The organism is Flavobacterium sp. HSC-32F16 (genome assembly GCF_024171645.1).
Lineage (GTDB): Bacteria > Bacteroidota > Bacteroidia > Flavobacteriales > Flavobacteriaceae > Flavobacterium.
The window spans coordinates 1-115,343 of record NZ_JALKAC010000007.1 but is presented as its reverse complement, the minus strand read 5'-3'; the positions used below and the strand labels follow the sequence as shown (position 1 = coordinate 115,343).

General features: G+C 32.8%; 59 protein-coding genes and 1 pseudogene (1 of these 60 running past the window's edge). 16 read left to right on the top strand and 44 right to left on the bottom strand.

Features of this window, described 5'->3' with window-relative positions:
* The 3 genes from L1276_RS18175 to L1276_RS18165 form a co-directional block, all read right to left on the bottom strand.
* Positions 1-560: the 5' portion of an NAD(P)H-dependent oxidoreductase gene (locus tag L1276_RS18175; RefSeq protein ID WP_253790343.1), read on the bottom strand. Its footprint begins 73 nt before the window's first position; the window shows 560 of its 633 coding nt (coding positions 1-560); it begins with the start codon at positions 558-560; its stop codon lies off the left edge, out of view.
* Between the two features lie 285 nt (positions 561-845).
* Entirely contained in the window at positions 846-1,271 is a 426-nt protein-coding gene (locus L1276_RS18170; RefSeq protein ID WP_253790341.1) for a DUF2141 domain-containing protein, read from the bottom strand.
* Positions 1,261-2,352: an NAD(P)-dependent oxidoreductase gene (locus L1276_RS18165; RefSeq protein ID WP_253790339.1), complete on the bottom strand. Its 1,092-nt coding sequence runs from the start codon at positions 2,350-2,352 to the stop codon at positions 1,261-1,263. The genes L1276_RS18170 and L1276_RS18165 overlap by 11 nt, the downstream gene beginning before the upstream one ends.
* A gap of 212 nt (positions 2,353-2,564) precedes the next feature.
* Here L1276_RS18165 and L1276_RS18160 point away from each other — a divergent pair, with 212 nt between their 5' ends.
* The 5 genes from L1276_RS18160 (at position 2,565) to L1276_RS18140 (ending at position 9,647) form a co-directional block, all read left to right on the top strand.
* Positions 2,565-3,116 (top strand): TetR/AcrR family transcriptional regulator, encoded by a 552-nt coding sequence (locus L1276_RS18160; protein ID WP_253790337.1) that lies wholly within the window; start codon positions 2,565-2,567, stop codon positions 3,114-3,116.
* A 307-nt stretch (positions 3,117-3,423) separates the two neighbouring features.
* Positions 3,424-4,041, top strand: coding sequence for a TetR/AcrR family transcriptional regulator (locus L1276_RS18155; protein WP_253790335.1), 618 nt, complete (start codon positions 3,424-3,426; stop codon positions 4,039-4,041).
* A gap of 57 nt (positions 4,042-4,098) precedes the next feature.
* Entirely contained in the window at positions 4,099-5,433 is a 1,335-nt protein-coding gene (locus L1276_RS18150; protein WP_253790333.1) for a TolC family protein, read from the top strand.
* A 15-nt stretch (positions 5,434-5,448) separates the two neighbouring features.
* A complete protein-coding gene (locus tag L1276_RS18145; RefSeq protein ID WP_253790331.1) occupies positions 5,449-6,570 on the top strand; it encodes an efflux RND transporter periplasmic adaptor subunit in 1,122 nt (373 codons plus the stop codon).
* An 8-nt stretch (positions 6,571-6,578) separates the two neighbouring features.
* Positions 6,579-9,647: an efflux RND transporter permease subunit gene (locus tag L1276_RS18140; protein ID WP_253790329.1), complete on the top strand. Its 3,069-nt coding sequence runs from the start codon at positions 6,579-6,581 to the stop codon at positions 9,645-9,647.
* A 621-nt stretch (positions 9,648-10,268) separates the two neighbouring features.
* Here the strand turns inward: L1276_RS18140 and L1276_RS18135 are convergent.
* From L1276_RS18135 to L1276_RS18125, 3 genes are all read right to left on the bottom strand, one after another.
* Positions 10,269-10,706 (bottom strand): PaaI family thioesterase, encoded by a 438-nt coding sequence (locus L1276_RS18135; RefSeq protein ID WP_253790327.1) that lies wholly within the window; start codon positions 10,704-10,706, stop codon positions 10,269-10,271.
* A gap of 57 nt (positions 10,707-10,763) precedes the next feature.
* On the bottom strand, positions 10,764-11,357 hold the full coding sequence (locus L1276_RS18130; protein ID WP_253790325.1) for a TetR/AcrR family transcriptional regulator: 594 nt from the start codon (positions 11,355-11,357) through the stop codon (positions 10,764-10,766).
* 377 nt (positions 11,358-11,734) lie between these two features.
* Entirely contained in the window at positions 11,735-12,502 is a 768-nt protein-coding gene (locus L1276_RS18125; RefSeq protein WP_253790323.1) for an SDR family oxidoreductase, read from the bottom strand.
* 102 nt (positions 12,503-12,604) lie between these two features.
* Between L1276_RS18125 and L1276_RS18120 the strand changes: the two genes are divergently transcribed.
* Positions 12,605-13,018, top strand: a complete 414-nt coding sequence (locus L1276_RS18120) for a helix-turn-helix domain-containing protein (RefSeq protein ID WP_253790321.1) — start codon at positions 12,605-12,607, stop codon at positions 13,016-13,018.
* Between the two features lie 456 nt (positions 13,019-13,474).
* Positions 13,475-13,895 (top strand): annotated as a pseudogene (locus L1276_RS18115) (Crp/Fnr family transcriptional regulator).
* Between the two features lie 112 nt (positions 13,896-14,007).
* On the opposite strand, the gene L1276_RS18110 reads toward L1276_RS18115, so the two are convergent.
* The 9 genes from L1276_RS18110 to L1276_RS18070 form a co-directional block, all read right to left on the bottom strand.
* Positions 14,008-14,817, bottom strand: a complete 810-nt coding sequence (locus tag L1276_RS18110) for a phospholipase A (protein WP_253790319.1) — start codon at positions 14,815-14,817, stop codon at positions 14,008-14,010.
* A gap of 95 nt (positions 14,818-14,912) precedes the next feature.
* A complete protein-coding gene (locus tag L1276_RS18105) occupies positions 14,913-15,965 on the bottom strand; it encodes a beta-ketoacyl-ACP synthase III (RefSeq protein ID WP_253790317.1) in 1,053 nt (350 codons plus the stop codon).
* 332 nt (positions 15,966-16,297) lie between these two features.
* A complete protein-coding gene (locus tag L1276_RS18100; RefSeq protein ID WP_253790315.1) occupies positions 16,298-17,122 on the bottom strand; it encodes a universal stress protein in 825 nt (274 codons plus the stop codon).
* A gap of 61 nt (positions 17,123-17,183) precedes the next feature.
* The gene (locus L1276_RS18095; protein WP_253790313.1) at positions 17,184-18,455 is read right to left on the bottom strand and encodes a TolC family protein; all 1,272 of its coding nucleotides are present in this window, start codon (positions 18,453-18,455) and stop codon (positions 17,184-17,186) included.
* A gap of 79 nt (positions 18,456-18,534) precedes the next feature.
* The gene (locus tag L1276_RS18090; RefSeq protein WP_253790311.1) at positions 18,535-21,669 is read right to left on the bottom strand and encodes an efflux RND transporter permease subunit; all 3,135 of its coding nucleotides are present in this window, start codon (positions 21,667-21,669) and stop codon (positions 18,535-18,537) included.
* A gap of 22 nt (positions 21,670-21,691) precedes the next feature.
* Positions 21,692-22,726: an efflux RND transporter periplasmic adaptor subunit gene (locus L1276_RS18085; protein ID WP_253790309.1), complete on the bottom strand. Its 1,035-nt coding sequence runs from the start codon at positions 22,724-22,726 to the stop codon at positions 21,692-21,694.
* Positions 22,727-22,919: 193 nt separating this feature from the next.
* Positions 22,920-23,789: a helix-turn-helix domain-containing protein gene (locus L1276_RS18080; protein ID WP_253790307.1), complete on the bottom strand. Its 870-nt coding sequence runs from the start codon at positions 23,787-23,789 to the stop codon at positions 22,920-22,922.
* A 621-nt stretch (positions 23,790-24,410) separates the two neighbouring features.
* Positions 24,411-25,553 carry a PepSY domain-containing protein gene (locus tag L1276_RS18075; RefSeq protein ID WP_253790305.1) on the bottom strand — a complete coding sequence of 381 codons (1,143 nt, stop codon included), beginning with the start codon at positions 25,551-25,553 and terminating at the stop codon, positions 24,411-24,413.
* A 16-nt stretch (positions 25,554-25,569) separates the two neighbouring features.
* A complete protein-coding gene (locus L1276_RS18070) occupies positions 25,570-27,909 on the bottom strand; it encodes a TonB-dependent receptor (protein WP_253790303.1) in 2,340 nt (779 codons plus the stop codon).
* A 380-nt stretch (positions 27,910-28,289) separates the two neighbouring features.
* On the opposite strand from L1276_RS18070, the gene L1276_RS18065 reads away from it, so the two are divergent.
* A complete protein-coding gene (locus L1276_RS18065) occupies positions 28,290-29,183 on the top strand; it encodes a bestrophin family protein (RefSeq protein WP_253790301.1) in 894 nt (297 codons plus the stop codon).
* Positions 29,184-29,507: 324 nt separating this feature from the next.
* On the opposite strand, the gene L1276_RS18060 is transcribed toward L1276_RS18065, so the two are convergent.
* Positions 29,508-31,010 carry a S41 family peptidase gene (locus L1276_RS18060; RefSeq protein ID WP_253790298.1) on the bottom strand — a complete coding sequence of 501 codons (1,503 nt, stop codon included), beginning with the start codon at positions 31,008-31,010 and terminating at the stop codon, positions 29,508-29,510.
* A 55-nt stretch (positions 31,011-31,065) separates the two neighbouring features.
* On the opposite strand from L1276_RS18060, the gene L1276_RS18055 reads away from it, so the two are divergent.
* On the top strand, positions 31,066-31,443 hold the full coding sequence (locus tag L1276_RS18055; protein ID WP_253790295.1) for a hypothetical protein: 378 nt from the start codon (positions 31,066-31,068) through the stop codon (positions 31,441-31,443).
* A gap of 149 nt (positions 31,444-31,592) precedes the next feature.
* Here L1276_RS18055 and L1276_RS18050 read toward each other — a convergent pair whose 3' ends face one another.
* Entirely contained in the window at positions 31,593-32,279 is a 687-nt protein-coding gene (locus L1276_RS18050; protein ID WP_253790292.1) for a helix-turn-helix transcriptional regulator, read from the bottom strand.
* 78 nt (positions 32,280-32,357) lie between these two features.
* Here L1276_RS18050 and L1276_RS18045 point away from each other — a divergent pair, with 78 nt between their 5' ends.
* From L1276_RS18045 to L1276_RS18030, 4 genes are all read left to right on the top strand, one after another.
* Positions 32,358-33,752, top strand: a complete 1,395-nt coding sequence (locus L1276_RS18045) for an alpha/beta fold hydrolase (protein ID WP_253790289.1) — start codon at positions 32,358-32,360, stop codon at positions 33,750-33,752.
* Positions 33,753-34,117: 365 nt separating this feature from the next.
* A complete protein-coding gene (locus L1276_RS18040; protein ID WP_253790287.1) occupies positions 34,118-35,017 on the top strand; it encodes an AraC family transcriptional regulator in 900 nt (299 codons plus the stop codon).
* An 86-nt stretch (positions 35,018-35,103) separates the two neighbouring features.
* Complete coding sequence (locus L1276_RS18035; RefSeq protein ID WP_253790285.1) at positions 35,104-35,943, top strand: SDR family oxidoreductase; 840 nt, start codon at positions 35,104-35,106, stop codon at positions 35,941-35,943.
* A gap of 27 nt (positions 35,944-35,970) precedes the next feature.
* The gene (locus tag L1276_RS18030) at positions 35,971-36,204 is read left to right on the top strand and encodes a nuclear transport factor 2 family protein (protein WP_253790282.1); all 234 of its coding nucleotides are present in this window, start codon (positions 35,971-35,973) and stop codon (positions 36,202-36,204) included.
* Between the two features lie 686 nt (positions 36,205-36,890).
* On the opposite strand, the gene L1276_RS18025 is transcribed toward L1276_RS18030, so the two are convergent.
* The 27 genes from L1276_RS18025 to L1276_RS17895 form a co-directional block, all read right to left on the bottom strand.
* Complete coding sequence (locus tag L1276_RS18025) at positions 36,891-37,082, bottom strand: cold-shock protein (RefSeq protein WP_253790280.1); 192 nt, start codon at positions 37,080-37,082, stop codon at positions 36,891-36,893.
* Between the two features lie 286 nt (positions 37,083-37,368).
* Positions 37,369-37,545: a DUF2141 domain-containing protein gene (locus tag L1276_RS18020; protein WP_253790278.1), complete on the bottom strand. Its 177-nt coding sequence runs from the start codon at positions 37,543-37,545 to the stop codon at positions 37,369-37,371.
* A gap of 379 nt (positions 37,546-37,924) precedes the next feature.
* A complete protein-coding gene (locus L1276_RS18015; protein WP_253790275.1) occupies positions 37,925-38,644 on the bottom strand; it encodes a hypothetical protein in 720 nt (239 codons plus the stop codon).
* Between the two features lie 382 nt (positions 38,645-39,026).
* On the bottom strand, positions 39,027-40,967 hold the full coding sequence (locus tag L1276_RS18010; RefSeq protein WP_253790273.1) for an alpha/beta fold hydrolase: 1,941 nt from the start codon (positions 40,965-40,967) through the stop codon (positions 39,027-39,029).
* Positions 40,968-40,977: 10 nt separating this feature from the next.
* Positions 40,978-41,628: a 4'-phosphopantetheinyl transferase superfamily protein gene (locus L1276_RS18005; protein ID WP_253790270.1), complete on the bottom strand. Its 651-nt coding sequence runs from the start codon at positions 41,626-41,628 to the stop codon at positions 40,978-40,980.
* A gap of 14 nt (positions 41,629-41,642) precedes the next feature.
* Positions 41,643-46,088, bottom strand: coding sequence for an amino acid adenylation domain-containing protein (locus tag L1276_RS18000; RefSeq protein WP_253790268.1), 4,446 nt, complete (start codon positions 46,086-46,088; stop codon positions 41,643-41,645).
* Between the two features lie 209 nt (positions 46,089-46,297).
* Complete coding sequence (locus L1276_RS17995) at positions 46,298-47,941, bottom strand: cyclic peptide export ABC transporter (RefSeq protein ID WP_253790266.1); 1,644 nt, start codon at positions 47,939-47,941, stop codon at positions 46,298-46,300.
* Between the two features lie 154 nt (positions 47,942-48,095).
* Positions 48,096-50,549 (bottom strand): outer membrane beta-barrel family protein, encoded by a 2,454-nt coding sequence (locus tag L1276_RS17990; protein ID WP_253790264.1) that lies wholly within the window; start codon positions 50,547-50,549, stop codon positions 48,096-48,098.
* A 439-nt stretch (positions 50,550-50,988) separates the two neighbouring features.
* Positions 50,989-51,354: a hypothetical protein gene (locus tag L1276_RS17985; RefSeq protein ID WP_253790262.1), complete on the bottom strand. Its 366-nt coding sequence runs from the start codon at positions 51,352-51,354 to the stop codon at positions 50,989-50,991.
* Positions 51,355-51,424: 70 nt separating this feature from the next.
* On the bottom strand, positions 51,425-52,780 hold the full coding sequence (locus L1276_RS17980; RefSeq protein WP_253790260.1) for a M56 family metallopeptidase: 1,356 nt from the start codon (positions 52,778-52,780) through the stop codon (positions 51,425-51,427).
* 11 nt (positions 52,781-52,791) lie between these two features.
* On the bottom strand, positions 52,792-53,172 hold the full coding sequence (locus L1276_RS17975) for a BlaI/MecI/CopY family transcriptional regulator (protein ID WP_253790258.1): 381 nt from the start codon (positions 53,170-53,172) through the stop codon (positions 52,792-52,794).
* A gap of 91 nt (positions 53,173-53,263) precedes the next feature.
* On the bottom strand, positions 53,264-53,965 hold the full coding sequence (locus L1276_RS17970; protein ID WP_253790256.1) for a thioesterase II family protein: 702 nt from the start codon (positions 53,963-53,965) through the stop codon (positions 53,264-53,266).
* An 88-nt stretch (positions 53,966-54,053) separates the two neighbouring features.
* Complete coding sequence (locus L1276_RS17965) at positions 54,054-55,682, bottom strand: MBL fold metallo-hydrolase (protein WP_253790254.1); 1,629 nt, start codon at positions 55,680-55,682, stop codon at positions 54,054-54,056.
* Positions 55,683-55,718: 36 nt separating this feature from the next.
* Positions 55,719-66,092: a non-ribosomal peptide synthetase gene (locus tag L1276_RS17960; RefSeq protein WP_253790251.1), complete on the bottom strand. Its 10,374-nt coding sequence runs from the start codon at positions 66,090-66,092 to the stop codon at positions 55,719-55,721.
* A gap of 109 nt (positions 66,093-66,201) precedes the next feature.
* Positions 66,202-67,578 (bottom strand): FAD-binding oxidoreductase, encoded by a 1,377-nt coding sequence (locus L1276_RS17955; RefSeq protein ID WP_253790249.1) that lies wholly within the window; start codon positions 67,576-67,578, stop codon positions 66,202-66,204.
* Between the two features lie 4 nt (positions 67,579-67,582).
* Entirely contained in the window at positions 67,583-68,698 is a 1,116-nt protein-coding gene (locus L1276_RS17950; RefSeq protein WP_253790247.1) for a VOC family protein, read from the bottom strand.
* 10 nt (positions 68,699-68,708) lie between these two features.
* Positions 68,709-70,028 carry a PLP-dependent aminotransferase family protein gene (locus L1276_RS17945; RefSeq protein WP_253790245.1) on the bottom strand — a complete coding sequence of 440 codons (1,320 nt, stop codon included), beginning with the start codon at positions 70,026-70,028 and terminating at the stop codon, positions 68,709-68,711.
* 59 nt (positions 70,029-70,087) lie between these two features.
* Entirely contained in the window at positions 70,088-74,659 is a 4,572-nt protein-coding gene (locus tag L1276_RS17940) for a MupA/Atu3671 family FMN-dependent luciferase-like monooxygenase (RefSeq protein WP_253790243.1), read from the bottom strand.
* Positions 74,656-77,667: a type I polyketide synthase gene (locus tag L1276_RS17935; RefSeq protein WP_253790241.1), complete on the bottom strand. Its 3,012-nt coding sequence runs from the start codon at positions 77,665-77,667 to the stop codon at positions 74,656-74,658. The genes L1276_RS17940 and L1276_RS17935 overlap by 4 nt, the downstream gene beginning before the upstream one ends.
* A complete protein-coding gene (locus L1276_RS17930; protein ID WP_253790238.1) occupies positions 77,654-78,568 on the bottom strand; it encodes a non-ribosomal peptide synthetase in 915 nt (304 codons plus the stop codon). Before L1276_RS17930 ends, L1276_RS17935 begins: the two co-directional genes overlap by 14 nt.
* 46 nt (positions 78,569-78,614) lie before the next feature.
* The gene (locus tag L1276_RS17925) at positions 78,615-81,743 is read right to left on the bottom strand and encodes an amino acid adenylation domain-containing protein (RefSeq protein ID WP_253790236.1); all 3,129 of its coding nucleotides are present in this window, start codon (positions 81,741-81,743) and stop codon (positions 78,615-78,617) included.
* A 4-nt stretch (positions 81,744-81,747) separates the two neighbouring features.
* A complete protein-coding gene (locus L1276_RS17920) occupies positions 81,748-92,982 on the bottom strand; it encodes a non-ribosomal peptide synthetase (RefSeq protein WP_253790234.1) in 11,235 nt (3,744 codons plus the stop codon).
* Positions 92,982-102,659 carry a non-ribosomal peptide synthetase gene (locus L1276_RS17915; RefSeq protein ID WP_253790231.1) on the bottom strand — a complete coding sequence of 3,226 codons (9,678 nt, stop codon included), beginning with the start codon at positions 102,657-102,659 and terminating at the stop codon, positions 92,982-92,984. The genes L1276_RS17920 and L1276_RS17915 overlap by 1 nt, the downstream gene beginning before the upstream one ends.
* A gap of 149 nt (positions 102,660-102,808) precedes the next feature.
* Positions 102,809-108,412: a non-ribosomal peptide synthetase gene (locus L1276_RS17910; protein WP_253790229.1), complete on the bottom strand. Its 5,604-nt coding sequence runs from the start codon at positions 108,410-108,412 to the stop codon at positions 102,809-102,811.
* A 551-nt stretch (positions 108,413-108,963) separates the two neighbouring features.
* Positions 108,964-110,208, bottom strand: coding sequence for a Glu/Leu/Phe/Val dehydrogenase dimerization domain-containing protein (locus L1276_RS17905; RefSeq protein ID WP_253790227.1), 1,245 nt, complete (start codon positions 110,206-110,208; stop codon positions 108,964-108,966).
* A gap of 426 nt (positions 110,209-110,634) precedes the next feature.
* Complete coding sequence (locus L1276_RS17900) at positions 110,635-112,644, bottom strand: tetratricopeptide repeat-containing sensor histidine kinase (protein WP_253790225.1); 2,010 nt, start codon at positions 112,642-112,644, stop codon at positions 110,635-110,637.
* A 99-nt stretch (positions 112,645-112,743) separates the two neighbouring features.
* The gene (locus tag L1276_RS17895; RefSeq protein WP_253790222.1) at positions 112,744-113,007 is read right to left on the bottom strand and encodes a hypothetical protein; all 264 of its coding nucleotides are present in this window, start codon (positions 113,005-113,007) and stop codon (positions 112,744-112,746) included.
* A 211-nt stretch (positions 113,008-113,218) separates the two neighbouring features.
* On the opposite strand from L1276_RS17895, the gene L1276_RS17890 reads away from it, so the two are divergent.
* From L1276_RS17890 to L1276_RS25375, 3 genes are all read left to right on the top strand, one after another.
* Entirely contained in the window at positions 113,219-113,887 is a 669-nt protein-coding gene (locus L1276_RS17890; RefSeq protein ID WP_253790220.1) for a response regulator, read from the top strand.
* Between the two features lie 485 nt (positions 113,888-114,372).
* Entirely contained in the window at positions 114,373-114,501 is a 129-nt protein-coding gene (locus tag L1276_RS25290; protein ID WP_256527414.1) for a hypothetical protein, read from the top strand.
* Positions 114,502-114,650: 149 nt separating this feature from the next.
* Positions 114,651-114,797: a hypothetical protein gene (locus L1276_RS25375; RefSeq protein WP_371924206.1), complete on the top strand. Its 147-nt coding sequence runs from the start codon at positions 114,651-114,653 to the stop codon at positions 114,795-114,797.
* Positions 114,798-115,343: the final 546 nt, after the last annotated feature.

Genomic DNA, 115,343 nt, shown 5'->3' with positions numbered 1-115,343 from the left:
TCTCTGTAACCCAGATATAAAAGCGTAACACTTTTCAAACCTAATTCCTTTAGATTTAAAATCTCATCAACCACTTCACTGCTGAAACCTTCAGCCGGTGTGGAATCAATCTTGAGTTCCGCTGCCTGGGCCATTGCCAGACCCAGTGCAATATAGCTTTGTCTTGCTGTATGCGCAAAATGCTGATCAGGAGTCTGGGCCCCATAAATTTGCTTGATCTGATCGGTGTAACTGCTGAAACGGCCTCTTGGCAGCTCTCTTACATCAGTGTGATGATCATAAACTTTATCGATTTTCTCATCAGAATAACTCTCCCATGCAGCAAAAACGAGTACATGAGAACAATCTCTCATAACTTCGGGATTTAAGGCCCCTTTAACCATCTTTTCTTTCAACTGCTGATTTTCTACCACAATCACTCGAAAAGGCTGTAAACCTGATGAAGTCGGAGCCAGTCTTGCAGCTTCTAAAATTTTATCTAAGTCTTCTTCTGATACTTTTTTTGCGGGATCATATGCTTTTACGGCATGCCTCCAGTTTAAATCTTCTATTAACGCCATTATTTCTTATTTTATAAATTAAAAATTGGAATATTAAAATTGTCGGAATAAAGACAACAATACAAATATACAGAACAATTAAATTGTGTACAATTTAATTTTGCTATTTTTTTATTAAATCTATAAATTGGATATGGTAAGCAATACATGGATTTTGCATCGCATTGGCAGTCAACAGTTCTAAAATATAATTTTTCAGAATCCAAAAATATGGTTAAAAAAGGATGTGAAATATTTTATAAGATTCCGAATCAACATATTAATCAATTGAACAGACACGATCTGCTATTTCCCAATCAATGCAATACTGGTTTTAGCATACTGGCTAACTGCAATTTTCACCTGGTCAAAATCAGGCGCCGAGAATTTTGGTTTGTAATTTTTGGAAAATCCAAATCCTTCTATCGGATAACCTATCATATTGCGGTCACACTTTCCGTTATTATTGACGTCTTGATACACAGCAATGGCATAATTGCCATCGGGCAGGTTTTTGAATGTATACACTACATTATTCTCCACAGCTTTTACTTTTGCCGTGGCAATGTGCGACTCATTATCAAGAAAGCCTTTCTCTTTATCATACAATCCAAAAAAAACATATCCTTTGCCGGGTTTTACCCCAGTTACTTCGACACTGAAATTATGCTGTGCAAACAGTGAGCTATTTACTGCTATGAGTACCAGCAGGCTTATTATTTTAGTTTTCATAACTACTATTATTTAGGATTTTTAAAATAAAGCCTTTTCCAGTTTCTTTTTCCTCTGATTGGTTAAAAAAGTGATCCATTTCTTTTAAATTTCCTTTTTTATATGCCTTATAAGGATCTGATTGCCAGAGCAGCCATTTTTTTATACTACTTCTGAAAAGAAAAGTAGTTATTTTCTGCAGCGGATGAATCCTCTGGCGGACCATCTGGAAATAATCATTTAAATTCTGCTCTCTAAAACCTAGAATATTATCTAAATCATCACCATCTTTTAAAATCCCGCAATGAAAGTTTTTCTCGGCAAACGCTTTTTGGGGAAAATCAGCTTCGCCTAAGCCAAATGCAGCAAACATTTTGTCTAGAAAAGATTTATATAAAATGACGCAGTGCTCTCCCCCTCCCAAATTGAATATCTGCTTTTCTAATTTTTTCTGGTGTTCAACTGCTTTAGCAAAAGCCCTGCCGGTATCTTTTGGCGTGCAGATTTCAATGGGCGTTTGAAGCGGCATGTGAAACATCAATTTGGATATCTTATGGTTTCCCATAATGGCAGCCAGACGAAAAATACTCCATGATAATTTTGACTGGACGATCAGCGATTCACACAGCACTTTGGTTTGTCCATACTGATCACCCGCACTGGGCTGCAAAACATCCGATACAATGATTTCGGGGTTATTGATACGATCACCATAAACTGAAATACTGGAACTAAAAATCAAATAACAATGCGGTGAACTTTTTTCTAAAGCGTAAATAAGATTTTGTGTTCCTTTTACATTCACATTATAAGCCATCTCGGGATCAGTATCAGCAAGCGGGGGAATAACCGCCGCCAGATGAATAGCGACATCCTTATTTCGGGCCGCTTTCAGCACCTCTTCCCTATTTGTGATGTCTCCGTAAATAATCTCTACACGAGATCGAAAAGGTGCCAGTTTTTTGACCGATTTTTTGGTTTTTATATCAAAAACCGTTATTTCGTAATCCGTATGCTCAGCCAGATGCTGCAAGGTTTCAAAACCAACCGTCCCAGATGCACCTGTGAGCAGTATTCTTTTTGGTGATATCTTATTTTCCATCTTTTTTAAATTAACATTTTTCTTTATAATCGCTTCAATTTTGAAGAAACAGCTATATTTGTTATACAATGTGTTCCATATTTAACTTTGTGTTCTTTTACGGGCACTATGTAAAGCTATTAAAGAGAAAGCTATCTGCTGTCTCAAAAAAGGGTATTACTGTACATTAGCGAACACAAACCAGCGCTTTTGTATCATATCTAAAATAATTTATGATGGATTTAAGAAAAGATAGAAGGGTTCAGTATACAAAAAAAATACTCCGTGAGGCGCTGCTCAGTTTGCTGCAGGAGAAGCAGCTCAGCGAAATTTCCATTTCCGAACTCTGTAAAACAGCCGATGTGAACCGCAATACATTTTATCGGCATTATAACATTCCGCTGGAAATACTCCTTGAAATAGAAGAAGATGTTTTTGAACAGCTCTCAGCGGTTCTGCGTAAAAGCACCAATATGGATGATGTGATACTGCTCAGCTGCCAGCTGTTAGAAAGTGATAAGCAGATGAGTAAGATTGTGTTTGCAAAAGCCGATGGAAGCGGCATTCTCTCACGAATCCTAAGAAGCGTCCGAAATAATTTTCCCGTCGAAAATCAAATCGAACTTACGCCCGAAATGCAGCCTTTTGCTGAAATGGCATACCAGTTTGGCGAAAAAGGAAGTATTGCCGTGATCAAAAACTGGATCGAAAATGACTTTTCTATTCCTGCTGAAAATATTGCGCAGATGATCAGTTACCTGGTCAATAAACTTAATAAATTATAGCACTTTATTATTCTGTCAATTCCTAAGGGAAACTCCCAATTCAAAACAAAGCAGTATCATGGGTTCTAAAAACAGTGAATTTCTCATTATGACTGGTGCTGTTATGCTTCACGATGAGCTGTTACTAAATTATCATCACTGTATTTACTTCTCAATCAATGAGAAAAGTAAAACTTAACCAATAGACAATTCTGAAATTCATTTCTATACCCACATAAAACATTACAAATCAAATAAATACAAATTTTAAATTTGAATTTTAAATAAAAAATGAACAACGTTCAAAAAATATACATATATTTGCGACATGAGTACAGCAGAAAGAAAAGCACGTGAAAAAGAAGCCTTAAAAATGCTGATTCTAAAAGGAGCCAAAAAACTCTTCTTAGAAAGAGGCATTGAACAGACTACTATTCGGAATATCGCTGATGAGATTGATTACAGTGTTGGAACTGTATATGTTTACTTTAAAGATAAAAATGCGATTCTTCATGACCTCCACTCTATTGGTTTTCAAGAACTAGGAGGATATTTTATCGAATTATTCTCCATTAAGGACCCAATGGAACGTCTTCGAAAAATGGGATTTACCTATTTGAAATTTGCCATGGAAAACTCTGAAATGTACGATTTGATGTTTATTGTTAAAGCGCCAATGGAATTTATAGAAAGTACTGAAAAACAAGCATGGACCGAAGGAGCTGACACGTTTAATGCTCTAAAAAGAACAGTTGAAGAATGCATGAACGAAGGGCATTTTGAGGGACATTCACTAGAGTCTCTATCTTTTATGATTTGGAGCTTAGTACACGGAATGTGCTGTTTGGAAATACGCCAGAGAACCAAAGGTGTGAAATTTTCCAATCCTGATACGATCCTTTCTGAAGGATATAATGAATATTTAAAAATAATAAAAAAACTTTAAACTTTTTTTTGATCAAAAAAATGAACAACGTTCAATTTAAAAACAATGTACAATAAAATGAAAAAAGCGATTATACTTACCATGATTAGTTTTGGATTTATAGGATATTCCCAAAGCAGACTCGAGCATTATATCGAGATTGGATTAAAAAGCAATGAGGTCATTAAACAGCATAATTTTGATATAAATAAAAGTTTGTATGCGCTGCAGGAAGCCCGTTCCCTCTTCTATCCCACTATCTCTTTAAATGCTAATTATACTAAAGCCGATGGCGGAAGAACAATTGATATTCCTATCGGAGATATGCTGAACCCAGTGTACAGCACACTGAATCAGATTACTAATTCAAATGCCTTCCCTTCTCTTCAGAACCAGTCGGTTCTGATTAATCCCGATAATTTCTATGATGCTAAAATTCACGCCACAATGCCACTGCTGAACTATGAAATCATTTATAACAAGAGAATCAAAAGCCAGCAGACTTCTTTGCAAAAAATAGAGCTTGAAATCTATCAAAGGGAGCTGGTTAAGGAAATCAAAACGGCATACTATAAATATCTTCAGTCAATTGAAGGAATTAATATTTATCAGGACGCTTTAGCATTGATAAAAGAAAATCAAAGGGTTAACCATGCCTTATTTAAAAACGACAAAATAAATCGTACGGCAGTTCTAAGAAGTGATAACGAAGTTATTCGTATTGAGGCAAATCTGGAAACGGCAAAACAAATCAGCAATAATGCAAAAACATATTTTAATTTTCTGATCAATCAAAAACTTGACAGCGAAATTGAGATTGATTCGGATAAAGAAAGCCTTCCGAGTGCACTGGTACAGGAAAATACCTCAAACAGGGAAGAACTTTCAAAACTTACCATGGCAAAAGATATAAATGAAAACGTCAGCAAGCTTACCCAGTCGTATTGGTATCCTAAACTGAGCGGTTTTGCTGATTTCGGTTTTCAGGACTTTGATTTCGAAGTAAATAAACAATCCCGATACTATTTTGCCGGTGCCGCTTTAGAATGGACGATATTCTCTGGCAGCAAAAACAAATACAGACTGAAACAGGTTGAAGAAGAGAGCAATAAAATAAACTCACAGACTGATAACGTTAAACAGCAGCTGCTGCTTCAGTTTCAGGTTACCCGAAATAATTTAATCTCTGCTTTGGAACAATTTAATGCAGATAAAAATCAAAAAGCATCGGCCAAAAAATACAATGAGGACATAACCAAATTATATAAGGAAGGACAAGCCATTTACATTGAACTACTGGATGCGCAAAATCAATGGGTAAATGCACAGCTTAATACTAATATATCTCTTTATAATTCCTGGATTGCTTTTGCAGAATTAGAAAGAGCCAATGCCACTTTTACTTTAAATTAATCAAAAACATTACTTATGAAATCAAAGTTTACTTCATCCGTCCGCCTTTTAGGACCGGGCCACGAATATCTAAAAAATATTTTTACACTTGCGAGTACAAAATCAATAGCCTTATCGCTTCTGATCTTGCCTGTTTTTTATGGGTGTAAAGAAGAAAAAAAAGAACATAACCCATTTCAAACTGCAGATATTGTATCTATTAAAACTGCACCTGCTGGATCGTTAGCCCTTACAAATACTATTAACGCCTCAGGTTTGGTTACAACAGAAAATGCGGCCCATTACAGCTTTAAAATCGGCGGTCTGGTAAAACATATTTATGTTGAGGAAGGACATTTTTTTAAAAAAGGACAGCTTTTAGCCGCATTGGACGAAACCGAAATCAGTGCGGGTTTGAACCAGACGGATTTAAATGTAAAAAAATACGAGAGAGATTATACCCGCGCCAAAAATCTTTACCAAGACAGTGTATATACTTTGGAACAGCTCCAAAATACCAAAACAGGTCTTGACATTGCCAGAAAACAAAAAGATGCCGTTGCTTTTAATGCGCGCTATGCGAAAATATATGCAGCGGCGGATGGATTTGTATCTCAAAAAACAGCCAATGAAGGCGAAGTTGTTGGAGCTGGTTCTCCCATTTTAGCCATAAATGAAACATCCCACAATAATAATTACCTGTTAAAAATCGGACTGACAGATAAGGAATGGGCATCCGTTAAGATCGGCCAGAAAGCTTCCGTTATCCTGGATGGATATCCAGATAAAAGCTTTGATGCCGTAGTTTTTAGAAAATCACAGTCTGCAGATGCCGCACTTGGGTCCTTTCAGGTGGAAGTAAAACTGGACATGAAAAACAGCAAACCTGCCGTAGGTATGTTTGGAAAAGCTCAAATACATACCGGGAATGCGCAAGATTTAATCACAATCCCTTATGATGCACTTATTGAAGCAGACGGTAATAAGGCTTTTGTTTTTTTAGTGGAAAATAATAAAGTGAGAAGACAGCCTGTGACCATTTTCAAATTTGAAAACAAAATCGTCTATATCAAAGACGGCCTTGAGAAAACAGATCAGGTAGTAATCTCCAACAGTGCCTATCTCAACGAAGAATCAAAGATTAAGATCATTAAATAATAAGCACCATGAAGATTACAAACTTTGCCGTTAAAAACTATCAGTTCACACTGATTATATTTCTTCTCGTGTCTGTTGTAGGGTATCTGACCCTGTTTTCAATGCCGCGATCAGAAGATCCTTCTACTCACCCGCCTCAATATCTTATTACGGTTATTTATCCTGGTACCAGTCCAAAGGATATGGAAGAACAGGTCGTAAAACCTATTGAGAATAAAATTTACGGACTCGAAAACATCGATAAAATACTCACTACGGTTGAGGACGGCGTTGCTGCCTTTCAGGTAAAATTTAAATATGGAGTTGATGTGGACAATAAGTATCAGGAAATTTCAACGGAAATGAATGCGCTGCAAAACAGCGAACTTCCTAAAGATATTTACCTGATAAAAACCGAAAAAATTGCTTCTTCAGATGTAAAAATTCTTCAGGCAGCCTTAATTTCAGAAAATGCATCAGATAAAAAACTGCGTGATGCGGCAGATGAATTAAAGACAAGACTGGAAAAAATTACCAACCTTAAAGACGTAAAATACGCCGGAATACCAGAACAGGAAATTAGAATTGACCTGCACCTGGATAAACTCGCACAGTTAAAAATTCCCTTAAACGTAGTTATGGGAAGTCTTCAAAGTGAAGCTTCCGATATTCCTGGAGGAAGCATCAATCTTGACAGCAAAGTATTTAATGTAAAGACAAGCGGTAAATTTAAAAATGCCGATGATGTTGCCAACACTGTTATTTACAATGCAAATGGCAAAATAATCTACATGAAGGATGTTGCCGAAGTGGGCTACAAATCCGAAACCGTCGATCATATTACCCGTATAAACGGACACCGCTGTGTTTTGGTGACCGTTGGTATGAAAGACAACGTGAACATAACGGATGTCCAAAAAGAGTTTTTACCAATAGTAGAAGAATTCTCTAAAGACCTGCCTCAAAACATAAAGCTGGTTAAAAACTTTGACCAGGCCAATATGGTATCTCAACGTCTGGGGCATCTGGGTTTTGATTTTACACTCGCGATTGTTTTGGTGATTATTACACTTTTGCCATTAGGATCAAGAGCTTCTTTAATTGTGATGATATCCATACCGCTCTCACTGGCTTTAGGACTTATTGTGATGAATGCATTCGGTTATTCGCTGAACCAATTAAGTATTGTAGGTCTAGTGGTGGCACTCGGACTTTTGGTAGATGACAGTATTGTGGTGGTGGAAAACATTGAGCGCTGGCTTCGTGAAGGTCATTCAAAAATGGATGCGGTTTTAAAAGGCACAAAACAAATTGGCCTTGCTGTTGTAGGCTGTACAGCTACACTTGTTATTGCATTTTTACCCCTAGCCTTCCTTCCTGATGTGTCAGGTGAATTTATAAGAAGCCTTCCTATGGCGATCATTACTAGTGTACTTGCTTCAATGCTCGTAGCTTTGACATTGGTACCATTTCTGGGAAGCCGGTTTTTAAAAACGCATGAACATGGTGAAGGGAATGTTTTTCTTCAGTACCTGCAAAAATTCCTGACACGTTCTTACAGCAGGATTATGCCTAAAGCATTGCAATTTCCAAAAACAACAATTGCTATATCTATAGTATTGAGCATAACCGCTTTTGGACTTTTTAAGGCTACGGGATTTAAGTTATTCCCTACTTCAGAGAAACCAATGTTTCTTATTAATATAAAAATGCCACTTCAGGCCAATCTAACAGAAAGTGACAGGGTTACCAAACTGGTTGAAGCTGAATTGAAAAACCATAAAGAAATTGTATTTTATACGGCCAATGTGGGCAAGGGAAACCCGCAGATTTATTACAACGTACATCCACAGGACCGAAAACCTGATTTTGCACAGATTTTTGTACAGTTGGAAGATGAAGCAAAACCTACTGAAAAAACAGCGTTGATTGAAAGGCTTCGCGAAAAATTCAAATCAATGCCTTATGCTAAAATCGAAGTTAAAGATTTTGAGCAGGGAACTCCTTTAGAGGCTAATATTGTAGTGAGGCTCTTTGGAGAAGATCCAGCTGTTCTTCGCAGACTTTCCTCTCAAGTTGAAACCATTTTAAGAAATCAGAAAGGAACAGTTTATATCAATAATGAATTGAATACCTACAAAACAGATGTCAAAGTGAAAATTAATAAAGAAAAAGCAAGAACACTTGGTGTAATGACAAGCGAAGCCGATAAAGTAATCCGCCTTGCTGTAGCCGGATTAACTGTTGGGGATTATATTGATGAACGAGGTGATGCCCGAAATGTTACTCTTACACTGCCCAGAGATAAATTTTCTAATCTGGACGCCTTAAAAAATTTGTATGTCAATAATATTCAGGGAACGCCAATTGCATTGAACCAGATTGCAGAAATATCTTTTGAAACTTCGCCGACAGCAATTAACCATTTTAATAAATCCCGTTTTGCCAAGGTTACAGCTTTATCAGACAAAGGTTATTATGCTAATGATTTATTAGTAGAAATTATCCCTAAACTCGATAAACTTAAAATGCCAAAAGGATATTACTATAAACTATCAGGGGAAAAAGAATCTGAAGGAGATGCGCTGGGAGGAAATTTCCTTGCGGTAATTATTTTGAGCACATTCCTTTTCATTGGTGTACTGCTATTACAGTTCAAAACATTCAAAGGAATCATCATTGTCCTTTCTATCATTCCTTTGGGAATTTTAGGCGGGGTTGTATTACTGCTGATTAATGGAAGTCCTATGTCGCTGGTGGCTATTATCGGATTTATTGGTTTGTCGGGAATTCAGGTTAAAAATTCACTGCTTCTGGTAGATTTTACCAATCAGCTCCGACAGGAAGGAAAATCCATAGATGAGGCAATTGCTATTGCCGGAGAAACACGATTTCTACCAGTGGTGCTGACCTCAATAACAGCAATCTGCGGTCTTATTCCCCTAGCTTTGAATTCCAATCCTTTAATTGCACCACTGGCAATTGTTCTTATCGGCGGACTGATAAGTTCTACCATTCTTTCGAGAATTGTAACCCCTGTTATGTACAAGCTAATGCCGCCAAGTATCGAGATTGATAAAAAAGACACGCTTAATTAATTCAAGAAGCCAATGAAAGACACTAAATATAGTACTCCAATCTCTTCAAATCTTCCATAAAATTTATAGAAATTTGTCCCATTGAGGGTCACCACAGCCAAATGGCGCCAATTGAAGACAATTGGCGCCATTTTTTTCATATACCCACTAAATAAGTAAGCATTGGCTAGTTTCTGCTTTATTTTCTTTTTAGAATCATATTAAAGTAAAGAAACGATCCTGATTTCTAATTCAATAGAGAGTTTCCAATACGCTGCTCCCTCTCTCCCGGATAGAAGTGAAATCCTTTGCGGCGGGGTTCGCCTTGTCCAACACCCCAGATAACCCCAATATCAAAAGGGTCTAATGCGGAAATATCCAAACCGGAACCTTCTAATGCTTGTGAATCGCTCTACAGTGCATACTGCGTAAACAAATCGCTGCGTTTGATTTCATTGCGGTCCAGGTATTTCTGAGGCTCAAAATTTTTGATTTCACAGGCAATCTTTGTACGGAATTTTGAAGCATCAAAGCATGTAATAATACCTACGCTGCTTCTGCCTTTAAGAGCATTTACCTAAAAGCTCTCAATATCATTTCCTAAAGGATTGATGGTTCCCAGACCTGTTATTACGATTCATTTCATTCGGTTTTTTTTATTTCTGTTTTAAATAAATTGGAATTGCCTTTAGCTATCAGCCTGCTCTTGTCTCTGTTCCAGATTTCACATTCCGCGTTGATGAACTGTTTTCCTTTTTTTATAATCCTTGTGGTTGCAATTATAGTTTCGTCTGCTTTAGCTGAAGAAAAATAGTCAATTGCATTGTTGATTGTTGTATAAAAATAAGGTTCGTTCAGAGAAAACATAGTAGCGCCAATGACATCGTCAATGATAGCTGCTGTTATTCCTCCATGCAGACCGCCCGCAGGATTTAACCATTCCGAACGAATTTGATATTCAAATGCCAGTTCGCCGGATTCAGCACTTATAATTTTAGGGCTCAGCCAGCGCATAAAAGGAGAAGGGGATTCCGTAAATACTTTTCCGGTAAAGGATTTCATTTTTTCAAGAGGTGTCATATGTTATTTTTAGATATTAGTAATTATACCAATCGGTATTTTTTTTAGCAAAAAATATTATTTTACAATCTCATCATCAACTATTTTGACGATTCTGTCCAGGATAAGAAATAGATTATCAGGCGTATCGGAAATTTTTGAGAGTACAATCCCTCCTTCAATCATCATAATGAATAAATTTGCATACTGAGCAGTATTTATTTCTCGCTTAAATACATCTTTTTTTATGCCGTCATCTAAGATTTTAGCAATCTTCTTTCCCCAATTATCAAAAGTTAGTTTCACCCTTGCTTTCAAAACGGGCATAACATCGTCGGATTCGGTTGCGGCATTGAGTACGGGACAGCCTCCATTTGCGAAGATTGACTTCCAGTTTACACGATAAAAATCAAAAATACCCATTAGCTGATCATAAGCATTATGATACTCTGCGATCCAATCTCCTGTTTTTTTTGATAATTGATCCGTATTGTGCCTAAAAACGAGAAGCGCTACTTCTTCTTTATCCTTAAAATTTCCATAGATGCTTCCTTTAGTCAGTCCTGTAGCAGTTGTTATATCAGATAAAGACGTCCCTGCGTATCCTTTCTTATTAAAAATGGGAGCTGTCTTTTCAATAATGAACTGTCGGGTTTGTTCTGCTTTTGTCATTTTTAGGAAATTATTCAGCAAATATACAAATAATACCGAACGGTATATTGTGTTTGTTATTTTTATAACTCTTTTAGAAATTCTAACCGGATCAGCACTTGATTGCACCATTTAAAAAACCGATCAAAACAATGTCCAATGGTGCGATCAAGGGATTTGATTTTAACGCAATGGGGATCAAACCGGCGCAATTTCCTTTTCTATGAAAAGTTTTTTAGCCGCTTTAAGTATTAGCACCTTCAAGACTTCTTTCTCTCTTGATTTTCTCTTGGCTGCACTCATATCTATTAATTTTCGCCTGAGTTTACTAAGTTAAAAGCAAAAATATAAACTAAATGAACAATGTTAATTTTTTATTCACCATCAATTAAAGTCGATTAAGATTGCAGCTTTAGACTTATGGTATTTGGATTTATTAATTTATGAGCCACCTTTGGAAAAAAGCGATTCAGCAAATAAATAGCTTTTGTATCTCCAACACGAATCGTGCAGGTATCATTTTTCAAACCTTTAATTAAACCAGTTATCAGAACATCAGGTGTTATCGATTTTCCATCCATACCTTCTGACATATTTGTTCTTACAAGCGGAGGCAGTATTTCGAATACTTTCACATTACTTCTGATAACGCGCAAATGTTCTCTTAATGCTTCTGTGTAAAAACGAACCGCAGCTTTGGAAGCTGAATAGGTCGGCACAAGAATCGAAGGGGTATAACTTAAAATTGATGAAGTATTGATAATAGCTGCTTCTTTTCTGGATTTCAGCATATCCATAAATAGATTATTCAAAAGTACAATCCCTAAATAATTGGTATTGATCTCTGCGGCAGCTTTTTCAAAATGTTTTGTACTGCTTATGCCCAAATTGTCCAGGCCGTTCATAATTCCTGCATTGTTGTACAAAATGTCAATACCTCCTAATTGGTCAATTTCTCTATATAATGCTTCGGCAGCTTCCTTATTTGAAGCATCGCTTTTGATTGCTGTAAGTGAAGGATACATTTTTTTTGCCAGATCAAGCTTTTTCTGGTCCCTTCCTGTTATAATTACTTTAGCGCCTTCTGCAATGAATTGTTTTGCAGCCTCTAATCCGATTCCGGCAGAACCGCCTGTAATCAATATTGTCTTACCTTTTAATTCCATAATTTTTCTATTTAATTTATTATTTCTATATTTGCTTGCAAAATGCAAGTGCAAATATAAATACATTTACTTGCAAAATACAAGTGATTTTAAATTTATTTTATGAAAACTCAAAAAAAGAGATCAGACTGCCCGGTAAGTTTTTCACTTGAAGCCTTTGGTGACAAGTGGTCATTGTTGATTGTGAGGGATTTGATGCTTAAAAAAAAATGCACCTATGGTGAATTGGCAAAATCTGATGAGAAGATAGCAACTAATATTTTGGCTGCCCGACTGCTTTCATTAGAAGAAAACGGAATTATTAAGAAACTGGAACATCCAGACAGTAAAGCCAAAGTATTGTATCAATTGACACAGAAGGGAATTGATTTAATTCCGATAATTGTTGAAATTAATCTTTGGGCGGAAAAGTATACCGAAATTCCTGAAGAAAGAAAAGAATTCCTTGCACAGATCAATGCTGATAAGGAAAGATTTATTAGAAATGCTTTTAAAGAACTTGAATCAAATTTATAATTGCCTCTAACTTTCTTATTTTCAGAATCTAATCTAAAATACTCTTATAAACAAAAACAGTATTGAAGAATTGATAGAATTGGCTAATAACGATCTCAATTTGAGAGAAATATTGCTGAGAGCAGGAAAATTTTCTTCTTATCATAACTCCGATATGGAGCAGCTTCATAAAAAAGTACAGCAAGGTTTATCGAAATTAGAACTGTACCGATATCATACACAGAATAATTAATACGTCGAATCATTCAGGTTCTTTACCTATCAATGGATATCTAATGTGCAGTCCTTCACAACAAACTGCACATTTTAGAACCCAAATTATTAGAAAAGATTCTAACTGAAATTTTTCAGAAATTATATAAACGTATTCATTCCGTGCAGCACTAACTTGTTGCTTAATAGAAAAAAGCATATTTAAGTAATAAGGGTGACATATTAATTTATATAATTATACAAATGCAAAAAGCCTTAAAACAAATATTCTCAAATTTTTCCAGCGAACTATTGTTGGCGATTTAAGAAAATACAAGCGAACAAAATTTTGAAGCCGGCACTATTCTGATGCGTACAGGACAGTACATTAAAAATACTGTTTAAATTTTAGAAGGAAAAATCAAAATCTATCGTGAAGGAGAAGATGGTGCACCGTTCCTGGTACGAATTTGTAATTGAAACCTACCGATGCCGGTTTGAAGAAATTTTGGAAGTTGTTGACAATATTGCATTTCGTTCGACAGACGAGCGATTGGAATTTTATCTAAAAAGACATTCAAAAGCATGCGGCAGTACTGAAGTTAAACTATCTCATCAGGAAATTGCAACTGAATTAAACACCTCCAGAGAAGTTGTATCTCGATTACTAAAAAAATGGAGCTAGCGAGGATTAGTTAAACTAAACCGCAATCACATCGAGCTTTTAAAATGCAGCTGGCGCTTAAAAAAATCAAGATTTGTTTAGTCGGAAATTCTAAATGCATTGAGAAAAGACTTCAATAAAATCGGTAAAAAGTTGGCTTAATAATAAATCCTATCCTTAGCATTCCCTTTTCTGATTTAAAATCTATTAGACTTTCACTATATCCCTGCCACCACTGGAGCGTTATAAGCTGATTGGCTTTTTTTGTTAATTTGTAACTAATTGCTGCATTAAAACTGCCTTTAAAATCCCAGTCTGCTCCCTTTCTTATCGTAACATCCAAAAAAAGCCTGTCTCTCAAAGCAATCCATTGCAGCTGACCTTCAGCGTAACCTATATATCTGGGAAGAGATGGATTATTATCTATCAAAAAAGGAACCCACGCCTTAATTGTGACAAACAATTTTTGCGAATAAATTCTTGTAAACCCTATTGAAACTGCGTTAAAGCTGCGTGAATAAATACTATCCCGGCCATTGGATTCATGCTCAATCCCATAAGACAAAACACCTTCAAAACTATTATTTCTAAATATTGGTTTTAACAGCATCAGCCCAGGATTATAGTTGCTTTCTTCAAACGGACTTGAAGCTTTATAAAGCTTCCAGAAGGATTTCTGTGTATAAGTAAGATAAGGATAAGCACCCAGTATTTCAGGTTTATTGGATAAACGCTGTTTAAAGCTGAACTGAAACTTTGCATCCATATTATTTCTGGAAGGTGTTTCCCCAAGATGAACACCTGTTACAAAATAATTGTCTTTATAAATCGAAAAAGCAGGCAGACTTGTAATTATTTTCTGAACGGAATCTCTATCCATCGGAATTTGCGCATAACAGCAGGTGCATAAAAAAAATAAAACCAAAAAACCATGTAATTTCATCTCAATATAAATTTATTCTTCTTCGCTGTAACGAGTTAATCAATGGTAGAGAGTCAAAAAACTACCTTTTGTAAACCAGATTATCGCGGCAGGTTTTACATCTGTTGCAAGACAGCTTCATATGATAATTTTCTACTTTGGTGCACTTGGCTTCGATGCCTTTTTTTACGCATAGTACCCCACTTCAAGCATAATGCTCCCCAAGAAAAACCTGCCCCGAATGTTGTAATCAGTAAATATTGACCTTTTTTAAAATCATCTTTAAAGTCCCATAAACACAAAGGAATGGTTGCTGATGTAGTATTGCCGTAACGTTCAATATTTACCTTAACTTTATTTATATCTATGTTCAAATTTTCGCTAACCGTTTTTATAATTCTCAAATTAGCCTGATGCGGTATAACCCAGTCGATATCCTCTGTGTCTAATTCATTTTTAATCAGAACATCCTTTGAGACCTTGCTCATTGAGGAAACTGCTTTCTTAAATACATATGGGCCTTCTTGTTTGATAAAATGGCTGCGATGAACAATACTCTGCATAGTGGCAGGCATTTTAGATCCTCCTGCAGGTACAAATAATGACGATGTACCGCCACCATCTGTTCGTAGAATACTTTTCATTATACCATAATCTGACTGTGTTTTTTCCAACAAAACTGCTCCGGCGCCATCTCCAAATAGAATGCAGGTATCGCGGTTTTCATAATCAACAATAGAACTCATTTTATCTGCTCCTGCTACAATTATTTTTTCATAACGACCACTCTCAATCATACTGGAAGCTAATTCTAAAGCATACAGAAAACCGCTGCATGCAGCGTTGATATCTAATCCAAAAGCATTTGTAAGACCGTTTTTTTCGCATACCTTACTGGCCGTTGGTGCCAGAATATGATCCGGAGTTGCTGTAGCTATTATTAAAGCTTCTATTTCATTACGATCTACATCATAATGTTCAAAGAGATTTTCGATAGCTGCAGAAGCTAAATCAGATGTTGCGGTATTTTCATCAGCTATCCTTCTCTCTTTTATACCTGTTCTTTTTTCAATCCACAACTCTGATGTTTCAACTTTTTCGCAGATTGTTTTATTATCTAAAATTGCAGCTGGAACATATCCTCCTACAGCTGTTATTACTGCATTCATTGTTTAATATTTTTAATGTTTTTTTAAATTAACACTTGATTGAGCAGCAGTGTTCTAAAAGGAAATTTTAAAAGCAATAAAGAAATATTTGAAAAAGACTAATTAATTATTGATTCTGCATATCGATGCATTTACACTTAAAATTGCAGCAATAGAGGTCCAGTAAGCCTGTATATTCATCTTTGAACAAATCAAGCATACCACACATAACTACTATACAGCCTCTCATCGATTTACTAAAACTTATGCTCTAATAAAATGAAAATTGACAGGAAAAAAATAATTGAAAGACTAGTGCTTTAAGGTCACTTTACTACCAGCAATTCCCGACTTTAATAATTCGGGATTGACAGCAATGGTATCTCCATGCCTGCAGCCATTATTCTGGTTTTGCTTATATGAACCAGCGAGTCCCAAAAGCCATATTTTCTAGGCATCATTACTAAAATATCGGCGTTATACTTTTTGATTTCTTTTTTTATCTCTTCAATCACAGCGTTGGACCTCACGCTCTTATAAATGTATTTAACATCCTCAAGCTCCTCTTCTCCAGTTAACCTTATTGACTGCTCTTCTTTAAGTTCCTTTATGCTGTTATTAACGTTAAAAATTTCAATTTCAGTGCCAAGGGGTTCCACTATATTTCTAATCCAGCTGAATTTTTTAATCGAAGACCAGCCTACAGAATCCGATGCGTATAAAATTTTTTTTAACTTATGAAAATGCGCATTTTTAGGCACTGCCAAGACGGGAAAATTTATGTTTTTAATTACCGATGTTGTGGAGTTTCCTAATAATTCCTGTGCAAAAGATCTTTCAGCCATTCCCATGACAATAAGATCGGCACCGGTAATATCAATTATGGATATCAATTCATCTTCTAAAAAAGAATAGCTGCAGAAAGTGCTTACTTCAATATGAAACAGTGCTGCTGTTGCCCTGCCTAAGACATCAAGTCTTGAAACTGCTTTATCCAGCTGTTTTTGCATTTCGCTGGCACTGATTAGTGAATTTGCACTGTGTACAGATAACGAAAAAGAATTAAACAATACTAGTTTTGCGCCTACTGCTTTTGCAATTTCTGCTGCATAGTTAACAGCGTTTGCCGCTGTCTCAGAATAGTTCGTGGCAGCAATAATGGTCAATTGTGAAATCATCTTTAAACTTTTATAGTTATAAAATCGGAGAAATTCAAGTTTACTTTTCAAAAAAAAGAGCCTAATATTCACCTATTGCTTTTCTGTATTTAGCTTCCATAATTTTATATGCTGCTTTAGCATCTATAACATCAGAATATGCTTTCTGCCAGAGTACTTGTGCCTCTAATACATCTTCCCCCAGAATTGTTCCCGCATTAAAGCGATCTTGGTTTAAACGAAGATTCTCTTCCGCCTGGCCCAATGATTTCCTGCTGAGTTCAATTTGTGTAATCGACTGGTTTAGCATCAGCAGGGAATTTTGAATTTCGATACTCAATAATTCCTTGGTTTCTTCCAATTCATACTTTCTGGCTTCAGTTTCAAAATTCTGCTCCTTTACTTTTTGCTTTCGCCCTCCCCAATCCAGTATCGGCACTGAGAGGGTAACCAATCCAACAAAAGCCTGCATATCATCACTCCCATTAGAAAAATTGATATTTTTTCCATATGATGCCAGCCCGTTTGCACTCACTGCCAGAGTAGGCATCTGGTTACCTTTTAACAATTTACCCTGGTACTCACTGATTTCTATGGCTTTATTAAGTATTCCAATTTCAGAACGACTATTTATCGCAGATTTAATATCAGTCTGGGCAACAAGCTCAAGGTCTGTAGATGAATCTTCTTTGATATCAAATTCAACATCATATAAACCTATTATTTGTGCAAGGTTCAGTTTAGCAATAGCAAGACCATCATTGACTTTTGTTAAATTCAGTATCGCTTCATTTTCCTGAACTTCAACTTTTAAAAGATCATTTTTGTAAATCAGCCCTGCATCAAAAGAATTCTGAAGATCTTTTTTTAATGTGTTTAAAAGTTTTAAATATTGCTCAGCCAAAGCGATTTTTCCCTTTAGGTTAACAATCTGCCAGTAGGCTGTCTCTGTGCTCAGCAATACTTCATCTTCTGTTAAATTTTTCTGAGCCGTCTGCAAATCGACAGCTGAACTTGTCATTTTCTTTGCTGTCTGAATTTTATTTCCTGCATACAAAACCTGCGTTACTGCTACAGATCCATTGGCACTATACTCGGGAAGCAGGGTTTTAAAAGGGTCTGAGAGATAAAGTCCGAAAACACTTGCGTCTACTGTTGGTTTTGCCGCAGCTTTTGCCGCGGCATTAGCCGCAATTGAAGCATTAATTATACTTTGTGCCTTCTTTAGTTTTTTATTGTTTTCTAAGGCCTTACTTTTTACCTCTTGTAATGATAATTGCTGCTGGGCCTGAACAAATCCTGACAAGAACATCAGGAAGACCAGTAAAAATGTTTTATTGTGATTTCTTTTCATGTCTATTCATTTTTAAAACTTTCCTGTCAAATCTTTATCTTAATTCGGATTCAACAGAAAGTTTAATTTTCTATATTAATCAATGCGCTGGCTTATACATTACATCCTCCTGACCGTCAGGCTGATTCTCAGGTGCTTCATCGTGGATTATAGGATTCTTTAAAAATTTATAATACATCACGGGAACAACAAAAAGAGTAAGAATCATGGAGAAGATCAATCCAAAAGCAAGCACGCTTCCCAGCGGTGCCCACATAGGAGACTTGCCAACAATCATAGGCACAACCCCAACTGCAGCAGCAGCAGAAGTTAAAAATATGGGTCTCATTCTTCTTTTTGCGGCAGCAATAGCTGCAGCTTTATGTTTGTAGCCGTGATCCCGGATAAGCTCATCTGCATAATCGACCAGTATGATACCATTTCGCACTACAATACCTATTAAACTTATTATTCCCATAAAACCAGTCATTCCAAGTGGATTTCCCGTAACAAAAAGCCCTAAAAATGCTCCGAATAGACTCAACAAAAATGTACAAAGTACAATAAGTGATTTTCCAAGACTTTTAAATTGAAACAGCAGTGTTAAGAAAATAAGAACAAGACTTACTCCAAGGCATACAACCATACGGGGTGCGTTTTCTGCATTAGACTCTTCATCACCACCGTATTGAATAGTGGTACCACTTGGGAGTTTAAGAGCATCTATTTCAGGCTGGATTTCCTTAAGGATACGGGAAGGTTTTTTGCCTAACTGCGCCTCAGAGTATACGCTCAACATTTTCAGTCCGTTTCTTCTCAGCAGCATTCCTGTATGCCATTCCGGATCAAGTGTTGCTACAGCTTTAAGCGGTACTTTTTTTCCGTATACAGTAGAAATATGCAGGTTTTCTAGTGCGGTAAGATCTTTTCGGCTCTTTTCATCAAAACGAAGAAAGATGTCTACCGTTTTATCTCCTTCCCATAAAGTTGAAATAGAATATCCTTTTAAACCTGCGCCTAAAGTCTGCGTAATTGCCTGATTACTTATACCCAAACGATTGGCCTTTGCATTATCTACATTGAGTTTTACGCCCATATAATCATATTCATCACTCAATCGAACATAATTTGCCCCTTCGGTTTTTTCTAAAATATCCTTTATTTTTGATGCTGTGCGCTTCTGGTCTGCTTCATTTTCGCTTATTACACGTATATCAATGGGCGCCCCTTCCTGAAAGCTCAACTGTTTTATTTTTACGGCGCCATCCTGCATAAATCCTTTTAGCTTATCCAAATATTCATTTGCCATTTCATTGGAAGCATCACTATCGGTGGTAGTTATAAAGACCTGTGCAAAATGTTTTCTAGGAGTTTCAGGAGCGTATGAGGTATGAAAACGAGGAGAGCTCATACCGATAAAACTTGTTACATCTACAACACGTTTATCGTCTTTTAAGATTTTTTCTAATTCCTTTACTTTTTCTTCTGTTTTTTCCAATGAGGTTCCGTTTGGCATCCACACTTCCATATTAAACTGATTGCGCTCACTTAAAGGAAAAAATTCCGAATCTACTTTACTAGCAATAAAAATGGCAGAAACTACAGACAATACTCCCAAAGCAATAGTGATTTTTGGATTTCTAAATGCCGCTTCTATTCCTTTATCAAAAGTAGACTGCAGATGATCCAGCAAATTTTTCTTTATTGGTCTGTCGCTTATTTTGTGCTTTAAACCTTTTTTAATAAAAATGTAACAGGTGTACGGAGTAAACAGAAGAGCAACCAGCATTGAAACAATTAATGCAATTGCCACTGTTACCGGCAGATAGAACATAAAATCTTTAGCAACACCATCCATGAAGACAGCCAGTGGCAGAAAAGCAAATATGATAGCTAGAGTTGCCGTAAAGATAGGGATCATCAATTGCTTAGCAGCTTGCCAGGCGCTTGTCCAGGGGTCAATCCCTTCATCGAGTTTTTCGATATAATTATCGACCACCACAATAGCATTATCAACCACCATTCCAAGCACTATGATCAGCGCGGCAAGTGTTACCTGATGCAATTCAACCCCCAGCATGCTCATAACAGCAAATGTAATAAGCATAGAAATTGGAGCTGCGGCAGATGCCACTGCGGCAATTCGAAAAGGCAGCAGTAACATAACAACTAAAAGCACCGAGGCAATAGCCAGACCAAATTCCTTCATAAAATGGCTGATACTATGCTCCACATCTTTAGGCTGATTTACAATGGTTTTCATTTTGATATCAGGCGGAAATGTCTTTTGTATTGCATTGATTTTTGCCTCTACTTCTTCGCCAAAAGCTACAATATTATTCCCTGGAAGCATATCAACAGACAAGACCATGGCATTGTCTTCTCCTATTCGCACAAATGAAGACTTTTCTTCAAAACGACGTTCAATCTCAGCCACGTCTTTCAAGCGTATAATTGTTCCCGAAGGCGTTGTGTAAACAATCTGCCCCGCGATATCATTTTCATCCTTATAACGGCTGTTGGTGTATACCGGGATAATATTGTTGGAACCCATCGAAACCTCTCCTGTGTAGCCTGTAACGTTCTGCTGCTTCAGGATTCCCATTAATGTTCCTGCATCTAAACCATACTGCTGCAGTTTGTTGTCGTCTATCTTAATATAAATCTGCTGACGCTGTCCTCCCGAACGGTTTATTTTAGAAACCATTGGAATCACTTTGAGTCCATCTTCGAGTTTATCCAGGTATTTTTCTATCTCGGCATAAGAACGTTCTTTTGATGATACCGAAATAATCATCGCCGTTACATCTGCAAAATTACTGTTGATAAATGGACCAATAACTCCCTGAGGAAGTTTGGAACGCAAATTGGCATCCATATCAAGCTGCAGGGTATGCCAAAACTTTTTACGATCCTGTACTGTGGTATAAATTTCAGTTGTTATAAAAACTTGCCCTTCACGAACTTCAGACTTTACTTTTTTCTTCTTGATTTCTTCGAATGAAAACAAGTACTGTTCTATTTTTTTTGCTACTTCCTCTTCTACCTGATGTTCATCTGCACCTGGATAGATGGCATAAACCAAAGCCGTAGGCATGTCTATTCGGGGATTTTCGCTGCGGGGCATATTCACTAAAGAATTAATTCCCATAATCATCAGAAGGACAACCAGCACAATGACAACCTGTTTGTGTTTCATTGCGGCTTCCAGAAAGTGTATGTTACGCTTTGTCATGTTTTAAATTAATTTTAGGAGATTAAAATTTGACAGGTGTTCCGTCTTTTAAATTGGTCTGCCCGTTTACGATAAGTTTATCTCCTTCCTGCAGCCCCTCTTTTACAACAACATCATTTGCAGCTGTCATTTTAGAGATATTGACCCTCTTTTTAAAAGCAGTGTTATTTGCTTTGGCAATAAATACATAATTAATATTGTCAGGATCACGTACCACTGAACTTGCTGGTATAATTACAGCATTTTGAATTCTCCCCGAGGTGATACTGATATCTGAGATCATTCCTGGAAGCAGCTGTCCTTTTGGATTCTCCAGGCGTATTTTTACGATATATGTTTTTGAGAAATCATCTGCCTGCGGATTGATTATGGCAACCTTGCCGTTAATGTCTTTGTTTAATGACGCAATAGTAATTTTTGCATCGGCACCTATTTTTAATGCACTTATCTCATTTTCATTAATTGCTGCCACTGCATATACTTTATCCGTCTTAACAATTGTAAAAGCAGGAATTCCAGGTGCAGCCGTTGCACCTGCTTCAGTTAATTTATGGGTAATTATACCCGAAAAAGATGCATATAGTTTGGTATCACGTACATTTTTAGATGCAGTTTCTTTACTGGCTTTTGCTTGTGCTAAACCTGTTTTTGCTGCAATGTAGTCACGTTCAGGAAGACTTGCTTTTTTGTAAAGCTGATCTAAACGACTAAAATTGTCCTGTGCTTGTTCCAGAGCGGCATTTGCCACGATAAGGTTATTTTGATAGGAGTTCTGCTCGATTGACGCTAAAAGCTGCCCTTTAACAACATGTTCTCCTTCCTGTACCATTACAGCAGTCACTCTGCCAGGGACGCTAAATCCTATTGATACTGTATTATCTGCCTCAATAGTACCGCTGTATTCTAACACCTCAGGCTGCGATGAAAACGATATTTCTTTTATTTTAACCGGAACAGATTCGGCCGTATCGTTTTGATCTGTTTTCTTTTTACCACAGCTCGCAACCAATAACATAACACTCAGAATAAAAAGGATATTCTTCTTTAACATTACCATATAATTTGCTTTTTAAATTTTAATTAAAAATCCCAATTCAGCTCGTAGAACTGATGGGTGCAAATCTCTATAGAATGTTTAATGCACAAAAGGTCTGTTTTCAGCCAATTTTGGTCTAAAACAGTTATTTTAAAAAAAGATATTTGGTGGTTTCAAATGTGCAAAGTAAACAAGTGATGCCGATTAAAGGTTATTATTTATACTTATCACGAAATGCTTTTGGAGTTATTTTCATTTTCTTTTTGAAAAATTTCCCAAAAAAAGAAGGGTCGCTGAAGTTTAATTTTTCTGCAATTTCGGCCAGCGAAAGCGAACTGTCTACCAGCATATTTCTAGCCTCCATAACTACTGCTTCCTCAATAACCTCTCTTGAGGTATTGCCTGAAACTTCTTTGAGCAATTTTGAAAGATGACCCGGCGTAATAAAAAGTTTATCAGCATAAAACTGGACATTTCTTTTATCTCTGACATGAATGGATAACAATGAAAGAAAATCCTTAATTATCTCTTTTTTTCGATTGGTCCTCAAATTTACTTTATTGACTTGATCTCGGTATATATCCATAATTTCTAGTGCTACTAAGTTGAAATAATGAAATATCTTTTCGTCTTTGTAATAGGTAAATTCATCTTCACCTGCATTGAATTTGTGCATCTTTTTTAGCAAATCAAAAACAATTAAAAAATTTGATTCTGAAAGGGATAGCACAGGTGTATCTTGCAATTCTATAAAACGAAGCAGCCTTACATCTTGATAATTGAGTATATTACGCAATGCAAACTCTTCAGTGAACACAATACCAATATTCTGAACAGGCTCAATAACTTCTAAAAAATTAACTATGGAATGCGGTGAGATGATCAAAATATCATTAGGAGATACAATAAAAGTTTCGAAATTAACCTGCACTTTCATCTTTCCGGAAATCATCAGTAATATTCCCGTATTTGTACTCTGAAATGGATATGGGAATGGACTTTCAATAATCAATTCTTTATTGAAATGTATATGGAATTCTGCTCCCGTTGAGATTTCTTCACCAAGAATGTGAAGTATGTCCAATAAACTATAATTTTGAACTCGCGAGGATTTAGCCACTGATTATGTATTAGAAGTTGTAAAGATAATTTTTTACAATTGAATATGGTGATTTCAAGTTTGCATCATTCTGGAGCTGCTTCCCATTTTGCATCACAGAGCTTAGACTTTTTTATATAAAGAGGTTAACTATTTGTATTTTCCTTTAGAAAACATCCACGTGGGGCTGCCTCCAAAAGAAACTATATATAGTAAACCTAATTCCTTTAAACATTTAAATTTTATAGAAATTTGTCCTGTTCTTGTCAGCCAAAGGGCGCCAATCTAATACAAAGGGCGCCATTTTTTCATTATATCCCTTGAGAAGCAAACTGCAAAAAAACACGTATTTACCTGAATAATAAGATAATTTAAATTCCAGTCTTCTATAACTTGGATTCGACCACATAGTAATATATTCAATAAAGGCAGTAATCCTATAAATTTTGAACTATATCATTTACAACGTAAAAACAGCACAGAACACCAGTTAAAAAGTAAATCCCTTGTCTAAATAACTCATAAAAGCCAATGGTTTATTTTAAAAAGAAATTTCATATTGGAAATTATAACAAACAGCAATCAAGCTTTATAGATTTCCAAATTTTACAAACGCTTTTTCTTATTCCTTCCCCACCAAATAAGAAAACCGCTTACCGGCAGCAAGGCACAAAATAAGGAAATAAAAGACGCCAGCACTTTCGTTGGAAAACCATAAATGCTTCCTGTATGAATTGCATAGTTACTGTTTCTCCACTTTGCTCCTAGTGATTTGTTATGGTGCTTGACTTTAAAATAATTTTCAGCAGATAAACTATTATAGGTGTAACTGTCAGATTCATCCCAGCCAGAATTCCCTTCATGCCTGACAAAAGTTGTTACAGGAACGGCATTTTTAGCAGTATTTTCAGGCAGCGACAGACCTATAGATGTCCAGTTAGGAATTTTAACCTTTGTATCTTTTACAATATATTCTAAAGGATTTTGCACTTTTACAGCATTGTCTTTGGAAATTTCCGGAGCTTTGTCCCACACCTTTTCAGGATCATTTCCCAGAATTCTATATATTCCGTTTGTCCACCAGTCAAATGTCCAGACCAGTCCTGTAATGGCAAAAATCAGGATAAAAACAAAAGTGTAAATACCGCCTATATTATGAAAATCATAATTTTTCCGTTTCCATTTTGTGGTACTTTTCCATCGAAACCAGACTCTTTGTTTTAATGCTGCTTTATTTTTCGGCCACCATAAATAGATTCCAGTTAAAATGAGGATAAAAATAATCAAAGTCGAAAATCCTACTAAATAATGCCCTACATCGTACGTAAGCAGCAAATTTTGATGCAGCAATCTGAGATTAAATATCCAGTCGTATCTTAAATCGACCTCTCCTAATTCTTTGCCTGTATATTGGTCAATATAAATATTACTGTAGTTTTTGTAATCTGAGGCTGCTGTCCAATGCGGTTCTATGTTTTCTTCATAACTGGTAAAAACATAACTTTTTCCTGGATTCTTATTAATTATGGCATAATCTGCAGACGGGTATTTTTGTCTGATAACAGCAGTAAGGCTGTCAAGCGGTAAAACAGTATTCTTAATTTCGGTCACAAAAATTTTATCATTGTGATACCAGGCAGTTAACTCCTCATCCCAGACAAAAATGCTGGCTGCGAGCATGCTTATAAATACAACAAGCCCGGAGGTAAGTCCGAGCCATAAATGTATTTTATTTAAAATTTTTCTCATTTAATTATTATAAAAACTAGAAGGTATAACCAACATTTACAAGGAAATTACTTGGCGCGCCGGTAAAGTTTCTCTGATAATTGTAGCCGCCCACTAAATATTTTTTATCAAAAATATTATTAAAATTAACACCAATTGTAAAACGGTCCACTTTATAATAGGCTGCTGCATTAAAGACTACATAAGAAGGAAGCTGCAGCGTGCGGACAAATGTCTCTCTTTTAGAAACCTGGCTGTGTCCTAAAGCCAGACCTAATCCTTTAATTTTTCCTTCTGTAAAGCTGTATTTTATCCAGCTTCCGCTGATATGTTTTGGAGCATTCTCTTTGGTAAGCCCCACCTGATTGTTTACGTCATCTTTTGTCGATTTTGTAATTACTGCGTCGTTGTATGCATAACTTAAATTCACGCTCCAGTTGTTATCAATTCTTCCAGCCGCTTCAATCTCAAAACCTCTCGCACGCTCCTGCCCTCTCTGCTCCAGAAGATCTGGGTTTGAAGCATCGTTGGCACTAACCAATATATTATTTTTTGTAATCTGGTAAACAGCTGTCCCAACAAAAAGCCTTTTGTTAAAAAACTCTCCCTTTGAACCTGCTTCTAATAAATTACTGGTCATTGGGTCAAATGGACCGCCTGAATTTGCATTGCCAAAAATCGAAGCATTCTGAGCTTCAAATCCTGTGGCATAAGTTCCGTAAACATTGATATTATCAGCAATGCTATAAGTAAGCCCCACTTTTGGAAGCAAAGCTTTTTCTGTCTTTTTTCCATCTGTAATTCCTGCCGAAGCATTTTCAGGAAAAGTGTAGAATTCTTGTCTTAGGCTTAACAGTAATTGAATTTTTTTATATTTGATTAAGTCCTGAACATAAAATCCGTTAGTGTAATATTTGCTTATCTCATTGGCAGACGAAGTAAAAACATAGGTTTCAATTGGTCTGATGAGATACGTTGGATTCAATAAATCAAAATTGCTCACATTCCCGGATTCATTCTCCGCATCTCTTTGGTACTGATCAATCTCTCCGTTGATAAAATCATACCCTGCCAGCGCCTGATGTTCCAGATCGCCTGTTTTAAATTTTGAAGAAAAGTAAGTCGAAAGATTATTTCCCTGCTGAATGGTTTTACGGTCGTTAAAATACATTGCAATCATTGTGGGAGTAATATAACCGTTAAACCCGTGCTCGTTTAATTCTTCATCATATCTTACTTTTAAATAAGAAGCATTAAAAGTCAAATACTCATTAATTGCCTGGCTGAATGATAATGTCAAGGCTAAGGTTTTACTTTTCAGATAATCATTGGGCTGCGCGATATTAAAACCAATGGGAGTCGCAAAAAGATCCGTGGTTCCCTGCACTATAGTTCTTCCTCTGTCTAATTTCGTGTTTAGATTAGTATAGACTAAATCGGCGTTGAAACGTGTACCCTCTTTGGGAATGAACGAAATGGAAGGCGCTATTACAATAGATTTATTGCTGATCTGATCCCTGTAGGTATCTGCATTTTCATATCCTAAATTCAATCTGTACAAAAGCGTTTTATCATCATTTACAGGTCCCGTAAAATCGGCAGAAGTCCTAAAAGTATTGAAGCTTCCAGTTGTAAACTGAATAGCCTGTCTTGCTTCATCCAAAGGCTTTTTGGTTATCATATTGATGGTTCCGCCTGGACTTGAGTTTCCAAAAACGGCAGATGCAGGTCCTTTAATATATTCAACCCTTTCAATATTTACAAGCAGCGGACTTGTCCAGAAACTATTTACGCCGCGAAGCCCGTTGATCAGCCTTCCGTTGCTGTCATTATTCCTGAAACCTCTGATCGTAATATCATCATAGGTACTGAATTCATTTACACCTGCAACGTTTTTCCCTACATCTTTTAAGCGCAGCGCCTGCTGGTCCTGAATAAGCTCCTTGGTTACAAAAGATATACTCTGGGGAATATCTATAACCCTCATTTCTAATTTTGTTGCAGAAAAAGTATTATCATTTTTATAAGATGATTTCTTTCTTCCCGTAACTTCCACGGATTGAAGCTGGTTTGTCGTTTCTGCTAAAACAATGTCCGGAACAGCAGTAATTTCATTTTCTTTAAGTTCTACTGCTATTTCCTGGGTTTCGAAACCTAAAGCAGTTATAACCAAAGTTACTTTGCCCGCAGACAGATTTTTAATAACATATTCACCTCGGCTGTCCGCATTTGTAGACGCCCCGTTTTCTTTAATTTTTATTTGTATAGATTCAGAATTATTGTGTTCTGTATTTACTTTTCCCGCAACACTGGATGTCTGCGAAAACATAATACTGCTAACTAAGCAAAGCAGATAACTTAATACTAATTTTTTCATTCTTATTGGCTGTTAATTTTTTGCAAAAATATAATTATTTTTATTTATTCTAAATAATAGATAAAAAAATCAAGTAATTTATTTTCAAAGGCTAATTATGAAATCCATTTAGAAATGGTGTATAATCTCATTATACACTTTCTAATTTTAGATTATAATTCCAATATTATCTTTTCACAGCTCTAAAAACTTATTAATATATATACAAAACATAGTGATTTTTCTGTTTGATAGAAAGCCATATTTAGAATGTTCAGTTACTAAAAAAAATCTGGAAATAATTATATTCTTAAAATTATATAACAATTATTTCAAATAGTATTACTTAAGAATTATTTTGGATTGTTACTTTTGATTTTAATTTTAAATCCTGTATCTGTATGCTCATCAATACTAAAATTCCTGTTTCTTATCTTTTTAGCAAAGTCAAATATGAAGTTTTCTTTGTCGTAGTAATTGGATTTTTAGTACATTTTCTAACATCGCAGTTTAAGAACATCATTCCTATGATGCCAATTACAATCCCTGCTTTTATAGGAACAGCCATTTCAGTAATCCTCTCGTTCAAACTTAATCAATCCTACGACCGCTGGTGGGAAGCCAGAAAAATATGGGGAAGCATAGTAAATGACAGCCGCAGCTTTGTACTGCAGCTGCAATCATTTGTAGCCAAAGAGGACCAGAATCAAATTAGAGAAATTGCATTTAGACATATTGCATGGTGTTATTGTTTGGGACAGACCCTGCGCGGAATAGATCCAATTGAAAATTTGAAGGACTTTATAACTTTTCAAGAAATAAAAGAAATTGAAAGACAGAGCAACAAACCTTTAGCATTATTACAGCTTAATGCACTTCAAATAACTGAACTGAAAGCAAAGAAATCAATTGAAATTTTCTCACACGTTCAGCTAAATAATACTTTAGTAAATTTTTCAAACTACATGGGAATGGCTGAACGTATCAAGAGTACGGTTTTCCCCATAACTTATCGTATTTTTCTGCATTTTTTTATCTACATATTTATCGTTACGCTTTCAATTTCACTGCGGGATATAGAAAGCTATTTTGAGATTCCGCTGCTTTTGACAATTTCAACCACATTTTTCCTTTTAGAAAAATCTGCCACCCATCTTCAGGATCCCTTTAGAAATCGTCCTACAGATACGCCGGTAACAGCAATTGCACGCACTATTGAAATAAACATTAAGGACTTATTAAGAGAAAAAGAAATTCCTAAACCCCATGAGCCAGAAAAATTTTATTTATCGTAAAGATCTAAAAGCAATCTCGGCTTCACGCAGTCAGTCAGAAGAGTTTGAATCATTTTTACATGGAAAATTAGATAAATTTAAAATTAGCGTTCAATAACTTAACCGGATTATAACACCAATAAATAGAACAGATATAAAGGTTCAACACTTATAGCTTTGTTGCTCAACTGAAGTAAAAAAAATGTTTTATTCCTAGAAAAAAGTAAAGCACTTTTATTGAAATTAAAAGTGCTGATTTATACTTTAAACACAAATTTTATTTAAATTGAAATAACCTTAGTTAAGATTAATGGTTTTAATTTCTAAATTTAGTTTCGATGCTATTTATTGTTTTTTCAACCTTTTAAAATCCTCTATATATAAACCTTTGGCAGTATTTGTAGGGTTGAATGCAGCAAGATTACCAATTTTTAATGAAAAAGAAGAATTGTCGGTTTTTGCTGCAGTTCGCATAGTCTGACCTGTAATTAATTCAAGAGCTTTATTCAAGTAAGGATCTTTTACATTTCCAAATTCCACCAGATTTAAGAAAGTACTATAAGGATTGATTTCGTAATCAGGTGTAATTTTCGATGGATTTGCGTCTTTGTCTTTATTGTAATATGAAAAAGTAATGGGCTGCAATTGCCATTTGTGTTTAGTGCTTCGATTGGCATAGGACGTATAATCACTAGCAGGAGAATCGTATAGTGTGTTTGATCCAACAAATTTGCCAACGGTTTCTTCGCCTATTGTGATTACGTTAATGTATTTTTTCAGACATTGTATCGTGAGCTCGCTGGCAGAAGCGGTTTGAAAACTTACCAGCACATATATTTTTGTCAAAACAAGGCTGTTTATACTTTCTTCTCTCTGAAAAGTTGGTTCGTTATCAACCAAGTTAAAAATGTTTACTTTTTCAGAAAGATTTTCAAAGCCGTCTTCATTATTGTGTTTATTATTGAAGTCTAAATAAATATAGGGTTTATTGGTAAAACTGCCATTAATCATTTGAGCCAGGGCCACTGCCGTTTCTAACGAACCGCCTCCATTGTATCTTAAATCTAGAACCAATTCGTTAATTCCATCCGATTGCATTTTAGCGAAAGCCGAATTGAGCTCATCATTATAATCGGATTTGAAACCATTAAAAACCAGATAACCAATATTCTTTGTTCCATATACTTTCTTTTCATAATAAGCAACTGGGTTTTCATCAATTTCTGTTGTGGTTACAGTCACAGTTCCTGTTTTATCTGTGGTTACCAAACTATTGCTTGTAAATTGCACACTTGCTGCCAAAGTAATTGTGAGTTGTGTGTTTTCTAACTGGTCATAATTACTTGAAGTAAGCTGGCTTCCATTTATTTTTGTAATAACGTCGCCTCTTTTCAATCCTGCCAAAGCTGCTGGTGAATTAGGTACAATGTAGTTAATTAAGGCTACCATATTTATATTGGATGCATCTTTAGGGTAGATTGCGTAATTAAAACCACCTTTTTTTTCGACTTCTGCAATTTTTGAAACACGCACTATCTCATTACTGTTTTCAATCCAGGAAAATCTATCAATAGTTCCTCTTTGATACAGGAGTGAATAAAAAAGCGCATCGGGAGTTTTTCCGTTGATTAAATTGTTATATACTTCGGCAGAAGTGATTTTACTGTCAGACAAATTGGGAACGTCGGACTGCCAGTAGTACCAAGAATTCATAGCTTTCCAAACAAAATTGTTAATCTCGTCCGGCTTGGTAGTTGTGGCTTCCTTGGTGTCAGAATCAGAATCTTTGCTGCAAGCTGTAAAAACCAATCCTACAAGTAATGTCTTAACAATATATTTTAATTTCATTATTTTTTCAATCGTTTAATTTAAGTTAAATTTGTGGGTGTAAAACGCTAAAATTATGAAAAATAGTATTCCTAAAGCCGTCTTTTTATTGTTTTCTTTCGGACTTTTTTTTCTTTCCTGTTCGAGACAACTTTTAGAAGTTAAAAATCAAACGTATAAAAGTTATAATAGTAATAGTGAAAGAGGATATATAGTTAATTTTAAATTAAATGACACTACTGCTGTTCCTAAATCGGTTGTGATTAATGGTATTATTCAGGATATATCCAAAGTAAATAAAATTGGAGATACTTACCAGGTAAATATGATTGCACAAACTACCCTAATTCATAACTACAAAGTAAAATTTGACCAAAAAGAAAATGGAATTTATTTTGAGAAAAATTCAACTGTATTTTTTCAACCTGTAAAATTCAAATTAATCACAGACTAATTGAAAAGTTTAATTGAACCTGTTGGGTGTAATTTGTTTCGAGAACCTTTAATAATAATAATTCCAATAGGAAAGGGATTCTTTTTCTGCCACAAAAAGTTAACGAGTTTTTCTAAAACCTATTATTATACTATAATCTTTACTTATTTTTAAATAACTTTTCGTATATCTAAACTTAGCTTTTCTTTCAATTCCTTTTCTCCTTTGGAGGTTATCATTATTGCTCTGGAATTAGCTGTTTTTCTAATCCAATCCAATTCGAACATTTTATTTAAAAAAGCAGCCGCAAGTGAGCCAGAAAGATGATGTTTTCTTTCACTCCAATCTAAGCAGGGTTTTGCAAAGGCTCTTCTTTTCTTTTTCAATTCTAAAAGATTAATTCCAAAATCTTTGAAGAAGATTTCTCCTTTTGGAGTAATTGCAAATGTTTTATTTTCTAGTTTAATATAATTTTCTGATACCAATTTTTCAGTAATTTCTACCCCAATCTTTCCAGCCAAATGATCATAGCAGGTTCTACAGTATTTAATATTAGAATCACTGCTGAAAATCTTTCTGTGCTTGTCTTTAGGAATTAAATTGGCAATTCCTTCAATTACTGCAGCCACCTCTTGATTGGCTATTTTGTAATATTTATGTCTTCCCTGACTTTCAACACTCAAAAGTTCAGCATTTACAAGCTTGGACAAATGAATACTAATATTTTGAGCTGAAGTTTCTACGACATTAGATAGTTCGATTGCCGTGTAAGCTCTATTGTCCAGTAAAGTCCACAAAATTACGGACCTCATCGGATTACCTATTAAAGTGCTGATTTCACTTATTTCATTATTCATAATAGTACAAGCATTGTTAAATATAGAATTAAGTGTTAAAGATAATACGATTTTATATTTGTCAAAAACTTATTCAAAATGAAAAATATTAAGCTGACTCTATTCTTAGCTTCTTTAACTATTGGTCAATTATTTTCGCAAAACAAAGATGACATGTCTCAATTCAAACACTTCAATACTATGGAAATTTTAAAAACTCAAAGCCACATTTCAAATTTAGAAATAGCGATTAATCATACTGCGCCAAATGTAATTTCTAATGATTATCCAATTCTTTTTCTTCATGGTTCATCATTTCCAACGGCACTTTCATTTGATTTTAAAATGAATGATGTTTCATGGATGAGCCACTTATCTTCTAATGGTTACGATGTTTACGGATTGGACTTTCTTGGTTATGGAAATTCTGACCGCTACCCTGAAATGGAAAATAACGCTAAAAAGGCTAAAGTTGCAGGTAGAGCCGCAGACGTTTGTCTGGATGTAGAAATAGCAGTCGAAATGATTCTAAAAAAAACAGGTAAGAATAAAATCTACTTAATTGGACATTCCTGGGGAGGAACAGTAGCTGCATTGTTTGCTGCAAAATTTCCTGATAAAGTAGAAAAATTGGTGCTCTTTGCCACAATAACAAGCAGAAATGGAAATTCTTCAATTGAAAATATTGAAGGTTCTTATGAGGAAATGACTCCGGAAGAAAGAATTAATGCAATGAAAAATTTGACTCCAAATGGTAACAACTGCCAGTTAGCACCTGAAATTTTTGAAAACTGGGGAACTATATGGGCAAAAACGGATCCGTTGCTAACAAAATTCAAAAACAAAAGTATTCGCTTTCCTTCCGGGCCTTCACAAGATGTTGAAGATTTAGTACACAACAAACCTTATTTTAATCCTAAAGACATTAAATCAAAAACATTAATTATAAGAGGAGAATGGGATCAATATCCAAATAATTCTGATGCCGAAAATTTGTTTACAGCTTTGGAAAATGCGCCTTCAAAAAAATATGTTGTTATTGAAAAAGGCACTCATGTTCTGCATTTAGAAAAATCCAGAAATGATTTATACTATGAAACTCTTTCTTTTTTAAGACAGGGAGTTAACTATCAAGAAATCAATAATCGTAGTATTGCAGTAATTTTTGAGGTAATTCCCAATGCATCTCATAAACTCGAATACTTGGATATAGCACTAAAGTTAAAACCTGAATTGGAAAAAATTAATGGTTTTATCTCAATTGAAAGATTTCAAAGTATTTACAATCCCGAAAAAATATTGTCTTTATCGTTCTGGAAAAATGAACAAGCAATTCAAGAATGGAGAAATCTTGAAATTCACAGAAAAGCACAATCAAAAGGCAGAGGATTTATTTTTAAAGACTATCACCTACGAATTGCAAATGTAATTCGAGATTACGGAATGTTCAATAGATCTGAAGCTCCAAATGATAGTAAAAAAATTAATAATTAGATTGTTTCTACACCTAAAAGGCACCAATTGAAGACAATTGGCGCCTTTTTTTCATATATCTCAATTAATAAATGAGTTTGATTATTTTTATGTATTGTTTAAAAAAAAAATCATAATTCAAATACAAAAAAGTATTTACAAGGAAGAATTAGATAAATTTTAAATTAGCGTTCGACAACTCAACAGTATTCGAATACTAAAATAAAAAGGTATAAAGTTTACATTCCTTTAAAGTGTTTTCATGTTTTTTTAAATGGTAAATAATGCAGTCTAATCTAGAAAATGGTTTAACATTTACTAGATTTTTTTGCTCTGAGTAATATCTAAAGACATTTTAAATTATTTGATTTTAGTATCTTTGAAAAATGGAAAAAACACAGTCTATTGAAGATTTTTATAAAACAAAATTTAATTGGATACCAGAAAATATAAGAAAAGAAATTGGTCATTTTAATATTTTCAGGCTGGATGACTTTGCAGGAAAACATGCCCGTCCAATGCCATATGGCCGAAAAGATTATTACAATATCAGCCTCATAATCGGTCCTTGTAATGTCTATTATGGAGACAAAGTTGTAGAAATCAAAAAAAAGGCACTTCTCTTTGCTAATCCGCACATTCCATACAATTGGCTGCCTGTTAATGGAAAACCATCTGGATTTCTATGTGTTTTTACTGTCTCATTTTTTCATCAGTATGGCAAGCTTCAAGAATATGAAGTATTTATGCCTGATGTGGTGCCTGTTTTTGAACTCTCTGATGAACAGGAACAAATTTACAGGAACATTTTCCTTAAAATGACCGAAGAAATTGGTTCAACATATATTCATAAGTATGATGCCCTTAGAAATTATATTTTTGAAATAGTTCATCATGCTACTAAAAATCAGACGGTAACTGCTGCGGCACGAGAAGACGCTAATGCAGCCAAACGTATTTCGGTGCGTTTTTTAGAACTGCTGGAAAGACAATTTCCGATTGAAGATGCCAGACAGCGTTTAATACTCCGATCACCTTCTGATTTTGCGGAAAAACTTTCAGTTCACGTCAATCATCTCAACAAAGCTATTAAGGAAATCACTCAGAAAACAACTTCTGAAATCATAATTGAACGCATACTGCAGGAAGCAAAAATTCTTTTGAAGCAGACCAATTGGAACGTTTCTGAAATTGCTTATGCACTTGGATTTGCAGAAGTAACTAATTTTAATAACTTCTTTAAAAAACACATTAATCTTAGTCCTGTAAAATTTAGAAATATTTGAATTTAGTAAGTTATGGATTGTATTTAATTATTTAAACCGCATGCTCAATCCTAATTTTGTACTCATAATAAAAACAAATTAAAATTATGAATACAAATAAAGTATGGCTGGTTACAGGCGCATCAAAAGGACTTGGACTTTCACTTGTAAAAAAATTACTTCACAAAGGTTACCGAGTGGCCGCAACATCCAGAAACATCACGTCTTTGCAATTACAGATTGGTGAAGCATCTGATACTTTTCTACCACTGGCAGTAGATTTGATCAGTGACAATAGTGTGAAAAATGCCATTGAAAAAAGTATAGCACATTTTGGACAAATCGATGTAGTGGTAAACAATGCTGGCTTTGGACAGATTGGAACATTAGAAGAACTTACCGATGAGGAAGCAAGATACAGTTTTGACGTAAATGTTTTTGGTTTATTAAATGTCGTTAGAAACGTAACACCTTATTTACGTAAACAGCAATCAGGACATATCTTCAATATTGCTTCAATCGTGGGCTTTTATGGAAGTTATCCTGGATGGGGAATTTACAGTGCAACTAAATTTGCTGTGGCAGGTCTAACTGAAGGCCTTGCTGAAGAAGTAAAAGAATTTGGAATTAAAGCTACAGTGGTATATCCCGGATACTTTAGAACTGAATTCTTTTCAAAAGATTCTCTAGCACTTGCAAAAAATCCTATTCACGAATACAAAGCCGCCCGACAGTCTGAGCAATATCATGTTAACCACATTGAAGGCACACAGCCGAATGATCCTGAAAAAGCAGCTGATGTTCTTATAAATGCTAGTCAAGAAATAACTGCACCTCTTCATCTATTTTTAGGATTGGATGCGCATGCGGTCGCAGTAGACAAAGTTAAAATCATTTCAAACGAACTAGAAAATTGGAAAGAGTACAGCACCGCCACTTCTTTCTAAATTATAAACGAAATAATACTAAAAAAAATGGAGAACAAACCGACAGTAGAAGAAATAGTTGAAATTAATCAGCTTTTAGCGTTGTGGGGACATATTCTGGACAGCCATAACCAAGAACGCTATGCCGAAGTTTTAATGGATGACTGTTTTTATGACTGCAGTATTTTTGGATTTGAAACTGCAACGGGAATTGAAGCAATTCAGCATATTTTTAAACAAGAAGGACATGCTAAGGCACATCACACACATTTATATTTCTAAAAATTCAGAATCCGATTTTAAAGTAATCTCTAAAGGCCTTGGGCTTTTAGCAGATGGAAGCGTCGCCAGCTTGACTTTTCTTGATATTGTTAAAGCTTCCTCAAACGGAATGCGTTTGGCAAGCAGAATTTTAAAATTCTTCTAACTTGTTTTTTGCATAATTTGCAGATAAGGCCATAATCTCACAGCTGTAATACTAAGTAACAATAAAATTATTTGAAAAATCTTTTTGTATTTTTATAGAATGCAGGAAATATGCGGGTTTCAAGCTTAAGGTTCAAATCCTGCTCTCCCCACAAAAGGGTAAAAGAAGCAGGGCCGGCATGAAAGCAGCCGCTTTTACAAACGGAAATATATCTACAGACCTGAGTATTGCAAACTATGTCATTAATAAATTTAAAGATATTGATCAGTGGCCTGCATGCGTCATAAATTGAACTAAATAGATATGGACCTTCCAGCATTTTCATCACAAAAAATTTAGTGTGCTTTGTTTACAAAATTTAGACAATTTAACTCATTACAAATTCCCATTATTTGTATGCTGTGATTTCTAATTTTATAATTTGAAGTCAGTTCAAAAATGGAAAAGCTCTAATCATAATATATTCAAATAATACTGTACCCAATGAAAATAATAAAGGCACCTGCTGCGCAGGTGCCTTTAAATTAACTGTGATAGTATGTTATGCTATAACTACGTTTACTGCGTTTGGACCTTTACGGCCTTCTTCTACGTCATATCTTACTTCATCATTTTGACGAATGTTTTCTGATAAACCTGAAGCATGAACAAAAACTTCGGCTCCTCCATTATTAGGAGTTATGAATCCGAAACCTTTTTCTTCATTGAAAAATTTTACTGTACCTTCTTGCATTTTAATATATTTAATTGCCCAAAGATAGCTTTATTTAATTAGAACTTATTGAAATTGAGATTTTTATTTTCTAAATCATTTAATCTATGATAGCATCTCCTTTGGAATTTTCCATTGAATAGTAAGTTTTTAAATAATTAAAAATCAAACTGCTGATTGGCTAATCTGATCTAAATTATTTATGTACTGCCAACAAAGGTGCTTTTTGTATTTCCAATGAAAGGTCCACACTTAATTGTTTTACAAAAACCAGCATATTAAATGAATTGAATTGACAAACGATCTGCTATTTCCCAATCAATGCAATACTGATTTTAGCATATTGATTAACTGCAATTTTCACCTCTTCAAAATCAGGCGCTGAGAGTTTTGGTTTATAATTTTTGGAAAATCCAAATCCTTCTCTCGGATATCCAATCATATTACGGTCACATTTTACGTTATCATTTTCGTCTTGATACACAGCAACAGCCGCCGTATATGATCTCTACACGAGATCGAAAGGGAGCCAGTTTTTTGACCGTTTTTTGGGTTTTTATATCAAAAACCGTTATTTCATAATCCTTATGCTCAACCAGATGCTGCAAGGTTTCTAAACCAACAGTTCCAGATGCCCCAGTGAGCAGTATTCTTTTTCGTAAAGTCTTATTTTCCTTTTTTTTTAATTTAACATTTGTTCTTTACAGTAACTTCAATTTTGAAGAAAAAGCTGCAGAAGGAAATGGGACTGGGTCTAAAAGAAATCAATATTCTGAAAAAAATATACTAAACAGTATTTTCAAGTTGTTAGTGTTTTAAAAAGCGATTGATTTGTTCAATCGCTTTTTTTACATCAACAGTATTTAAAACAATATCGAAAAGCCTTTAGAGTATTTTAGAAATAAATCGATTGCTAACAGAATAATAATCATGAATATAAGAACCATTAAATACGTAATTAACTGTGCCTTTTTATTGAATTCAAAAGTGTCGGGATTTATAAAATAATCAGCATAAACTGATTGAGAAATTCTTAAATTCGGGCAAAATAAAGTAACGCCCTGCAGAAAATGTCCAATTAGATGATATTTGTTTTTCGGGATATACGTCATTCCATTCTCTGGTTTAGAAAAATGAATGGGAATCTGCAAACCATACCTAAAGCCAAAAATATACCCTGAAGAATATTTTGTTCCGATTTTTCTATCTATATCACTTATATAAGCTTCTGTACTTCGTTCAAGCTCTTTGTATAAAATACTTTGAACTGTACCATCAAATTGATGGTGATGCAGACCGTACCTATCTACTGAAATTAAAATGATTTTTTTAATCTTCTGCCACTGGTAATTTTTGAAAATTCTCCAAATAATCCAAAGCAGTAAAGGGAAATATAGGAGATTAAAGATTATCTCACCGGTAGATAATCGACTGTTATGCTCCAACTGAATACTTAACGGAAGCGCAATAAATAATGCTAGTATTGCAATGAACAAAAGCCCAAACAGCATATACACTATTACAGTAACTGTTAGATTGCGTTCGGAGGATATTTTTGGAAAATTTTCTTTGTTATAAATCATCAACTACTTAATTGCTAAAAAACATCATTAAAATATGACTCAGGCGTAATCGGTAAGATATTTTTTTTTAAAACTTAAAAAGATTTTCTCGCCTGCGTCAAATTAAAAAAGAATAAATTAAAATATAAAATTATAATGCAAATTTTCTGCCTTTATCAAGGTGGAAGGAATACCTTTTTTGCCACAAAAAGTTAAGGGTGTTTATTCTATGTTTTGATTAAAAAGAATTGCTTAAATTTGACTTCAAAATATTTAAGGCAATTAAAACAAAAAAGATGAGCTAATGCTCATCTTTTTTGTTTAATATTCATATTTATTCTATTTGAATACATTAGAAATCTAATATCCCTAACTTTGAAACACTGCCAAAACAAATTGCTTTTTAAAGCAAAAATCCCCAATATTGAAAATAAATACCTATGAGGAGTAAAGAGAATAAAATTGCGGCAATAACGCTTTTATTGGAAATAGACTTAATTCTTAGAGCAAAATAAACTATTGAAATTATAGTAAATACTATAAAAGCCCATTGAATTACAAACAAATAATCAAATTGATTTGGAATCCCAAAAGCAAGTATATAAAAGTTGTCTTGAGCAGTACTGTTAATAGCCAAAACAAACCCAATAATTGCAATAAAGCCTAATATAGAAGTTAATATAATTAAATACTTCATGATTTTATTTTGAGCTGCATCTTTCCTATTTCTAATTAGTACATAGCAAAAATTGAAAATTGAAATTAACAGGATAATAATGGCGATTAAGAATGGTGCAAAAAATAATAGGTTGAATTCATTTAGGCTATTGGCAAAATTCGAAACTCCTCCATTAACCTTTACATCAGTAACAAAATGAACTTTATTATTGGTTTGAAATCCTTTCACATCAGGATCCTGATCTGGATTACTTATAAATTGATTTAAAATTTCAGATCCAATTTTCGAAAAACTAGGTGCATGACCAGAGATTGGAGCATTTACCAAAAAACCATTTTTGAATTTCCCAACAGTAGTTTTCCCGTTTGAAGCCGGAGTGATAGGATCAAAAACTCCTGAAAATACTAATACTGGAACTCCCAATGTTGACAGGTTAGATAAATCATTTAAAACCTTAGACGACTTATCAACTCCTGAATTCCATTTATCACACACTAAAAAGTCTGATTTATAAAAAGATAATCCTCCTTTTAATTTTTTATAATTAAGTGCCTCCTTATTAAATTCTGAAATCGAATTATATGGAATTGCCTCATTACAGCTCACACAATAATACGCTCCATAATCTAATCTTAGAGCCCCTGAAAAAGCAGCTACAAGTGAACTCAAAGTACTTTTGTTTCCTTTATTAAATTCGGTGATTAATAAAGGTAATACTTCGATTAATTTTCTTTGATATAGGGATTGTTGAATAGCAATTTTAAAATCTTCCGTATTATAAGTAAACTCACCGCTAGGAATGATTCTCTTATCAACTTTAATTGTAATAGGCTTCTTATCTAATTTTTCTATGGTTTCATAATAGGCATTCTCTAAATTTGGGTATTGTTTATTACAATTAGGATCATTTTCACAGGCGCTAAAAACTTTTTCAAGGCTATTCATATAATTTTCAGTATTATGATTATAATACATCGAAATATCTGAAATCGAAGAATCTAAAATTAATGACTTAATATCTTGAGGAAAATCATTTGCATAAACCTGAGCTGTGTAAGTCCCATAAGAAACACCATAAACATTCCATTTATCATATTTTAAAGCTCTTTTTAAAGCATTTAAATCTTTAGCAATTGATTTACTATTATAAGAGTTTATATCGATCTCTCTGTTTAACAAATCTTGTTTACAGGCTAATGCAGCAATAGCTTTTTGCTGTTCATCTTGCGTGCTGTTCTGATTTTTTGATAGTATTTCCAAGAATTGCTTTCCTAAGTCAGGACAAAATTTAGGTAAAGAATTGCCAGTTCCTCTAACATCAACTAAAACTATATCACTATTTATTCTTAATGGATGTTTTAGCCAATTCCATATTCCTTCAATACCTCCAGCTCCAGGTCCTCCTTCTATATATACAACAGGATTTGAATCTATATTTTTTGAGGTGCATTTCAAAATTGCGACTGCAATTTTAATTGTTTTACCCGTTGGCTTATCCCAGTTTTCAGGAACATTTAAGTACCTCCATTCTATATTCTCTTGATTAATAATTTCTTCTTGAGGAAAGAAAGTGGTTGTTTTTTCTAATTTAAAAGTATTTATTTGAGAAAACAAACAAGTGGGCAACAGACATAGCAGCAAAAATAGTCTCCTTAGGTTTTTCATTTTGTTTTAATTAAATTATTGGATTTATATTATATTTTTTTATTGATATTTCAGTAACATCCGTTTTTAGTGAGATGTAACATTTATATTTTTTATCTATTTTTATTTCCTTCAAATAGTATTTTTCTTCATCGATTTTGGTCGTATTATCTAAAATTTCAAATGATTTTAGGGGAATTGACAATCCGTGGCCATGCGCCTTTATCACGGCTTCTTTTTGTGTCCAATAATCAAAAAAAGAATCTTTTATATTATTCGACAAAACAATTCTATTCCATTCATTTTTAATCATTTGCTCTTCAAATTCATTTATTTCAATATCCGTTACAATTTCAACATCGATTCCTATTTCATGTTTATCACTTAATGCACAGACAACAATGTCTCCTGAATGTGAGATATTAAAGCGGATTAAATCATTATCAAAATAAGGCTTACTATATTTTGTGTGTTTTATCACTTTATCGTAAGGATTATGTTTGTAAATTTCTTCAATCCCCTTAAACAATATGATTCGTCCTAAAAGTGACAATTGTGCATCTTGCCATCTTCGGTATCGCTTAATTTTCTCTTGATAATCGACTGGAAATTTTGGCAAATCATTTTTCAACAAACTTTCGTGATTTTCTTTAGACAGATAAGAATAATAGATGTAAATCAAAACTATAGATGTTTTTAGAAATTAAAATCAAAATCAAATGCTGTATTTTTCTCAAATTCTAATTTGGCATCAATTAAATCCACTTTCATTAATGGATTTTTTATTATTTCATTTAAAATTTTACTGTATTTCAGGGCAGCAATTTGTATAGTATCTTCCTCAAATAAATCACAGTTATAGTCTATAATACCTTTCAGCTTATTATCACTTTCAAACAAATTAAATACAATAGGTATCCTGCTGTATTTGTTATCAATAGGATAAGACGTTAATTTTAAGTCATTTAATTCATTAATATTTTCAAAGGAAAATTCTGGATTCTGATATACCAGCATAACGTCAAAAACAGATTGAGAAAGCTTCTCAAAAGGGACAGCTTCATTATCATTTATTTCCAATAGATTATTTTGAGTATTTCTCAATATACCAGCAAAAGTTTGCTCTGACTCAATTTGTGTTCTTAAAACAAGTGTCTTAACAAACATCCCAATTTGATTGTTTAACTCTGGGATATTTCTTCCTGAGTTTACGGTTCCTACACAAATGTCATTATGATTAGAGAATTTATAAATCAAAACATTTAAAGCCGCTGTTAAAATGGTATAAAAAGTGACTTGCTCACAAAGTGCTAATTCCTTTAAATCTGAAGTAACATCTGTCGTTAGTTCAAACAAATACTTACTTCCTCTTTGCTGATTGTTTTCTATGCTGAAATCCCTATCAAAAGAATCTTTAGGCAGATAATTTTTAAGATATTTTTCCCAAAACAACTTGTTTTTAAAGGCACTATCCTCCAATGTTTTATTAAACCATTCCGAATAATCTTTAAATTGAAATTTTAAAGTATTTGCTTTGGATGCATCTGGAGAAGTACTTTCATTATAATTTTCAATAAATTCTTTGATAAAAATTTCTAAAGACATTCCATCCATTATAATGTGTTGCGTAGAAAAGAGCATTATAAATTGATTTGTCTCTAATTGAAGAAGTTGGACTCTTATTAATAAATCTGTTTCTAAATCAAATGGTGTATTAACCAATTGGCTTATAATTTCTCCTGCTTTTTCATTTTTAATTTTATGTACAGTAACTTCAAACCTTGCGTTTTCGGCGTCGTTAATTTTTTGATACGGAATTCCATCTCTTTCAATAAAATTGGTCCTTAAAATTTCATGTTTATTAATTATTGCATTTATTGCATTTGTAATACTATCCAAATTAACAATCCCCTCAACACTATAGCCGGCTGACATATTATAAGCAATTGAACCATTTGTTTGTTGAGATGCTAACCAAATATTGTATTGGGAAGGAGTTACATCGTAAAAATTTTTAGATTCAGACAATGATATGGCAATCGATTGACTCGGTTTAAGTTCTTGTAAATAACCAGCTAATAATTCAATTGTTGGATAGTCAAAAATCGTTTTTAAAGTAATAGTAAACGAAAGCTGTTTGGCAATTAATCCAATCAATTTAACGGCGTTTAATGAATGTCCTCCAAGAGCAAAAAAATTATCATTTACGCTAATAGGTTCTTTGCTATTTAAAACTTCTTTCCAATATTCAGAAAGTTTTTTTTCTAAATAGGAAACAGGAGCTTTAAAATCATCATAATTTGTATTTTGCTGAATGTCTTTTTGCGATAAAGATTTCCTATCTACTTTCTGGTTTGGAGTAAGCGGAAATGTTTCTAAAGGAATGATTGCATTCGGAATCATATAGTAAGGAAGATTCATTTTCAACGTTATAAAGATTTTTTCCGTATCAATTTCTTCTTCGCTTTTTAAAATATAAGCCACTAAAAAAGCATCTTGTTGATTCCCTTTCTTAGCAATTACTACAGAATCATTAATTCCTTCTATTTGATTTAATTGTGACTCTATATCTCCGAGCTCAATTCTATAACCTCTAATCTTAACCTGATTGTCATTTCTTCCTAAAAACTCAATTTCCCCATCATCATTCCACTTTCCTACATCGCCGGTTTCGTATAGTAAACTTGCAGCATCAAATGGGTTTTCAATGAATTTTTCTTTGGTTAGTTTCTCATTTTTAAAATACCCTTTTGCTAATCCATCGCCTGCAATATAAATGGCGCCGGGTACTCCTATCGGCATGGGATTTAGAAATGAATCTAATATATAAAATTGCGTATTGTTTATTGGTTTCCCTATGTTGGACTCCTCTTTTGGATGTTCTATTTTTTTTATGCTGGACCAAATGGTAGTTTCTGTAGGTCCATACATATTCCAAACTTCCAAACTAGTGTTAATGAGCTTTTCGGCTAATGCTTCGCTTAATAAATCACCTCCACACAGTACTTTTAATGCTTTGTCTCCATGCCAGCCGGCATTAAACAACATTTGATAAAAACTTGGAGTAGCTTGAATTAATGTAGGTTGTATCTCCTCTATTTTTCGAATAACAGAATTAGGGTCTGCTAAAATTTCCTGACTTGCAATATATAACGCAGCTCCTGACAGTAATGGCACAAAAAACTCTAAAATTGAAATATCAAAAGAGTAAGTCGTTACCGAAAATAATACATCATTTGAACTAACTCCCGGTTTTTGCTGGATACTGATCAAAAAATTAAGCAAGGATTGATGGCCTATTTCAACGCCTTTCGGGTTTCCGGTTGAACCAGATGTATATATGATATAGGCTGTATCTTTAGGAGAAATGACCGTGGTTCTCTTACCTTCGAATATATCAATTTCTGCTAAAATATTTTCTAACGCCACAATCGTGACATCTTCAACGCCTTCTAATTCATATTTCTTTTCGCTGATAAGTATTTTACTTTGGCTATTATCAACAATATAACCTAATCGCTCTTTTGGGAAAGCAGGATCCAATGGAATATAGGATCTGCCTGATTTTAAAATACCTAATAAAACAGCAGCCATATTGGCAGATCTTCCTAATAAAACTGCAATTGGTGATTTATCCTTTTCTCCAAAAGCAGCAATAAGGTATTCTGCTATTTGGTTTGATAACTTGTTAAGTTCAGAGTAAGAATAGGATTTATGACCATCTTTCAGGGCCTCTTTTGCCGGGGTTTTCTCTACTTGTGCTTCAAATAAATCTACTATCGTCTTGTCTTTCGGGTAATCAGCTTTTGTATTATTAAATTCAACTGTTACCTTATGCTCTTCTTCTTGTGATAAATAGGTTAACTCTCTTAGTTTTTTATCAGGAGAAACTAAAATGGCGTTTATTAAATTTTCAAAATGCCGGGTAACTTCTGTTATTCTTGAATCATCAAAATAATTCAGGTTATAATCAAAGTCTATTTTCACATCTTCCTGTTCATCAAACTCTCTAATGTAAATAGCCAAAGCCACACGCTCTGATTGATGGGTTAATGGAATGACGCGGGTTTGTGTGTTGTGAAAATCATTAGAATAATTTTGTTTTTCATAAGAAAGTGTAATATTAAATAACCTTTCTTTCTCATTAAAAATTCGAAGCTCTTGAATTAGTTTGCCCAGAGGAAATCTTTGATGGCGATAATCATGTCTTAATTGATTTTTTATATCAATGATTAAATTTTCAAAAGAAGCATCAAAGTCCAGAGGAATTCTTAAAGGTGAAATCCCCATAAAGAGACCAACCGTTTTCTTGTACTTGGATTTACTTCTATTCAAAACGGGTAAACCTATTGCAAAATCATTATTCTGGTGTTTTCTTCCAAAATAAATATATAAAACGGCTAGAATTAAATTAAATGTCGAGCATTTATTGATCTCGGCTAACTGATTTAATTGATTATAAACTTCTCTTTTTACAATCAGTTCTTTACGATTACTTTTATTAATTTCAAGGGTATCGTCTAGTTTTTCAAACAAATTCTCAGGTAAAGATTCAAACTTTTTAACCCAGTTCACTGCATCTTGGTTATACGATTCAGAATTTTGATATGCGGTATCATCTTCCATAAAATCCTTGTAACTAAAAGGATATATTGTTTTAATTTCGCCAGATTCAAAAATCTCGTTGTAATTTTGAACCAATCTTTGAAACATTAAAGAAGTGCCCCAGCCATCAGTTATAATATGATGATATACGGAAAATAAATAATGAAAATCTTCCTGAACTTTTACCAAAGTAAAAATATGCAAAAGAGTTCCCTGCAATAAATCAAAAGGTTTCATGAATTCCTTTTGCATATAGAGATTGGCATCTTCAATTGCATTTTCATGTTTTGAAAAATCTATAAAACCCAATTCAGATTGGTGTTCTTCGACTATTTTGATTCTTATATCCTCTTCATTCTTTATAATAATACTTCTATAAGCATCATGCTGATTGATTAATTCAACATACGCTTTTTTGAATATTTCAATGTTTATTATTCCTTTAATTTCAATTTTAGCTCCAATATTGTATATCGGTTCATTAGGAAACAACAATTGATCAAAATAAACATCTTGTTGGGGTAAGGTAAGTTTCATTTGCAAATAAATGGTTTTTCGTTTAATGACTATCAGCTATTGCACGCAAAGAATAAGACTACAACTTATAATGTGTTCTTTCACGCAGATTGAGCTCCAAGCAGATTTTTTAAAATAAAAATCACAAAAAAGAATTTTCGAAAATCTGCGTTTTCATAATCTGCATGAAACTTTTTATTGAGAATTTGTAAACCTAATTTTATCTCTGTTTACTTCACCTCATTATACCATAAACTTTCTGTTGACAAAACATTGCTCTCCACCTTAAAATCTTTCACAATTTGACCATAATCAAATTTTATAATTCTATCAGCATGTTTAAAATAAGCATCATCATGTGTTACCGCAATAATTGTTTTGCCCTCTTCTTTGAGTTTAGGCAATAAGTTTTCATAAAAATATTTGCGGAAATGCGGGTCCTGATCTGCTGCCCATTCATCCAAAACCAAAATAGGTTTGTTCTCCAAAAGCGCAAATATCATAGACATTCTTTTGCTTTGTCCTTTAGAAAAGGAACGTCTTGCTGATTCTTCTTTGTCATCCAGCACGACTTTATCGAGTTCCATTATTTTTAATAATTCCTGATATTCTTCATTTTTTTCTAAAGAATAATTATCGTAATTATGAGAAAAAATATGATTTTCTGTGAATACTGCGGCTATCAAATTTTGTGTGGCTGTACTTAGATTTGTATTTACCTCATTTAAAATTATTTCACCTTCTGACGGTTGATATAAACCTGTCAGTATATTTATAAATGTACTTTTGCCGCTGCCGTTTCCGCCAATAATAAATATCGTTTCGCCTTTTTTTATCGATGTATTTATTGGTCCCAAAGCAAAAGACTTATCCATAGCATCATTGTCATAAGCAAAAGAGAGATTGTTGAATTTTAGGGAACTAAAATCTTCAATAGGTACGTTTTGGATTTCTAAAGTTACCGGGGCAGTATCAAAATCGCTCATGAATTTTTTAATTCTTCCGTTAGCAACTGTCAAACGCGTATAAACGTTCTGCATATTAATCAGGTTGTTTATCGGTCCTGCAATAAACAAGAGAATAACAACATACGAAATAACATCTTCTCTTTTAAGAATACCCAATTCCGGCAATAAAAAAAGAATAACTCCTATCACTAAATACAAACCGTATTGACTTATCAAATTGATGGATAGAAAGACATAATTAATTTTAAAATCCAAGTCTTTAGCGCTTTCTCTGTTAGGAGACAGGTGTGAACCCATTAGTTTTTCTCTTCTTTGCCCGCTTAGTTTAAAACCTTTAAAACCTTTAATGACATCATCTACATATTTGTAATAATGTTCATTGAACTTTCTAAGATTGCCTACTTTTTGAGACATGGTATTGATTACAACAAGATAAAAAACGGCAATTAAAATTATTAAAACAATAACGACCAAAGCTGCTGCTATCGATAACGTAAATAAGTATATCATACAAAGTACCACCATCAATAAAGAATTGATAGAATGAGTGACCACTTCAGGAAAAGACGAAAATATTCTTAAATCTTCTATGGCGGTATAAAAGCGTTGTGAACCCATTTTTTCGAGGGTAATCAAAGGTGCTTTTAATATTTTGTCAAATATCTTTTTTTCATTTTCATACAATATCTCAAAAGAATATTTATTGATTTTTTTTTGGAATATGATATTCAGCAGATAGGTATAAATTACGACTGATACAAATACGATTCCCATATAATCTGTCAAAAAACCTTCTTTGCCCGAAATTACATTGTTCATGATGTATATGATTCCGAAACTTAGAATGGTGTTAGGGATGGCATAGAGCAGGAGATAAATGACCTGTGAAAATTTTAGCTTAAGCATAGTTTTTTTAGTGTATTAGTTGTTTTTTTAATTCTTTATTAAAATATTTACCAATTCAGCATTTAAGACACTCTTTTTTCAGCATCTCTCCTAAGTGCATATATTGGGATGTTTAATTTTATGCCTTCCTCAATAAAAAGCATTCAAATAATTATTATTTAATTCTACTTCTTTCACTATCTATACTGCTGTTTTCACGCTCTTGTTTAGAAATTTTATCTCCAAAATTATAAGTAAAAGACAATCTAATCTGTCTTGTATTACTCAAAGTCTTGTAATCAGCTGCTGTATTGATAAGATTATTAATGATACCTTTATTGATATTTGTTCTAAAAACATCTGTAAAAACCAATTTCAATGAACTTCTGGTCGATAGTTTTTTACTCAGCGCTACATCAGCATACCCGTATGGACTTGTTACAAATTGAGCTACATACGATTTTCCTACATACTTACCCAATAATTCAATATTCCAATCTCTCTTCAATTTAAATTGAAGTATGGGATCAATGCTAAAACTATAACCATTGGTTTTTAATTCACCACCAAAAAATTCACTTCTGCTATCTCTATAAGACAATTGAGCGTTTCCACTGAAAACCAGCCAGCTAAAAATATTAAAAGAAGAACTAATCGAAATGTTTGAAACCTGAGTTTTTCCTATATTTCCAGGTTTACTATAATATATGCCATCTACAATTTTTATAGTTTCTTGAATCTCATCCTTAATTTCACTAAATCCAACATTAACATTTAAAAGACTTTTATACGCATAGAAAACCTCAATACTGTTGGCAAATGATGGTTTTAAGTATGGATTTCCTTCATAAAACGTTACCTTATCTACCTGAAGAACAACCGGATTCAAATCTTGATAAAATGGTCTGTCAACTCGTTTTCCGTAATTAATTCCTATACTATTGTTGGCTAAAGAATCTAATTTATAAGATAGATACAGGGTAGGAAATAAATTATCATAATTCGTTGTATTCTTAGCACTGGGCTTTATTTCATTTCCTAATTGTTCCCCAGTAAGTTTAACATTTTCATACCTAAGTCCTAACTGCATCGACAACCTTCCAAAATTTCCATTCGAGTTGGCATATAAAGCGGTGATGTTCTCATGGTATAAAAACTTATTATTCTGATTTAGGTTCGGGGTCGAAACATTGTCCACAATATCCACATAATTACTCTCATTAGATGTTTTGGTATAACTGTGTTTAAATCCTGATTCAAAGGTTATTTTTTCACTCAGTTGATTGGAATAATCTAATTTTCCTGAGTAAACATTTACACTAGAAGACGATCCTCCAACCAACATATCTGAATATTCCTGATTTGTATTTGGTAAAACTATCGTATTTGTAAATTTTTGAAAAGGATCTGTATTGTATACTAAGTAATCTAAGTTCGCACGGATATCACTCTTCTCATTAAACTTATGATCGAGGTTTAGGTTTATTCCGCTATTTCTGAATTTATTATCAGAATCTCCTTTTGTTTTTATAATTGAATCAAGGGAGCGTGATGAATTATATAAAAAATTGCGGCTATTATCAATATCATTGCCACTCCAAATTAAACCATCAGTAACTATTCCTATAACCGTCTTTTTTGAAAGATTATAGTCTGCACCAAATTTTAAACTGATTAGTATACCATCTCCAACATTATTGGTTTCCTGTCTGCTGTAACTGCCTGTATCTGTATAATCTCTATTGATATAAAGATCCTGAAAACGTTTTTTATAACCAATATTTCCACTCAGGAAAACATTATAATTCTCTTTTTTCTTATTCAGATTAAAGGTGGTGTTATACTCTGTATATTTATGCTGCCTGACTCCCAGTACTATACTCCCGTTTTCTCCTTCTTTTTTACTCTTTTTTAATTTGATGTTGATCACTCCCCCATTTCCTGCCGCTTCATATTTAGCAGGAGGGTTTGTCATCATTTCAATTTTGTCGATATTATCTGAAGACAAGCCGCTCAAATAACTTTCTAGTTGGGCTCCTGACAAATAAGTTGGGCGGTCATCAATAAAAATGGTAACATTTGATTTCCCGTTCAGGCTTACAACTCCCTGATCGTTTATACTGGTTCCGGGCGCTTTCTTTAATAATTCAAAAGCCGTGATTCCACTATTTGATTCTAAAGCATCAACATTTAAAATAGTACGATCGATTTTAGTCTCAACAAAATTTTTTTTCTTTTGAAATACTAAAACCTCATTCAAGTTTTCCTTTTGTATTGCTTTGAGCATCTCAATAGGCTGCAATTGTTTTTGATCATCCTCTTTTATAGTAATGATTGCTGTTTTGAATGTATTGTAATCATCATGAATAATCTTAATGATGTAGTTACCACTTTTTAAGTTTTTAAAATTAAAATCTCCTTTATTTTGAGATAATTCACTCTTTATTAAGGTTTCCTTCTCATCATTCAACAAAAGAATTGTCGCAAAAATAATTGGCTCTTTATTTTCAGCATCAATAACGCTTCCCGAAATTGATGCATTTGAGTTTTGTCCATATGTTCGATTAGATAGAAAAATAATCAGACATAGCAGAGCAATATAATTTATACGCATATAATAGTATTTCATTTTCTTTTTTTAATATCTCGCGTTACGCAAAAAAGTTTTTAAATATCTAGCTTTAACATTTACATTGTTAACAACTTATACCGCTCTTCTAGGTTTTGATACTACTGCTGATTCTGCCTGAGCAGTTTTTTAAGCACCTAAATAGATTTGAGCCTTCATTGCGAAATGATTTTTATGTGTTCTTTCTTTTTGAGCTATTCCTGCTTTAACAGGCGGCAATGGACCCAAAATAATGGTTACGTTAGTTAATATATTAAACAAGACCACCACTGAGAAATACCATGCGGTAGACTCAAGCTTTTTAGGTTGATAAAATTTAAGGAATGGAAAATTAGTATTAGACTATCGAAAATATTGAATTGATACTAATTCTAAAAGTAAGAGCATTAATAAAGAATCTATTAAAAAACAAACTTTAGTGAATATGTAAAAAATTCGATTATTTTATCTTATAGTTTTTGCAAATGTTCCATTTAGTATTTTTCTTGATGTATTTATTCATATATCTCAGGTGTATTTCAGGTTTTTGCACGACTCCGTTTATTATAAACTCTTTGTTATTAAGCATATAAGATAAACTTCCAGCATCCGCTGCTACCAATTTTTCTTTATATATTTCATTACTTATTTCTTCAATTAGTTTTTCAACATTATTTACCTCCGAAGACTCTTTTATAGCTTGTCCTGTAATACCAGTAAAAGTTCGTTGATTAACCTTGGATTCTTTTTGATTGTTTTGCGCCAGGCTGGCACCCGAAATGAAGATCATTAGTAAAAGTGCAATAAAAGTTTTGGTTGTTTTCATAATTTATTTAGTTTTTTTTAGCTAGGATTATTTGATTTTTTAGCACGAGCCTAAAAGAAATCAGAACGTTTTACTTTTTTATTTTATAATTATAGCATATACGCCAATCGCTCTTCTTTATATATTTGCTTTGGTATCTATTAAAAATCTCATTTGATTGCAGTTCCCCATTAATAATGAGTTGATTATTATCTAATAGAAATGATAATTTTTGAGCATCATTACTTATAAGTTTTTCATGACTCATTTGGCTTATCATTTTGTTTAAGACAGATACTATCTTCTCGCCTTCTTTTTCAGATAACGTATCAGAGGTGATCCCGGTTAAAATAATATAATCATTATCTACCGGAGTTTTGGCAATTTCATTTATCGAAGTATCTGGCAGTATATTGAATACATTGTGAAGTTTTAATTGATAAATATAACCTATCAACAAAGCGAAAAGGAATATTGCGAAGCTATGAAATGTGGGTGTCTTAATTTTATTAACAGAGTTCTGACCATTTAGTATGATTCTTTCCACTCTGTCCAGCAAAATCTCATTATTATTAGCAAAACCTAATGCCAGTTCCTGCTTTCCTACAGTCATTTCGGCACAAAAGTACAAGGCACTGATGTAATCTTTTTTGTTATCAGTGATTTTTAAAACAGCATCATCACAACACTTTTCTCTTTCGATCCTGATGAGATTAGACAACCATAGCAAAGGCAAGTTAAAAAAGAAGATTACTTCTAATAGATTTTGCACTAAGTTTATAATTGAGTCATACCGTTTTATATGAACGAGTTCATGGTAGATAACCGCTTCAAGTTGATCCGAAGATAAACCCGTTGTGAGTTGAATTGGTATTAATACAATTGGTTTAAAAAATCCAAAAACAGCTGGCGAACTAATTGCAGACGAAAGATATACTTTGACATTTGTTTTGATCCCAATCTTGTTGCAATATTGTAGAATTTTATTATTCCAGTCGTCATTCAGCTCTATTTTGTTTTTGAAAATTAAACTTTTTATTTTGTGAATTCCCAAAAACAATTTAATCATTTTGTAACAAAATATCAAACCCCATACTAAAGTTATCTCTAATGCAAAATCATAAATTTTAAGATATAGTGTTTTAAAAAACAGGAAAGATTCTGATACTTGTATCGCTTTAGGATTATAATTTCCTTCATTGTGAGACAAAATGGGCAAAATAACCTGATGATGAATGGTTTGATAAGGATTACTTATATGATTCATTCCAAAAAACAAAACAGCTACAACAAATACAAATAAGAATAATACCAACACATTGTAACGCAGCCGGGCTTTGCAATGTGAAGAGAAAGACATAAAAACATAGGTTACAACTGCCAGTATAATCCCAAAGACAAAAGAATTAATAAATACATACAATAGTGTTTTATACATAACTTCCATTCGCTTCTAGTTTAGTTCATTTTATCTATTATATTCTTAATCTTTAACAACTCTTCTTTTGAGGTTTTTTTATTTCCAACCAGCTGCATCACCAAATTTTCTATAGAACCATCAAATATTTTGCTTAAAAAATTTTCTAATAAAAAAGTTTTGGTTTTTTCCTGATCTTCAACCACATGATACAGATGTTTAATATTACTTTCATCTCTATACAAAATGCCTTTTTCTTTCATAATCTGCATTAGCTTTAACGTGGTTGTATATTTAACTACACGTTCCTCTTCTTCGTTTAATTTATCATTTACGAAACGAACAGTTGAAGCACCATGCTTCCAAAGTATAGTTAAAATTTCGATTTCTGATTTTGTTGGCTCAACTTTCCTGCTTTCCATAAGTCTCTTTAATTTTGATTTTTTAAAGGTACGAATATTTTCGTACTAAAGAATATTTTTACAAAAAAAATCAACTTATAAGAATATTGACCTACATTAAAACTTTATATTCCCGATAACTAGCTTCAAAAATTTCAATTAATTTATCAGCATTATTATATATAAAAAAATGATTTCCTTTTAATACATAGGAATTAAATTCAGAAAGTGTATGTGCTTTCCAATTGTCAATGCTGCCCACATATTTCTCCAAATCCCCCATTACAGCGATAATTGGAGCTTTTACAATCGTATTTTCAACAAAAGTATCTCCCTCAACAATTTTAAAATCGGCTCTAAGTATTGGCAGCACAAAATCTAACAACTCCTCGCTTTGCAATAATTCTTCTGTTAATCCACCTAATTCTTTAAGCATACTGATAAAGTCGGCTCTGTCTAAATCAGATCTTTCTCTTTCTGTTACAACACCAGGACCAGGGTTTCCGCTTACTATTAAGCATTGCGGGGGCGTATTATTTTTTTCTAATAAATCAGTAACTCCCAATGCCAAAGTAGCGCCCAAACTGTGCCCGTATATCATAAAAGGTGCACCATTGAGCATAGTATTGATTTGCGAATAAATATCATTAACTGCCTCTTTATAGGAGGTCAATAATTTTTCTTTCATTCTTTTTCCTCTGCCGGGAAGCTCTAGTGAAATCATTTCAAAATCTGTATAAATAGATTTTAAAAATTCGAATGAGTATATATTTCCTCCTGCAAAATGTAATAAAAACAGTTGCTTTTTTTTCATACAATTTTAAATTGATTAATAAAACCTTGTCTTGACACATCAAAACAAGGCTTTATATAAGTTAATTCATTATGGATTATCCGTAAAATTAATTAAGCATTAACTCATTTTTCATTTCATAATCATATAGCAATTCTTTTTCTCCAAATAATCTTTCGGCAATAATTCCTTTGTCTTTGCAGGTATTTATTAAATTATTGGATTCAATAATAGCAAGAGATTCCTCAGTATATTTTATGCTGCTTATAAATTCCAGCCAAGGTTCCATCCCCATGGCATACACATAAGCTTCTTTTGGATTAAATATATCTACTAAAGAAAGTCCTCTTTGACTATCACAACCTGCTAGTCTTCTGGATTGATCATCTTCTCTATTTATGTCCTGGGTCATAAGACAGCCATAAAGCCAGCTTAAAGGAGCTCCTGCACATTCCATTCCTAAAAATAAAACATCTACATCTCCTTTAATTCTATGGATATGTTCGTAAAGTCTTGGCTCCATTACCCTAGAATCGGCTACAAACAAGAAGCTTAGTTCATTTATTGCAATATGGAAACACGATTTAGCTCTAATGTTAAGATCACTATGTTCACCAGTAAATGGTAAACCGGTAATAGTACAATTTTCGAATTTAATTTCCTGCATCTCATCTATTTCAATTACATTTTTAAACCCGATGCTTTCAAACGCTAATTTGATACTTGGATCCTGAAGTGCACCACTTGTTGTTATAGGTACTATGATATTTTTGATTTTATGTCTAAGCGGCAATAGTGTTTCCAATACAATATGATCCTGATGATTGTGTGTTATTAATACATAATCAATAACATCCGGTAGGTCAATATCTGAGAAATGTTCTACTGTAGATTCATATCCATAATAACTGATTAAAGGATCTACAAGAATACTGACATCTTTGGTTTCAATTAAAATACAAGCATGTCCCAGATAACGCATTCTGGCTTTGTCTCCTGTATATTTTTTATAGGTTGGATGCTCTTTCTTGGTAAAAAAAGTTTTGAATAACTCCATTTGACCTTCTGTAACGCCTAATTCTTCAGCAACGTCTTCAATCGATCCCGGATTTCTTTTCATTCTGCTTAAAGTATCAATTCCTTTATGATCAAACGGAATATCCAACTGCAATACCTTAGGATCTTCTAGTTGTGGTGTGCTTAAACAAAACGGACGTTCGTCATTCAATGTTTCCCATAAGGAAATAGACTGCGATTGTTTGGAATAAAAAGGGCTGTTGTACAATAACGATTCAAAAAAACGAAACGAAACGTTGTTATTTAAATCATAAACCAGTTCTACATATCCTTTTAAAATCTCTGGAACTTCTTTGTACAATGGTTCCAAAGAAGCTCCTTTAGCTTTGGTTTTTAGCATTTTATCCAATTCTTTTATTGCATCGGATAATGCTATGGCGTTGGCCTGTTTATCAAGAATATCGGCTTTTAGTTCTTTTACTTCGTCTACTCTTCTTGTTTCATAGTCCATAAATGGACCTCCCAGCATTTTAGGATTTTTAACCGCTGCTTCATGAATCATAGGTGCCTGAATGTATGAATTCATTATTTTTAAATGTCGTTCAACAATATTCATTGCAGCAGTTGCAGGCGAGATTAAGTGTGTCCAGGCATACCATTTATCTACTAATGGCCCAATAATAACATTCGGTTTGAAATAATACTCTTCTTTAATTTCCATGATCTTAGTAATTTAATATTTTAAGTTTGTTTGATTTTAAATTGTTTCTATACTCGTTTTTTCAGAAATACTATTGAATACTTCACGATAGATTTCAAAATTTTGCTCAGAGACTGCATCCCAATGTGTACCCAGTAAATAATGGTGTGCATAATTTCCGGTTGTGTAATTCTGCCAACTCTGCATATTACTCTTAGATTGATTATCGGAGGCCTCAAAAGCATAGATATTGCTGGAAATTTTCCCTTCAAGCTGATACGCATTATTAAGCATCAAATTATTTTTTAGAAAAGACAGAGTATGTTTCTCCTGTTCTTTATCCAGCTTTATAACCTTCTTGAATTCTTCAAGTAACCAATTGGCCAGAATATCTATGTCTTGTAAATCTTGTTGATCTATATCTATATAAGATGGCCTGTCTACCAGAACTAAATCTATTTTGCTATAGTGTTTTTCGAGTTCTCTTACTATTTCAAATGCAATGGCTGATCCCATAGAATACCCAAATACTATAAATGGTTCGTCAGGTTGATTATTTTTAATCTCTTCAATGAATGACTTTGCCATTTCTTCGATAGATTGACTGAATTCTTCCTTGTGTTCAAAACCTTTGTATTGTAGTCCGATTGAATCAAATTCGCTGCTCAAAACTTTGGCTAAAGGATTATACAAGATCGAACTGCCTGTTAATGGCGGAATGAAATAAATCGTGTTATTACGATTATTAACCTGTAAGTTTATTAGTGATGAATTTGATCTTTCTTTATCTGAAGCCAATCTTTTTATGGTTGGTCTATTATAAATATCCTTTATAGAAAGATTCAAATCAAGTTTTCTTTTTAGCATGGACTGTAATTTGATCGCTCTTAAACTATGACCGCCTATTTCAAAAAAGTTATCTGTAACACTTATTTCTTTTTTAGATAAAATTTCTTTCCATATTTGAAGAATATTTTCTTCCAGATCATTCTCAGGTTTTACTATTTCAATAGTCTGTGTTCCCGATTCTGTAGAGATAGCTAATAATTTTTTTCCATCCAGTTTACCATTTAGCGTAAGTGGCAGCTTATCAAGCTTAACATAATAGTCAGGGATCATATACTCAGGAAGTCTCTTTTTTAGGAAATTTTTAATTTCTTTTACATCCAGTTCCAAACTACTTATTACAAAAGCAACAAGGTCTACTTCATTTGATGAAGATTTTCTGGCTAATACAGCTGCAGAATCTAACGTTTCAATTTCTAATAAACATTGTTCTATTTCGCCCAATTCAATTCTAAATCCTCTAATTTTCAATTGGTTGTCATTTCTTCCTGCATAAATGATATTACCGTCAGAAGTCCATTTTCCTATATCTCCCGTTTTGTACATTTTTTCTCCCGGAGCAAAGGGATTTTCCACAAACTTTTCATCTGTTAATTCCTTACGATTTAGATAACCTCTTGCCAGTCCTGCTCCTGCCAGATAAATTTCTCCAGAACATCCTACAGGCACAAGGTTATTGTTGGGATCCAGAATGTAGATAGAAGTATTCCAGACCGGTTTGCCAATTGGTATAACCGTATCTTGTTTTGAGGTTGTATAATACGTAACATCTATAGAAGCCTCTGTTGGCCCATATAAATTTTGTATAGGAGTATTTAATTTTTCATACCACTTTTTAACGGTGTTTAATTGTAATGCTTCTCCACTGGTAATAACCTGTTTTAAACTGCTCAGATTGCTAAAATCATACGATTCATCAAATAAACTGTCTATAAAAACATCTAACATACTTGGTACAAAATGCAAACAAGTTACTTTATGATTTTTTATTAATGATTCTATATTTTGAGGAATACTAACATCTTCATCTGAACATAATATCATTTTTGTACCCCAGCATAAAGGCATGAAAATTTCCCAAACAGAAACATCAAAAGTGAATGTCGTTTTTTGTAAAATAACATCTTGATTCGTGTAATTAAATGCTTCCCACATCCACTGTATTCTATTTACAACTCCTCTATGTTCTAGTATACATCCTTTAGGATTTCCTGTAGAACCGGAAGTATAAAGTACATAGGCAATATCTGTAGGTTTATTGATTAATGTTAGATTCTCTTTTGAGTAATTTTCTGCTGCGGCATGAAACTCATTAAGTACTTTTGCATCTATTATTAAAGCACTCGAACTGTCCTGAACGATATAATCAATACGATCCTGAGGATGTTTAGGATCTATTGGCACATAAGCGCCGCCTATTTTGTGTATTGCTAAAATTGCCGTGATCATCCACTCACTTCTGGGTAATGCTACAGCTATTAAGTCATTTGCACCTAACGTATAGCTGGATCTCAGATAGTTTGCTAATTGATTTGATCTTTCGTTTAGTTCATAGAATGTTAGTTCTGTTTGTTGAAATACCAATGCAATTTCATTTGGGGCATTTTCTACTTGTTGCGCAAATAAATCTGCCAGCGTTGTTTCAGAAAGAAATTCATGCTTGGTATCATTAAATTCATGCAGCAAAGTATGTTTTTCCTCTGCGCCTAAATAATCAACTGATTTTAGCAATTTGTTTGGAGAAGCAATAAATGATCTTAATATCGAAAAATATAAATCATTTACTTGTTCTACTGTTAATCCTGATTTCAGTTTTTTTGTTAACGAAAGACTTGCATGATAAAGGTCGCCTGTTGTGTTTACATTAAAATCTAAAAATGTATTCGTTTTATTGGATCCTATTAATGAAACGCTTTCTTCTTCCTGGTTAACGTTTTCTTTTATCTCGCTTTTTATCTTATCGTACGTGTAAAAATCAACATAGTTAAAATAAACATCGAAAAACGGATTCTCATTTGCATGCTGATTATCAGATAAACTAGCTATTTGTAATAAACTAAGTCTTTCATATTTTTTTAATAAGATTAATTTATTCTGAACTTCAATTATAAAATCTTTTACTGTTACATTATAATCAATGGCAAAACGTAATGGAATCGTATTTAAAAAACATCCTAAAATCTTATCTCCATCTTCGCAGCTTGGTCTGTTATTGGTAACCAAACCTGTTACTACATCCGGATCTGAATTTAAGATACTCAGCATATACAAGTAAGCACTCAAAGAAATCTCTTTTACAGTTGTACTAAGATTTGCGGCAAGATGTTTTAATTCGTTTACTTCATTTTCAGACAATACATTTCCGTAAATACTGCTTACAGGTGTATTGGTAAATATGTTGAGTTTACTATGGTCCTGCAGTTCTTGTTTCCAAAAGGACAAGATTGTGGTATCTTTTTTATCAATCTCATGTTCAATTACATAGTTTTTATAACTGGCTTTTATTTTTTCAGGTCTAAATGTGATGTCTGCTAAAAGGGCCAGATATAAGTTATTTAATTCTGTTAAAAGCATAGAATCACTCCAGCCATCAATAATAGCGTGATGACATTGAGAAACAAAAACAATATTATCCTCACCAATATTAAAAGCTGCCATTCTAAAGAGTGGTGCTTTACTAACATCAAACGGATTTAGTAATTCAGACTGAAGAAATGCGCCTATAGCATTTTCTTTTTCTTTTAAAGAATCTAAATGAGATAAATCTTCGTATACAACAGTTACCTCAACATTTTTATACACGATCTGAACTTCCTGCTCATAATCCTGCATGTTAAAACCTGTTCTTAAAATCTCATGTTTGTCCACCATTAACTGCATTGCCAGTCTAAAAACCGAAATGTCAAAATTTACAAATTGTCTTTGGTTAATCATTTGATCATGATAGATACTTGTTCCTTCATATAATAAAGACTCGTATATCATTCCTTTTTGAATATCACTCATAGGATACAAATCCTCTACAGCTTCAGATTTATTTTCATCTAAAGATTCTAAAACATTGTATTTTACAGTATTGATATAGTCCAGAACGTTCTTTCTGGCTTCTATACCTTCTTCTTTTTTGCTGTCAAGTGATTTCTTATTATCAATTATAAATTCTGATAATTTTGATATACTGTCATACGTATAGATATCTGAAATACTGATTTCTAACTGCATTGCATTATAAATACCGTTAACAATTTTCAGAACCTTAATAGAATCACCTCCTAAATCAAAGAATCGATCATTTACACCAATTTTTTCTTTTTCAAGAATGGTTTCCCAGATATGTACTAAGGCTGTTTCTTCTTCTGTTTGTGGAGCCACATATTCTTCTCCGCTTCTGGTTTCAGAGCCGCCAATTTCTAATAATGCCTTGGTATCTATTTTTCCATTTGGTGTGAGAGGGAAATTTGTCAAAGTAATAAAGTGAGATGGTATGGCGTAACCTGGCAGCACATCTTTTAGGTCGTATTTAAGATCCGAAGTATTTAAGATTTCATCTGATAATAAATAAGCAAACAGCTCATTGTCACCTGATTTATTTTCTTTTGTTAAAACCACCGCTGCTTTTACAAACTCAGATTGTTCAATTGCGTATTGTACTTCTCCTAATTCTATACGATATCCTCTTACCTTGACCTGATTGTCTTTTCTACCCAGAAATTCAATTTCCCCTGTTGCATTCCATCTTCCTAAATCTCCGGTTTTGTACATCATGCCTGATTTATTAAACGGATCTTTTATAAATTTTTGGCGGGTTAATTCCGGATTATTCAGATATCCTTTTGTAACACCATTACCGCCAATGTGCAATTCGCCTATTACACCTACGGGAACCAGATCTTCTTTTTCGTTTAAGATATAAATATGGGTATTGGCAATTGGTTTTCCAATAGTTGCTGTTACCGGTTTTCCTTCTTCATATTTATGAACACTACTCCAAACCGAACATTCTGTAGGGCCATATTCATTAAATAACTGACAGCCCGCTTGACCTACATTGCTCTTAAAATGGTCTTCGATCAAGCTTATCGGGCAAGTTTCGCCGGCTACGGTAACTTCTTCAAGAGCCGTTTCTTTGCCTTGTAAAGCCGTTAAAAGCAATTTATAATAAGACGGCACAGTTAATAAATGACTTACTTTTTGCGAAACAATATAATCCGCAATAAAGTTTACATTACCAATATTTGCGTTCGTAGTAATCGATAATTTTCCTCCATTGGTTAATGTGCTGAATATTCCTGCCACTGAACTATCAAAAGCGACAGAAGACAATAATAAGAAACATTTTATTGGAGCATAAACATAATTTCTTGGTGCTAATGAATGCTGCAAATTACCATGCGTTACCATAACTCCCTTAGGATTTCCTGTAGATCCTGAAGTATAAATAATATAGGCCAAATGCTCTGGTAAAAGGGCTGCTTCTGGATTGGTAACCGGATCTGTTAAAGTATCCAGCTGTAAGTCCATTGCAAATATTCCTCCTTCATAATACGATAAATCAAAGATGTAATCTGATTGTGTAAGCAATACTTTTACGTTGGTATCCTGCAAGATGAATTCTTTTCTGGAAACCGGATAATCTGGATCAATAGGCACGTAAGCAGCACCTGCTTTAAGGATTCCTAAAATTCCAATGAACATCAACTCTGATCTGTCCATCATTATTCCGACAAAATCATTCGCCTGAATATTATAATTTTCAAGTAAAAAATGAGCCAGTTGATTCGAACGTTCATGTAATTCACGATACGTTAGCTGCGTTCCTTCAAAAGCTATAGCAATGGCTTCCGGGTTATGAACAACCTGCTCGTTTATCATGGCTATGACCGTTTTTGATTTGTCATAGTCTATTTTTTCCGAATTAAAATCTAATAAATGCTGCTTTTCATCTTGAGATAACCATTTAAGTTCTTGAATTGGCAGTTCTGAATCTTGTAATAATGCATTTAATAAATGCTCCAGATGATTACCAAATTGTTCAATTCTTTCAGAATCAAATACATCACTATTGTAAATGATGCTTGTACCTAAACCATGCGGGGATTCGACAAAATTAAATACTAAATCAAACACACTAGAATGAGGCAGTTCACCCTCAAAACTACTCACCGTTAAGTTTTTTAATCCTGTATCATTAGTGTCCTGATTATTCTGAACAATAACCTGAACATCAAATAACGGGTTACGGCTCATATCTCTTGTGATGTTTAGTGATGAAACTAACTCATCAAAAGGATATAATTGATGTTCGTGAGCGCCTAAAACAACATTTTTTACTTTGGATAAAACATTTTTGAAAGTATCGTTCTTCGAAAAATGGGTTCTTAGGGCCAAAGTATTTACATAAAAACCAATTTGATTTTCTAAATCGGCGTGATCCCTTCCTGCAATTGGACTGCCAATAGTAATGTCTTCCTGATTGGTGTAGTGATAAAACAACACGTTAACTGCACTTAACAATCCCATGAACAAAGTAGATTCCTGTGTTTTAAGAAATTCACTTAATTTATGATTTAACTCACTTGGTATTAGTTTATTATAAACACCTCCGTTGTATGTTTTTATAATAGGGCGCTGCTTTCCTCCGGATAAATCCAAAACAGGCAAATCGTCTTTGAACTGATTGATCCAATATCCTTTATGAAATTCTAATCTTGAATCGCTTAATTCTTTAAGCTGCCATGATGAATAATCTTTGTATTGAATGTTCAGCGGCGTTAATGCTGCTGATTCTCCAGTCAATAACGTATTATAAAGGTGTAATAATTCGTTTACAATGATTCCCATAGACCAGCCGTCACTGATAATATGGTGAATAACATTACTGAATACCCAGCTGTTTTCTGATTGTCTGTAGATACTCGCTTTTATTAATTCACCTGAAGATAAATTGAATGGCGCCAATACATCTTCTGCCAGGTATTTTTCAAGAACTGATCTCTCAGTTCCTCTCAAATCTATGTTTTTTAGTTTAAAAGAGATATTTTCAGGCTCAATAACATATTGCAATATTTCTTTTTGATCATCTTCTTTAAAAGATGTTCTTAAGATTTCATGACGCTTGATTAATTCTATAAAGGCTTGTTCTAAAACAGCAGCATCTAATACCCCTTCAAAAACATAGGCACCGGACATATTATACGCAATATTAGCTGCCTCATACTGGCTTAATATCCATAAACGACGTTGCATAAGCGATAATGGATAACCATTTTGTTTCGCCAAAACCGGAATTTTGTTATAACCGGAATGTTGTCCTTCAATAATTAATTTGCTTTGAGAATCCAGAGTAGGATGAATGAATAAATCTTTTAGATGTAATTTTACCTGGAATTCCTTATGAATTTTACTGATTAATTTAGTCGCTTTTAAACTATGACCTCCTAAATCAAAAAAGTTATCTTCAAGACCTATTGGCGAAATACTCAATACTTCTTCCCACAACTGGACCAATGCTTTTTCTATTGCAGTAGATGGTTCTTTATAGTTTGTCGTTCTGTTTGATGTAATGATTTCCGGCAATGGCAATTTAGAACGATCTATTTTTCCGTTTACGGTTAACGGAAAACTATCCATAACTTCTACATATGCAGGAATCATGTAGGCTGGCAAAAGAGTTGACATCCAGTGTTTGATATCCTGAATATTTACAGGGCTGCTTAACGTTATGTAGGCTGCCAATACTTTTTCTGCCAGATTATCTTCATGAACGACTACCAATGCCGAATTTATAAACTCATGCTGAGAAAGTACGTTTTCGATCTCGCCTAATTCAATTCTGAAGCCTCGTAGTTTTATCTGGTTGTCTTTCCTTCCTAAAAACTCTATGGTTCCATCTTTCAGCCATCTTCCTAAATCTCCTGTTTTGTATAAACGTTGATTTTCTTTAAAAGGATTTGCGGTAAATTTTTCATGCGTTAATTCAGGCTGATTAAGATATCCTCTTGATAATCCTGATCCTCCTAAAGAAATTTCACCAACAACACCTTTCGGTACCAGTTGGTTGTTTTTATCTAGTATATAAACACTGCTATTGGTAATTGGTTTTCCTATGGGAATAGTATTGCTGTTAACTTTTTCTACTTTATGAGTTAAAGAGAAAGTGGTGTTTTCCGTTGGACCATATCCGTTTATGATTTCTAAATCCGGATAATGATTTTTTAACTTGTTAATATGAGCAACAGATAATTTATCACCTCCTGCTAATATTGTCTTTAGTCCCTGGAAAATTTGAATATTTTCATCAATTAACTGATTTAATAATCCAACAGTAAACCACATAATAGTAATGGATTCCTGTTTTATTATTTTTGACAAATCATCCGACAAAAGCTCATTTTCATCACATAAAACTAATTTTCCGCCATTTAACAGCATTCCCCAATATTCGAAAGTGACAGCATCAAATGAGAAGTAACCTGTAGACAATAAGATGGAACTTGGTCCTAAATTGATATAATTCGAATTTTTAACTAATCGAATTATACCTCCGTCTTCTATCAAAACGCCTTTAGGCCGTCCTGTAGATCCTGAAGTATACATCACATAAGCCAAACTGGATAAATCCCTCGAGCAGATGTCTTTTTCTGTGGAATAGTCTCCAATCCTGGATTCGAAATCGAATAGGAGTTCTGGTGTGATCACAATTTTACTTTTGGTATCGGATACCATAAAGTCTATTCGGTCTTGTGGATAATCCAAAGCGATTGGAACATACGCACAACCCGCTTTTAAAATACCTAAAATCGATATGATCTGCCAATGGCTTTTAGGCAGGGCTATGGCTATTAAATCTTCCAAAACCAATTCACTGTGCTCTTCCAAATAATGACTGAATTGATTGCTCAGAACATCCAGCTCACTATAACTCAATGAGATTTTACCATAGACCAATGCTGTTTGTTCAGGATACAATGTGACTTGCTCCTTAAATAAACCCAGTAAAGAAATCCCTTCTTCATATATTGTTTCTGTTGCATTATAATCCACCAATAGTTCCTGTTCCTCTACTGCATTTAAACATGAAATTGTGGAGAGGTCTTTTTGGGGAGAGGACAGTATTTCTTCTAACAGCTGTTCCATATGCAGTAATAACTGCTCGCATAGGCTTTTACTGAAAATATCACTATTGTATTCTATTACAAGGTTTAAGTTATCTGACTCTTCGATAAATGTAAATGTTAAATCATATTTACTTGATTCATTTTCAATTAAGTTATCGTACTGATCCAAATCACTTTCAACGAACTTATTTTCATTTTGTACAGAAATCATTACGTCAAATAATGCACTTCTACTTAAGTCCCTTTTAATGTTTAAATCATCTAAAAGTTCATCAAAAGGGTAGTCTTGGTGTTTAAAGGCATTAAGTGTATTTTCCTTGACCTTTCCAAAAAGAGTTTCAAAACTGTCTTCCGACGAAAATGTAGTGCGAAGTGCCAGGGTATTTACATAAAAACCTATTTGATCGTGAAGCACAGCATTATTCCTTCCAGAAACCGGAATTCCTATAATAAATTCTTCCTGGCCTGTATATTTATTTAATATTACATTTACAAGACTTAGAGCCCCCATAAACAATGTGCCATCATGCGCTTTGTACAAAGTTTTGAATTGCTCATAAAGTGCCGTACCAATTTTACGCTCTACTATTCCTCCGTTATAGGTTTTTATTGCCGGACGGGGAAAATCTCCAAAATGGGATAGTGTTGGCAAATCGCCTTTTAAATGTTCTAACCAATAGATTTTATCTTTTTCTAAATGACCATTAACCAACTGGTCTTGCTGCCATACAGCGTAGTCTTTATATTGGATTTCTAACGGTTTATTTTTAAGTGGCTGACCATTTTTTCCAGCGTTATAATTTTCTAATAATTCATTAATTATGACAGTCATAGACCAGCTGTCAGTAATAATATGATGCATTACAAAAGAGAAAACCCATTTATTGTCTCTAATGCGGATGAGTTTCCCTTTAAATAATGAATCCTTTTCTAAATTAAAAAGAGTAGTATATTCTTTCTCAATTATTTCTTTAAGCTTTACCTCATCATTATCAACATCGATTTGCGTAAATGGAAAAATAAAATCTTCTTCAGATTGTATATACTGCCTAATTTCTCCATTTTCATCTTCCTTAAAAACAGTTCTAAGAATTTCATGTCGATTTATTAAATCTCGAAGTGAATTCAAAAAAGCGTCTGCATCAATTTCATCATTTATAATTTGGATTCCGGGCATATTGTAAGACCTATTCGATTCATCTATTTGACTTAGCGCCCATAATCTGTGCTGAGATGATGACAAAGGATAGTGATCACTTTTTTTGGCAGCAGGGATTTGTTTGTTATCTGTTATTTTAGATGTTGAATATTGATTAATTAAGCCAATTAAACTTTCTTTATTGGTTTTAATTTCATTTAATAACGCTTCATTTAAAACTCCTTTAGGCGCTTTAATATCCAATGTATCGTTGACTACTTTTAAAGTAATATTCAGTGTTTTTAATCTTGTAAATAAATCGTTAACCATGATTATATTTTTTACTTGTTTATATTTTAAAACTCAAAATTGATCTTCGTTACTTTTGAATTTGTAGAAATATATAGATTGATATTTATAGAAATAGTATCTTGAATTTTTAGGGATTGATTATTTGATTTTTATCAAATGTCTTTTTAATGTTATCCATTATTATTCGAGCTGTGGGTATAGCTTCTTCTATGTATGGAAGATTTATTTTTCCAATTCCATGTTCACCCGAAATAGTTCCGCCTAATTCCAATGCTTTTAAAAATATTGCTTTTACCCATACAACAATATCAGCTTCCCATTGTTCAATGGTTTGCTTTTTGTTTTGAAAGATATTGACATGAAAATTACCATCTCCAACATGTCCAAAAACGGTATAATTAAAATTAAATTTATTGGCTATATTGACAATTGCCTTATACATTTCATCAATTTTAGAACAAGGCACAACAATATCAACATCTCTAAAAAAAGTGTGATTTATTACAGCTTCTCCAACTTTTGAACGCATTTTCCATAATGCTTTTACTTCGCCGGGATTATCCGCTACACGAATTTCCTCTTGTGTATATTCATTAATGTGCTCGCTGATTTTCAAAGCTTCCTCTAAAAGTTTATCTGAATAATCTCCCTCTATCTCTATCCATAGAATTCCTTCCGTATCCGATTTTATATGGTAAGAATTGTCTAAATATTGGGATACTAATTTGAAGCCGGCTCCATCAATAAATTCAATACTTGAAGCTGAATACCCTTTTGCAAAGAATTGCTGAACGCATATAAACAAGTTCTCAATTTTAGTAAAAGGAACCATTAATACTAATTCTTTCGTTGGAGGCACTAATTTTAAAACGACTTTGGTAATAACTCCTAAAGTTCCTTCGCTTCCACTAAATAATTGAGTAAGATTATATCCTGTTGCATTTTTACTCACATTCTTTCCTGTCCAGATTATACGTCCGTCCGGGAGTACTACTTCTAAATTAACGACGAAGTTTTTAGTAGTCCCGTATTTTAATGATTTTGGACTACCGCTGGACACAGCAACGTTACCACCTATAAAACAAGAATCTGCACTACTTATATTCTGCGGAAAATTTAACCCTTCTTTTAAAACAGCATCTTTTACATCCTTAGTAATTACACCAGACTCAACTATAGCAATTCTATCAACCTTATTAATTTCAATAATTTTGTTTAGTCTTTCTAAAGAAAGTATAATCCCAGACTGAGCAGATAATGCTCCGCCACTTACCCCTGTACCTCCTCCTCTAACCGTTATCGCTGTTTTTGTTTCATTACAAATTGCAATAATGTTAGAAATTTCCTGAGTGTTTTTGGGTAATACTACTGCAGACGGGATAGTTTCTTTATTAGAAGTACAGTCTTTAGAATATTTATATAAAAGATCTGGCTCTGTTATTAAATATTTAGTTCCAACTATAGTCCTGATTTCGTCTAAAATACTAAGCTTATTTTCTATCATTATACTAGTATTGCCTTTTTAGTTTTAATTCTTGTTCCATAGCATCAAATAGTGCATAAATATTATCCAGTCCAAAACCATCATAATCATTTACACGTTGTACGATTTCATAAAAAAATGTAGCTCTATCTCCTATTGGGACAGTAAATATTTGGAATAATAAGGCGCCTTCTACCACATCACATAATACCCCGTGTTTTCTTAGAATATCGACATCTAATTGTGGGTGTTTTTTTTCAAGTTCATCGTAATATGAGTCAGGGTATTTTGTAAACTTCACACCATTTTCTCTTAGAGCTTGTACTGATTTAAATATGTTATTAGACTCAAAAGCAATATGTTGTATACCAGTACCATAGTTTTGATCAATAAATAACTGTACTTGTGTATTTACTCCATGTTCTGGTTCGACTAAGACATTGTTTATGGATTTATTTTCGGATTGTAATACTTTTAAAAGCATTCCTATTTTCTTTCCGCTTTCTTGTCTTTCATCAAATTCTAAAACTGTTTTAGATAGAAAAATGTTATTGAAATAATTTTCCCAAAGAGTAATTTCATTTAAACGTAAGGCACAAGCTACATGATCAATTTTCTCTAATGCAGAATCTTGATAATCAAAATCCCATTCTTTTTCAACGTTCTTATAACCTGGAAGAAAATCTCCATTGTAATTGTCATAATTAATTAAAACAATTTCATTATCATCGAACATTTTTAATGAGGCCTGTTCTACAAAACCCATATCATCTGATGTTAAATGTGGATGTTCTATTGGTATTGCGCCATTTTTCATAGCTCTTCCAAAAAATTCCTTTACATTATCAACACTAATAGCCATTCTCTTAATACCATTTCCATGTAAGTCTACAAATGATACTATTTTATAGGAACTAGGTTGTGATGCAGATGTGATTACCAGTTTTATATCATTTTTAACGATAAAATATGAACAACGATCTTTAACACCCGTTTCCGGCCCTGCATAAGCTATTACTTTAAACCCTAATGCTTTTACATGCCAGTAAACAACCATTTTTGCCATACCCACATAATACTCTATAAAGTCGTACTCTATTTTTAAAAGATCAGATACTATTATTTCATTTTTATTTTCCATCGTTTAACTTTTATTGGTTATTTATTTTGGTTTCTATATAATTTGCTAGTCGTTCTATGCCTGTTTTCATCTCTTCTAAAGAGAGGTTACTAAATGCTAATCGTAATTCTTTTTCTCCGCCTTGATCTAAGTAAAAAAAAGACATGGGCGTAAAAATGACTTTAAATCTTTCTGCACAATCCCTTACATCTTGTTTTGTAACCTGAAAAGGAAGCGTTATTTTAATAAAAAAACCACCTTCTGGTTTATTCCATTTTATATGTTGAGCCCAAGTATATTTTTCAGAATCAAAAGTCTCTTCAAGACATTTTAAGAGATGTTCTCTCTTTCTTTTCATACCCTGTATTTTTTCTTGATTTAGTTCTTTAAGAGAATAGTTATTCTGCCTTAACAACCCGCCAAACATGGCTTGAATTATAGATGGCGTATTTACTGTGATGTATCCTTTTGTCTTTGCCATTAAGTCACTCAATCTGACTGTTTTCCCGTTAACAGATACTGATCGGGTTACCACCATTAATGAAAGACGCAGGGAAGGATATAAAGTTTTTGAAAGTGATCTTAAATAAATAACTCTATTGTTTTTGTCTAATGATTTTAGGGAAGGATATTCTTTGTCTTCATATGAAAAATCGCCATAGGCATTATCTTCAAAAATTAAAAAATCATAGGTTTCGGCCAATTCTAATAATCGATATCTATTGGCTAAAGACATTGCTATTCCTGTAGGGTTTTGGAAATTTGGAATAACATATACTACTTTAACATTTTTATCTATACTATGATAGTACTGAATTTTTTCTTCTACTTTTTCTAATGAAATACCTTCGGAAGTAACAGGAATTCCATCTATATCATATCCGTTAATTTTCGAGAAATGTGTTATTCCAACATAGGCAGGATCTTCTACTAAAATAACATCCTTGTCTTTATCACATACAGTCATTATTCCCATTGCAATACCTTCCTGTGCTCCAACAGTAATTATTATATCTTCAGGATCAGTTTGTATAGATTCGTCTATTAATAAATATTTTGCGATTTCATTATTTATTATCCCTTTAGTTCTATTATATTGTCCTAAATCGTTTAGAACTTCTTTTTCTGTTATTCCTTTATCTAAGGCTGTTGTTTTTATAAAGAAATTGAGGTACTCAGAAAATTTTTCAATATTAAAATAATCGGCATCAGGACGCCCGGATGCAAATGAGATTGCTTTTGGATATTGTAATTGAACTTCGTTAAGGAAACCCATAACATCTTCTCCTAAATTGGTCAATAGCGGATTTACGACATCATATGTATAAGTCGAAAGAGTTTTTTCAATCATATTTTAGTGTTTATTTAAAACGGTATTTTGAAGTGATATAATTTTGAGCTATTTATTATTTATATGATATAATTTTCAAAATCACTTTCTTCCAGTGCTTCCGTGTTTACCCATATCATTTTGTCTATCTCATCAGACAGGTGTTCTATTGTTAGATTATTAAATAATGTTAACAGATTAAGCCTTAAATTAAATTCTCTGTCGATATAACTAATTACTCTTGTAGCTTTTAAGCTATGACCTCCTAAATCAAAGAAATTATCTTTTATTCCAATTTTATCAACTTCCAGTATTTGTTCCCAGACTTTAATTAGTTTTTTATCGATATCATTTCTAGGCGGTACATACTTAACTTGTGTTTGTATTTCAATATCTTTTAATGAAATTATTTTTTTTCGATCAATCTTGCCATTGGTAGTCATAGGCATTTCTTTTAATTGAACAAAATGAGAAGGAATCATATATTCTGGTAAGCTTACTAATAAAAGACTGCGAAGCTTTGAAATATCTTGCTTTTGTTCGCTAACAACATAGGCAACTAATTCTTTTTCTTTTATTTTATTAGTTTTTACAACCACACAGGCTAATTCTATGTCTTGTTGTTTTTGTAAGATATACTCTATTTCTCTTAATTCGATTCTAAACCCTCTAATTTTTACCTGCTGGTCCTTCCTTCCAATAAATTCAATAGTTCCATCTATTAACCACTTGCCTAAATCTCCTGTTTTATATATTTTTTCTCCTTTTACAAATGGGTTTTCAACAAATTTTTCATTTGATTCCTCTATCCTGTTCAAATACTCATTTGCTATTATTGGTCCTCCAACACATATTTGTCCCACTATCCCAACTGAATTCAATTGTAACTCATCATTTAAAATATAGATTTGAACATTAGGATTTGGGTTCCCAATAATACTTCCATTAAGCTGGTTATCAACATTTGTATTTCCTCTTTTAATAGTATGAGTTGTTACAAATATGGTGCTCTCTGTAGGTCCGTATAATACATGAATATTAGCATTAGAGAATATATTCTTCATGTCTGTCAAAGTGTTAGACGGTACTATATCTCCTCCAATATATATGTCCTTAATCATATTATAATCAGCGTCTGCTTTAACATTTTTTATATGATTCATTAATTGGATCATTAATGCCGGCACACTATGAAAAGCATTTACATTTCTTAGTTTTTCAAGTAAAACATTCATATTCAGAATATCTTCACCAGCAATCATTACAGATGTTCCTCCATTAAGTATTGGATATAACGATTCGAAAAGAAATATATCAAATGCATTTGATGCTAAAATTGGTGAACATATTTGTTGTTCTTTATCTTCAAATACTTTTTTAGTGCTTTCAAAGAAAACATACAAATTATTATGTGTTATAGGAACTCCTTTGGGTTTTCCTGTTGATCCTGAAGTATAAATAATATAGGCATTACTGCTAAATTGCTCAGGTAAATTAATTGAATCTATTAGAATATGAGATTCCTCTACTTCTTCAATTGATATTATTTTTAAATCCTTTGTATTTGGTATTCCATCTATATAAGACTGCTGACTTAAAATATAATTAGCGCCACAATCTTTCATCATGTACTCGATTCTTGATTTGGGACATGCTATATCTATGGGTACGTAAACAGCTCCAGATTTTAGAATCCCTAACATTCCTGTTATCATTTCTAAAGACCTGTCTAAGTAAAGAGCAACGGCATCTTTTGGCTGTACTTTATTATGTAATAAGTAATAGGCTACTTGATTAGATTTTTCATCCAGCTGCTTATAGGTGAGATATTCATTATTAAACCTTAAGGCGATATTGTCAGGTGTATTCAAAACTTGTTCTTTAAATACATCGATAATAGATTTTATACTTGCAGTATTATTTTTACTTAATACTGGAGCTTTAATTTCGTTATTATCAAGGTTGTTTTTAATAAAAACATCTTTAAGGTTTGTTAGATGTTTTAAGCCATTCATAATATTTTTATAATCTATTCCAAAATCTATCAAACAAGCAACTTCATCTACTCCGGCCTTTTTTACATCATCTAATATTTTTTGACATGATTGTTCTGTTCCAATTAAACTATATCTGTCAAAATATTTTTCTACAGTATATGCCAGAAGTTCTGTTACTTCTTCATCTGTCACATCTTTAGCTATTCTATCTATTTCTAATCCTTTTGTCTGTTTTTTTGACATACTTACAGATTTAAACAGATATTCACTCATGGGATTCCTGGCTATATTTTTAGCAGATTCAATATCTTCATCTATATAAGTGTGCAGCATTAATACAACATTATCCTTACCTATTGGATGTTTATTGTCTGCATAAGATTGACGATATATTTTTATTTTTTCAGCTAAATCATCAAATGTTGTATTTAAAAGCCCAGTAAGAATTCCTACACCTATTTCACCTGCTTTTTTAAATGTTTCTATACTCCCTCCACTAGCAATCCACATGGGAACTTCTTGCTGTATTGGTCTAGGAAGTGTTGATATGAGTACATCTTCATTGTACGCATTTTTGTATGACATAGAATTACCTTTCCATAATTCTTTGATTTCATTAATATTTTCATATAACAATTCAGAACGCTTTTCATAATTCTCAGGAATTAAGACAAAATCATTAGCATTCCATCCAGAGGCTAAACACATACCTGCTCTGCCATTAGATAAATTGTCTACCACAGACCATTCTTCTACTATTCTAATTGGGTGATGTAAAGGGGTTACAATACTGCCAGATCTAATACTAATATTTTTAGTAATTGTTGCTAACGAAGCTCCTAATACACTAGGGTTTGGATATGGACCTCCAAATTCATTGAAGTGTCTTTCAGGTGTCCAAACTGCACTATAATTATTTGCATCTGCATACTTTGCTCCTTCTATTAATAATTGGTAATTGTTTTTTTCGGTTCCTTTATTTCCAAAGTAAAAAAGACTAAATTCTAAGTTTCGTTCTTCTCGTTCTTTTAATGAACTATTTTCATTAACTGCAACTCTCTTTTCCTCATTTATTACTCCTCCAAATTCTAAAACCTGCTTCTTTTCGACATCCGTTAATAAATCTATTTTATTAATACTTGTTTTGGTATTATTTAAAACAATACCCATTAATAGTTCTATATGATTGGCTAGCTGCTCAATAGTCCTTTTATTAAAAATACTTCGGTTATACTCAATAGCGTATTCAAGTCCATCTTCTGTCTCTCCACAGTTTATAATTAAATCAAACGCTGCATATCTGGTGTCTTTGCCTTTAAATTCACTTACTTTTAGCCCTTCAAAACTTACTGCTGTTTCTTTTGAGGCAAAATGTTCAAAATTTTGAAGCACAACAAATACATCAAAGAAAATAGTTCTGCTCGAATCTCTAACTGGATTTAATTCCGTTATTAATTCTTCAAAAGGGTAATCTTTATGCTCATAAGCTTCAAAGGCTCTTTGATTTACATTATTAAGTAATTCTTCAAAACTGTTTTCTCCAGTAAATTTTGTTCTTAATGCTAATGTATCTGCAAAAAATCCTATTATTTTTTCTAATTCTACAAATTCTCTTCCATACATTGGAAAGCCCAAAATAATGTCTGTCTGATTGGTATATTTATAGAATAAAAGATTAAGCAGACTCATTAAGCCTGTAAATAATGTGGCTCCTTGATTTGAACAGTATTTTACGAACTTATTAGTTAGTTCTTTATCAATTTTTCTTTTAATCATGCCCGCTTCAACCATTCGCTGTGCCGGCCTTTTCTTATCTAATGGCAGCTCTAAGACTGGTAATTCTCCTTCAAATTGTTTTAACCAATATTCTTTTTGAGTTTTTAGTCCTTGCCCTTTCAAATTGGTATCTCTCCATACGGCGAAGTCTTTATATTGTATATGTAATGGCATTAAGCCTTTTGAGTTATTATTTACTCTGGCATTATATGCTAATAATAAGTCTCGTTTTAAAACATCAAAAGATCGACTATCACATATAATATGATGAATTACAAAAAGACAAACCCATTTATTTTTTGAAACCTGGTATAATTTACATTTTGTTAATGGGCCGGTTGATAATTTAAAAACAACTTTGATTTCATTTAAAATTAATGCTTGTAACTGCTCATGTGAATGAGTATCCTGTTTTAAATCTACAGTTTCTAATCCAAAATTAAATTCCTCTGTTTTTCTAACAAATTGTCTAACCTCTCCATTATCATCTTCTTTAAAAACGGTTCGAAATATTTCGTGCGCATCAATTAAATCTATTAATGCTAATTGTAATTTTTCCTCATCCAGTTCCCCTTCAAGCACAAAAGCTTCGTACATATTATATGCGAAATTATAGCCTTCTATCTGACTTAGTATCCATGCTCTTTTTTGTGAAGGTGTTAGCGGATATCCGGTACTCGAGTATGCTGCTTTTGGGATAGTTTGATTCGAACTATTTAAATAATTAATAATTTCAGTTTTATTTACTCTTATTTCATTGATAATTGTTTCTGATAAATTATCATCGTTATATTTTACTTCCAGATTATTTTTATCTCCTGACAAAATGATCTCAATACCCTGGTTTTTTAATTCTTCCAAGAAAATGCTTATACTCATATTGTAATTGTTTTATATGAATTTAAATGAGAATTATTAGATTGAAATTTTACTATTTTAGAAGTGATATCTACTATTGATTCACATTCAAAAAATTCGTGCAGTGTAAAGTCTATTTTAAATTCTGTTTTGATATTTTTTAATAAAAGCATTCCATTTAATGAATTTAATCCTAATTCAATAAAGTCACTTTCATCCTTAACTTCCTCAATATCAAAAAAGTCTTTGAATATTTTTTTTAATTTATTCAGCACAATATCTTCTTCTACAATTGGCTCAGATACGATAATTTCATCTTTTCGTGTATGAGAGATATTTGATGCAGCATAAGAAGGTGTTTTTGTCTCAAACATTGCTTTGAATGGTTCAACTTCTGAAGGAAATTGATTTGTTTCAAAAGGGTGTACTGGTAATGAAATTCTTTTATATTTACTTTTATCATAGTAAGCTGCCCAATTTACATTGATGCCATCATACCACAGTTCTACTAATGCTTTTTGTAACACATTTGAGTCATCAGCATTATCTTTTGATTGTCTGGTTAAATTAATAACTGCTGCTTTTTTATTTGTTGAAATTGTTTCCCTTTTTATTAATTTTTCAAGAGTATTTCCCGAACCAACTTCTATAAAAACAAGATCCTTCTCTTTTTCTGTTAATGCTGCTATACTGTTATAAAATCTGCTTGTTTCTGTAATAAGATTTAACCAATATTCTGGTTTCGCTGCTTCTTCATCTGTTACTAATTTTGCTGTTACGCTTGAAACAAAAGGGACCTTCATTTTATTTATTGATATTTCATTCCAAAATGAAATAAATTGTTTTTTAAAAGAATCATTTACATTTGAATAATCTATGTGCTTTTTTTGAAGCTTAGAATTCATTATTCCCATTTCACTTAACTGATTACTAAGATCATCTATTTCTTTTAGCATCCCGGAAAAGGTTACCTGCTGTGTACCGTTTACAACTGCTAATGAAATTTTCTTATTGATAAACTTTTCAGCTTCTTCTTCTGTCAAGAATGCACTTAATAAAATATTAGGGTTTTTCTCGTTTAATAAATTTGATTTTAGAATCATTAATTTTAGACCTTCTTCAAATGTGAATATTTCACTCACAGCTGCGGCAGCATATTCTCCAATATTCTGGCCTAATACATAGTCTGGTAATACATTAAATGATTTCAACAAATAGGCTAACGAATATTCTACTAAGAAGAGTAATGGCTCTGCATATTTTTGTTTCTCAATTTTTTCATTTTCAGAAAATAAGATTGCTTTAAAGTCTTCGCCTGTTAGTTCTTTTAGATAATTACATCCTTCATCAATTTTTTCTTTAAAGACATTTTGGTTTTCATAAATATCTTTTACCATCCCACTGTATTGACTTCCTAAACCTGGAAAAAGAAAAACAGTCTTTTTTTTCTTGGATACATCTGCAAAAAGATCTGATCTGTCATAATTTTCAGAAAGTCTGTTTAGAAGTTCATTTTTATCTTTAAATTCTAACGCTATTCTATGATTAAAAGAAGTTCTCCCTACTCTGTATGTGTATATAAGATTATCTAAATCTAGATCTTCCATTTCCAGAAAAGTATGAAGCTTATTCAAATACTTTTTAAGTGAGCTGCTGGTTTTGGCAGAAACAGTTAAAACTCTATTTTTTTGTATTTCACCTATATTATGTATTGGTTCAGGAGCTTCTTCAAGTATTAGGTGAACATTAGTGCCGCCTATTCCAAAAGAGCTTACACCCGCTCTAAGAGGTTGTCCATTCCCTTTCCATTCTTTCAGTTCTGCATTTACATAAAATGGTCCTTCATCAAAATAAATTTCAGAATTTGCTTTTTTGTAATGTAAAGTCGGAGGTATTTTTTTATACTTTAAACTAAGGGCCGTTTTTATTAATCCTATAACTCCTGATGCAGAATCTGTGTGTCCAAAATTTGTTTTTACTGATCCTAAAGCACAATTATGATTACTATTATTATTGAATGCTAAGTTTAAAGCTTCAACTTCAATTGGATCCCCTATTTTGGTTCCTGTTCCGTGAGCTTCAATATATTCAATAGTTTCTGCTTCTACATTTGCCAGTTTATGAGCTGTTTTTATACATTCTGTCTGGCCTGTAATACTAGGAGCGGCATATCCTACTTTTCTATTTCCATCATTATTTGCAGCACTTCCTTTTATAACAGCATATATATGATCATTATCTTCAATAGCGTCACTTAATTTTTTTAAAATTACCACTCCAGATCCTTCACTGCCAACTGTACCACTTGCTCCATCATCAAAAGTTCTGCAATGCCCATCAGAAGAATATATTAGTTCCTCTTGATATTCATATCCTTTTTGTATTGATGTATCTAAGGAAATACCTCCTGCAACAGCTAATTTCGATTCTCCCATTAATAACCCTCTGCAGGCTAAATGAATGGCTGCTAATGACGATGAGCATGCTGTGTTTATTGAGTATGCGGCTCCTTGTAAATTAAGTTTATAAGCTATTAGCGATGCTAAATGATCTTTACTTGAAATAAAATTAAGTGTCAAATCATCTATTAACCCATCCCTGTTTTTCATCATGGCATAGGCCTTCCAATTAGTATCATCTCCAACTCCTGCATAAAGGCTGATTTTGCCCTTAACTTGATCAGGAGTGTATCCTGAATCTTCCAAGGCTTCCCATACATTTTCATGAAACATTCGGTGAGTAGGATTCATTAAAGCGGCTTCTTTAATTGAGTATTTAAAGAAAAGATTATCAAAACTTCCCTTATTATTCACAACAGATTTTGCTTTTACGTAATCCTTTTTTGAAAATACAGTTTTGTCTACCCCTAAATTTTCTAATTCATCGTCATTATAAAAATGTATAGATTCCTTAGCATCTAATAAATTATTCCAAAATTCTCTCCAATTATCTGCACCGGGAACTCTACAAGATATTCCAATAATTGCAAGTTCAAGCCCTGTTTTATCTTTATTATCATTTTTCATCATTAATGTCTAAATTGGTTAAAATTCTAATAGTATTTTGTATCGTTTCTAGTGAAGATTCTATTTTTACAGCATCTGTTTTTGGGTGCGAGGCATTGACTTGATTTATTCTAAGACTTAATAATTTTATTGTATTGTACTTATACAAATCAACTACAGGAATTATAACTTCAAAAGCTTCTTTAATCAGCCTTGACATAATCATCACTTTTATAGAATTCCCGCCTAAATCGAAAAAATTATCATCAAGATCTATATTTGGAGAAGATAATATTGATTGCCAAATACCTTCTATTATCTGTTCTGTTTCATTAAATATTAAAGTTTTTCTTGTTGTATTAGTTGTTGGAAGCGGCAAATCATTAATTGCTATTTTTCCATTTGTTGTTATTGGGAATTCCTTTACAGTTAAAAAATAGGATGGGATCATATGATTGGGTAATTTTATCCTTATTTCTTCTTTCAATTTGCTAAGATTTAAGTTTTCTTCCCCTTTTATATAAGCTATCAATTCTTTTTCATTATTATTAATTGCCTTATAAAGTACTATCGCATTTTCTACCATAGGGTTATCCTCAATAATGCTTTCAATTTCATATAGTTCAATTCGGTGTCCTCTTATTTTTACTTGAGTATCCTTTCGACCTAAAAATTCTATTTTGCCATTATTAAGCCATCTGGCATAATCTCCTGTTTTGTATATTTTTTTATTTAAAACCGATGATTCTTTAAAGGTTCCGCCTTTGCTATCATTAACATATCCTCTGGCTAATTGATTTCCTGCAACACAAATTTCTCCAGAGACACCAATTGGGCATAATCTTTCCTGAGGATCTAAAATGTAAATTTTAGTATTATCATTTGGCACACCTATGATATTCCCTTTCATTACTCCCTCACTCATTTATAATACTCTTTTAGTATTCTGCCTGGCCTTGGTCTCTTAATTTTCATATCACAATATCATCTGTTTCTACATCTTTAACATCTATAGCCGTATTAACCCAAATTATATTATCTATTTCATTAGATAAATCTCCTAAAACAGGTGCTTCAAACAGTAGAGATATATTAAGTTCTACTTGAAAATGTTTAAAAATTTCTGCGATTAAACGTGTCGCTTTTAAACTATGTCCTCCTAATTCAAAAAAGTTATCGGTTATACCTATTTTTTCTATTCCTAATATCTCTTGCCAGATCTCTGCTAATTTCTCTTCGGTTTCGTTTCTTGGAGCGGCATATTCTCTTTTAATAATGTCTTGTTCTGAGATACCAGGAAGGGCCTTTCTATCTAATTTCCCATTTGAAGTTAAGGGCAGGTTTTCTAATGTCACATAAAAACCCGGAACCATATAATCAGGTAGTCTGCTTTGCAGAAAATTCCGCAATTCTAATTTATCTACATTGATGTTCGATACTAGATAAGCGACCAATACTTTCTCCTGATTGTTTTCTTTTACTTCAACAGCTACTTGTTTTAAATCCTCAGAATACTGTAAAATGGTGTTCTCTATCTCTCCAAGCTCAATTCTGTAGCCTCGTATTTTTACCTGCTGGTCTTTTCTGCCTAAAAACTCAATATTACCGTCGGCTGACCAACAGCCTAAATCTCCAGTTTTGTATATTTTACCGCTTAAATCAAATGGATTTTCGATAAATTTTTCTTCCGTTAATTTTAGTTGATTTATATAACCTCTTGTAACTCCGTCACCTCCTACACATATTTCCCCTGCTATTCCCAATCCACAAGTTTGATTATGCTCATCAAGAATATATATGCTTGAATTTGGATTAGGACTTCCGATTACGGCTCCGTTGTATTCATTCTCTTTTGAAGTACTATCATAATGATGAGCGGTAACAAATATTGTACTCTCTGTCGGCCCATAAAGTTCGTGTAGGGCTGCGTGGGGAAACACTTCTCTCATTTCTTTGAGAATGCTCGTAGAAACAGCATCTCCTCCTATAAAAAGGTTATTAATTCCTTGAAATTGATGCTGTGTGTTTGTGCTTTTTATATAATTTAATACTTGAGTCATTAAAGCTGGTACAGCATGAAATGCATTTACATTTTTCATGCATTGGGCTAAATAATTTATGTCTTTAATATTATTATTGCTTAAAATTGTAACTGTTCCTCCTGTTGCTAAAGGATAAAACAATTCAAATAAAGAAATATCAAAGGCATTAGATGATAATAATGGTAATCTTAATTTTTCGATACTAAATTCTTTTTTGCAGCTTTCAATAAATGACACTATATTTTTATGTTCAACCATTACACCTTTGGGTTTCCCTGTAGTTCCCGATGTATAAATAATATAAGCTAAATCATTTTGTAACAATCTTATTTTAAAATCATTATGTATTGGCCATGTTTCGGTTTTATTTTTAAACAGACTTAGTTTTTCTTCGTCGATTATCACTTTACACTTACAATCTTCTACAATAAATTGAATTCTTTCTTCTGGGTAATTTATATCGACAGGAACATATACCCCGCCAGATTTTAATATTCCTAACAAGGCTATAATAATCCATTCGGTCTTTTCTAATTTAACCACAACAGTATCACCTAACCCAATTTCATAATTGCTTTTTAAATAATGAGCGAATTGATTCGATTTTTCCTCTAATGTTTTATAGGTTATACTTTTATCTTCATAAACCACCGCAATTTCATTAGGTGTTTTTTTTGTATATTCTTCTAAAAGAGCAATTAGATTATTTGCTTTATTATATACTAATGTATCAGTATTAAAATCTATTATTATTTGCTGCTTTTCTTCTTTTGACACATAATCCAGTGTGTCAATAATACTATCAGGATCTTTGGCAATGGCGTGGATACAATTTTTAAAATGCTCTTTTAATCTTTCCATTCTTAAAGCATCATAGATTTGTCCGTTATAATTGAACCTGATATCTAAACTCTCCTTTCCCGGAACAACAGCAACTGTAAAATCATAATTATTATGCTCATAAATTTCAGATTCTAATACTGAAAGTTCTTCTTCTGACGTAACTATTACACTATCATCGATGGGGAAATTTTCAAAGACTAAAATATGATCAAATAAATCTCTTCCTAAATTACTCTCTTCTAATACGTCACTTAATTGAATATAATGATGATAGGTACTATTAATGGACTGCTGCATAACTTGTTTAAAAAGTTCTTTTGCTGTCATATCCTTATGCGATTGTATACGAACAGGAATTGTGTTTATAAATAGTCCTATTATTTTTTCAACACCAATTATTTCAGCAGGTCTCCCAGATACTACAGAACCGAAAACAACATCATTAGTTCCATTATATTTTCCTAGAAGAATCCCCCATATTGTTTGAATAAAAATATTTTCTGTTATTCCCAGATTCGCACAGACATGCTCTATGCTGTTTCTTACTGATTTTTCAATTTTTAAAGTAATTTCTTTAGAAACAGATCCTTTACCAACTGCTGTTTTTTTTGGAGGTGAACTTTTGGTTTCATAGTTTAATAAATAGTTTTTCCAATATTCTTTTGATTTGGATACATCTACTTTTTCGAGCCATTGTATATATTTTGAATAAGGAACAACTTGATCTAATACCGGTTTTTTATTGATTTTTAAATCATTATAAATCTGAAAAAAATCTTTAATTAAAATACTTATACACCATCCGTCCATTAAAATATGGTGCTGGCTCCAAACCAATTCGTATGTTTCGTGTTCTATTTTCAAAACACTTATTCGCATTTGTGAGCCTCTGCTCAAATCAAATCCTTTATTTCTATCTTTTTCTTTAAATTCTTGAAAGGAAAAGTCTGGATTTAAGCTTACATCTTCATAGGAGAATGTTGACTCTCCTGCTTTTTTAACTACCTGCAGAACGTCTTCTCCAAATTTATGGGTGAAAAAAGTTCTAAGAGCTGCATGTCTATTAACCAGAACTTCATAGCTTTTTTCTAGTAATGCTATATTTAAACTTCCTTTTAACCTATAGCTTACTTGCTCAAAGTAAGATGTTGGAGAGGCTAACCAATGATAATACATTCCCTTTTGCAGAGGACTTAACGGATATACATCTTCCATTTTATTAAATTTTGTTTAATTGTTCTAATTCTTGCATGCTCAATCCTTTAAATGTAAAATCAGAAGGGGTTGTATAGGCTTCTTTTTCCATTGATAATTCTTCAATTAACCCTGTTAAATTAATTTTACTTTGTTTTATTATTTCCTTTATGGTTTCATCGTAAAATTGATCTTGACTATAACTTATCTCTACATTTACACATCCATCAGATATTATTGCTTTTATATCTAAAAGATGCTCTCTTTCCATTATTAGTGAACTCTCATTCCCTTTATATTGGTCCATTATCTCAAATAATTTTGTGTCTTGCTTTATCTCTGTACTATCGTTAGAATTTCCTAAATAGTTAAAAGAAATCTCAGGGTTTATAGTATATTCTTTTGATGCTAAATATTTTGAAACTCCATAACCAATTCCCTTATTAGGGACCCGTCTTAAAGTATCCTTAACCGATATTAATTCTAAAATATTTTTGTCTTCTTTTAGGCTGAAAACGACTGGATATATAGACGTAAACCACCCTATTGTTCTGCTTATATCTATATCTGCATCAATATTTTCACGCCCATGTGCTTCCATCCAAACAGCCACTTCCTGAAGATGAAAAGTTTTTTTAATGGCAGTTACACAACTTGTTAATAAAATTTCATTTATTGCTGTACCGTATGCTTTATTACATTTAGTTAATAAAACTTCTGTTAACTCTTTGCTTAAGCTATACGATTGAGTAGATTCATTCTTCACAAAATTATTTCCACTGTCTTTGTCTAAAGGAATTTTATCTATTGCTGTTGCATTTACTGATGCCCAGTAGGACTGTTCTTTTTCTAAAGCCACAGTCTTAGAATACCTTTGCAATTCTTTCTGCCAATGAACAAATGAATCTGTTTTTAATGGTAATTTTAAAGTCTCACCTAACGTATATTGATTAAACAATATTTCTAAATCTTCTAGTAAAATTTTCCAGGAAACAGCATCAATTACTAAGTGATGAATAACAATTAGTAAATGGTCGCCGGCTGCACCTTTAAATAATCCTAGTTTTAATAGTGATCCTTCATTTATATTGATACTAGACTGTAATTGTTCGCATTTTTCATGAAAACTGTCTAAATCATCATAATTCCATTGTTCCAAATCATACTTTAATTCTTCCCCATGATTCTTCTGCATCCAAACATTTGATGCCGATTTATGATAAGTCATTCGTAAAGCATCGTGATGCTCCATTATTTTGTCAAATACTTTTCGAACACCTTCTTCCTTAATCCCTTCACTATTAAACAATAGTATGGATTGATTAAAATGATGATGATTTATTGGGTGTTTTTCGAAGAAATAAGACTGTATTGGACTTAAACCAGTCTCCTCTTTTACAGTTTCCTGAGAAATAGTTCCATCTACTTTTTTAACTATTCTTGATAAATCTTCAATAACCGGATTTAGTAAGATGTCTTGAATCGTTAAGGAAAGGTTTCTTTGTTTTAAGCGAGCAACTATTTGAATTGATTTTATAGAATCTCCTCCCATAATGAAAAAATCATCTTTAATTCCTATTTTTTCTTTTCTAAGCACTTCTTGATAAACACCTACTATTATTTCTTCTATTTCATTCGTTGGTGAAACATAGGTTTCCTGATCTTTTAAATCTGAATGTTCTGGGTTTGGCAGTGCTTTTATATCAATTTTACCATTAGTAGTGAGCGGAAATGCATCTAATTGTATAAAATAGGTCGGAATCATATAAACAGTTAATGTTTTCTGTAACATATTCCTTAAGGATTTTATTTCTATTTCTTCATCGCTGATTAGATATGCCACTACTTCATCATTATTTTTTGACATTTCTTTTACTACTACAACTGCTTCTTTTACAAAGCTTAAACTATTTAAAGCGTGTTCTATTTCTCCTAGTTCAATACGATGGCCTTTTATTTTAACTTGATTATCTTTCCTTCCAATAAACTCTAAAACGCCATTGGAAAGCAGCTTTCCATAATCTCCGGTTTTATATATTTTTTCGTGTTCATTTTTGTATGGATTAGTAATAAAATTTTCAGCTGTTAATACTTCTCTTTTTAAATATCCTCTTGCCACACTATTACCTCCTATACAAATTTCACCTGGTATTCCTATGCCGCATAATTTGTTTTTATTGTCTAATATTTGAGTATATGAGACTTTATTTGGTGTACCTATCAATGCACCATTATAATTATTTTCACTAGGTTTTTTTAAGTAATGGTTTGCAGTAACAAACACTGTTGTTTCGGTAGGTCCATATAACTCATAGATTGACGCCCTTGGAAACACTTCGTGCATTTCTTTTAGTACACTGGTAGAAACTTTATCACCTCCTATAAACAAATCTGAAATTCCATAATATTCTTCTATTTCTCCTGTGTTTTTTATATGAGCTAATATTTGTGACATCAGCGCTGGTACAGCATGAAATGCATTCACATTTTTTAAAATATCTGCTAATAAGTACATATCTCTAATATGTTCATTCGAAAGCATTAACACAGTACCTCCTGTCAGCATAGGATAAAAAGATTCGAATAAAAAGATATCAAAGGCATTAGATGCCAATAAAGGCATTTTCATATTAGAAAGTCCAAACCTGCTTTTACAGCTTTCAAGAAAAGCAACGACATTTTTATGCTCGATCATCACTCCTTTCGGTTTTCCAGTAGATCCAGAAGTATAAATGACATACGCTAAGTCACTAGGCGTATTTATAAAAGAAATATCATTTTCTTTATAATAATGCGTTTCATTTTGGAAAGTTAAAATCTCCTCTTCATCTATAACTACTTTACAAGAACTGTCTTGTAACATGTAATCAATTCGTTCTTGAGGGTAAGATGGATCTAAGGGCATATAAGCGCCTCCGGATTTTAAGACACCTAACATTGCAATGATTATCCATTCATTACGCTCGAGCTTAATACCAACTAAATCTTCCGGCTGGATTTTATATTTATTTCTTAAATAATTTCCTAGTTGATTTGATTTTTCTTGAAGGTTTTTATACGTATATTCTTTTTCTTGAAATAATAAAGCAATCGCATCCGGGGTCTTGTCTGCTTGATCTTCAAAAAGTGATACTATGGTTTGTTCTTCATCATATGCCGAAGACTTAGCTCCAAAATTATTAAGCAATTGTTCCTTTTCAAAGTCATTTATATACTCTAAATCGTTTATTGACTTATTTGGATGGGCAATAATACTTTCTGTAACCTGTAAAAAATGTAAAGCGATTCGATCTGCCGTTTCTTCATAAAACAAATCTGAATTGTATTCTAAACTTAACCATAAACCATCAGAACTCTGATTAAAATTAAATGTTAAATCAAATTTTGTGACTTTAATAATTGTTTCATTATAGCTCTCTATCTGCAAACCTGGGAATGATCTGTTTTCACTACTTATAACTGTATTTTGTAATGCTACAAATACATCAAATAAAACATTCCTGCTCATATCTCTTTGTAGATCTAATTGACCTACTAATTCATCAAATGGATATATTTGATGCTCAAGACCTCCTAGAGCTATCTCTTTAACTTTTTTTAATAGATCTAAGTAACTGTCATTTCCTTCAAATTGAGATCTTAAAGCTAAAGTATTGGTATAAAACCCTATTTGGTTTTCTAAATCTGAATGTGTTCTGCCTCCTGCCGGACTACCTATAATGATATCATTTTGATTCGTATATCTGTATAAAAGTATATTCACTATTGCTAAAAGACTCATGTACAAGGTACCTCCTTCTTTCGTACTTATTTCTTTTAAAGCTTCTATTGTAGTTTTAGGAAGTTGTTTATTAATAGTACCTCCATTAAATGTTTTAATTACTGGTCTTTTTTTATCGGTCAGAAGATTTAATACTGGAATTTCTCCCTCAAATTGTTTCAACCAATATTTTTTATGTCCCTCACTATCAATTTCCTGTAATTGTTTCTGCTGCCAAGAAGCATAGTCTTTGTATTGTATGCGAAGTGGCGTTAATGGATTTTCTTCTCCTTTAATAAAGGCGTTATACAACACAAATAGCTCTTTTGTTAAAATATCCATTGACCATCCATCACTAATGATATGATGTATTACATAACAAAATACCCATTCATTATTTTCTACCTGTAATAGAGTACATTTTAATAAATCATCAGAAGAAAGATTAAATTTATAATTACATAATTTATCTATAGTTTGTCCTACTTTATCTCTTTTTCCTTTATCTTTTGTTAAGTTTTTAAAGGTAATTTTGTTTTTAACGTCCTCCTGTTCTTTAATAAACTGTTTAATTTCTCCATTTTCATCTTCTTTAAAATTAGTCCTTAAGCTTTCATGACGAAGTATTAACGTATGATAGGCTAAATCAAATGCTTCTAAGTTCAACTCTCCTTTAAAAACATAAACCTCTGGCATGTTATATGTTACATTACCATCTTCCATCTGGCTTAAAACCCAAACTCTCCTTTGAGAAGATGATAATTCATAATTTTCATGTTTTTTTATTACTGGAATCTGTTTATCCCATGTTATTTTAGATGTTGAATATTGTTCAATTAATGCAATTAAACTTTCTTTATTGACTTCGATTTCACTTAATAACTCTTTATTTATAACACCTTTAGGTGCTTTAATATCTAATTTGTCATTAACTGCTTTTATAGTAATATTAAGTTCTTTTAACCTAGTGAGTAAATCATTAGCCAGGTCTATATTTTTGACTTCACTATTTTTAATTTCATTTATAACCTTAACTTGGTCTTCTAATGATTGAATTTCATAAATATCTTTTAGCTCTAATTTTATATTAAACTCTCTGTCAATTAAACTTATTAATCGAATTAATTTTAAACTATCTCCTCCTAAATCAAAGAAATGGTCTTTAACCCCTATCTTCTTTTTGTTAAGTACCTCTTGCCATATCGTTACCAACATTTCTTCCTCATCTGTTCTTGGAGCGATATAAGCAGCTCCACTCTCTAGTCCTGCAATTTCCATGGCTAATAAGGCCTTGGTATCGATCTTTCCGTTGGGAGTTCTAGGAAATGAGGATACTTGTGTGTAGTTGGATGGAATGGCATAACTTGGTAATATACCTCCTAGATATTGCTTTAGCTCTGATACATTTAAAGCGACATCTCCCAGTACATACACATACAGCTCATTATCACCAGAGGGGTTGTCCTTGGCCAATACTATTGCAGATTCTATTGATTCGTAACTTTCTAAGGCATATTGAACCTCTCCTAGTTCTATGCGATAGCCTCTAATTTTTACCTGATCATCTTTTCGGCCTAAAAACTCAATCTCTCCTTTGGCATTCCATCTTCCTAAATCGCCAGTTTTATACATCTTCCCTTCCGCATTAAACGGATCAGTTACAAACTTCTCATTGGTTAATTCCGGGCGGTTTAAATACCCTTTGGTTACTCCTGCTCCGCCTATACATATTTCTCCAATTACTCCAATCGGAACCAAAGCATCTTCTATGTTCAATATGTAGATATGGCTATTGGCTATTGGCCTGCCTATGGTTGATGTAACTTTCTCACCTGCCTCATATTTATGGACACTACTCCATACTGTACATTCCGTTGGACCGTACTCATTGAATAAACTACAGCCTGACTGCCCTATAGCACTGCTATAATGGTCTGTTATTAGACTTATCGGACAGTGTTCTCCTGCTACCGTAACCTCTTTTAATGAACTTGAGCCGCCTTCTGACAAGGAATTTAATAGTAAACGATAATATGAGGGTACAGTTAACAAATGACTAATCTGCTCGGTGATAATATAGTCTGCTATAAAAGGCACATTACTTATGTCGGAGCCCTTGGTGACACACAATTGTCCGCCAGTGCTCAAAGTACTGAAAATTCCGGCTACGGAACTGTCAAAGGCTATAGAAGACAATAACAAAAAGCGGTCTATTCTACCGTAGACAGATTCGCGTGGGGCCAATGAGTGAATTAAGTTACCATGGGACACTAAAACGCCTTTGGGGTTTCCAGTCGAACCTGAAGTATAGATAATATACACCAGGTCATTTGCCTTGATAGATAATGATGGTGCATGCTTGGAGTTTGTCAGCCCCAATAACTGCAGATCCATGGCGAACAGGTTCCCGCTATAATAGCTTAAATCAAAGATGTAGTCTGATTGGGTCAGCAAGACTTTTAACTGAGTATCCTTTAGAATGTATTCCTTTCTTGATTCTGGATAATCAGGATCGATAGGCACATAGGCGCCGCCTGATTTCAAAATCCCTAAAATACCAATAAACATCAGCTCGGAACGATCCATCATAATCCCAATTAAATCATTCCCGGAAACACCATATTCTTCTATTAAATAATGGGCTAACTGGTTGGAACGGTCTTCTAGTTCCTGATAACTTAAACGAATTCCTTCATAATATACGGCTATGGCATCTGGAGTTTTCTTTACTTGTTCCTCTATCAGGCTCACTATCGTTCTAGAACTATCATAAGGGATTTTCAAAGCATTAAAGCTTTCTAATAGATGGTTCTCTTCTTGCTCTGTTAAGCAGCTTAACTTTGAAAGAGATGTTTTTGAGCTCGCTAACATCTCTTTTAACAACTCTTCTAAATGGTTATGTATTTGGACGAGCCAGTCATAATCAAAAACATCTGTGTTATAAATTGTACTGATATTAATACCGTCTTCACTTTCTATAAAGTTAAATACAAGGTCAAATATACTCGTGTGGGATACCTCTCCTTCATAGTGCGTTACAGACAGACCTTCTAATTCTTGTGAGGTGATCGTCTCTGTACTTGTTTTGTTTTGAACGATTACCTGCACATCAAACAAGGGGTTGCGGCTCATATCACGTTGCAGACCTAGGCCCGACACTAACTCATCAAACGGGTATAATTGGTGTGCATGCGCATCTAAAACAACTGTCTTGACCTTAGACAATAGTTCTTCAAAGTTATCTTCTTTGCTGAATTGGGTCCTTAAGGCGAGGGTATTGACATAAAATCCTATCTGATCTTCTAAATCTCTATGGTCACGTCCTGCTATGGGACTACCGATTATGATATCTTCTTGAGCAGTGTAATGATAAAATAATGCGTTCACTGCGCTCAACAGACCCATAAATAGCGTAGCTTCTTCTTTTTGTAATAAAGCAGACAAAGTATTACTTAATGTTTTGGAGAGCTTGCTGTTATAAACACCTCCATTATAAGTCTTTATTCCTGGACGTACCTTACCACCAGAGAGATCTAAGACGGGTAAGTCCCCTGAAAATTGATTAAACCAATAGGCCTGATCCGAACTGGAATCAGTAAGCGTATTCAACTGCCAAGAGGCATAATCCTTGTATTGGATTTGTAAAGGAGGTAAAGAGTGTGACACTCCTGTTACCAGACTATTATAAAGTATCAAGAGTTCTTTGATCAATATCTCCAAAGACCAGCCGTCACTTATAATATGGTGTATAACACTACTAAATATCCAGGAGTCTTCTGACACTTGATATATGTCAACGCGTAACAAAGATCCTTGTGACAGATCAAATTGGGTTTGTAATGTCTTGGATAATGCCAACGAAAGTTCAGCCTCTGAGAACTTGCGGGCATCTACAAATCCCAAACTGAAATCTACGGATGCAATGGACTGTATGTATTGACGGATATCTCCTGAGACATCATTCTTAAAATAGGTGCGTAAGATCTCATGTCTGGATATTAAGGTCTTGAAGGACTGCTCTAACAAAGACAACTCTAAATGCCCCTTAAATACATACACTCCCGACATATTGTAGGCGACATTAGCATCTTCAAATTGACTCATGATCCATAAACGCCTTTGCATCAATGATAAGGGATAAGAATCTTGTTCCTCAAGTCGAGGGATGGAATCGTATCTCACTGATGTTTTGGAGGATATCAACGCACTTTGTGATTGCAAATCTGGATGGTTGAAGAATTCTAATAATCGGAGTTTGACATTGAATTCCTTATGAATTCTGCTCATTAGTTTTGTCGCCTTGAGACTATGCCCTCCTAATTCAAAAAAGTTATCCAACAATCCTACTTGAGGGACATTGAGGATCTCCATCCACAGCTCACTCAATTTCTTCTCTGTTTCATTCTCTGGTGCAACATATAAATCGTTGTTTGAGAGCATTCCAGTAATGCCTGGCAGATTAGTTCTGTCGATTTTGCCATTTACTGTTAACGGAAATCGCTCCAGTACATGTATGTAACTTGGCACCATATAAGATGGTAATCTTCGAAGCAGCCAGTCGCGTAAAACACTCTCTGCTATTGCTTCTTCGCTGGTAATGTACCCTAACAACAGCTTATCGCCTTGACTCTCTTCTACCACTACTAACGTAGAATTTACCCCGGGATAAGTACTCAACAAATGTTCAATTTCACCTAATTCTATACGGTAGCCTCTGATCTTTACTTGGGTGTCTTGTCGCCCTATAAATTCGATTTCGCCATTTTGATTCCTCTTTACTAAATCTCCTGTCCTGTATAGACGCTGTCCTGTAATAAAAGGAGACGATATAAATTTTTCTTCTGTTAAATCCTCTCTATTCAAATAGCCTCTTGAGACTCCAGACCCTCCTAAATAGAGTTCACCTACTACTCCTTTTGGAACCAAAGACATGGCAGCATCCAATATGTAAGCAGTACTATTGCTTATCGGGGTTCCTATTGGAATTGTATGGGTTCCTGTACCTACTTCTTTTACTGAATGAGTGGTTGAAAAGGTTGTGTTTTCTGTTGGTCCATAGCCGTTTATGATTTCCAACGAAGGATATCTTGAACGTAATTTCCCAATGTGTACAGGTGACAGGCGATCTCCTCCGGATAATACAGTCTTCAAGCCTTCAAATACATCTATGGCCTCGTCTATTAACTGGTTCAGTAAGCCGCAAGTAAACCACATTACTGTGACTCCTTTGGCTTTTATTAAAGAAGATAAATCTATGGGAGACAAGAAGAGATCTTCTTCACTTAAGATCAATGTCCCGCCATTTAACAGCATTCCCCAATATTCAAAAGTAACAGCATCAAATGAGAAGGAACCTGTAGACAATAAGATGGAACTTGGTGTTAAATTGATATAATTCGAATTTTTAACTAATCGAATAATACCTCCGTCTTCTATCAAAACGCCTTTAGGCCGTCCTGTAGATCCTGAAGTGTACATCACATAAGCCAAACTGGATAAATCCCTCGAGCATATGTCTTTTTCTGTGGAATAGTCTCCAATCCTGGATTCGAAATCGAATAGGAGTTCTGGTGTGATCACAATTTTACTTTTGGTATCGGATACCATAAAGTCTATTCGGTCTTGTGGATAATCCAAAGCGATTGGAACATACGCACAACCCGCTTTTAAAATACCTAAAATCGATATGATCTGCCAATGGCTTTTAGGCAGGGCTATGGCTATTAAATCTTCCAAAACCAATTCACTGTGCTCTTCCAAATAATGACTGAATTGATTGCTCAGAACATCCAGCTCACTATAACTCAATGAGATTTTACCATAGATCAATGCTGTTTGTTCAGGAAACAATGCGACTTGCTCCTTAAACAAACCCAGTAAAGAAATCCCTTCTTCATATATTGTTTCTGTTGCATTATAATCCACCAATAGTTCCTGTTCCTCTACTGCATTTAAACATGAAATCGTAGACAGGTCTTTTTGGGGAGAGGACAATATTTCTTCTAACAGCTGTTCCATATGCAGTAATAACTGCTCGCATAGGCTTTTACTGAAAATATCACTATTGTATTCTATTACTATACTTAAAGTGTCTGACACTTCTGTAAATGAGAATAACAAATCAAATTTACTTCCAAAATGTTTTTCATTTTTATAAGGTGATATAGATAGGGAAGTTCCTTCTAGTACATCTGCTATTTGTTTTTCTTTTGAATCTTGAACTACCAGCATTACATCAAATAATGCATTTCTACTTAAGTCTCTTTTAATGTTTAAATCATCTAAAAGTTCATCAAAAGGATAGTCTTGATGTTCAAAGGCATTAAGTGTATTTTCCTTGACCTTTCCAAAAAGAGTTTCAAAACTGTCTCCTAACGAAAATGTAGTGCGAAGTGCCAGGGTGTTTACATAAAAACCTATTTGATCATGAAGCACAGTGTTAGTCCTTCCGGAAACCGGACTTCCTATAATAAATTCTTCCTGGCCTGTGTATTTCTGTAATATTACATTTAGAAGACTTAGAGATCCCATAAACAACGTACCATCATGCGCTTTGTACAAAGTTTTGAATTGCTCATAAAGTGCCGTACCTATTTTACGCTCTACTATTCCTCCGTTATAGGTTTTTATTGCCGGACGGGGAAAATCTCCAAAATGGGATAGTGTTGGTAAATCTCCTTTTAAATGTTCTAACCAATAGGTTTTATCTTTTTCTAAATGACCATTAACCAGCTGGTCTTGCTGCCATACAGCGTAGTCTTTATATTGGATTTCGAGTTCCTTTTTTGTGTCAACTCTATTTTCACCTAGTAATTTATACAGCCCTATCAATTCATTCATCATGACATCAATAGACCAGCCATCACTTATAATATGATGCATTACAAAACAAAATATCCATTTTTCATTAGTTAAACGAATTACAACACCTCTTAATAAAGGACCTTCTTCTAAATCAAATAGTAATGCACATTCTTTTTCTATATATGTTTCTAATTTTTGCTTATAAGTATTGATTCCTCTAAAATCTATCTCTACTAACGAAAAATCTACATCTTCAATGTTTCTTATATACTGCTTTACATTCCCCAGCGCATCTTCTTTGAAAACTGTTCTAAGGATTTCATGACGGTATATTAAATTTTTAAAAGATTGATTTAATAATTCATAACTAAACTCACCCGTTAATTCATAGATACTAGGCATATTATAAGAAATACTAGCACGATCTACCTGACTTAATGTCCATAACCTTTGTTGAGATGATGATAAAGGGTATCCATTTAATTCTGGAGTTTTGTGTATTGTGTTATTTATATTATTTGAATTATCAAGGCTTCCATTTTCTAAAATAATTTCTGTTAACTCTTCTTTTCTTGCCTTTATTTCTGCAATTAAGTTTTTATTAATGTCTGCTCCATTAGTAAACACTTTTAGTTTACCATCGACAACTTTTAATAATAAATTATTCTCTTGTATTTTATTTAATAAATCTTTCATCAATCTATATTTATTTCTTGAAGTTCTTTGTTTTCAAATAATTCTTTTTGCTGTAACATAAATTTCACATGTTCAGAAATTCCAGATATTGTAGGATCCTCAAAGATTCTTTTTATCTTAATTTTAACTAAAAACAATTCATTAATTTTATTTATAAGCCGTGTAGTTTTTAAACTTTCGCCTCCTAAATCGAAGAAATTATCGTAAATACCAATGGATTCTTTTTCAAGTAAATCTTTCCAAACCTGCATTATCTTAATTTCAATTTCATTTCTTGCTGGTGCAAATGGAATTCCAGATTCTAAAAGACTTCCATTTTGTTCATGAAGAGCTTTTTTCTCGATTTTCCCATTTGTATTTAATGGCATTTTATCTATTTTAATATATTTGGAAGGAATCATATATTCCGGCAATATTCTATTCAGATACCTTCTTAAATCAAGTACATTAAGTTCTTCTTTCACTACAAAATAGGCGGCCAATTCTTTTATTCCTTCATTATTTAAAGCAACTAAAACGGCTGCACTTTCTATGGCAGGATGATTTTGTAAACTATTTTCAACCTCCCCTAATTCTATTCTGTATCCTCTAATTTTTACCTGGTCATCTTGTCTTCCTATAAATTCAATATTTCCATCTGGCAGCCATTTTCCTAAATCACCTGTTTTATAGGTTCTGCCCAGCAATTCACTTGTAATAAATTTTTCTGATGTTAATTGGGATTGATTTTTATATCCTCTGGCTAACCCGGAACCGCTTATCCTGATCTCTCCAATAATTCCTATAGGCTGAAGCAGTCCTTTATCATTGGTAATAGTTATGGTTCTGTTTGTTATCGGTTTTCCGATGATACATTTTTCAGAAATATTATTAATTTTATAATACGCACTGCAAACTGTAGATTCACTTGGTCCATAAGTATCATATACTATGGTTGTATCTAGAAATTTAGAGACATAATTTCTATTAAGTTTATCTCCCCCGCTTATTAATAATCTTAATTTGTTCACATTAAACTCAGACTCATTTAATGCTTTTATTATTAATGGCGTAGAACTTAAAACTGTAGCATTTTCTTCTTCTATTAGATATTGAATTTCTTTAATATCTCTACCTCCAGTTACTCCCATTAAAATTGTTGCTCCTGTCATTAAAGCGGGATATATTTCTTCTACATGGGTATCAAAAGATATTGAAGATTGCTGGATGATAGTATCCAATTCATTTAACTTGAAGGTTTCGATAAAAGTTGAACAATAATCTAATACACTAGCATGCTCAACCATTACTCCTTTTGGGTTTCCTGTTGTTCCTGAAGTATAAATTGTATAGGCTAAATCCGAATTATTAATCTCCCTTTCTAAGTTATTTTTTTTAAGAGTGTCTACCTCTTGTTTAAATTTCAATAATTCAAATTCATCAATTATACAACTACAAAAACTGTCTGATTTTATAAATTCTATACGCGCCTTAGGATATTCAGTATCTATGGGTAAATATGCTGATCCTGTTTTTAGTATTGCCAGCATACTTATAAGCAGCCACTCGCTTCGTTCAAGTTCAATTCCAATTAATACATCAGATCCAACAGCATATTTTCCTTTAAGGTAATGCGCTAATTGATTTGCTTTTTCATTTAACTCCTGATAAGTAAAATACTTTTTATCAAATAATAATGCTTTGTTTTCAGGGTATTTCAATACCGTGTTTTCAAATTCTTGTATAATTGTTTTTTCAGAAATATTCCTTGAATCTGTAGAACTAAATTTTTCTAATAACAGCTTCTTTTCTGTTATAGTTAGAATATCTATATCATTGATTTTAATGTCAGGATTTTCTACTACGCTTAAAATTACCTGCTCTAAATGATGCAGCATTCTTTGAGCTGTTTCTTCAGTATATATATCGCTGTTATATTCTATACCGGCTTCTATTTCGTCATTGACTTCCAGAAAATTAAATGATAAATCAAACTTACTTACTTCGTAATCAAAATCTTGAAAATCAGAAATATACAGTCCTTCTATTTGGTATTCTTTATTTTTAGTAAGTTGATTATTTGTTGCATTTTGCAATACCACCATTACATCAAATAAAGCATTTTTACTCATGTCTCTTCGTAGTTTTAAATCGTTTATTAATTCATCGAAGGGATAGGCTTGATACTTATAAGCTTCTAGTGTATTTTGTTTTACTAATTGGAATAATTCTTTAAATGAATTCGAGCTGTCAAACTGTGTTCTAAGTGCTAATGTATTTAAATAGAACCCTATTTGATCTTCTAAATCTGCGTGTTCTCTATTGGCTATAGGACAACCAATAATAATATCTTGAGAATTTGTATATCTATATAATAAAATCTTAACTATGGTGAGTAAACTAATAAATAGAGTGGCTCCTTCCTGATTAGTTTGATACTTAAGTTTTTCTGTTAAATCTGCAGCTATTTTTGTTTGAATTATTTTACCATTATACGTCTGTACCACAGGTCTTGGTTTATCTTCGGGTAATTGAAGCACAGGTAATTCTCCTTCAAATTGTTTGAGCCAATATTTTTTATGAAGCTCTAATTTTCCTTCTTTGAATTGATTTTGCTGCCAAACAGCATAGTCTTTATATTGAATTTTAAGAGTTTCTTTTTCTATATTAACACCTTTATTGTATTCATTATATGTTTCTAATAGTTCTTTAATTAAAATGTCCATAGACCATCCATCACTAATTATATGGTGCATAACATAACTAAAAACCCATTTATCATCTTCTATTTGATAGACAGAAGCTTTTAATAGTAGTCCAGACTCTAAATTAAAGTTAGTTTCAACGTCATCTTTTAAATATGCCGCCAACGTTTGTTTTTTATTAGTATCTTCTTGAAGATTCTTATAGATCACCTCAAAATCAACATTTTCAGCTGATAAAATGTATTGTCTGGGTTCTCCTTCTTTATTTTCTTTAAAAACTGTTCTTAAATTTTCATGACGTTCAATAAGACTTTCAAAAGCAAACGTTAAACTTTTATAATTTAAAGTTCCTGTGAATTCAAAAACCGCCGGCATGTTATATGCTGTGTTGGCATCTTCAAATTGACTTAGAATCCATAATCTTTTTTGAGAAGAAGAAAGTGGATAATTAGATTGTTCTTGAACTTTCGGAATTTGATAATAATGACTTTTAACAGCATTATCAATCAGCATCGCCTGATCTTGTAATATCGTTGTTTCGAATAGATTTTTTAGTTCAATTTTAACGTCGAACTCCTTGTGTAATTGACTTATTAATCGGGTCACTTTTAAACTATGTCCTCCTAAATCAAAGAAATCATCAGTGATGCTTATCTGGTCAAAATCTAATATTTCTTTCCAAATCTCAATTAATTTGCCTTCTGTTTCATTTCTTGCTTTTACTATTACTTTTTCAAGGTTTAAATCTAGTTCTGGTTCTGGCAGTTCTTTTTTATCTACTTTCCCATTTGAATTTAAAGGCAATGCTTCCAGACATACAAAATATTTTGGAATCATGTAATCTGGCAAGTGCTCTCTCAAATATTTTGGAAGGTTTGTTATTTCTTTAGCTCTGCTAGTATAGTAGGCAACAAGTTCATTATCCTTATTTTTAGTTTCTCTTGCTATGACAATACATGAAACAAGGTCGTCGTGATTCGACAAAATATTTTCTATTTCTCCTAATTCTATACGATGTCCTCTTATTTTTACTTGATCGTCTACGCGGCCTATAAACTCAATGCTTCCATCTGGCAGCCATCTTCCTAAATCTCCAGTTTTATAAATAGTTTTATTGTTTTTATAAGGATGAAGTACGAATTTTTCGGCAGTCATTTCAGGATTATTCAAATATCCTCTTGACAATCCTGCTCCTCCCACATATATTTCACCAACAACTCCTATTGGCGGAATTGTTTTTTTATAATCCTCATGATTTAATATATAACATTCTGAATTTGAGATCCCTTTTCCTATCGGTATCGTATTCACATTATCGTCAACTTGTTCCACATTATAAAAAGAAGAAAACGTCGTGTTTTCTGTTGGTCCATAAACATGAACTAAATTGACTTGCTTATAGCGTTCCTTAAATTGTTTTACATGGGATACTGAAACTCTTTCTCCTCCAAACAGTACATATTTTAAGGTGTCAAATCTTGAGAAATTAATATCAACTAAAGAATTAAAGAGTGCTGTAGTTAAAAAGAATATAGATATTTTATTGTGATTAATTGTTTCTCCTAAAACTTCATAATCAAGAAAACATTCTTTAAGAGGAATATGAAGCGTAGCACCATTTAGTATAGATCCAAAAATGTCAAAAACAGAACCGTCAAAAGTAAAATTAGATAAACTTAAGATGTTATCTTCTGCATCTATATTTACGTAATTCATAGACTTTATTAATCTAACAATACTTTTTTGTTCTACCATAACTCCCTTAGGTGTTCCGGTAGATCCAGAGGTATATATTACATATGCCAGGTCATTAGCTGCTGAGTTAGCAGTGATTTCATTATTTGGAACATGGATGTCGTTTAATTGTACATCAATTGCAAAAAATTCTCCTTGATAGAAATCGTAATTGAAAAGATATTCTGTTTGGGTAATTAGTATTTTTATTGCTGTATCTGAAATGATATATTCTTGGCGTGCTTTAGGATAATCAGGATCTACAGGAACATAAGCTGCTCCCGATTTTAGTATTCCTAATATAGCAACAATATACATATGTGATCTATCTAGAGCAATACCAATAAGATCCTCTTTTTTTGGATCGAAATTTTGCTTTAAAAAGACTGCTAATTGATCTGATTTATAATCTAATTCTTTATAAGTCAGTGCTTCTCCATTAAATACAAGTGCTTTTTTATTTGGATGTTTCTCTACTTGCTCTTTAAATAATTCTATTATATTTTTATCATTTGGATATTCTATAGCAGTATCATTAAAATCCAAAAGAATTTTTTCTGTCTCTTTTTTGTCTAAAATATTGATTTCATCCAGAGTGTATTCGGGTTTTTCACTAATAACTTCTACTATTTTTTCAAAATGCTGTAATAATTGATTAATAGTAAATTCATTGAAAATGTCTGTATTAAACACAAGAGTGGTTAAAAGCTCTCCCTTGGTTTCAATGAAGTTAAAACTAAGGTCAAACCTGCTTACATTCAATTCACATTCTTTGTAAACTTGAATGTCTAAATCTCCCATTTTTTTTAATGTGACTTTTTCATCCAGATCTGCATTCTGTAAAACAACTGTTACATCAAATAAAGGATTACGGCTAATGTCATGCTTTAATTTTAAATTGTCTATTAGTAAATCAAAGGGATAAAGCTGATGCTCAAAAGCTTCTAATGTCCCTTTTTTTACATTTTGTAATAATTCTCTAAAGCTGTCTGCTCCTTTAAAACGAGTTCTTAAAGGCAGAACATTAATGTAAAGACCTATTTGGTTCTCTAAATCAGTATGTACCCTGCCAGACATTTGACTGCCTATTACAATATCTTCATCACTTGTATATTTATAAAGTAAAGTATTCACAATGGCTTGTAATCCCATGAATAGCGTTACTTCTTCTTCTTGAAAAAGTTTCTTTAAAGTGTTTAAACTTGAGGCATTTATTGTTTTTTCTTTTATAGCACCATTGTAAGTTTTAATATTTGGTCGTGCTTTATCTCCTAATAAGTTAAGTATAGGAATATCTCCTTGAAATTGTTCAAGCCAATAATCTTCATGCCCTCTTAATACTCGGTCATCTAATTGTTTGTTTTGCCAAGTAACATAATCTTTGTAATGAATTCTCAATGGATTGGGCATCTTCGAATCTCCATTTACATATATATTGTAAAATAAGAATAATTCTTTTATAAGAATTTCCATAGATAAACCATCACTTATTAGATGATGTAATATGCAGCTGCAAACCCATTTTTCGTCTTCAAGCTGAATTATATCTACTTTTAATAATGGCCCTTCGGCTAAATTAAATTGCGTTTCTAATAATGCCGATACTTTATTTTTTAATTCATTTTCTTTGGCTTCAAGCCTTCTAAAGTCATGGTAATCAATATTAAAAATGTAATCGGTGCCTGATAAAATATATTGTCTTGGCTCTCCTTCTTCTCCTGCTTTAAATACTGTCCGAAGGCTTTCATGACGCTCGATAAGTGTTTTAAAAGAAGACATTAAAGCCTGTCTATCAAGATTTCCCGTAAGAATATAGATGCCAGAAATATTGTAAGCTTTTGCGGCGCCTTCAAATTGACTTACAGCCCATAATCTTCGTTGAGAAGAAGACGTCAGGTAACTTTCCTGCTTAGGCAGAGGTTCAATTTCAGTAAATTTGGTTTCGTTTAAAGCCTCAATCGTTTTTGAGAGTTCTACAATTGTTCTTGCTTCAAAGACATTACTAATTCGAATTTTAATTCCTAGTTCTTTATGAATCTTAGAAACCAAATGAGTCGCTTTAATACTATGACCGCCAGATTCAAAGAAATTATCTGTAACTCCAATCTTTTGGATTCCTAAAACTTCCTGCCAAATGTCTGCCAATTTTTTTTCAACCCAATTTCTTGGAGCTATATATTCTTTTCTTGCAATATCTTCTCCCGAAATTCCTGGCAGCGCTTTCCTGTCTATTTTTCCATTTGGGGTTAATGGCAATTTGTCCAATTTTGGATAAAAGCTTGGAACCATATAATCTGGTAATTTTTCCTGTAGAAAACTTCTCAATTCCGATTTATCTATGTCTGCGGTAGAGACTAAATAAGCAACTAATGTTTTCTCTCCATTTACTTCTTTGGTCTCTACAATTACTTGATTTAAATCCTCTGAGTACTGTAATATAACGTTCTCTATTTCTCCAAGCTCAATTCTGTAGCCTCTAATTTTTACCTGATGATCTTTTCTGCCTAAAAATTCAATATTCCCATCAGATAACCAACAACCTAAATCTCCCGTATCATACATTCGCTCTCCAGCTTTGAAAGGATTTGCAATAAACCTCTCTTTCGTAAGTTCTGGTTTGTTTAAATAACCTCTTGAAACTCCCGTGCCTGATATATAAATTTTACCGGTTACTCCTATTGCCACTGATTGCAAATTTTCATCCAGTATATAAATCTGTGTGTTTGAGATTGGACTGCCAATGGGCGGATTATATGTCAGGTAATTGTCTTTTATTGTAATTGTTGTAACAACATGTGTTTCAGCCGGACCATAATGATTATGGAGTTTAGTATCTGATTCACTAATTTTATCTATTGCCTCATTACTTAATATTAGTTGTTCTCCCGCAACTATAATATGTTTTATTAAATTGGACTTTAATAAGTCATAGAAGGCCTTAACCTCAATTAATATCTTAAAATATGACGTTGGTAAAAAAACGGTATCGATGTTGTTGCTTTTTATAAAAGCAGACAGCTCGTTTGAATCTGTTTTAACTATTTCTGTAACTGGATATAAGGCTGCCCCTCTTGTTAACGTTGTAAATATTTCCTGAAAAGAGACATCAAAACTTATACTTGTAAATTGTAATACTTTATAAACATCACCGGTCTGAAATTGTTTGTTATGAAAAACGATTAGATTGAACATGCTTATATGTTCCATCATAATACCCTTTGGAGTTCCCGTAGAACCAGAAGTATAGATAACATAAACGAGATCATTGTTTTTAATAACCTGCTTATCTTTTTCATGAGAATACTTTTCTTTGACTACATTAAATCTTTCCAATTCCTCTTCGTCAATAACAACTTTACAATTGCTGTCTTTTTCCATATAGGCTATCCTCTCTTTAGGATAATTGATATCTATAGGAACATAAGCTGCACCAGCCTTTAACACGCCTAAAATAGCGATGATAAATTTTTCGCTTCTCTCCAGCTTTATCCCTATTAAATCATCGGATTCAATAGCGTAGTTTTTTCTTAAATAAGATGCAAATTGATTCGTTTTTTCATCGAGTTCCTGATAAGTTAATTCGGTTTCTTCAAACACAACAGCAATATTATTTGGTGTTTTCTCTACCTGCTCTTCAAATAAATCGATTATTGTTTTGTCTTTAGGATAAACTACTTCTGTATCATTAAACCCTGACAATACCTGATATTTTTCCGATTTTGTCAAATAATCCAATGAACCGATGGAAACTTCAGATTTTGCAATAATGCAATGCAATAAGACTTCAAAATGATTTAATATATTTTCTGCAAAATATTTTGAATAAATATCAGTGTTGTATATCAGTGTTAAACCCAGTCCTTCAGCTGTTTCTTTAAAAGCAAATTCTAAATCAAATTTGCTGAGAACTTTTTCTTCAGATTGGTATCCCTTAATTTTAACTTCTCTTTCTTTTTGGCTGCTTACTTTAAATAAATCATCATTCTGAACTGTAACCATAACATCAAACAATGGATTACGGCTCGTATCCCGATTGAGCGGCAAATACTCTACTAACTCATCAAATGGAAAAATTTGATGTTCGTATGCTCCAAGGGTAACCTCTTTTACTTTTAGTAACAATTCTTTAAAACTGTCATCTGCTTCAAACTGTGTTCTTAAGGCCAGAGTATTTACATAAAAACCAATTTGATTTTGTAAATCTATATGTTCCCTTCCTGCTATAGGACTTCCTATAACTATATCTTTGTGATTACTATATCTAAACAATAATACTTTTACAGCCGTTAGTAACCCCATAAACAAGGTACTGCCTTGTAATTGGCATAATTTATCGAAATCACTTAACAGACTCTCATTGTAAAGTTTTTTTACAGAATTTCCATTATAGGTTTTATTTACGGGTCTTGTTTGATAAGAAGGTAAATCTAATACAGGAATCTCTCCATTAAATTGTTGCAGCCAATAGGATTTATGGACTTCTATAGTATCATTCTTCAATTGTTCCTGCTGCCATGTGGAATAATCTTTATACTGTATTTTTAGTGGTGGCAATGGATTAGGATTTCCTTTTACATAAGCATCATATAATTCAAATAATTCATTGGTCATTATTTCTGATGACCATCCATCACTTATAATATGATGCATCACGCAAATAAATAAATAGACATCTTGTGATGTTTTTACTAATTTGGCTCGAAGTAAAGAATCGGTTGATAAATCAAAAGCAAATGCTGCTTCTTCCTGAATAATAGATTTTATTTTTCCTTCCGAATTTTTTTCTTTGCTTAAATCTTCATATTGCAATTGAAATTGAATATCTTTCAAATTCAATATCACTTGCCTAACCTCCCCTGATTCATCTTCTTTGAATAGAGTTCTTAATGATTCATGGCGTTCTATAAGCGACAGAAAAGCACTTTGCAAAGAAGGGATGGCTAATTTGCCTTCCAATTCAAAAACATTCGGCATGTTATAGGCTACATTTCCTCCTTCGAATTGGCTTAACAGCCACAACCTGCGTTGGGAAGAAGATAAAGCATAACTAGATTGTTCCGGAACTTTAGGGATAAATATATGGCTGTCTTTTTTTGTTTTATATAAAGTAATAAATTCTATTAATTCATTTTTATTTAACTTAATTTCATTTAATATATCCTGAGTCATAACTCCTTTTGGAGCCTGAATATCAAGCTTATCATCAAGTAGATCAATTTTTATATTAAACTCATTTAATTTTTTAAGCAGTGTTTTCATTTCTTTTGCAGTGTCAAAATTTGTTAATTGCCTATTCTACTTCTTTCCTCTTCATTACCCTTTTCTCTTTGCCTCTTCTTAATTTCTTTATTTCCGAACTTAATTCGGCTTTCCATTATATTTCCTTAATTAAAAGCATATATAAAAAATCATATATAAAAATTTTCAATTTCAATATTAGTTTTATCCTGATCAATATCAACACCATACGCTGCATGAATATTTTCAATTAAAGCTGCCAGATCTTCTAATGTTCTGTTTTTGAACAAATCATTTATAGAAATTTTCACTTCAAATTCTTTATGAATAAGACTAATTAATCTTGTGGCACTTAAACTATTTCCTCCTAATTCAAATAAATTATCTGCGGCCCCTATTTTCTGAATTCCTAAAACTTCCTGCCATATTAAAACTAGCTTTTTCTCAACCTCACTTCTTGGAGCTACATATTCTTTTCTCATAATATCATCTCCGGATATACCTGGTAAAACTTTTCTATCCACCTTTCCATTTGGAGTCAGCGGTAATTTTTCTAATTCTACATAAAAACCAGGAACCATATAATCTGGTAACTTTTCTTGTAAAAATTTCTTTAGTTCTGTTTTATCTACGTTTGTAATCGATACTAAATAGGCAATCAATACTTTCTCGTGATTCACTTCTTTTGACTCAACAATTACTTGCTTTAAATTCTCTGAATACTGTAATATTGCATTCTCTATCTCACCAAGCTCGATTCTGTGCCCTCGTATCTTAACCTGATGGTCTTTCCTTCCCAAAAATTCAATGTTACCATCCGGCAGCCACCTGCCCAAATCTCCCGTGTCATACATTCGTTCTCTGGCTGTAAAAGGATTCGAGATAAACTTCTCGTTTGTAAGTTCTGGTTTGTCAAAATACCCCCTTGCTATTCCAGCCCCTGACAGGTAAATTTTACCTACTACTCCAACGGGAACTAAATGTAAATCAGCATCTAAAACATAAACCTGTGTATTGGATATTGGTTTACCAATTGGAAAGTTGATATAGCTTTGGTTGAGTGCTTTATAACTTGTACTATATGTTGTATCCTCTGATGGTCCATACAAGTTTCTAACTTCTATTTTTTCTGTCTGAAGTTTTTCCACAATATCAGGAGGTACAATTTCTCCCGCCATATTGATAAAAACTACATTCTTGAAATCTGTGTTATCATCTAATAAATTTCTAATTACAGAAGGCACGGTATTTAATGCTACTTTGTTTTCCTCATTTATATGATTTTTTATTTCCAAAGCATTATTTAAAACCCTAATTTTTTTTCCTATTGCTAAGGTGTAAAAGATCTCATATATTGATAAATCAAAACAATATGATGTTGCCGCATACATGATTTCAAATTTTGACTGATCAAATTCCAATTTTGACCAATTAATCAATGCAGCTGCATTTCCATGCTCTATCATCACCCCTTTTGGATTCCCTGTGGTGCCTGATGTATAAATTACATATGCTAAATCATGGGGTTTGTTTATTTTATCTGGATTCTTTTTCGAATATTGCTGCTGCACTTCTGTAAATACACCTAAAGCTTCTTCATCAATAACAATCTTACTATTGCTATCCTTCTCGATATAAGCGATTCTTTCCTGAGGGTAATTAACATCTATCGGCACATAAGCCGCACCCGATTTTAATATTCCCAGAATAACGATGATCATCTTCTCGCTTCTATTGAGCTTTATACCGATCAAATCATCCGGTTCAACAGCATAATGATCTCTTAAGTAAAAAGACAATTGGTTTGCCTTTTCATTTAGCTCCTGATACGTTAGTTGTGTTTCTTCAAATACAACTGCAATATTATTTGGTGTGCTGACAGCCTGCTCTTCAAATAAGTCTATTATTGTTTTATCTTTTTGATAAGCTGCCGCTGTATCATTAAATCCAGCCAACAACTGCTGCTCTTCGTCTTTGGTGAGGTAGCCAATCTCCTGAATAGGCATTTCAGGCTGTTCCAGAGCTGCCGCAACAAGATTCTCAAAATGAATAAACATTCTTTCTATCAAATACGCATCATAGATGTCTGTATTGTATTCAATGGTCAGGTCTAATCCTTCTGTTTCAGCAAAAGTGAAGCTCAGATCAAATTGCGATGTTTTTCTGGAAAACTCATAATCACTTACCTGAAAATTTGCCAGTTCCTCATTATTAAGATTATTCAACTGTCCCTGGTTTTGTAAAACCACCAGAACATCAAATAAAGCGGTACGACTCGTATCTCTTTTTAAGTTCAGTTTGCCTACCAATACATCAAAAGGATAACTTTGATATTCGTAAGCTCCCAATAAAGTCTCTTTTTGGGATGCTGCCAGATGAGAAAAACTGATTTCTTTTTTCAATTGAGTCCGTATGGCAAGCGTATTGAGATACAAACCTATTTGATGCTCCAGATCCGGATGTTCTCTTCCTGCTATTGGTGTTCCAATTATGATGTCGTCCTGACCTGTATATCTATACAACAAAGCATTTATTCCCGTCATTAAACTCATAAACAAGGTAAGATCCTGTTCTTTTGAGAACCTTTTTAATTTCTCTAAAAATACTTTTGAAAATCTGTGTGTAACACTGTCTCCATTATAAGTCTGAATTAACGGTCGGATTTTAAAAGTGGGCAAATCCAATACAGGCAATTCTCCTGCAAATTGTTCAAGCCAATAATGCTCAGATGCCTGATACTTCTCCTGCTGTATTTCGTCATTGAGCCACACTGCATAGTCTTTGTATTGAAGGCTTAATTCCGGTAAGGCAATTTCTGTTCCTTGTATTAATGCATTGTAGGTTTTCACAACCTCTGAGATCAATACTTCTATTGACCATCCATCTCCAATGATATGATGAAGGGATAAGAAAAACACATATTCTTCTTCTTTTAATTTGATTAAAGATGCTCGTACAAGTGGTGCTTTTTCTAAATCGAAAGGCTCATTGTTTATTTCTTGTAAATAATCGGCAATAGCTTCTCCTTGATTTTCTATTGCACTATAGTCCTGCTCTGTTATTTTAAAGTTGACCTGATCTGCAGCTGCTATATATTGTCGAACAACTCCTGACTGATCGGTTTTGAAGCTGGTTCTCAAAATTTCATGACGATCGATCAGTCGTTTAAAAGATTCTTTAAATTTAGTCCCATCGACAACTCCTGTTAATTTGACTGCCGCTGGCATATTATAGGCTAGTGAACCGCCTTCTAACTGGCTCAATATCCACAGTCTGCTTTGCGAAGATGTCAACGGATAAGATACCGCTTCTGCTGCTTTGGGTATTGCTATAAAATCCTTCTCCTGTAACTCCTTACTCAGACTTTCTATCGTTGGATTGGCAAAAAATACCTTAAAAGATACTGTTTTTCCTAATTGCTTATGGGTACGGTTAATTACTTGAGCTATAATCAGACTATGTCCTCCTAACTCAAAGAAATTATCGGTTATGCCTATTTGCTCTATTCCTAATACTTCCTGCCATATTAGAACTAAATTTTCTTCTGTTTTGTTTCTTGGCCCTGCATACTCTTTTCTTATTACATCTTCTACAGAGATCCCCGGCAAAGAGTTCCTGTCTATTTTTCCATTAGGGGTTAGGGGCAATTTTTCTAATTCAATATAAAAACCCGGAACCATGTAATCCGGCAATTTCTCTTGCAGAAAGCTTCTCAATTCCGATTTATCTATTTTTGTCGTCGATACCAGATAGGCAGCCAATACTTTCTCTTGGTTGTTTTCTTTTACTTCAACAACTACTTGTTTTAAATCTTCTGAATACTGTGAAATTGTATTTTCTATTTCTCCCAGCTCAATTCTATATCCTCTGATTTTTACCTGGTGGTCTTTTCTCCCTAAAAATTCAATATTTCCGTCGGGTAACCAACACGCTAAATCTCCAGTATCATACATACGCTTCCCTTCTATAAAAGGATTTGCAATAAATTTCTCTTCTGTCAGCTCAGACTTATTTAAATAACCTCTGGCCAGACCAGACCCCGAAACATACAGCTTTCCTGCTGCTCCAATTGGCAATGGTTTTAATGCTTCATCCAATATATAAACTTGAGTATTTGATATTGGCCGGCCAATTGGAATAACTGACTTTTCAAAATCCTCTTTGGTTACCTTATAAATCGACACACAAACAGCACATTCTGTAGGTCCATAGGCATTATAATAATCAATTCCTGATTCTGCAACAGCTATTGCTTTAGTTGAATTAGCAGATTCTCCGGCAGTAATTATACATCTCAATCCAGAGATATCATTTTCTGACAATAATCCTAAATAACTTGGAGGAAAAGTAACTACTGTTGATTTTGTCTCTTTTAAAAAATTGGTAAATTGATCTTTATCTTTAATTATTTCTTCTGTCGGAATACATAATGCGGCACCACTATACAAACTCATCATGATCTCAGATATGGATGCATCAAAAGCTGCTGAAGCGAACCATATAATCTTGTCATCTTCATTAATCCCAAAAGACTTAATCTGATCCAAAGACATATTTATGTTACTCGTATGTTCAACCATCACCCCTTTAGGTTGTCCGGTAGAACCCGATGTATAAATAACGTAGGCTAAATCTTTAGACGAAATAGGTACATTGATATTATTGCTGCTATTATCTTCAAAAATGATTGATTTTAAAGCTATTGTCTCACAATTATCAATATTTAATTTGTCACTGTCACTAATTAATAATTTTAAACCGCTGTCTTTTATTAAATAGTCTATTCTTTCCTGAGGATAATTTGTATCTATCGGTAAATAAACCGCTCCTAACTTTAATATTGCCAATATTGAAATGATTCCAATATCAGATTTAGGTAAAAAAACACCAATTATGTCTCCTTTATCTATAGAATGTTGGGAAGAAATATAATGGGCTAACTGATTTGCCTTTTCGTTTACTTCCTTATAAGTTAATTTAGTTTCTTTAAATAGAACAGCGATATTATTTGGAGTCTTTTCAACTTGTTCTTCAAATAAATCCACTATCGTTTTATCTTTCGGATAAGCTGCATCGGTATCATTAAAATTTACCAATAATTGATGTTTTTCTTTATCAGACAGCAATGGATATTCCGATAAATTAAATGTTATGTTACTTTCTAAACTAATTATAAAACATTTAAAACACTGAACTAAACGTTCTGCTATTGCTTTTTTAACAAAACCTTCTAAATAAGAAGCATGAATTTCTATGTCCCCTCCCTCATTTATTTTTATATCGAACAAAAGACCATTACAGTATAACTTAGATTCGGAATTGATTTTTATACTGTAATTAGAGAAAATACTTAAATCATTACTACCTATTTTTTTAGATAGACTATCGTTATTATAATCTGAATGTTTTAATGCCTCTAAAATTTCAAGTTTGACCTCATGTAGATATTCTTTAAATGATGTTTTTAAATCTATGGGATATGATAAAAGCAGGGAATTATTTTTATCTTCAAAATCTGACACGACAAAACCGTCAAATTCATTAATTAGTTTCTTTAACAAAAAAGAATAAACAGCACTTATAACAGTATATTGAGCTATTGGTTTTTTATTGGTAAGACTGTTAAAATAATTTAGTTCATCGGCATTAACAGTGACATAAGGCAGACTATTTTGTTTCTGATGCCCCAAAAGAACTTCCTCTCTATTTAGTATCTTTTTCTTCCAATATTTTGAAACAAAATTAATATTATTTGACACCGTATTCTTATCCATAAATTTTACATTCCTATTTTCTGGCCGCAACCAGTGTTGTATTGTACAATTTTATTTTATGCCTATTTTAAAGAATCACGCAAGACTCTTCATTTCTATTCTAAAACTATTTCTATAAAGTCTAAATCTTCTCTTGATCTATTAATTTTTAACATTTAGACTTAATTAATTTTATGCCAAAATAGCATTAACATTTATCTAAAAATTACGGGCTTTTTCTAAAAAAATTACGGACTTTTATATACACCCAAAACATTAATCATGAGCCGAATAACTACATGATTTATTATTTTAAAAATTTTCTTCTTTTTAAAAAATCAAAAAAAAAAACATCCCTAATTTTGTTAAATAAACACACATATATGTGCTTTTTCGGCTCAGTTACCTTTAAAAGGCTGAGGTAAGTTTTTTTTGGGTTTAATAAGTTTGAATACAATACCAAAACACATTCGCAGTTTCAGTTCACGATAATTGCTGCTAAAAAGTTCTTTAAACTTTTTGATGTCAGCCCAGCTCAAAATAATTGTATTTTGTTTCCGGAAATATCTGCTTTAATATTGCGTTTGAACTAAGTCAAGTTTTTTTAATGCGATCTCAAAAGCGCATGCACTGATATTTGTTTTGGAAGTATTTAAAGTATATACTTTCATTATAGCATCTTTTATAGTCTGGGAAATATCATTAAAAATAGTTTCATCATCCATTTTAACTTCTTTTTGCATAAAGTAAGCAAAAAGCCGAACCATGCCGCAGTTTGAGATAAAATAGGGCAATAAGCTTACTTTGTTATCAACATTTTCCATAATTGGACCATAAAATACAGCCGAATCGGCAAAAGGCATATTAACACCGCAGGAAATAATTTCTAATCCATTTAAAACTAAAAGCTCAATTTGATTTTGAGTTATTTTCTCAGATGTAGAACAGGGTGCAAATATTTCTGCGCCTATGGTCCAGATTTTCTCATTAATCAATTCCAAAGGAATTTTATTTTTACTGACAAGTTTATTTGCGTCTTTAGTCAGAAATAATACGCGGATTTCCTCCATAGAAAAACCCTGCTCATTTATTAAACCTCCTTCACTATCAATTATTCCTATAATCTTAGCACCCAAACTAGTTAAATAAAATGATGTTGCAGCACCTACACTTCCAAAACCTTGAATGATAACCTTCTTCCCTTTTAATTCTCCTCCATACAGCGTATAATAATGTCGAATTGCTTCTGCGATACCAAAACCATTAATCATTTCAGAAATAGTATATTTTTTACTAACATCAGGAGAGAATTTCGAATTCTCAATTATTTTTAAAACACCATGACGTAATTGGCCAATCCTATTAATTTTATCTGCCTCTGTATGTTTAAAATGTCCATTAGAGATACCTTCTTGTGGATGCCAAATACCACATTCTTCTGTGATAGGAACAACTTCATTAATATCATCAACATTAAAATCCCCATAAGTCCCATAATAGCTTTTCAATAAAGGAGAAATCACTTTATACCAACGCTTAAGCACATCGTTTTTTCGTGGATCATTTGGATCAAAATTAATTCCTGATTTAGCGCCGCCAATAGATGGTCCAGAAACTGAAAATTTCATCTCCATCATCTTGGCTGAATATAAAACTTCTTTCATATTAAGTCCTTTTTTCATCTGTGTCCCGCCACCCGCAGCGTCACCTCGAAGAGAATTGATAACGGTCCATCCCTCAGCTTCAGATTCAGAATCTTTCCAATTAAAAACAAGCAAAGGTTCTTTACTTTCAAAGTTATTTAGTGCTTTTTTCATTTTAGCTTGAATATTATTTTATTGGGCAATTCTGGTTACGCGTACATTTATTTTCATTAATAAATACAAGCATATTACTGTACTTTTATATATTATGAATTTGACATCTGATTTAAAACTTTTACACTTGAACATCCATTACAATTCACCATTATCTGTTTCTTAATTATCTCAAATAAATTGATGAAAAATGTGTTTAATTCTTTCCTAAACCTCTTTAAATACTTTTTTGACTTAAAGAATTAACTTTTACGAAAATAACAGGAACACTTATCTGAAAATTACGGGCTTTGTGTATAAAAATTACGGAATTGCATTTATTTGTAAATCGAACTATTTAAAATCAGCAATTTGAGGCAATAGTATATTGCTCTAAAAGCAAGAATTACTTTTAGAAACAGTTTTTAAGTTTTGTGAATTGTGGATTTAGAAATGAAGCGTAATTTCTATTCTTGTACCTATGCCTATTTTTGATTCCAAATAGAATTTACCATCCATAGACTCTGTTCTTTCGGTGATGTTGGTCAATCCAATACCACTTTTTTTGGATTTAACATCAAAGCCTTGTCCGTCATCTACAACAGACATTATCAGGGATTTATTACTAGACTTCTGGATAGTGATCACGCAATTTTTTGCATTCGCATATTTGATAACATTTAAAATAGCTTCCTGAACGATTCGATATAAATTTATTTTGTAAATATTTTGGATATCTCCCCACTCAAAATTTGAATCTGTTATGTACCTGAAGTTGGTTTTACTAATGTCTTTTTGATTTTCGATTAAGCTCATTAATAAGCTGTTAAAATCATTACTGTCCAAAAAAGAAGTTCGGCTTAAATCATGAGATATAGTTCTAATTTCATTTTCTATAATTTGTAACTCGAATATAAACTCTTTTCTCTTTTCGATGATTTGTACATCTACTTTAGAATTAAAAAAACCTAAATTCATACGAACACTATAAATTTTGTTCATTATCCCATCATGTAATTCTCTGGCGATCCTGGATTTCTCATTTTCTTTGGCAGAGTTAATTTTTTCATGTTGCTCTGTTAACAATAAGTATATTTCCTCATTAGCCTTTTTCTGCAGCTTTAAAAACCTGATTTCGTTATTTTTAAATTTAAAATATCTCAAAATAAAAACAATAACTAATAATAGAATCACACCAAATGAAACAATTAAGATATAGAGATTTTTTGTAGTTAAAACTTTATTTTCATCTTCAATCTTAGACGTTTCATATTCAATTCGTGCATATTTATTATGCGTATTTTTTTGGATAAGATTTATACTATCGCTCAATTTTATATATTCATTTGCATAGTAAAATCTATTGTCTTTATCTAAAACAGAAAGCAGCTTTAATGAAGTTAAAATTTCATTGTTATTCTTGATTCTAATTGCCAATTGCTTTGCTTCTTTGAGAATTTGAATTGCTTTACTAGTATCTCGTTGGGTTAAAAAATATTCGCCAATATGGATCTTTTTATAGAGAACGTCAGATTCATTTCCATGATTTTTCACTATTTCCAAAGATTCAGAAAACATCGCATAAACATTATGAAATTGTCCGTTTTTCATTTTTGAATAAGCCAAATTACTGAGAACATTTGCGTATAATCTAGGTGATTTTTCTTTTAAATTCTTTGAAAGTAATTCTCTTAACTTTTTTATAGATTTTGAATATTCACCTTTTATATCATAAAGATTACAAATGTTAATAATAGATGCTACATTATAATTAAGTATTTCATCTTGATCTATACCTGTAGATTTCAATGTCTTGAAACTATTTAAAGCCATTTCGTGATACCATAATGCTTTATCATAATTGGCTAACTTCTCCAGACAATTTCCCATTAAGGTATTACAGGAATAAATTAATCTTTCATCTTTAGAGCCTTTTAAAAGCTTTAAAGCTTTAGAAATTTCAACTTCACATTCTGTATAATTTCCATCATAAAAAAGTACATACGCTTTATTGAATAACATTCTTGCCGTGTTATCATAATCAGATAATTTGTAATACAATTTTTCTGCCTGCAAATAATAAAAATAGGAACTATCTTTTTTTACATTTACATAGCTATCTCCAACATAATAAAGTGCCTTTGCAATTCCCTTTTTATCATCGACCTCCTTTGATAGCTTAAGCGCCATTAAACTTGCCGATAATGATTTTTTTAAATTATTATTATTATAAAATTCTGTAGAAATCTTAAAGTAAAGATTTCTAATAACTGAATCATTATTTTGATACTTTAATAAAGCATTTATAGAATCGAGATACCTTTCTTTCGCATTACTATCTAAATTGTTAGCAAATGAAATACCTCTACTTAATTCCGAATTAGTGGATTGAGTTTTTGTGCATGAAAAAATTACCAGCACTAGAAATAAAAAAAAAAAATTAAATAGAGTTTTCAATAGTTTAATTATTATTTTACAATTTCAAATATAAGCTTTTGAAAAAAAAGACTACTAAATTTAAAAATAAATAAAATAGTCTTCTTATAAAAATAAAAATTAATCTTTTCTGGGCGGTCTTGGATTGCTTGGATCACCATCAATAATAGACGTAACGTTTACCTCTTGAATTATATTCGGCACTACAGAGTCTTGTACCTGCTGAATATTTGTTTTTTCATTTAAATTGTTTAATGAATATTTTGGTGCAATTTTTAATTCTCTCGATTTATCCTGAGGTATTTCATAATCATCATTTGTACATGAAAAAGTTAGACACGAAACAAAAATTAGCACTGCTGAAATAAATAATTTGTTTTTCATAAAAATAATTTTAGTGATTATTTTAACAAAAAAACTACTATAACCAAATTAAAATGTACGGTAAATCCGTAAAATTCACATTATTATCCAAAATAATTTAATTTGATTATTGTTTATTAACCATTAATTAGCATTGTAATGCATTTAATATTATACTACGGAAAGTCCGTAATATTTCTTACATTTGTTTAAAATCGAATTAGACAAATTTATGAATCTAAACATTTTAATCGTCGAAGACCATCCGATGACTGTGGATAGTTATGTCAACCTTTTATCCGACGATCTATTTCAAGAAAACACCCCAAACTTTATAAAGAGCTATAATTGTGAAGATGCATATAATAAAATTATTTTAAACCTAAAGCAAAATATCAATATTGATGTTGCATTACTTGATATAAATTTACCGCCTTACAAACAATTAAATATTAATGATGGTATTGATCTGGCATCTCTTCTGAAAGAAAAATTTGCGAAATGTAAAATAATTCTTCTTACAATGCGTAGTGAACCTTTGACTGTAGACAAAATAATAAAAAGCATACGGCCTGAAGGCTTTATATCAAAAAACGATATCAATTTTGAATTATTTCCTGTGATTTGTAAAAATATTATTAATGGCGAAATATTTAGAAGCAGTACAATCGTAGAATCTCAAAGGGAACTTTTTAAAAAAAATATAAACTGGGACAATCATGACAGTCAGATTTTAATACTAATTTCTCAAGGTGTCAAGACAGTAAACCTTACTGATTATATCCCTCTTTCTATGAGTGCCATAGAAAAAAGAAAAGCAAACATAAAAGATCAGTTATTAAGAGGGAAAGGAAGTGATAAAGATTTAATAGAAAAAGCTAAAACTTTAGGATTATTATAGAAATTTACTATTTTATTTTTTGGCCGCCGAATAGAAATATTTAAAATGCCATACATCTATGAGTACCAGTTCTCCCCATAAAATTTATGCTTGCTTATTTTTTAATAGAACACTTTAAGTAGCTTCTACCAATAACACTGAGGAATTAGTATATATCTCTACTTTTAAGAAAAATAAAGCCGACATAAGAGTTTAATTCATTTGAACTAGTTTCCAAAGATTTTCTTGATCAGATTACTATTCAGGTTTTTCCCCTAAGAGGTAAGTTTGTGTATTTACATATAAAAAGACGTAGTTGGACTAATAAAGTAATGGAGAAATAATTAAAAGAGACTAGACTTTAGCAGCCCAAAAAACACACATGACTCAGGAGTTTGCGGCTTTTTTAAAAGAAATTAATAGATACAGCGCTGCAGATTGCCATACCAACTACAAGACAATATAAAAAACATCTGAGTTCCTTTACCACATGGGCTCATGCAAACATGCGCACCAATGGATCATTTATCCCGAAAACATGGGAATCATTAACTATTGACAAGGCCGCTTTGTCTCAGGGAGAGCTTTATACCATTGTAACGAACAAGAAATTTAAAGGTAAAAAAGCTGTTTAGCAGCTATTGTTGCCGGAACTAAAGCTGATCTTGTTATAGGGCATATCTGCAAGATCGATTAAAAGAAGAGATCCTTTATCAAAGACATATAACACTTGATACGGCTAATTCTATGAAATTAATCTCAAAAAGATGTTTTTCCAAAAACGATACAAGTCACTGACAGATTCCATGTCCAAAAATTAGCTTTGAAGGCATTGCAGGGAATTAGAATCAAGCATCGATGGGAAACTGTGGATTTTGAAAATAAGTTGATCATACAAGCAAAATCAGAAAACAAAACATACATCCCCTAGCTTTTACCCCAACGGATATTCTGTAAAACAACTTATTAGCAAGAAACAGATATCTGCTTTATAAATCTTGCGAAAAATGGACTCAAAATCAAAAGGTAAGAGCACAAATGCTGTTCAATCTATATCCCGATACAAAAACAACTTATAATTTAAACTAACAACTTCGAAGAATTTATAATAAAAATAATGATAAACACATTTTCATGACCAAATTGGTATAGAAATATAGAGGAATCAGATTTTTAAAACTCAATATTCTGCTCAATACTATAACTTTCAATTACCAGTCCATCTTAAACTATTTTGATAATAAAGTACAAGTGCATCAGCAAAATCTTTTAATGCAAAATAAAAGCATTTAGACCTCAATTTAGAGGGTGAGAAGTATAGATATCTTTTTATTTAGATTATCTAATCTTTTTGCTTAATCCCTAACTTTTGCACTTGATCCAAAACCTATCCTGTTGTTTTGTTTACAGTGACTCAGGATAATGAAAGAATCTAAATCCAAAAATGATTAAAATCAAAAAAATCCCCATCAAATAC

Coding starts and splice junctions, on each gene's coding strand:
- L1276_RS18090 (WP_253790311.1), bottom strand. CDS start 21,669: ATGACAAAGCGTAACATACACTTTCTGGAAGCCGCAATGAAACACAAA.
- L1276_RS18100 (WP_253790315.1), bottom strand. CDS start 17,122: ATGATTTCACAATTGACCATTATTGCTGCCACGAACTATTCTGAGACA.
- L1276_RS18000 (WP_253790268.1), bottom strand. CDS start 46,088: ATGAAACTTACCTTACCCCAACAAGATGTTTATTTTGATCAATTGTTG.
- L1276_RS17935 (WP_253790241.1), bottom strand. CDS start 77,667: ATGATGAAAAATGATAATAAAGATAAAACAGGGCTTGAACTTGCAATT.
- L1276_RS18045 (WP_253790289.1), top strand. CDS start 32,358: ATGAAAAATATTAAGCTGACTCTATTCTTAGCTTCTTTAACTATTGGT.
- L1276_RS18150 (WP_253790333.1), top strand. CDS start 4,099: ATGAAAAAAGCGATTATACTTACCATGATTAGTTTTGGATTTATAGGA.
- L1276_RS18010 (WP_253790273.1), bottom strand. CDS start 40,967: ATGAAAAACCTAAGGAGACTATTTTTGCTGCTATGTCTGTTGCCCACT.
- L1276_RS18110 (WP_253790319.1), bottom strand. CDS start 14,817: ATGAAATTACATGGTTTTTTGGTTTTATTTTTTTTATGCACCTGCTGT.
- L1276_RS18130 (WP_253790325.1), bottom strand. CDS start 11,357: ATGACAAAAGCAGAACAAACCCGACAGTTCATTATTGAAAAGACAGCT.
- L1276_RS17945 (WP_253790245.1), bottom strand. CDS start 70,028: ATGATTGAAAAAACTCTTTCGACTTATACATATGATGTCGTAAATCCG.
- L1276_RS17940 (WP_253790243.1), bottom strand. CDS start 74,659: ATGAGTATAAGCATTTTCTTGGAAGAATTAAAAAACCAGGGTATTGAG.
- L1276_RS17950 (WP_253790247.1), bottom strand. CDS start 68,698: ATGGAAAATAAAAATGAAATAATAGTATCTGATCTTTTAAAAATAGAG.
- L1276_RS17925 (WP_253790236.1), bottom strand. CDS start 81,743: ATGGAAGATGTATATCCGTTAAGTCCTCTGCAAAAGGGAATGTATTAT.
- L1276_RS17980 (WP_253790260.1), bottom strand. CDS start 52,780: ATGGAAGTTATGTATAAAACACTATTGTATGTATTTATTAATTCTTTT.
- L1276_RS18095 (WP_253790313.1), bottom strand. CDS start 18,455: ATGAAAAGAAATCACAATAAAACATTTTTACTGGTCTTCCTGATGTTC.
- L1276_RS18040 (WP_253790287.1), top strand. CDS start 34,118: ATGGAAAAAACACAGTCTATTGAAGATTTTTATAAAACAAAATTTAAT.
- L1276_RS17985 (WP_253790262.1), bottom strand. CDS start 51,354: ATGAAAACAACCAAAACTTTTATTGCACTTTTACTAATGATCTTCATT.
- L1276_RS17890 (WP_253790220.1), top strand. CDS start 113,219: ATGAATCTAAACATTTTAATCGTCGAAGACCATCCGATGACTGTGGAT.
- L1276_RS17975 (WP_253790258.1), bottom strand. CDS start 53,172: ATGGAAAGCAGGAAAGTTGAGCCAACAAAATCAGAAATCGAAATTTTA.
- L1276_RS18140 (WP_253790329.1), top strand. CDS start 6,579: ATGAAGATTACAAACTTTGCCGTTAAAAACTATCAGTTCACACTGATT.
- L1276_RS17955 (WP_253790249.1), bottom strand. CDS start 67,578: ATGATAGAAAATAAGCTTAGTATTTTAGACGAAATCAGGACTATAGTT.
- L1276_RS18015 (WP_253790275.1), bottom strand. CDS start 38,644: ATGATTTATAACAAAGAAAATTTTCCAAAAATATCCTCCGAACGCAAT.
- L1276_RS17960 (WP_253790251.1), bottom strand. CDS start 66,092: ATGGTTAACGATTTATTTACAAGATTAAAAACACTGAATATTACTTTA.
- L1276_RS18135 (WP_253790327.1), bottom strand. CDS start 10,706: ATGACACCTCTTGAAAAAATGAAATCCTTTACCGGAAAAGTATTTACG.
- L1276_RS18070 (WP_253790303.1), bottom strand. CDS start 27,909: ATGAAAAAATTAGTATTAAGTTATCTGCTTTGCTTAGTTAGCAGTATT.
- L1276_RS25290 (WP_256527414.1), top strand. CDS start 114,373: ATGCGCACCAATGGATCATTTATCCCGAAAACATGGGAATCATTAACT.
- L1276_RS18165 (WP_253790339.1), bottom strand. CDS start 2,352: ATGGAAAATAAGATATCACCAAAAAGAATACTGCTCACAGGTGCATCT.
- L1276_RS17995 (WP_253790266.1), bottom strand. CDS start 47,941: ATGCTTAAGCTAAAATTTTCACAGGTCATTTATCTCCTGCTCTATGCC.
- L1276_RS18125 (WP_253790323.1), bottom strand. CDS start 12,502: ATGGAATTAAAAGGTAAGACAATATTGATTACAGGCGGTTCTGCCGGA.
- L1276_RS18160 (WP_253790337.1), top strand. CDS start 2,565: ATGATGGATTTAAGAAAAGATAGAAGGGTTCAGTATACAAAAAAAATA.
- L1276_RS17915 (WP_253790231.1), bottom strand. CDS start 102,659: ATGAAAACACTGCTTAAAAAATTAAATGAGTTTAATATAAAAATTGAT.
- L1276_RS18035 (WP_253790285.1), top strand. CDS start 35,104: ATGAATACAAATAAAGTATGGCTGGTTACAGGCGCATCAAAAGGACTT.
- L1276_RS18170 (WP_253790341.1), bottom strand. CDS start 1,271: ATGAAAACTAAAATAATAAGCCTGCTGGTACTCATAGCAGTAAATAGC.
- L1276_RS18085 (WP_253790309.1), bottom strand. CDS start 22,726: ATGGTAATGTTAAAGAAGAATATCCTTTTTATTCTGAGTGTTATGTTA.
- L1276_RS18055 (WP_253790295.1), top strand. CDS start 31,066: ATGAAAAATAGTATTCCTAAAGCCGTCTTTTTATTGTTTTCTTTCGGA.
- L1276_RS17965 (WP_253790254.1), bottom strand. CDS start 55,682: ATGGAAATTAAAGAAGAGTATTATTTCAAACCGAATGTTATTATTGGG.
- L1276_RS17990 (WP_253790264.1), bottom strand. CDS start 50,549: ATGAAATACTATTATATGCGTATAAATTATATTGCTCTGCTATGTCTG.
- L1276_RS18105 (WP_253790317.1), bottom strand. CDS start 15,965: ATGAATGCAGTAATAACAGCTGTAGGAGGATATGTTCCAGCTGCAATT.
- L1276_RS18065 (WP_253790301.1), top strand. CDS start 28,290: ATGCTCATCAATACTAAAATTCCTGTTTCTTATCTTTTTAGCAAAGTC.
- L1276_RS18030 (WP_253790282.1), top strand. CDS start 35,971: ATGGAGAACAAACCGACAGTAGAAGAAATAGTTGAAATTAATCAGCTT.
- L1276_RS18145 (WP_253790331.1), top strand. CDS start 5,449: ATGAAATCAAAGTTTACTTCATCCGTCCGCCTTTTAGGACCGGGCCAC.
- L1276_RS17970 (WP_253790256.1), bottom strand. CDS start 53,965: ATGAAAAAAAAGCAACTGTTTTTATTACATTTTGCAGGAGGAAATATA.
- L1276_RS17905 (WP_253790227.1), bottom strand. CDS start 110,208: ATGAAAAAAGCACTAAATAACTTTGAAAGTAAAGAACCTTTGCTTGTT.
- L1276_RS18120 (WP_253790321.1), top strand. CDS start 12,605: ATGAAAACTCAAAAAAAGAGATCAGACTGCCCGGTAAGTTTTTCACTT.
- L1276_RS17920 (WP_253790234.1), bottom strand. CDS start 92,982: ATGAAAGATTTATTAAATAAAATACAAGAGAATAATTTATTATTAAAA.
- L1276_RS18155 (WP_253790335.1), top strand. CDS start 3,424: ATGAGTACAGCAGAAAGAAAAGCACGTGAAAAAGAAGCCTTAAAAATG.
- L1276_RS18025 (WP_253790280.1), bottom strand. CDS start 37,082: ATGCAAGAAGGTACAGTAAAATTTTTCAATGAAGAAAAAGGTTTCGGA.
- L1276_RS17910 (WP_253790229.1), bottom strand. CDS start 108,412: ATGGATAAGAATACGGTGTCAAATAATATTAATTTTGTTTCAAAATAT.
- L1276_RS17930 (WP_253790238.1), bottom strand. CDS start 78,568: ATGAGTGAGGGAGTAATGAAAGGGAATATCATAGGTGTGCCAAATGAT.
- L1276_RS18075 (WP_253790305.1), bottom strand. CDS start 25,553: ATGAGAAAAATTTTAAATAAAATACATTTATGGCTCGGACTTACCTCC.
- L1276_RS17895 (WP_253790222.1), bottom strand. CDS start 113,007: ATGAAAAACAAATTATTTATTTCAGCAGTGCTAATTTTTGTTTCGTGT.
- L1276_RS18060 (WP_253790298.1), bottom strand. CDS start 31,010: ATGAAATTAAAATATATTGTTAAGACATTACTTGTAGGATTGGTTTTT.
- L1276_RS18050 (WP_253790292.1), bottom strand. CDS start 32,279: ATGAATAATGAAATAAGTGAAATCAGCACTTTAATAGGTAATCCGATG.